Below are 115,343 nucleotides of genomic sequence, written 5' to 3'. Positions count from 1 at the left end.
GCCCCGCCCGGCGGGCCTGCAGAAAAATTCGGTGGAGCAATATACCGAGCAGCAGAAACACGGCGATCAGTCCCAAACCGCCCAGTTCTTCGCCGATGCTGGGAAGAATCATGTCGGTATGAGCCGCAGGCATGGCAGCCGCAAAGCCTTTGCCCAGCCCCTGGCCCGTCCAGCCCCCCGACGATAAGCTCCAGAACGCGTGCGCCAGGTGATCGCCCCCGTACACATCGTTGTCCCAGGGACTCAGCCACATGGCCTTTCGGTCGGCCAGCCGGCTGCCTACGTAGGGCAGCAAATCCCCGAAGGAAAACATTGCCATCACCAGCAGCAGCAAAACCGGGGCTTCGGTGAACAAGGCCGCCCAGCCCAGCCGGGTCATCGACCGGGCCTCTCCGCGCCAGAGCAGAAAACCGATCAAAAGTCCAAAGATCACTATCAACGCCAGCCAGCCGGGCAACCACCACAATGCCACGCTATAGCCAACGCCCGTGGCCAGGGTCAGCGCCAGATTGCCCCGGGCGATGCTGTAGAACAGCAGAAACGTAAAACACACCACCAGGGCCGGTCCCATATCCCCCAGCAGGAGATAGAGCAGCATGATGAGTCCGGCTCCCGCCATGGCTCCGAAGCTCACCGAAAACCGCCAGCGCAAATCGGGCAGCTCGCGGATTGCCTGTTCATGGGCGGCAAAAAAACCGGCAAAAAACAGCAGCAGCAGGTATTTCGTGATCTCGCTGGGTTGGAATGTCAGACCCGGCAGCGACAGATTGACCCGTACCCCGCTCCCTTCCGGCCCGGTCCCAAACAGCAGGGTCAGCACCGCCAGCCCAATTGCCAGCACCAGCCAGGTCCAGCCGACCCGTCGGACGGACGAGCGGGAGCGGAAGGCAAACAGCGCGTCAAACCGCCAGTCGGCGTAGAAACGGCCAATGTTCAGTTGCGAAACGATCGTCATCCCCAGCAGACCCAGCGCAACCCCCTGTAGCGTTTGCCAGGCGTAGAGCGTGTCCTGCAAGGGGTCCTGAATGGCCAGCAGCGTCAGCGTAGAAATCCCGGTGAGGAGCATCACCACCGGCAACACCAGCGGATCGGACTGAAACCGGCGAAGCGTCCAGAAGCCCTGAACGGCCCAGAAAGCCAGCAAAAACAGCCCGGCGATGGCCCAGAATTGTAGGGTAAAATCGCCGGGCGTCCGGACGACGAAGGCCTGATCGGCTTTCAACTGGCCGTACACGACGGAACCGATCAGCCGTAACTGATGCGGGCGGGCCGCAAATGCATACGATTGATCACCGGTCAATCGGCTCGTGCCACGTCGGCTGCCGAACTCAAAACCGGGTTTCAGCGGCACCACGCTGTAGGCCGAATCGGCTTTCAAACCCGCGAACGAAAACTGACCGGCGGCATCGGTGCGGGTATAAAAATACTGGTCCTGTAGCGTATCGGCCTGGGCCGTCGGCGGGTGGCGTTTCAACTGAACCAGCACGCCCGCCAGGGGCCGGTCCTCCTGGCTGACCCGACCAGCGATGGCCCGGTTTCCGTTCCCGACCGTCAGCGTGGCTGCATACGGCCTAGGTTGGGTCAGTTCCCGATTGTACAGCACGGAGTCGAAACCCATCTGCTGACGGGAAAGCTGCAGGCGGTTTTGAAACTCCGGGCCGCCAACGGGACTCCGCCAGGCCAGCGGAGCCCGCACCGAAAAGGCCCGTTTATTAATGGCCCCCAGGTTTTCCAGTGCGCCGTCCTGCGAAAGTTGGGCGGTGAGCGAATCCGCCACCAGCATCCGGTCTTTGGCATCGGCATAATAGTTACCCGCGTTGAGAAGCCGCTGGATGACGGCCGGTTTTATTCCCGCTTTCAGCGTTACGGCCCGTCCTTCTTCAAGGGCCTGCCCGACCTGATCCAGAGAAGGTAACAGATTGACGTACAGTCGCAAAAAAAGCAAAAACAACAGTACAGTTCCACCCACCAGATAGAAGCGTCCAGACGGAACAGAAGCTAATTTCATTCGTTGAGCTTACAGGGAAAATGAAACATCAATTCGTCGTTCGGGTTGAATCCGGGGTTGTTCGGGTGGAATCAGGTACCGGTGCGGGTGCCGTACGCTGGGTAGAGTCGACCGGGGGCGCGGAATCGGTGGGTATGGTGTCGGCATCGGCGGGGGTTTCCTCCACCGGATACTCCTCTCCTGCCCTGGTAGTATCGGTTTGCATCACCTCCGAACGCAATGAGTCCGACTTGCTGAACGTATTCTGATCCGTTTCAAAACCGCTCGTCGTGGGTTGACTCCGGTAAAAAAGGAAGAAGCCAACCAAAACCGCTACGACAACAACGCCCAGGGTCACCCACGTCCAGTTGACGCCCGAAACCGGGTCGTCCTCCGGTTCAGGCGTGGTGAAATCAGGCTCGGCTGGCGTTGGAACCGACACCGGAGCGGCCAGTGTTCGGTTTCGAACCGGCGCGGGCGACGCGCTGGTTCGACCCGCCTGCCAGTACTCCACATTAGCCTGCCCGAGCAGCACCTTCAATTCATGGACTTCACTCAGGCGTTGGGCCGGGACTTTGGCCAGGAGCCAGGGAATCAAGGCCTCCAGGCTCGGCGGGAGGGATTGATCCGGCGGTTGTAGAGCGGGCGGATCGGACCGCAGGACTTGATTCATGAACGAAGCGATTCCGGCACTGTCGGCCATCGAAAAGGGAACCCGCCCGGCCACACACTCGTACAGCACCACGCCCAGCGAATAATAATCCGTGGCCACATCCACCCCGCGCGGGTTGTCGAACTGTTCCGGGGAGGCATATTCGTAGGTCATCAGCGACTGGCCCGTCATGGTCTGGGTCTGTTCACGCAGCCGGGCCACGCCAAAATCCGTCAGCAGAAAATGGTATTCGCCACTGGGCAGGAGCCGGTACAGAATATTTTCGGGTTTGATGTCGCGGTGGATGATTCCGCGCGGGTGAATCGCTTGAAAGGCCCCGGCCATTTGCAGTCCCAGCCGGATGGTGCTCGGAACGTCCAGATGCCCTTTTTCCTGAAAAAGTGTCCGCAGATTGCCTCCTTCCACCCATTCCATGACGATAAAGGGCATCGCCAGATCAAGGGCGACCTCCCGGACCGCGACGACGTTGGGGTGCCGGATTTCGGTCATCAACTGGGATTCCAGTCGAAACCGGCGGAGGGTTTCCTCATCGGTATTGAGGGCAAAATGCTTGATCGCCACCAGATCACCCGTTGCCAGGTGACGGGCTTTTAAAACCCGGGCGTTGGAACGGCCGATTTCTCCGATGATCTCGTAGCCCGGAAAATGAGTATTGACGCTTACGGTTGGCATTGGGCCATTAATTTATCGAATCGGTTGGTACCCCGTGCATCAGGGAATCCAGTTTTGGCAGATCATATTTCAGAATCTTGCACGTAACCCGGGTGCCCCGATCGCTGTTCGGTGCCTTACGAACGGGCGATGAATTGGGGGCTACATTATTGAAAAACATTTTTTCGGTTTTGTAAAGCCCGCCATTGTCTTTGTAATAACTGACCTGAACGGCAATCGACGGGAACGGAAACGGGCTGGGGTTATTGACCTGAACGCGGACGTTTTTGATGCCCCCCAGCAGGCCAACGTGCAGATCGAGGATTTCGGCATTCAGTTCTTTCCCGGCCGCCACCACTTCCGCCCGCAACTGTTCCCGCCGTCGGGCTTCTTCGGCCAGGCGCTGTTGTAGCGTATCCACCACCGGTGGCGCGGGGGTTTCAGACGCGACGGGGTTCGTTACCGCTGCGGTGGTCGAATCGCCGGACACCAGCCGGTTCTCCGCCGGTTTTGCGCCAAAGTCTGTCAGAGCATAGTATAAACCGGCCCCACCGAGCAAAACAGCCAGCCCTAAAACCGCCCATTTCACACCACTTCTGGACGGCTTGCCCGAAGCTGGCCGGGCCGGTTCAGCCCCTTCAGCGACTGGCTCGGGGAACGAAGCAACCGGATTGATTGCGTTAGGCTCTTCACGGTTTACCACCGGGCTATTCGGCAACGGCGTTGGTTTTCGAGCCGTAAAACCGGCCCGGTTTGCCTGCAAATAATTGAGTTCGGCCTGTTTCAGCTGCCAGGTCAGTTCGTCCGGATCACTCAGCCGGTCGGCCGGTTTTTTCTGTAACAACCCCTGGAGCAGTTCCACGAAGGGTTCCAGAAGCGGGTCCTGACGGGTCACGGTTAAAGCGGGTGGCGCTTCGGTCAGCACTTTGTTCATGAAGGTCACAATGCCCGAATCGTCGGTCAGGGCAAAGGGAACACACCCGTGCAGGCATTCGTACAACACCACCCCCAGGGAGTAATAATCAGTGGCCTGGGTCACGCCTTTTGGGTCGTTGAATTGCTCCGGGGAGGCATATTCGTAGGTCATCAGCGACTGGCCCGTCAGCGTGTTCGACTGCTCGTGCAAGCGGGCGACGCCGAAGTCCGTCAGCAGAAAGTGGAGTTCTCCGCTGGGCAGGGGCCGAAACAGGATGTTTTCCGGTTTGATGTCGCGGTGAATGATGCCCTGCGGGTGAATCGCCTTAAAGGCCTCGGCCATTTGCAGCCCCAGCCGGATGGTAGTCGGGATACTGATGCGGTTCTGGCTCGTAATGAGTTGTTTGAGACTGCCTCCTTCGATCAGTTCCATAACAAGATACGGCAGTTCAGCCTCCAGTTGCACCTCCCGGACCTTGACAATATTCGGATGGGCAATGCTGGTCATAATGGCCGACTCCCGCTGAAACCGCCGGAGCGTTTCCTCATCGGTATTGAGGGCAAAGTGCTTGATCGCCACCAGGTCACCCGTTGCCAGATGCCGCGCCTTCAGGATGCGGGCGTTGCTGCGCCCTAACTCGCTGAGCACTTCGTAACCGGGAAAACGGGTATCAAATCGAATCGTTGCCATCAGGGACGAAGGGGTTGGGAAGTGGGGCGGTTTTGGATGGAAACTTCAAAAAGGGTATTGCGAAACGTGTCCTGCCGGATGACCACGTTGATGGGCTGTTTCACCTCCTGAAAATACACATTTGATAATTGAATGGGCGTCGTCGAGGTGGTTTCAATACCGGTTTTAAAACCGCTGATGACGATATTTTCCAGATGTACCGGCCCCGTATGCGCCGTACGCAGCGCCACCGGTGCCCGATTAGTATCGGCGGGCAGAAAAACCGTCAGCCGGTTCTGGCCCACAATCCGGAGCAGGGAATCGGTCAAGACCAGTGGTTTGTCGAGCCGCACCGTATCCATAGAGAGGGTTAGTTGATGGTCGGCACTGCGGTAGGCCCGTTCGACCAGCGAATCAAGGGGAGAAAGCCGTTCGGGCAGGAAACCGGTTCGGGTTGCTGATGCCTGCAGGCTATCGGCCGGTCTTTCGTCGTTCAGACTGGATGGTTGATACTGGTACCACACCAGTCCGCCGACGGTTCCGAGCAGCAACAGGCTGAGAAAAATCCACAAACCGGACGAACGTCGTCGGGCCGGTTGAGTTCGGGTCGCAGCGGTTTCGCCCGTTGCCGACGAAACCGGGGTTGTTGTTTGCTCCTCCGGCTTCCCGACCGCCCCAGTGGTGACGGGTGCGCTCTGGTTCGGCGGCATGGTGTCCTGGGCCAGCACTACCGTAATATTATCGTTGCCGCCCTGGGTATTCGCCAGCCGAATCAATTCCGTTGCGCGGGCTTCGAGGGACAGATTACTGGCGAGCACCTCCGTGATCCGGGCCTGCGTAATCATGTCGGTCAGGCCATCGCTGCACAACAGGAGCTGGTCCCCCGGCTCAAAACCGGTTTCGCCCGCGTCTAAAAAATCCGGATCATCGACCCGGTGCACCGCCGAACCCAGGTCGCGTAGAATTTCATTTCGGCGGGGGTGTTGCATGGCTTCGGTTTCGGTGAGTTCATTGGCGTCCTCCCGAATACCGACCATGGAGTGATCGCGAGTCAGTTTTTCGAGCCTCCCCTGCCGAAACCGGTATAAGCGGGTATCCCCCACGTGGACATAAAACACCTTCTGTAAGCGACTGTCCACTACCGCCGTGGTCAACACACAGGCCATCTGGGCGCGTTGCGGATGCTGCTGCCGTTGCGCATGAATCTGGTTATTGGCAAACACAACGGCTTCGCGCAGCATCGACAGCGGATCACCGCTGGGCGTGTTCATATACTGTTCGATGGATTCTTTCGCGATGGCCGCGGCCAGGTCCCCGCCCGCGTAACCGCCGACCCCGTCGATCACGGCCAGCAACGCACTGGTATCGGACCAAATGGGGGTACAGATGAACGTATCCTGGTTATCTTTCCGGCGTTTGCCGACGTCGGTTTGTCCGGTAATTGAAATTGAACGCATGTAAGAAGAAAGCGTAACTGACTATACCATCGTAAAATTGAACCCACAGACGGGGCAGTTGTTTCCTCAGCGGGGCAAATTCCGAAAATGGCTGATCACAAGAAAGCCCACAAACAGCAGTAACCCAACCACAAGGAGTGTATCGATCATCGGCTTACGGAATGCGTTGAAAATTGAGCGTAACCATACTGTTCAGTAAAAGCTGGGCCTTGTCCGGCAGCGGAAACCACTGCGGACTGGCGGGTTCGCTGCGCGGAATAAGCTGCTCGTTGACGCGGGTTTCGTTCCGGCTGAACGAGGCAATCTGGAACGTCTGCGTTGCGTCGTTGTACCGAATCCGGGCGTGCGGATTCGATACGTAGGCCGATTCCAGGAGGAGGAAATTGGGAAAATGCTGATTATCCGGTTCCTTCCGGGCAATCACAATCTCCCGGTCCCGCATCACGTATCCATTCTCCCTGTGCAGTTCGGCCAGGTAATAGTCAATCTGTGCCAGGCCGGAGCTTAGGTCCCGCTGCGGAACCGGGGCCTTTCGGGGGGCGTTTTCCGGTACGGCGGGACGCCCGGCGGGGCCGGTCGAGGTATCAAACGCAAACTTGACAACAAACGCCCCCGGTTCCCGGAAATCGATGTGCCGAAATGTATTCGGGTCAATATCTACCTTTTCGTAGCGGTTGGTTTGCTTCACCCGTCGGGTGACACGCAGGCTGTCGGACGACTGAACCGGAGCCGCGCCCGGCAGAATACCGGTCAGGGCGCCCACCACTTTGATATCGTCCGGATTCACCGGCTCGCCCCCAAATTCATGCCCGCCCCCAAACTTAAAAAACCAGCTGGCGGCCACCGGGGCCACCTGCGCGAATGTCACTTTTTGCGATTGAATGATCGCCGTGAAGGCATTAACGGCCTCGTTTACGATCACCGGAAACGCATTCTGGCGTTCCTCGTAGGTATCCGGATGAAGGATGATCAGAAAGTGCGCATTAAACAGCATACTGCTCCCGACCGACTCCCGGCGGATGGAGTCTTCAAACGAAGCAATGAGTTCATGTAAAATCTGCGTATTGGAAACCGTGTTGGTTGGCGTGGTCTGAGCCAGGCTGGTAGGTACTAAGAATCTGCTTAGTTTGCCAAGCCAGCCGGTAGATTGATCTGCCATCTGAGAACTGCGTTGGATTACTTCCTTGTAAACGCTAAATGGGAAGAAAATCGTTTGGCCGGAAAAAAATTGTTGTCTTTCCCCAACCGTTTTCTTCCCAGGTTCGAAAAGAATTTGGCACGATCCTTATAGGACGGCCGAAAAGTACATCATGAAACGTTGCCCTGGCTTCTGCCTTCTCCTGACAATCTCCTTTGAAGCCGCGTTGGCTCAGACGTACGCCGGGGACCGGATGGAATTGGACGAATTTGATTTGGGGTTGCGATCGTTTCAGTAAAATTTAGCCCAACCGCCCCGTTGCCAGTACCGGGGCGGTTGGGCTAAATTTTATATTTTTTCGCTTCAATAACTTTCGTACTCGTACGTCAGGGTTTCGGTTACTTTGCCATCGGCCGTCGTCGTTCGGGTGAGGGGCAGATTGGCGACGTTATACGTATACGCATAGGTAGTCGAACCGGCCGAAAGTGCATTGTTCTCGCTCAGGTTGAATAGATTATCAAAACCGCCATAGTAGGTGTAATAGTGAAAAATTCCCGAAATCGGATTCGATAAGGGCGGATAAGGAGCCGGAATGACAAAGACCCCGTAGAAAGGATTCTTTTTGGTATCATACGTATAGAGGGTCGTTCTTGTCCCCGTACTGGATGATGCCGGTGCGCGTGTTTCCGTAGCGGTTAAAAAAGCCTTGGTCACGTTTTTTCCGGTAAACGTATATTCAATACCTTCCGAATAGCTCACCGGAAACCACGAAAAGCTTCTGAAGCTGGTTAACAACTGATTTCCAGGAGTGTACGTAAAGGTCACTTGCCACTTATTCATATCGTCCCTCGTGTTATTGATGTAGTCGAGTTGGGAAACCTGGCCGGCATGATTGTAGGTGTAGGTATACGTCTCCTCCGGATCCGGATTGGCTCCGGTCTGACTGATCACCCGTCTCAGTTGGGTGAGCCGGTTTTGTGCATCGTAGGAATAGGTGCTGTTTTCGACGGGTGCCGTCGGGTCGGCGGGCAACGGTGACGTGGTAATGCCACTCAGTCTCCCCTGCGTATCGTAACTGAATACGCTCACTTTTTGAACAGCAGCCACCCGGCTGCTAATATCCGCCAGTTGCTGCGTGATGGATTTAACGCGCAGCTTGTCGGCATTCGAACCCGGGGTAACGGTCGGAATACGGTGGTCGTCACAACTGTACAAACAGGTTGCAATCAGCAGAAAAAGGGCGGTTCGGAAGAGATAAAATGTCCTCATAGATTGTGTGATTTGAGTAGTTAGGATTCATGTTGTACGCCCAGATTCCGCTGGTTGTTTACTTAATTCCAGAAAGCACCGGCGGCCCGGGGCACGACCTTCAAAACCGGTACAGTAGGACGTTAAGCCGACAAAGTTGCCTTTTTTCAACCTGATTAACTATCGAATTGGGGGCGGATGTCGTCAAATTTGGGGCATTACCGGTTGCCCATCGAAAAAAGCGGGGATCAGGTCTTTTTCGCACGGCTGGCGATAAAATCGGTTGGTGTTTGCTGATAGATTTCTTTAAAAACCATGGCAAAATGGGACGGGGTGCTAAAACCAACCTGATCTGCCGTCTCGGCTACATTATAACCCGTCTGCAGCAGCTCGGCCGCTTTCCGGATCCGATACTGCCGGATCAGGTCAGCCGGTGCCAGCTGGATCAGGCTCTGGAGTTTACGGTACAGGGTTTTGCGATTCATGGCAAGCTGGTCGGCCAGCCAGTCCACGTTGATCGTAGAATCGTCCAGGTGTTTCTCCAGCAGTGCATAAATCCGATCCAAAAAAGGATCGGACGTTGGTTCAGCGGCCGAAACCAAGGCCGGACCCGAAGAACCGGGTATGGAAAACAACTGCCGGTAATAATCCCCTAATTTCTGCTGGCGGGTCATCAGGTTCTGAAGCCGCAGGTGCAGTTCGGCCAGGCTGAAGGGCTTGGATAAATATTCATCCGCTCCGTGCTGTAGGCCCTGTATCCGACTGGGTTGAGCCGTTTTGGCCGTTAGCATCACCACGGCGATGTGATCCGTCGCGGCATTGCTTTTGATGAGCCGGCATAATTCATGGCCATCCAGCCGGGGCATCATCACATCCGTCAGCACCATATCGGGCAGTTCGGCCTGGGTTATTTCCCAGCCTTGCAGACCGTCTACAGCCTGCAAAACCTGGTACGAAGCGGTCAGCTCGCCCACGAGAAATTCCCGCAACTCGTCGTTGTCCTCCACAATCAGGATGCGGGCTCCGGACGACGGTTCAACGGACGGGTTGGACATCGAGGCCGGTTTCGGCAAAACCAGGGGCCCATCGACGGGTGCGGTCGCAGGCACCGGCGCGCGTTCCCCGCTGGCCGAAACCGGTTCGACGGGAAGGGTCCAGTGGAAGGTCGTTCCGACGCCGGGCTGGCTCTCCACGGTAATCCGGCCCTTCAGCAAGTGAATCAATTCGTGGACCAATGCCAACCCAATGCCAGTCCCTTCGTGGGCGCGGGTTGTCGAGGTGTCGGCTTGGTAAAACCGGTCGAAAATGTGCGGTAGTTGTTCGGGCCCGATCCCGATGCCGGAATCGGCCAGCCGAAACTGTACCGCTTTTAGAACATCGGCTTCCCAAACCGGCTCAACCGTCAAGGTCACGTTCCCGCCGGTTTCGGTGAACTTAAGGGCATTCGCGATCAGATTCGTGATTATTTTTTCCCATTTGTCGGCGTCGAACACGTATTCATTCGCCGGGAAAGGAGCCAGCGTAGCCGTGAATGCAATCCCTTTCTGCGTAGCCGGTGCCTGGAAAACCGCCACGATCGGGTCGATAAATTCGCGGATCTGCCCCTGCATCGGCACTACATTCATTGAATTCCCTTCCAGTTTGGCCAGGTCCAGCAATTGGTTGATCAGCCGCAGGAGCTGCCGGGCATTCCGGTGTACCAGCGTTAGGGTGTGGCGATCAAACCGCCCTTCCTGCAACAGCTTCTCAACCGGTCCGATAATCAGGGAAAGGGGCGTACGAAATTCGTGCGTAATATTGGAAAAAAACCGGGTTTTCAGTTCATCGACGGCTTTGAGCTGCTGCGCCTGACGCCGGTTCAGTTCAAGCTCCTGGCGTTGCCGGATTCGGCTGGTTGACAACCGGACATACCCCCAGATGGCCCCGCCGATGAGCAAACCATACAGACCATACGCCCACCAGCTCCCCCACCAGGGGGGCCGTACAAGGATCTGGATGGAAGCCACATTGTTCGTCCAGAACCCATTGCTGTTGGCCGCTTTGACCCGAAAGGTATAGGTGCCCGGTGGCAAACTGGTAAAGTTGACGACGTGGCGACTTCCGTTCTGAACCCAGTTATTATTCACCCCAACGAGCTGATAGGCATACTGGTTTTTCTCGGGATGTTTGTACGCCAGCGCAGCAAACCCAATCGAGAACAGATTCTCGTCGTGCCGGAGCCGGATCACCTTGTCGGGAAGGGGCCGGGGCGTATTCATGACGGTCAGCGAGGTGATATGAACCGGAAAAGGACGGTTATCGTCCCGAATCCGGCGGGGTTCGAACTGAACAATCCCGTTCTCGCTGCCAAAAATGAGTTGGCTCCCGTACCGAAAAACCGCATTATGTTTGAAATTATTGCTGGGCAATCCATCCGACACCTGGTACGTATGAATGACTTTGTGGTGCGGATCGATCCGGCAAAGGCCATCATTGGTACTGAGCCACAGGTGTCCCGACGCATCGCTGGTTATCCCGACGATGGTGTTGCCGGGAATTCCGTCCCGGTGGGTAATGGTCGTAAACCGGCCGGTTTTCTCATCGAACCGGTTCAAGCCGCCCAAATACGTTCCGACCCAGATGGTGCCGGCGCTGTCTTCGTAAATGGACCGAACGTCGTTGCTGCTCAGGTGGCCCGGAGGGCCGGCCACATAGCGCGTTATCCGGCCCGTTTTGGGGTTCAGCCGGCAAAGCCCCAGACGGTGAATCAGTATCCAGACCTCCCCGTTCCGACTGACCAGCAGCCCATACACATCCTTATCCGGAAGACGGTTTGGGATTTCGGCCTGATCGGTGTAATACGTGAATTGCCGCGTCTGCGGATTGAAAGCCGCCAAACCACTTTCCCCGCCAATCCAGACATCGGCGGATGGCTTCGGACCTGCGGTCTGAACCGCAATAAACCGGGCCGGTATTTTCGCCGGAAAGCGTGTAAAGCGTCCGGATCCGTGATCGAAATGGAACAACCCGTCATACGACCCCATCCAGATACCCTCTTTTCCGTCGGGCATGAAAGCGGTCATCTCGCTGGGATGGTGCCCAACGGGATCAATGACCTCGGCGGGGATCCGATCCAGTCGCCCGCCATCGGCAGAAAGCCGATATAAAGTGGGTGAATTGTTAACCCAGAGTTGGCCTTTCTGATCCTTAAAAACCGCATACGCCCGGTTTTCGGGAATACTAGCCATCCGTTCGTTGGGTTTTACCTGATAGATGCGAAAGGGTTTAGTGTTAACGGCCTGCTGGTCAATGCCGTTGTCGGTCCCCACCCAGAGCGTCCCTGCACGGTCGTGGTAAACCGCCTGGGCGCTGCTGCTGGCCAGTCCCCGGAACAACTCAGGATCGGATCGGTACGTAACGACCTGATCCGTAACCGGATCGACCCCCTGCAAGCCAGTGGTAGTTCCCACCCAGACGATTCCCGCCGAATCCCGGTGGATCGTCCCGCGCCACACAAATGAATTCAGTTTTCCACCGGGATTGTAGGGCTTTAACACCCACGGCTGGTTCCGCAGCGTGAGTTTGAACAGGCTATAACCGGCGGTTGCACTGCCGACCCAGAGGACATCGTCCTGATCGAGATAAAACGATTGAAATGAAGGATGTGGCCCTTTCACCCCCTGAACGGCTATCCGTGTAAAGCGCCCGGTTTTGCGGTTGAACTGATACAATCCCTGGTGAGTAGCCACCCAAAACCGATGCTGCCGGTCTTCAAATACGCTTTTGACCGCCACCTCGGCAACGGGCGACGGATACAGTGTAAAACGATGCCTGGCGGGTTCATAGCGAGCCAGGCCCGCCAGCGTACTGATCCAGAGGATGTGCTGCCGGTCTTTATAGACGGATATCTGGGAATTCCAGCGATTGGCCTGCCCGGCCTGAATGGGGTGCGGCAGGACCTGTCCGGTTTTGCGGTTTATTTCATGCAGCCCTCCCCCATTTGTCACGGCCCAGAGCCGATTTGCGTCACCTTCGCACAGCCCCATAATGAAGCCATTCTGAAAACTGCGGGTTGGCTGGCTGGGGTCGGGTTTAAAAACCGTAAAGGAAGCGCCATCATATTTATTCAGCCCATCCCCCGTCCCGAACCACATAAAACCGTCCTGATCCTGGAGAATCGCGGTCACGTAATTACTGGATAAGCCGTCTTCAGTCGACAGGTGCTCAAATTGATCGGGAGTAGGGTACTTTTCAGGATAACGGGTCCTCTGATCCTCCTGCGCACAGGCATCCAGGGGCTCACGGACCAGCAGGACGAGCCAAAATAAGCGTATGGTACAGAAAGCCAGTAACTTTGGCATTGGAAAGTTCCGGATATACAGGCACAATAATAGTATTAATAGTATAAAATTATTACTAATTAAAAGGCAATTTTACAGCGCATCCGGATCTTCCGGGTAGATACCTGCCCGTTGCCCAATCATCCTGCTACCGCCGGATGAGGCCCGGGTGAAAGCCAAAAAAACTTATATAAATTGCGATGAGATAGATTTTAGCTATTGAAGTATAGAATTAATCGATTATGATTATTTCCCTAAAGAACATACTTTTATCACACTATTTATTTTCAAGAGCAGATTACGATTGACTTAACACACGAATTATGGCAACGGAAAACGAATCAAATGACATCAGTAAATGCCCGTTTCATAACGGCAGTATGAAACAGGCTGTAGGCGGTGGCGGCACCCGAAACCGCGACTGGTGGCCCAACCAGTTGAAGACAAGTATCCTGCGGCAGCACTCGTCCTTATCCAATCCGATGGGGAGCGATTTTGACTACGCAGAAGCCTTTAAAAGCCTTGATCTGGAAGCTGTAAAAAAAGACCTTCATGCCCTCATGACCGACTCCCAGGACTGGTGGCCGGCCGATTTCGGGCATTATGGCCCCTTGTTCATCCGCATGGCGTGGCACAGCGCCGGTACCTACCGCGTGACGGATGGCCGGGGTGGTGCCGGAGCCGGACAGCAACGATTTGCCCCTTTGAATAGCTGGCCCGATAACGTAAGCCTTGATAAAGCCCGCCGGCTGCTCTGGCCCATCAAACAAAAATATGGCCGCAAAATTTCCTGGGCGGACTTGATGATCCTGACCGGTAATGTGGCCCTGGAATCGATGGGTTTCAAAACCTTTGGCTTTGCCGGTGGCCGTGCCGATGTCTGGGAGCCGGATGAAGATGTATACTGGGGTGCCGAAACCACCTGGCTGGGTAACGAACAGCGTTATTCAAAAGGGGTTCCCGGCGTTGCCGCACATGGCGTTGTCAGTTCGGATGAAGATGCCGATGGCAATACCCACTCCCGCAACCTGGAGCAACCACTGGCAGCCGCCCACATGGGGCTAATTTATGTTAATCCGGAAGGACCCGACGGCAATCCGGATCCGATTGCTGCGGCCAAAGACATCCGGGTTACGTTCGGCCGTATGGCCATGAACGACGAAGAAACCGTTGCGCTGATCGCCGGGGGCCACAGTTTCGGTAAGACCCACGGTGCGGCCCCTTCTGAGCATGTGGGCAAAGAGCCCGAGGCCGCCGACCTGGAATTGCAGGGGCTGGGCTGGGCCAACAGCTACGGGTCGGGCAAGGGTGCCGATACGATTACCAGCGGACTGGAAGTAATCTGGACAAAAACGCCTACCCAGTGGAGCAATAACTTCTTCGAAAACCTGTTCGGTTTTGAATGGGAATTAACCAAAAGCCCGGGCGGAGCACACCAATGGGTGGCCAAAAACGCAGACGGTATCATTCCGGATGCATTCGATGAATCCATAAAGCATGCGCCCCGGATGCTGACGACGGACCTTTCTTTGCGGTTTGATCCGGTTTACGAAAAAATATCCCGGCGCTTCCTGGAGGATCCCGACGCGTTTGCCGACGCGTTTGCCCGGGCCTGGTTTAAATTAACGCACCGCGATATGGGGCCGCGTGCCCGCTACCTCGGACCGGATGTGCCGGACGAAGTGTTGTTGTGGCAGGATCCTATTCCCGCCGTTGACCATGTCCTGATCAATGAAAGTGATATTGCTGGTCTGAAGGCGATCATCTTGGCATCCGGATTGACGGTCTCTGAACTCGTTTCCACCGCCTGGGCATCGGCCTCTACGTTCCGCGGCTCCGATAAACGCGGGGGTGCCAATGGTGCCCGCATCCGCCTGGCCCCGCAAAAAGACTGGCCGGTAAACAATCCGGCGAAATTGCAAACCGTATTAAGCAAGCTGGAGAGCATTCAACAGGCGTTTAACAATGCGCAGGCAGATAGCAAAAAGGTTTCGCTGGCAGACCTGATCGTTCTGGCCGGGGTCGCGGGGGTTGAGAAAGCAGCGAGCGATGCGGGCTATCCGGTCACCGTTCCGTTTACACCGGGCCGGATGGATGCTTCGCAGGAGCAAACCGACGTAGAATCGGTCGGCTATCTGGAACCTGCTGCCGACGGTTTCCGCAACTACCGCAAACCCAACCTCCCGGTGTCAACGGAAGAATTGCTGATCGACAAGGCACAGTTACTTACCTTGACAGCGCCCGAGTTGACGGTTCTGGTGGGCGGGATGCGGGTGCTCGACACCAATTTCGATGGCTCGAAACATGGGGTGTTCACGCAACGGCCCGGCAAGCTGACCAACGATTTCTTCGTCAATCTGCTCGATATGAACACGGCCTGGAAAGCAATGGGGGAAGACCGGGAACTGTACCTCGGCACCGACCGCCCGACGGGTCAACCCAAATGGACCGCCACCCGCGCCGATCTCGTCTTCGGCTCCAACTCCGAACTGAGGGCCCTTGCCGAAGTGTACGGGAGCGCCGATGCACAGGAAAAATTTGTCAAGGACTTCGTCGCTGCCTGGAGCAAAGTGATGAACCTGGACCGGTTTGAGCTGGCCTGATGGTCACGTAAATTTCTGAAATTGTTCCTTGAACCGGGGCCAGCGCGGGTGATCTGCGCTGGCCCTTTTCTTGATCCCCGCCACAGGACAGATTTGCTAAAACCCGTCTAAAGCGGGCTAAAAGTAACGCTCTGGTCTTCAAACGAATTCGCACGAACCGTTTCAAACCCGGCCACAAAATCAAAAAATAGCTGGCGACAAGTGACTTGTTTTTGGAACTTTGCGGGCCAAAAACGACGAACGATGGATTACCAACCCCTGACCATTCCTGAAAAATACCGCCTTCTTGATCATTCCGTTCGCCTGGTGTGGGAGAACCTTACGCTTCCGCAGATCAATTGGTTAATAAAACAGTCTTTTTATTTTAAGGAGTTTCTTTTTGCTGACCTTTCCTATTACGGACAGGTTTTTTCGCTCGACATCAAGATTGGCCCGGATCAGTTAACTACCCTCTATTTTCCGAAATCAGAGGTCGGCACCATGACCGACGAAATGATCCGGCAAATCATTGATGAACTAGCCAACGGACCGGTCGAATCCGAAACGAGTAGAGCCGTTCCCCATTCGTAGCGCCGGTCGCAAACCGCCTGCTCATATCATCACTAGTTCAAAGCGATCCACCGGCCGGAAAAACCGGGTAGCTCAGTTGTAATGGTCAGGTGATTGGTAAAGCTTGTCACCCCGTTGGTCAGAACCACCTGGTAAGCGCCATCTGATAATGCGCTGATATCAATCCGGATCCGGGCCTTCCGCTGGTTTTTCCCGATCCGTTGAAGGAAGTATTCTTTGCCCGCAACGTTGATGAGTCGGACAGAGACACTACCTCCCGCCTGTTTATCAACCGCCAGCCGAAGTTTACCGGCAGCATCGGTGTATAGGCTACTTTGATACATGACTGCATCGGCTTTGGGCCGACCGAAAGCCTGGACTTCAGCGCAAGGGGCAAACGCCAGTAAAAGAGCGACAAGTGAACATTTGAGAAGCGTTTTCATAGCAAAGGGAATTTAGTTTGATTATCCGTTTAGGATGAGTCAAAGGTCCGCTTCGAACGGGAAAGACGCTTTTAGATTTGGGTCAATTTCTGATACTTTTGAGAATGTACATCGTCTGGGGATAGCAGTTATCTCAAAAACCGGTTTCGGAAGAAACGTTGGCTGTGGACCTGGTTTTCCTATTTTAAATGAAAAACAAACGTATATTTGTATAAATGTCCTACATAGTTACTTCTTTTGTAATCTGTTTGCCAAAACCGAGTTCAAGCGTCAACTGCTCATGACCAGATCAGAATCCTCGTTGGGCATTACCCCAATTGTTTCAACCTCGATGGCCGATCAGGTGGAAGAAAGGTTGAGGGAATACATTGCAAACAAGGCCTTCAAGCCCGGCGACGCCATCCCCAAAGAAATAGAACTAGCTGAAGCACTGGGCGTTAGTCGAAATGTGGTGCGCGAAGCCCTGAGCCGGTTTCGGATGCTGGGCATTATCGAAACCAAAAAGCGCCGGGGCATGATTCTGGCCCAACCCGACATTCTGAGCGGTTTGGAACGCATGATGCAACCGCATATGCTGGGTGCCGATACCCGAAAGCAGATTTTTGAACTACGGCTGGTGCTGGAAGTAGGCCAGGCAGCTCTGCTGTTTGCCCGTAAAACCGAGGAAGGTCTCCAGAAACTTCAGGAAATCGTACACCGCGAAGGCCAGATGCACACCCTGCCGGAAAAAGTAGAATGCGAAATTGCGTTCCACTCCACGTTGTATGAAATGGCTGGCAATGAAACAATTAAGCGGTTTCAGACCATGCTCATGCCCGTTTTCGAATACGTAGTGGATATCGAAACCAGCCACCAGTTTCACGCCGTTGGCTCCGTTACGCACCAGGGTCTGATCAATATTCTCAGAAACGGCACCCCCGAAGAATTTGCGAGCGGGATGCTCAAGCATTTAGAGCCTCATTTTCGGTTCCTGACGTAAAATTTTCATTATCCAGCAAAAAAGTAGGAGGAAAAGTAGGATTAATTAAGCCAACTTTTTTTCTTTGTGTAATTATGTAGTACATAAGCTCATTAGAATTAAAATCTTTTGAACGGACAAGCATTGAATCCTGACTATTCCTAACTCTTACTTGCGATGAAAATTCTGTGGATTGGCTTAAGTCTCTGCGTCGGGGCCTTGTGCTGGCCGGATCAATCTCCCGGAACCGGGACGAAAACGAAGCGGCAGGCGTTGCCGCTGCTTGACCTTTCTGCCGACTCGGCCCGGCATGTCATCATTGCTCAGGGTACGAAAGAAACCTACCAGGGTCATCCAACCACAACCCTGCTACCTGACGGCAAAACCATGTACTGCGTCTGGACGTACAACCACGGCGGCCCGTGCGGCCCTATGAAACGCAGTGACGATGGCGGGTTGACCTGGAGTCCGCTGCTGAAGGTGCCCGCCAGTTGGGCAACCACTAAAAACTGCCCTACGATCTATCAATTGCCCGACCCGAAGGGCAAAAACCGCCTTTTCGTGTTTGCCGGTCAGGGTACGGATGGCGCCATGCACCAGTCGTATTCAACGGATAACGGTAAAACCTGGAGCCCGATGGTCAGCAACGGGCTGGAGTGCGTGATGCCGTTTTGCACCATTGAGCCCATCGAAAACGGGAAGAAGCTGCTGGCCCTGACGAATATCCGTCGGCCGGGCGATACGATAGAAGAACGCTCCAACATTCTGGCGCAGAGCATCTCCACCGACGGCGGCTCGACCTGGACCCGCTGGCGAATCATTGCCGACTCGGCGGGTTTAAAGTTATGCGAACCGCATCTGGTCCGTTCGCCATCCGGCAAACAACTGTTGTGTCTGATTCGCGAAAATGCCACGCGGGTGGCGCTGTACATGACCAGCGACGATGAAGGGAAAACCTGGACGAAGCCCAAACCGTTGCCACCGGGTCTGTTCGGCGACCGGCATATGGCCCACTATGCACCGGACGGGCGACTGGTGGTCGTGTTCCGGGACACGGGCAAACAGAGTTCGACGCAGCACCATTTTATCGCCTGGGTAGGCACTTACGATGACATTACCAGCGGCCGGGATGGGCAATACCGGGTGAAACTGCTGCACAGCTACAAAGGCTCGGACTGCGGTTATCCCGGACTGGAACGCCTGCCCGACAACACGTTTGTGGCCACTACTTACGTCAAATACCGGCCTGGACCGGAGCAGAATTCGGTGGTCAGCGTCCGGTTTAAACTCGCCGATACCGACCGTTTACCGAAAAAATAACCACTCTTTTTTGATTATTCCTAACCCCTTTTGCTATGAAAGTATTGATTACGCTCTGCCTCATGGGTATGTTTTATCTGCTGGCTCCCCCCGGGGCCGTTGGTCAGAACAATGCCGTTACGATCAGCGGTCTGATTACCGCCGAAGATTCCAATGATGGCCTACCCGGTGTGAATGTGGTCTATAAAGGAACAACCACCGGAACAACCACCGATCAGGATGGCCGTTACCGGCTCTCGGTTCCCAACGCGAACGGAACGCTGGTTTTTTCTTACATCGGTTATGCAACACAGGAGGTTTCGATTGGAAACCGTACGACCGTCAATGCCAGGCTGGTAGCGGATACAAAGGCGTTGAGCGAGGTGGTGGTGGTAGGGTACGGAACGCAGCGGAAGAAAGATGTAACGGGTTCAATCACCTCGGTAACGGCGGATGAAATCAAGAACCAGCCCGCTTCCAACGTCGAAACGTTGCTCCAGGGTCGGGCCGCCGGGGTCCAGATCACGCAGTCGTCGGGCGCACCGGGTGGCGGGCTGAACGTCCGGATTCGGGGCGGTAGTTCGATCAACGCCGGAAACGAACCCTTGTATGTCATCGACGGTATTCCGGTTTATAACAACGACAAAGACCCAAGCGGAACTTCGTATGGCACCTTTACGTCGACCAACGCACTCGCTTCGCTGAACCCCGACGATATTGAATCGATTCAGGTCCTGAAAGATGCGTCGGCCACGGCCATTTACGGATCACGCGGTAACAACGGTGTTATTATCATCACCACCAAGCGCGGCAAAAACGGACGGACAAATGTATCCTACAACGCCTACTATGGTACGCAGCAGGCCGTTCGAAAGCTGGATTTGATGAATGGCACGCAACATGCCGAGTTTCTGAACGACTGGGCGGAAGCGAGCAAAATCACCAAACCGTTTGCCGATCCCAAAGCCATCGGGGCCGGTACCGACTGGCAGGATCAGATTTTCCGGTCGGCTCCGATTCAGAACCATCAGTTGTCGGTTTCGGGTGGCAACGGTAATATCAACTACTTTGTGTCGGGCAACTACTTCGACCAGCAGGGGATTGTGATCAACTCGGGCATGAAGCGGTATTCGCTGCGGGCCAACCTGGACGGCAAGATTACGGACAAACTCAAATTCAGCCAGTCACTGACGTATAACCGTACAGTTACAAACTCGCTACCGCTGGCCAATGCGGGCGATGGTAACATCCGTTCAGCGGCCGAACGGGCCTGGGTCACCTCGCCGACCATCCCGGTTTTTGATGCGACCGGACAGTACGTGAATACCTGGTACGGGGCCCTGAAACCTGAAAGTCCGGTGGCTGCGCTGGAATCGACCTACAGCCAGGTAAGCGGTGATAATTTGCTGGGGAACGTGTCGCTCGACTACCAGATTATCGAAGGGTTGACGTTTAAAACCCTGCTGGGTGTCAATCTGCTGAACCGTGGTTTGGATGAATATTATCCCGGCGCCACCACCTACCTGGGTGGGCTCTTCAACGGCCTGGGGGTTCTCTCCAGCAAGCGGGTGACCAACATCCTGAATGAAAATACGTTACGGTTTGCCCGGGTAATCAACGAGAAGCACAACATCGAAGTGCTGGGCGGTTTTACGTGGCAACGGGAAAAAGACCTGGAGTCGGCTACGCAGGTTTCTAATTTCCCGAATGACCGGCTGGGCGTCAACGGGGTTGGCGGGGCAACCGGTGTGCCGGTCGTTACCGCGAACAATACCGAGTGGAGCCTGGCGTCGTACCTGGGCCGGATCAACTACCAGTTCGATGACAAGTACCTGCTGACGGCTTCGTTCCGGGCCGATGGTTCCTCCCGGTTCGGGAGTGGCAGCAAATGGGGCTACTTCCCGTCGTTTGCCGTCGGATACCGCATCTCTGAAGAACCGTTCCTGAAAAACGTCATTGTGATCAACGACCTGAAAATCCGGGCGGGCTACGGTCTGACCGGTAACCAGGAGATTGGAAGTTATCAGTCGATGGCCCGGCTGGTGACGAATGCCATCTATATTTTTGACAACAAACTGGCGTCAGGTTCGCGCCAGAGCAGTCTGGAAAACCGGGAATTGCGGTGGGAAAAAGCGGCCCAGTACGATATCGGTCTGGATCTGGCCATCCTGAATAACCGGCTGAAATTTGTTTTTGATTACTACCAGAAAACGACGCAGGACCTACTGTTCACCATCAACCTGCCTTCCAACTCGGGGTATAGCACCGCACTCTATAATACCGGAAGCGTCGAAAACAAGGGGATTGAACTGAGCCTGGACGGGACGGTGATTGATAAGGCGTTTAAATGGGATGCGTCGCTGAATTTCGCCCGCAACCGCAACAAAATTACGTCGCTGGGCCGGAACGCTTCGACCACGTTGTTCGTGGGCTATCCGGCTGGGGTCATTCAGGGATACATTTACGAAGGGGTTTTCCATAATCAGGCCGAAATAGATGCGCAAACCGTACAGAAGGGCGTGGTGCCCGGCGATGCCCGGTATCAGGATGTCAACGGCGACGGCGTGCTGAATGCCACCGACCGCGTTATCCTCGGGAATCCCTTGCCCAACTACATTTTTGGCTTCACGAATAATTTTAGCTATAAAGGCTTTAATCTAAGGGTATTTACGCAGGGCTCCATTGGCGGACAGGGAAACCGACTGGCCGCGCTGTTTAATCCGGCGGATGTCAGCAGCAACAAATCCATCGATCTGGTGAACCGCTGGACGCCTTCCAATCCGAACAGTGATATTCCGCGGGCCGGTTTTACCAACTGGCTGGCCCCTTCGACCTTCACCTTGCAGGATATGACGTACGTAAAAATCCGGAATATTCAGCTGGGCTATACCATTCCGGCCAAAGCCATACCGTTCCTCAGCAGCGCCAATGTCTATCTGTCGGGGCAAAACCTGTTCACCTTTACGAAGAATTATTCCGGTTATGACCCGGACGGCGGCATGAATTACCCGACATCCCGCACGGTCATTCTGGGCGTAAATATTGGCTTTTAAAACCCTCCGATCATGAAATTGATGAATCGACATATCGTCAGTAGTCTGGTATTGGCAGCCGGACTCAGCCTCACTTCCTGCGAAAATTTTCTGGAAGAAAAACCGTACAGTTTTCTGGCTCCCGCCAACTATTACCAGACACCGGGCGACGCTCTCGCGGCCCTGACAGGTGCCTATGACGCCCTGGGCGACAACAGTTCGACCTACATGGCCCGGTTGCTGCCGTACCTGACCTGGTTCCCGTCCGACGAAGCACTTCCGCCCTTGCTGGCTCCTCAGCGGCAACTCGACAACTTCTCGTTTGCCGCCGATCACGCCGATATTTTGAACCTGTGGCGGCAGATTTACGACGCCATCAACCGGTCGAATACGGTGATTGAACGGGTTCCCGGTATTGCCATGGACGAAACGCTGAAACAGCAGTACGTGGCCGAAGCGCGGTTTTTGCGCGGATTTCATTACTTCAACCTGGTACGATTGTGGGGCGGAGTGCCGCTCATGGACAAAACCGTTACCACCATTGATGAAGCCCTAGTGGAACGCAGTTCGGTAGCGGACGTTTATGCGCTGATTATTGCCGATCTGGAAAATGCGGGCCAAAACTTGCCCGCGACGAACCAGCAGGGCCGGGCCACCAAAGGAGCAGCCAAGGGTCTGCTGGCGAAAGCCTACCTGACCCGGGCCTCGTCGGAAGCCGGGCAGGCCAGCGACTACCAGAAATGCGCCGATCTGGCGAAGGAAGTCATCGATATGACGCAATACCGCCTGATGCCGGATTACCAACTGGCCGTCGGTGGGGCGAATGAATTCAATGCCGAATCGCTGTTTGAATGGCAAGCCGACCGTAACCTGCTGGCAGTCGGTGAGCACAGCGTTTTCGGGCAGTTTACTCTGCCGCGCGATATCATCGGACTGGTGCCGGAAGCCGGGCAGACAGGCGAAAGCAACGTGGTCAGCGAAATCGGATTTTTCAACCGCTACGACGATCGGGATTACCGGAAAGAATCGACCTTTATCACGCAGGGCACCAACCGGCAGAACAAGGTGGTAACCTGGCGCGAATTTACGTATCCGTATCCGGCTCCAGCCTGGAAATTTGTTAACACCAAAGCAACAACCCGGAACGGGTACGCGTTCAGCTCGAATTTTCCGGTTCTTCGCCTGGCTGATGTGTACCTGATGCGGGCCGAAGCCTTGAACGAGGTGGGTGGCCCGACAGCCGAAGCCTACGCCATGATCAATGCGGTCCGGACCCGCGCCCGTAATCGCAACGGAGCGAGTACGTCAACGTTTCCGGCAAATCTGGTTGGCTTGACGAAAGAGCAATTCCGGGATGCCGTGCTGGACGAACGGGCCATCGAACTCGGTTTTGAGGGTCATCGCTGGTTCGATCTGGTTCGGACCAAGCGGTTTGTCCAAACGCTGAAAGCCGCCCATCCCGAGTTTCCGGTGACCGAAAAACACAATCTGTATCCGATTCCGATCAACGAGATTTTACTCAATAATAAACTGACGCAGAATCCGGGCTGGTAAGCGCTAACTGTCAATCGTTGACTTCCTGAATCCTTGACCCATGACTGATTCCCGACGAATTTTTCTTAAAAAAACCAGCTTACTGGCCGGTTCTGCGTTATTGGCCGGTTCAGCGTTCGAAACCGTGCTTGCCCGGAAAATGGACAAAAAGCTGGCCCGGACGGGGCCGAACGGCATGCGAATGCTGGGTGCCGACCAGCGGTTTACCGTAGCCGACACCCCCGGTATTTACCATCATTCGGCCGGAGTTGTCCATACGCCCGATGGGCTGGTATGTGTGTACCGGACCTGCGATCACCACCTGGCGTCGTGGAGCAAAATCAACATGGCCCGCTCAACCGATGGGGGGCGGACCTGGAAAGAGCACCGCGAACTGTCGGCTTCGTCCTTCGAAAAAAATGCCGCCTGCTGGGTGGCTCCGCAGACCAACCGGATGCCCGACGGCCGGATTTTTACCCTGATCGATTTAGGGCAAAAGAAAACCGCTTTCGACTGGCCCATGCTCAGCGACTGGCAAAAACCGGATCGCGGCATGAGCAATCACCTGCTCGAAAGCCGGGATAACGGTAAAACCTGGCTGCCCATCCGGCAGGTTGACAAGGTCGGCGGTGAACCGTCCTATATCGTGGGATTGTCGAACGGGACGCTGGTGTATTCCCGAACCGATTCGGCCCCGACGAATCTGAAAAAAAATCCGTCCATGCCCTGGGGACCGAACTATTACAAAAGTACCGCCGTGTTTTCCGACGATGGGGGCCAAACCTGGAACCGGACGGTCCCGATTTTCGATTGCCCGTTCATGGGCGACTGTGAGGTAGGCATCGTCGAGTATGCGCCGGGGAAACTCATGGCGCTGTCCCGCATCGGCGACGGCGGGTCGGCCTTTGGGCAGCCCAGCCAGATCGCCTATAGCGACGATTTTGGCAAGACCTGGAGCAAGCCCCAACTCGCCCCGGTCTACGCCCACCGCCCCTGGTTGGGCAAACTGGCCGACGGGCGGCTGTTCGTTTCGTTTCGAAATGCCTCCGGCTCGACGACCGGCACGCTGGCGACGGCCTTTAAACCCGAGGATTTCACGGGGTATCATCCCAATAATTTCATCTGGAACGAAGTCTGCTGCGTGCTGGAATCCGACGGCTTACACCTTCGTACGGAGGAGGGAACGGCCCAGGCGGTTCAGTTTATTCTCTATCCGATGGAAGACGACGATTCGGCCTGCGAAGTCGAAACGACCCTGGCCGTCAAAACCGCCGATTCCCACGGTTGTTCAATTTGCGTGGGTGCCTGGCTTTCTTTTCAACCCAACCGGGTTTTCGTAGCCAGTCGGCCCGAACAGGGCGTTGACCTGGATGCTACCCAATTCCATACCTACCGCATTGTAAACGAAAACCACCGCCTGAAGCTGTTTGTCGATGGTTCGCTGAAACTGGACGTTTCGACCGACGGTATTTTTGAGCGCAATGTTCGTTTTGGAAACCGGAAAGGGGCCAAACCGGCGGAGATGCACCAGGCGGGTACGGCCTTTAAACCGGACGGGGGCGGTTTTGCCCGCAACCAGTCGCACAGCATCTGGAAGTCGTTTCACTTCCACGTCCGCAACCGGCGGGATCACTCCGTACAGTGGAACTGGGAAGCACGTTCGGGAAAATACCCGGATCAATACCGGCGCGACAACCTGATCATGCTGGAGCGCAATGCCAGTTTTGTCATGGCCGATAACGGGTATAGCGGCTGGACCCAACAACCGGATGGCACGATCATCGTGGCCGACTATACCCGGGGGGTACAGGCGTTGCCGCATCCGGTTTTGCGGGCGTACCGGATTCCGCAGGAAGCCATATGACGTTTCAACATACGACCAATGCGGTGAAAATAACCGGCCTGACTACCCGCTTGCTGGAACTGGACCCGACGCCCCGGTATGGCGGCCATCCGATTCCGGCGGGTCGGCCCGACAAATGGTTGTACCCGCTGCTGATTATTCATACCGATGCGGGACTGGATGGTTACTCGATGGGCTACGGTCCGCACGGCGATGGTCCGGCCCTCGTCCATAACCTGCATACGATTTACAGGAACGAACTGGTTGGCGAAAATCCGTTGCAAACCGAGTGGCTCTGGCACAAACTCATGCAGAAAGGCCGCCATCTGTACACGATGACCGATTCGCTGGTCAGCGTGATCGATGTTGCCTGTTGGGACATCAAAGGCAAGGCCGCTACCCTGCCAATAGCAGCTCTGCTTGGTCTTTACCGAACCAAAGTCCCTACCTACGCGACCGGATGGCAGTTTTTGCCAACGGAAGAGCAGGTGTTTGAAGAAGCCGTAGCCCAAAAAAACCGGGGCTATCACGGCTATAAACTGCAACTCTGGCAGGGGCCGGAACGGGATATTCCGCGGTTGCGCCTGGCCCGTGAAGCCGTCGGCGACGGGTTTAATCTGATGCAGGATGCCAACAGCGGGTATCAGTATCTGGATGCCCTGCGGGTAGGCCGGGAACTGGATGCGCTGGATTACCTCTGGTTTGAAGAACCCATTCCGGACCGGCAAATGCGGCTGGTCATTGAACTGAGCCAGAAACTAAAAACCCCGGTTTTGCCCGCCGAAACCGTTCGCTGGGGCGAACTGGGCGAGTTTGTCCGGCAGGGCGCTTTCGGCATGTTGCGGGGCGATGTTCACCTGAAAGCCGGGATTACGGGCTTGAGTAAAGCCTTTGGGGCCTGCCAGTTGGTCGGAATGGATCTCGAAATTCATACCGCAGCAACGCCCCTGCTGGATGTCGCCAACCTACACATGGCCGCAGCCTTCCGGAATTGCCGGTTTATGGAGCACCACCACCCTATTTTTCGGTTCGGGTTGAAAAACGATCCGCTGGGTATTGATGCGGAAGGCTACATGCATGTGCCTACCGGGGCCGGACTGGGCGTTGAAATTGACTGGGACTGGGTGGATAACCATACCGTTGATTTGAAAACCAGCTGAATCACAATTCCGATTAAAAATAGCCGATGAAGCAGGAAGGGCAACCGTCTAACTTTCAGAATTTAGTTGAGTAACTACCGTATAACGCTAACAAGTATAATCAATACACAGTATCGTAGAATGGAACGTTTTGAAGGATTAATTGCGGCACATTTCTCACCGTTTGATGAAAAGGGGCTGGTCAACAAGTCAATTATTAAACCGTACGTCGATCATCTGGTGGACAATGGAGTGGTTGGGGTATTTGTCAATGGCAGTAATGGCGAAGGGCCGAATCTGACCATCAATGAGCGCATGGAAGTGGCCGAACTTTTTCAGGAAGCCGCCGGCGATCGGATCAAAACCATCATTCATGTGGGCCATTCGAGTATTGCCGAAGCCCGGACGCTAGCGGTGCACGCCCAGGAAATCGGGGCGGATGCGATTGCTTCCGTCGCGGCTTTTTACTTTAAACCCACCTCGGTTTCGATGCTCACCGACTGCATGGCCGAAATAGCCTCAGCCACGCCCGAATTGCCGTTTTTCTACTACCACATCCCCTCCCTGACCGGCGTTGGGATGGACATGATCCAGTTCCTGGAACTGGGCCGCGAACGCATTCCAAATTTGCAGGGCATCAAATACACGGCCCCGACGCTCTGGGAATACCAGTCTTGTCTGGAATACGCCGGGGATGATTTCGACGTACTGTACGGAACCGACGAAATGCTGTTGAGCGCGTTGGTCGTGGGGGCGAAAGGAGCCATTGGCAGCACGTTTAACTTTGCGGCACCACTTTACCAGAAAGTCATTCAGGACTTCCGGCTGGGTAATCTGGAGGAAGCCCGTATGTTGCAGGCCCGGCTGGTCGAAATGGTACGGATTCTGCTGGCTTTTCCGGCGATTCCGGCGCAAAAAGCCGTCATGAAAATGCTCGGTTTCGATCTGGGCCCCTGCCGGTTGCCACTGGCTCATTCGCTTTCTGAATCGGACTATACCACGCTGAAAAACCGCCTGGAAGCCATTCACTTTTTTGAGGAATTGAAAGCGGTGGCGGTTTTGTAGTGTCAATATGCGATTTCGATGAGTCAACCGATGCCTAAAACCGTTACCGAACCGTCCAGAGAATTGCCCGTTATCGCGTCCGTCGATGTCGTGGTGTGTGGAGGTGGACCCTCAGGATTTATAGCCGCCATCGCGGCCGCCCGAAACGGGGCCAAAACGCTGCTACTGGAACACTACGGTTTTCTGGGCGGCATGGCAACGGCGGGTATGGTGGGGCCGATCAGCAAATTCAACCTGAACGGCGAACGGATCGTTGGCGGAATTCCGGCCGAATTTATTGCGGACATGCACCGCCGGGGTGGGGCTATTATTGATCTGCCAAGTGGCAATATTCCCTATGACCCGGAAGTGTACAAGTACGCAGCCATGCGGATGGTGTCCGAATCCGGTGTCGACCTGCTGTTGCATTCCTCCGTCTGCGGCTGCCTGTTTGACGAAGAAAATCCCCGGAAAATCAGTCACGTTATCGTCGAAAATAAGTCGGGGCGGCAGGCCATCGAAACCCGGTATGTCATCGACTGCACGGGCACCGGCGACGTAGTGGCCCGTACATCCGTTCCCTGGGAAATGCGGGGACGAAGCAACGGCGAATTGCAGCCCCTGTCGCTCTATTTCCGGCTGGGCGGTGTCGATACCGATCAACTTAATCTATTGATGGCGCACGATAACACGAAGTATTCCAACCCTGAACTGCGGCAACTGCTCCAGGCGGAAGTAGAGGCCGGGCGGTTGCCGAACTTTGGCGGTCCGTGGGCCTTGCACGGCAGCACGCTCCGGCGGGGCGAAGTGTCCGTGAATGCCACCCGGTTTTCGGGAAATGCCGTGGTAGCCCGGGAGTTGTCGGACGCCGAAATTCAGTTACGCACGGATAGTATGCACATGGTGAACGTGTTTCGGGAAAAAGCGCCCGCTTTTCGAAACAGTTACCTGATCGACACGGCGACGCAGGTGGGCATCCGCGAAACGCGCGCCATTCAGGGATTGTATACGCTGACCGCCGACGATGTGTTGACTCCCCGGCATTTCGCGGATACGGTGGCGATGGGTGGTCATCCGGTGGATATACACCGGGCGGGCAGTTCGCAGCAGGAGGTGCGATTTATTCAGAAGCCGTACCACATTCCGTATCGCTGTCTGGTGCCGCAAAATGCCGACAATCTCCTGGTGGCCGGCGGCTGTCTGTCGGCCACCCGCGAAGCCTTTGCGTCGGTTCGCGTACAGGCGCAATGCATGGCGCTGGGCCAGGCCGCCGGAACCGCAGCGGCTTTGTGTGCCGACCAGCAACGGGCCGTTCACGAACTCGACGGTTCGCAGTTGCGGGCGGTTTTGACCCGGCAGGGCGGGATTGTTTGATAAACTTAATGGATGCGTTAAAGCAGCCCATCGGTTCGACCGTGGGCTGCTTTTTTATACCGTTCAACTTTTCTCCAAACTCGGTTTCGGGGTGGATTCGTTTTTTTCTTCGCCCATCGTATACGTGGTCAGCCCCGCCAGTGAGTGGGTAGGTTTGGGGAATAGCAAACTCGCCAGATAGCCCACAATGAAGCAGGATGTAATGCCGCTCAGGCTGTAGACCATGAAGTGAATGGAGCTGTTGCTGATGAAATACTGCACCACCGAGCTGGCAATAAAACCGATCAGGGCACCCCGTGCATTGGCGCGCGTCGTGAAAATGCCGAGCAGGAACAGGCCTGCCAGACCGCCCGTCAGCAAACCGATCAGCTTCCGCATCAGGTCCCAGAGCGAACCAACTTCCCAGATAAACATCATGACGGCCAGCCCCGTACCGATCAGCCCGAACAGGGCCGACACGCCTTTCGCCAGAAACAACTGGGTCCGTGGGCGCACCTCTTTCCGATACTGGAGGTAGTCGATCACCACCGCCGACGACATGCTGTTCATGCTGGTGTTCAGGCTCGACATGGCAGCCGCAAATACCCCGGCAATCACCATACCTTTCACTCCGACCGGCAGTTCGTTGACGATGAACCACGGGAAGATGGATTCTGGCGTGGCCAGTGATGGGTTCAGGTGCGTAGGATACGTCTTGTAAAAGGCAAACAAAGCCGTACCGATGGCGAAGAACAGGAAGGACGATGTGGCGATAATGAACGCGTTCAGCCAGACGCCCCTGGCCGCGCTTTTTTCGTCCTTGGTAGTCAGGTATTTCTGAATGACGGCCTGATCGGACGTATAGGGTGCCAGCCCCCCACCAATCCAGTACGAAATCACGATAAAAACCGTCAGCTCGACAAAACCGGCATCCCATTTAATGAACTCTAGTTTGCCCAGATCCTGACTGGCCGCAAAAATCCCGGCGACGCCACCATCCACCCGAAAGGCAATGATGATGAAGCTCAGCAACGCGCCCAGCAACAGGACGAACACCTGCAAAACCTCCGTCCAGACCACCGCTTCGATGCCGCCCAGCGCGCAGTAAACCGTTGAAAACAGGCCGATGACGGTTACGCAGGTGACCACATCAATGCCGGTAATGGCCGAAATTGTCAGGGAAGGTAGCAGCAGAATAATGCCGATTTTGGCAATCCGGAACGCCAGGAAACTCAGACTGCCGATCGTGCGGAGCAGGGGAGAATATCGTTTCTCCAGGTATTCGTAAGCCGTCGTAATGTTCAGCCGGACGTAAACCGGCAAGATGAAGTAAACGATGACTGGGGCAACGGCGAGGCTGCTCAGGGTGGGTAGAAAATAGAGCCAGTTACCCGCATACGTTTTGGCCGGGGTGGTCAGAAAGGTAATCGAACTCATCAGGGTTCCGAAAATGGCGACGCCCGACACCCAGCCGGGAATGCGCCCACCGGCTTTGTAATAGTCATTGGTGTTTTTGGTACCCTTGCTGTATCGGAAACCGATGTAAACCACCCCCAGGAAATACAGCAGAATGACCCCGTAATCGAGCCAGCCCAGCACCGACGAAGTGATCGTAATCGGATCGCCCCGCCAGATTTTAGCCGAACGGGTGGCCGGGTTGATTTCACCGGATGGAATAATGACCGCATCGCCCCAGAGCGTCGCCTGCGTTACAACCGGCCCGGGTTCGGGCAGTTCACCGGCTTTTAACCACTGGCCCGTAATGGTATGATACGCCAGAATATCGCGGGAAAAACCGGGGTGGCTGGCGGCAATCCGGTTCAATTCCTGCCGCAGCGAATCTTTCCGCTGCCCGTTTTGGGCCTGATTGAAGGCTTTTAAAACCACCCGAAACCGACGGTGGGCTTCGTTATCGGCTCCGCCAAAAACCAGAATGTGGTTGAGTCCAAACGGGATGGATGGCGCACCGACGACGCAACGGGGTGCGGTTTCCTGCGACAGTTGGATGTCGGCCAGTTTTTTCCAGCTGCTGAGTTTGGGGTTATAGACATAGCCGTCGGAAAGCAGGGCGTCGTCGCCGTTCGCGCCGATGCTTCGCCCGCTGAACAGATACACGCAATTGGTTTCGCCGTCGCTTTGGGCCGTCAGCACGGGCATCATCCGCGCCGGACCGGGCCAGGCGGCCAGTTTTTTCCAACGGAAAGCGGTTTTATCGCCCTTTTGGGCTAAATCCAGCGCGAAAAAATGGTGGGTCGAAACGTGGGTCTGGGCGGACTCTTCACCACCTGCCACGTAAATTTTGGTACCCAGCAAAACCGCCGTGGTATACGCCAGCGGAACCGGTAAATCGGGTAACGCTTCGGTTTCCACGGTCCGACTTTGACGGTTCCAGCGCAGGGCGAAAACCGCCCGGTGGTAGGTCTGTTCGTCGGCTCCTCCAATACAGATGACCCCCTCCTTAGTGCTGACCGACGCGCCGTAAGCCAGCGAACGCGGCAGGGTGATGGACGAAGTAACCCACTCGTAGCGGTCCTCCTCTTTCTTTTCCAGTACATAAATCGTATTGTACCAGATTTTTTTACCACCGTCCCAGGGCTTTCGGCCATCGATAAAATTGGTTCCACCCGCTATGATCAGTGCATCATTGTGAACACCGGAATAGTGTCCGGCAAAACCCAGCGATTGATTAACGCCCGGAATGGGTGGCAACGAGGACAATGACTGCCAGCTCAGATACGTCGGCTGCTCGTCGGCAACCGCCCGCAGCGCCGGGATCACCAGGAATAAAAGCAGCGCAATGAGCCGGCAACAGTTTGCCTTACGGAAAGGATTTAACGAACGGTTTTGGGTTAGGAGAGTTGTCATGGTTACGGTGTTTAGGATACCGCTTGAGTCATTATGTCATAAGGGCCTGCCGGAACGAATCTGACGGACCGGCAGGGAACCGAATATCAACTCTTCAGGTGGAGATGAACTGATAGCTTCGCCCGGGCGTCGGGGCCATTGACCTGGCCATTGACCCGCAACCAGTTACCAAAGTGGCTGACCCGGACAAAATAATGTCCCGGCTGGGTAATCGGTGAAAAAACCGTTCCTTCAGGAATCCAGTTGATGCCGTCCGCCGATATTTCAACCTGGGCCGAAACCGAGCTGGCGGTTCCTTCGACTTCTTCCACAATCAGGAAAAACAGGGCTTCGGCGGCCCAGCCGGCTTCCATCGGGTGGCTGGTAAACTGATCGGTATAGTGTTGCCGGCGCTCGACCGCCGACGCATGAAACTGACGCATAATAGATAGGTTAAGGAGTTATTCGGCGGAAACCACAACAGAGTCGACGTAAAAAAACACCCGCCGATTGGTATCGTTCTCGATCCAGAAGCAGGGGTTGAGCAGGCCGTTGATGCGGGCATAGGACTCCGCAGTCGTTATTTTGATGCCCCTCAGATCGAAAATACGGTTGCCCGACTGCAATTCAACATACTCTTTTTTTTCGGAATCGTAGAGAAACCGCAGGTAAAGCCAGTTGATTTTGTCGTCGCTTTCGTTGTAGCACAAATCCTGATGCCCGTCCGGCACCCAGACAAAACCGTCGCCGGACCCATCGCTGTTGCGCCGACCATACCACTGGTTGTCGATGCCGCGTTTGCACCAGTCATTTTCCACCCCGTAGGCCCAGTCCAGATCGGTTACATGATCGGCGGTTTGGAAGACCTGCCATTTTCGGATCATCTCGCCGTTGACGCAGTTGACGTAGCGGGCCCCGGCAAAAAAGCGGTTTTCTTCGTCCTGATTATCAAAGAATACGCCAAACGCCCGGATGGATTTTTCACCAATACCCAGCCGGTCTTGCTCGGGCGTATAGGAGTACCAGCATTCGATCTGGCGCAGTCCACCCGGCAGGTGATTGGTCATGCGTTTGATGGCGTGCGACATGCTGCCGGGCGCGGGTGGCTGGTCATATGAACTGGACACGGGCCGGGTGGCCAGTTTCAGCGAATAGGTTCCCTCCATCGAACCGTGCGTTCCGGCAAACCGGTAGCTGGCCGAACTGAGCATGATGGGACCCCACTGTGTTTTCTCGACCTGGCTGTGGCGCAGCAGGTTAAAATCCTTGCCGACGTAATTCGGGTGCAGATCGAGCCAGCCGTTCAGGCCCCGGTCGAAATCGTCGTAGCAGATGATTTTCTTTAAGGGCTGAAACTTGCTCAGACCCCGTTCTAAGGCAATTACTTGATCCATTTAATGATGAATAAAGGGTTTGGAAAGAATTTATTGGTGTAACCAGGCGTCATTGAATCGGACAAAAACCACCTCATCGACCCGAAAACCGTAGGAAGTCTGGCCGGGTTGTTTGTGGGCTCTCCCATAGAGCAGGCCCACGCTACCGTCGGGCAGTGTTACCAAATCCGAATATTGCGTCCCCCCGTCAAAAACCGGCTTGTGAATCGGCCAGGTGCGTCCTTCGTCGAAGCTGGCGCTGATCGTCATGCCGGCCCGGGCGTTCAGTTCGCTGGGGTGCGAAAGCAGCAGGGCCGCTTTGGCGCTCTTCCGACCGGTTCGGTAACGGATAAAACCGCAATCGACGTTGGTAAACGGCGGTAGCGTCTGGTCGATGTGTTCATTCTGCCAGGTCAGCCCCTGGTCGGTGCTGATGGCAACCCACCGGTGTTTGCTGGGGTGATTTTTCAGATCCGGCTGATCGGGACCTGCCGGTGGTTTGGGCGCATCAATCCGGCCGTTCAGCATCACGCGTCCGTCGGCCAACTCCACCAGCCGGGATTCGGTTACGAATTGACCCAAACCGGTCGAGCCGCCTTTTTTCCAGGTTTTGCCCTGGTCGTCGCTGTAAATAACGGAGTCGCTGTAGTTGCGTTCGGCGCTCGGAACTGACTCGTAGGAACCGTCGGGCTTAAACCGCCCGATGGCCTTGCGGTGCCAGAACTGGAGCAATAACCGTCCGTTTTTGAGTTGAATGCCGTGGCCCGGACCAGGCATGTGAAAGGCGCGTCCAAGATAATCGCAGGGAAATCCGTCTTCGTTCAAAACCGGCTTTCCCTGGGCATCCCGGTTCGGCGAACCATCGGCTTTGGCGTTCAGCAGGTCGGTAATTTCAATCCGCTCGCTCCAGGTCTGGCCGTCATCGTCGCTGGTTTTGTAGAAGACGCGGGTCATGCGCTGGGTGTTTTTACCGCGGTATTGCCCCTCGTTCAGGACGTAAAAGAAGAGTACCCGCCCGGTTTTCTGGTCGGCCAGCGCGGCCGGATTGGCCCAGCATTCACGCTTGTCGGGCTGGCCGTTGGCCCGCCAGAACGAGCCGTCGCCTTTCTCGATGACGATGGATTCCGACCAGGTTTTTCCGCCATCGGTCGAGCGTTTGCAGAGTAAATCGTGCGGCCCTTCGTCCGTGTGGTCGTAGCGGGCTTCCGAAAACGCCAGCACCACGCCTTTCCGGGTGGCCGTCAACCCGTAGACGTGGTACATCACTTTGCCGCCTTCGTTGCCCTGCCAGACCCGGTTTTCCTCAAAAACCGCAACGCTCTTTTTGCCGGACTGAGCCCGGAGAAGACCGGACGGACAGGCGATCATGCAGCTGGCCAGTAGAAAGGCTAAGACCCTCCGGGCCGGTTTTTGTCTACGATTACACAGGTCTAGAGTTAGCAGGGATGGATTCATTCAAGGTAAAGGTTTCAATAATTTGCTATTATGTACTACATAATGGCAAATATAAAAGCCCTGTTTTAATATGGCAACTAGATCTACAATTTTTACTATTTTTTTTGAAAATCCTGCCGGAAGCATCTCGAAGGATAGGAAACACAGAGAGCCGGTTTTGTTTTTCCTGTCTCGCCCGGAACTGCCCAAAAGCCGGTTCCGGGCGCAATTCTTACAGTTTGAGGGCAATCTTTACAACTAGCGACAGAATACAGATGCTGTACGACCTGCCAATCCTGGCAAAATGAGAAATGGCCGTAAGTTGAAATACCATAAACAGCGTCCGAAGGAGGAGCCCTTTTTTCCTACTGGCAAGGCGTATAAATGCCATTTACAATCAAAATACAAGGGGTTGAAAAAGATAAACTCTACGCCCAAACAATTCTTGAAAATTGTCTGTTAAATGTATTTATATTTGCTGAAAGACAAGGCATTGCGGCACAGTAAAGGGTTAAATAAAATAGTTTCCCGTAAATCTATCCGTCTATTTATTCACCATGAAAAACCCTTTACCCTTCTTAACTTCCGGCGCCTTTTGTCCGGACTCGCTGCTCACGCCCAGCCCGAACCTGACGAGTGACCTTTGGGCATCAAGCGGGCCTAATATTCCCGGGGCAAAAGCGTACACCAGCCTCTGGTAATCGACCGCATCAACTGGAAGGATCCGCCGTCATTTCGGACCGATAGCGTGGTCAACTGCTCTTCTACCCTGACGGTATTTTCAGTATCCGAAACCGCAAGGCCGGAACGGATGGACAACGGATCAGGTCTTAGCCCACTCCCCATGCTCTTTTCTTTTCATCGAGGTAGAGATTCAGGGAGCAGAAGGCAAGTCAGTGCAATTGCACCTGATAGATATCAGTGGTCGGGTCATTACTGAGCGCGTAGTTGAAAAAGCAAGTACCATCGAACGGCAAACGATCCAATGGAGCAAGCAACCCTCTGGGCAACTATTCTTAAAAACCACGGATGGGGTACAATCCATAACAACGGCGGTGCTGAAGCCCTAGGGCATTCCTGTTTCTTACGACAGATCCGGTCTTGGCAAGACCGGATCTGTTTTTTCCACTGTATGAGGAGGAATTAAATCTTCTGGAGTACAGGATTAGCAAGTAATGCTAATCTGTTCATGTTGAGCCTTTTGGTGCCTAACTGGCGTAGTTTTATTCAAAAAATGAGCCTCTACGGGAGTTGAACCCCAATAACGTAACTAATTGATTAAAAGCAATATAATGTTAAATAAAGCGATTGGAGGACGAAATAGGGGACGGTTGCCAACCAGTCATGCACATTTTTGTCTGAAACAAGCGGCCAACATAAGCTACTTGGTTTGATCAGGGCCGGGCGGTTGGTTCCCTCGACCCATTTGTTTTTCTATGGCTAAACACAACTGTCTCAAGAACTCAGGCCTATTTTTACCTTTGAGATATTGATTTTTGAGATAATACGTTGAGACAATTTAGGTAAACCAATCAAGGTGTTAATTAGATTGATAATTGTCTCGCCAAACTGGCGTTTGAAGGGACAGCATACACATTATTGCTGAGTTTGGCGGTTTTCAACATCCTTTATTGGGAATGATATAGATCACGTTGCCCGAAACAGCTAAATTGACGCCATACTTTCCGGTAGGAGGCAGGCTTAGTTGTTGCCATGTTTTGCCCATGTCAGATGACCGGAAGATTCCATCTGTGCGACCACAGAGTAAATAGGTACCCATTTGTTTAATTGATAAAATAGCCGATGACGATTGAAGCAGGCCTATTTTTTTCATGAATGAACTACTCCAGGAAGGCTGAAGATCTTTACCGATGGCCTTCCAGGTTTTTCCCCTATCCAGTGAAATGTGGATACTGTTTGTCTGGGTTATTGGGTTGTTTACGATCGCAGCAAATCCGCCATCAATACGCTCCACAGCGATGCCAACACCCCCTTCACTGATCACACGCTCCCAGTTTTGACCATCATCGGTGGATCTTAGTATGCCCTCTCTGTAGGTAGCCAAAAGTACACCGTTTGCCTCGACCAATTGCATTGCTCCGCCCCCAACATGCACTTGTTTCCAGGTTTTTCCCTTGTTCGCGGATCTAAAAAGGCTGTTGCTGGAAACGATGAAAACGGTGCCTCCGGCCGTTTCAAAAACGGTGCGTACAAATTTCACTTTATAATTCGTGTAGTAATAATCTATCGTCCCATCTAGGCGTAAGGCTTGTTCTTGAAAATTCTTGTACACGGGTGACCAATCACGCGTTCCGTTTATTTTTTGTAAAAATTGACCCTTGAAATCGTAGGCAAATATCCCATCCTTGCCAAGGGCCATGTTACGTTGAGTACCGGGGAAGATTTCTTTTGTCCAAAAAGAAGTTGTGGAATTGGACTCACTGTGATAAACCCCATTGCCCGCCCGTAAATGGATCCCACGGTCATTTGCGAAGAAACCATTGCTCCCTACACCTTCTCTCTGCAATTTTTCAGGCAGTCCTTTGCTAATGTCCTGCCAGCTTTGTCCGCCATCGGTAGATTTGAAAATGATGTTGACAATCCCCGCTGATTTGCCCTCTTTTTTCGGTTTCTTTTTTGCTTCTTCTTTTAGCACAAAAGAATTTAGCAGAAATGATACCAGGAGGATAGCCGGAATAAACACAAATAACTTTTTCATTTTTTTAATTTTAAGTAAACCCATATCAAGGAGTAGTTCATCCTTTGTTGATACCGACGAATTTCAACAAACCTACCAGTCTTGGTGCTGGAATGTATTGGAGGGATAGTAAAACAATGTAAACGAAACGTAAAAGTTTCGTTTACAGACGGCTGTGGCTTTTCCTCCCAGCAGGCCGGGCACCGGCCCAGTTACCAACCTACCATCACTCCATTAAACAGTAACTGAATGTCCAACCTGCATCACTATGTACCAGTAACTGTTTATTTACGACGGTCCGGATCGGCAATCCTACCGTTACATCAGCCCGGTCGAGCCGATTGATGAAGACTTTCCGGAGGCTTATTATGCCGGTTACCGCTCGTTTTATGGTGACGTCCGATCCTCAATCTTTGACCGGTACGCTTTCAGGAGGACCTCAAAGCAATTACAGAGACAGGACATGAACTACGTCCAGAAGCAGGAATGGTAATTTCGGATATGAAGGAGTTTCCAGATGAAATAGCGCGAGGAGAAAAAAGCAAGGTATTTCATACTTGTTGTTTAAGAGCTAGCCTACTAAAGCTATTCAGACAGGTAGCTATACTGTATAAAACATGAAATTATGAGTCAATAAAACGTCCGATTCCTTTCCTTTTCAACGTCCAGTTTTAGGGCTAAGGTCATTCCATTGGATCGTTCATTATCCTTCAAATACGATTTCGCTCCAGCGTTCCGGCTGGTGGGTATCGAGAACCCCATGCGGTGTCAAAACCATCGCCTGGTGTGCCACGCCCCCCGAAACGGGCAGTTTCTGAAAACGACCCAAAAACATACGCCAGATGTCCCCTTTCTGAGGGGGTAATGACCGACCATTCGCTAGCCAGGACAGACTCTGCCAGGGAATGGAAATCTCCAGACTCCACCCCCGGTCGATATCGGTATGATCGTTCAAGGTACCATCCAGTTGTACCGCCGTTTGCAGGCCTGGTAAATCATAGTTTAGAAAGGCCCAGCGTACCCCCCTTGGGTGCGTACCGTACCAGAATGTTTCGTCGGTGCGATCAAAGTTACCGGCAAACGTCAGCACCTGGGGTTGATACAGGTCGAAAAGCGGAACATCGAATCGGCCACCTTTTTGATAGGCGTCCCGCCAGATAAAAAACACTTCGTAGATGGTGTTCCGGGCATTGACTTCAAGTTCGTAATAACAGTCCCCTCCATCGATCAGCAGTTCCAGATCATTCTCCTGAAAGATAATGGCGTCGCGTTGCGTGTGATGAGCTTCCAGAAAAGACTCTTCAGCGCGAAAGGCGACGTAGAAGTGCGTATCATTCCAGAGCATGGCGGCCCGGGTATCATACAGGCCGGGGGTGGCCGTTACCATGTCAACAAAGCGATGGCTCCAGGTGGCAGTCTGCCAGGCCAGTTTAGTCAGATCTCCATTGATTTCCAGCGCTTGGCTGATTCGCTGGGCAATATAGTCGGGCATAGGATTATTCATTTTTGGCAAATATACTACTGCCCAGGTGGCTCAAGCATGAAACGTTGACGTAAATGGAGTTTGTGACGTTGGCAGAATGATGCCGAATCAAAGGGAATCCTGAAAGATAAGCGGCCTAGCCCGTTCCCCTTCGCGCTGCAACGTGAAGATTGATAAAGAAAAAAGGCTAACTCAGTCATTTTGAGCACTTTCGCCCTAAACTGAATTAGCCTTGATTCAAAAAATGAGCCTCCTACGGGAGTTGAACCTAAAGAGTTAACTAATTGATTTGCAGTAGTAAAGTTATTGATAAAGCCAACGGGGGACGGAATAGGGGACGGATGAACAAATAAAACAAACTTTTCTTCAACGGGGGACGGTTGCCAACCAGTCATGTGTATTTTTGTCTGAAACAAGCGGCCAACATAGGCTACTTGGTTTGGTCAGAACCGGGCGGGTGGTTCCCCCGGCTCATTGGGTCGGGGGGTGGTTCCCTCGACCCGTTTTTTAAAGTTGCAACCCGCTTGAACAGGCTAGGTATTTAGTTACAATTAGCCAGTCCAATAAATGGAGAATTATTGTACTTGAAAAAGCAATTTGTTGACAGCTCCCTGAAACACATGAAATTCGGTTGATAGTGCCAGAACTGAAACCACCCCGGCAACTAACATCGCTACCCAGATGGAACTGAAAATGATAAGTTGTGGATAACCACCTCAACATCCAGATCCAGCCACCTCACTTAGTTATGCTAAGCTGAAGCTAATTCCGAAGTATAAAGATTTCGTTTTCTACGATGTTTAGATAAAGTACTTCGAAAATCCTGTGTATGGGGTTTCGAATTGCGTTTCTTGTAGATGGAGTGCTACTTTCGTTTAAGTAATTCGAGTTTATATGGATGTTATAGTAGGATCTACCACTAACCACACTTATAGCCTAACAAGTCGGCTTGCTATGTCCGAAATCATTGCGGAAATAAGATGGGTAAAATTTATTATGCTGAAGGGACTTTCGATTACTTCAGTTCTGAGGAATGGTTCATTGGGATAGTTGCAATCCGTTTTCTTTATACTCAAGAGACGGGGGACGCACTCTTGAAAGAAAGTGAATTTGATACGTGTAGAGTCGTGAATAAGTCATATAATCTGTTTGATGAGTTTTTTGAGGCTATAAATTTTTATTTCAGGATTAATGGTCAACTACCCTGTGTTGGAGATTCGTTTGTTGACAAAGATGGAAAGTGTTATAAAATAGTAAATCGATATATCAGAAATTGGAGTGTTGATTTTGAGCTTCAATCTGAAGGTTATCTAATGTAAGCAGACGGTTTATGAATCCATTACGCCTGAAAAGTTATACTGTTGGCTACATATGAAAAACAGGTCTACCCCCCTCTGAATTTTGACCGCGTTTCTTTTTGAGAGGACCAACGGTCGTGGATCTCGTTTCGGACAGAGAATTAACCTACCCCTCCCGATCTGTCCCCAATCATAGCTAAATAAATTACACCAAAAGGAATACTTGCAATCATTATCTTTTGGGCTAATTTCCCTTTATAGTTTGATCCATTGATTTGTATTCTATTCACCCGTGACCTATACCGAATTTGAAGCCTGTTGGAAACTAACGGGCGTTGCGGAATGTGCCAATAACCCCGCCCAGATGCCTACGTACTCTAACGGGAGGTTGAGTTTAACGACCAGGGCAAACGCAGTATTAGCCGTGTTGACCTCTATAAATTCTGCTGTTTCGTACTGGAAACCAAACAGGGCACCCAACATCCTACTAACACAAGGCTGCTGAACGCTATGAATTGTGATTACTATCTATGAAGTATTTAAAGATAATATGCAATGATGGATTTACTGTATTTCCCGAACTATTTTTATGGTAAAATACCTAACACCGAAATTACGATTAATTTAAATATTGAATTAAAGCCTAAGAAACATTCAACTTGATTGGTTAAAATTTCAGCAAATGCAAATAATGTATGTAGATGAAAGCGGTGATCCTGGCACATCGAAATTTGGCTCTGAACATTTTATATTGAGCGGACTAATAATATCTGATGAATATTGGCGGGATTCTTTATCCCGTCTAAAAGAGTTTAGGCAACACTTGAAAAAAACTACAGGACTCTTGATCACGACTGAGTTGCATGCCGCTGAGTTAGTCCGTATTAAGAAAATAGAAGCTTATCGCAAAATACGGAAACCAGTAAGAGTTGGCATTATCAATCAGTTTATTCAACAAATACCAATTATTTTCAGTAGTGCTTCAGTTATAAATATTTGCTTACACAAAAAACAATTTCCTAAGGATACTAACTTTCAGGAATTAGCCTGGTCTAGACTTATTCAGCGTTATGACACATATCTTAAGAAACAAGTCAAAGACCGTGGAATTATTGTGAGCGATGAGACTGATGGGGCTATCATTCGTAAACTGTTACGAAAGATGCGTGTATACAATCCCGTTCCTTCTCACTACACAGGATCGCATAACGTACCAACGGATAACATTATCGAAGACATTTTTACTCGCAGTTCTCAGCACTCACTATTCATTCAAGCCGTTGATTTTATAGCCCATAGCCTATACAGGAAAGAATTTCCTAAGGGATCTTATCGTAAATATGGACTTGAAAAATCGTTTGATAACCTAGAACCAATCTTGCTGAAAGCAGCCAGTAAAGGTGACCCGTTAGGGATAGTAAGAAAGTGAAAAAGCCCCGGTTAATAACCGAGGCTCATAAGCGTGTACGCTTTTGATTGTCGCGGCCCGAACAGGCCAAGTGGCCTGCCCCGGTCGTCTTATTGCGTAAAGAAAAGAAATAATCTTAATTATCGTATAGTAAATTAACATTTTCTATTTCCTGGTAGTTCCAATAATAGTCTGAATATCAAGCATATTAGGCATTTTTGATATATACTTTAGCCGACTTGTATTCCTACTGAACCTATTTTAGGGAAGATAGAGTTTCCCAATGGAATTTATTGAACATTGTTTGAATCTCCCATATTGGCCTAATGTATCATATTAGTCCAACATAATTTACCTTTTTTGTAAGATCATTTGTCTATATCTATTAAACCCGTGACCTATACCGAATTTGAAGCCCGTTGGAAACCGGCGGGCGGTGCGGAACGTGCCAACTATGGTTTGTTCCTGCAAGACTTGTGTGATTTGATTGGCGTTGCCCGACCTGACCCCACGACCGATAACCCCGCCCAGGATGCCTACGTACTCGAACGGGCGGTTGAGTTCAACGACCACGGCAAACGCAGCATTGGCCGTGTTGACCTCTACAAACGCGGCTGTTTCGTACTGGAAACCAAACAGGGCACTCAAACGCCGGACCAGCAAAAGGCCGCTGAACGCGCCGAATTGGGGCTATCTTCCGAAAAACGCCGGAAAGGGCACGCCGTGCGGGGAACGACCAAATGGGGGCAAATGATGCAGACCGCCCGCCAACAGGCGTTAGGCTACGTTCGGGCCTTACCAGCCGATGAACCCCGACCCCTGTTTGTGCTGGTGGCCGATGTAGGTTACTGCATTGACGTATACAGCAACTTTGCGGGCGTTGGTGATCAATTCGTGCCCTTTCCTGATCAGGCCCGCTACCGGCTCCCCTTGTCGAAACTGGCCGATGAGGAAACGCGGGATATGCTGCGGCTCATTTGGACTGACCCGCGCGAACTGGACCCAAGCCGCCGTTCGGCCCGCGTGACGCGCGAACTAGCCGAATACCTTGCCAAACTATCGACGCAATTAGAAAGAGCCGGACAGTCACCGGATTTGGTGGCTCAGTTTCTGATGCGGTGTCTGTTTACCATGTTTTCGGAGGACGTGGGCCTGATTCCGAAAGATTCCTTTACCGGTATGCTGCGCCAGTACGCTCAACCGGACCTACGCGAATACTTGCCTGATGCCTTGCAAACCCTTTGGCGAACAATGGACACGGGCGGTTTTTCGCCCGACCTGAGGGCTAGGGTACGCAAATTCAACGGTAAACTGTTTCACGATGCCAGGGCGTTTACGCTGACGGCAGATCAAATTGAATTACTGCTGAAGGCGGCTGAGGCCGATTGGACCGCCGTAGAACCGGCCATTTTTGGCACGTTGCTGGAACGGGCCTTAGACCCGCGCGAACGGCACAGTTTGGGGGCACACTATACCCCGCGCCGGTACGTCGAGCGGTTGGTCCTGCCTACGGTACTGGAACCTCTGCGCCGGGAATGGGCGGCTGCTCAGGCTGCGGCCGCGCGGCTATTGGAAGAAGGCAAAGACAAAAACGCCCGCGCCGAACTGGAACGGTTTTTACGGCGGCTGACGAGTATCAAAATTTTAGACCCGGCCTGTGGTTCGGGGAATTTTTTGTATGTGACGCTCGAACACCTGAAACGATTGGAGGGGGAAGTATTAGCGGCCATCAACTCCTACGGCCAAACCGCCCTGCTCAACCTTAGTGGTGGAACGACCATTTCTCCCCGGCAACTGTTGGGTCTTGAACTGAACCCCCGCGCGGCTGCAATTGCCGACGTGGTGTTAAAAATTGGCTACCTGCAATGGCATTTGCGGACTCACGGAATGAGCGAGCTACCCGAACCCCTGTTAGACGAATACGAGAATATCCAGCAACGGGACGCCGTTTTGCAGCACGGCCCGCCCGTTCCGCGTGTCGATGCCAACGGCCAACCGGTTACGCGGTGGGATGGGATAGCGACCAAGCTACACCCGGTTACCGGCCAACCTGTGCCCGACGAAACCGCCCGCGTGATGGTGTACGACTACCCAAACCCCAAACCCGCCGAATGGCCGCAAGCTGATTTCATTGTAGGCAACCCGCCGTTTGTTGGTCCTGCGCGTATGCGTGATGCGTTAGGCGATGGTTATACGGAAGCCTTGCGAAAGACCTACAAAGGTAAAGTACCGGATTCGGCGGATTTGGTCATGTACTGGTGGTTTAACGCGGCTGAACAAGTTGAACAGGGAAACACCGAACGATTCGGTTTTATTACAACCAACAGCCTGAAACAGACGTTTAACCGGCGCGTGATGCAACCGTTTTTAGAAGGTGACAAATCCGCACTAATCTTAGCGTTTGCCATTCCTGACCATCCGTGGGTTGAAAGTGCTGACGGGGCTGCCGTGCGCATTGCAATGACGGTGGCCGAGCGTAGAGGTAATGGTCCAGCTAACGGTAATTTACTAACGGTAAAATCAGAAAGTGTCCCAATCGGAGATGATGCCGCCGAAGTTACATTTTCTACGCGACAAGGGGCAATTTTGTCTGATTTGACAATTGGTGCTGAACTTGATTCCGCCAAATCATTAAGGGCAAACGAAGGAATATCAAGTCCTGGAGTAAAGTTACATGGGGCTGGTTTTATAATAAACAAAGAAAAAGCTTATCAGCTAGGGTTAGGCTGTACTGTCGGTCTTGAAAATCATATTCGACACTATCGAAATGGACAAGATTTAACGAGTAAGTCCCGTAATGCCTTAGTAATTGACTTATACGGCTTATCGGCAAATGATGTGTTAAATAGATACCCATTGGTCTATCAACATTTGCTTGAAAATGTAAAGCCAGAACGGGACGCAAAAGGTAACACAAAAGATGGTGCTGGATATGCTAAATTTTGGTGGGTACATGGCAAACCTCGTCAAGAAATGCGTCGTATGTTACACAAATTGCCTCGTTACATCGCAACAGTCGAAACGGCAAAACATCGTACTTTTCAATTTCTTGATGCTGAAATACTGCCTGATAATATGCTGATTGCTATTGCACTAGAGGATGCCTATTATCTGGGAGTATTATCGAGTAATATTCATATTGTTTGGGCATTAGCAGCTGGTGGGGACTTAGGAGGAAATACACCCCGTTATAATAAAACCCGGTGTTTTGATCCGTTCCCATTCCCTGACTCAACACAGCAACAGCAAAACCGTATTCGAGAACTGGCTGAACAGTTAGACGTGCACCGCAAACGCCAACAGGCCGCAAACCCAACTTTAACGCTAACCGACCTCTACAACGTTGTCGAGAAGTTACGAGCGGGTGAATCGCTGAACGCGAAAGAGCAAATCATCAATCAGCAGGGTTTGGCATCGGTGGTCCTCAGTCTACATCAGCAGATAGACGCAGCCGTGGCCGATGCCTACGGCTGGCCGCACGACTTACAGGAGAGTGAAATCCTAACCCGCCTTGTTCGGCTCAACCACGAACGAGCCGCTGAAGAAGCCGCCGGACATATCCGCTACCTACGCCCCGAATATCAAGCCCCTGGCCAACAGCAGCAGTTAGGAATCAACTTACCAACGGAGACAACGACAAAGGAAACCGCCAAAGAAGTCAGTCAGCAGGAATGGCCGAAAGAACTAGCCCAACAAATGCAAGCCGTTCGGGATGCGGTCCAACAGGCGGGCGTTCCGCTCAATGCCAAACAGGTAGCCGCTCTGTTCCAGCGAACCAACGCCGGGAAAGTGCAGCCGCTGTTAGATACGCTGGCTGCGCTGGCGTTGGTGCGGCAAACGCCGGAGGGTGCCTATGCTCTTTAATTGTTAGCAAAAGGAATTAACGGTTTCATCAATTCTTACCCTATCAAGAGTAAACAATGCCAAAACTCATTAAACCGGAACGTATTAACCTTTCTTCTCATACAACGATACGTGAGAAATGGATACAAGATCAAATAGCCGACGATCCCCGTATTTTGGGATTGGGTGACATAATACTAAAAGACAAGGAACGTAGCCAACCCCGCGCCGGGCGTCTGGACTTACTCTTTCAGGATGCCGATAGTAACCGACGGTATGAGGTAGAACTTCAATTAGGTAAAACAGACGAAACGCACATCATAAGAACAATTGAGTATTGGGATATTGAACGTAAAAGATACCCGCAATACGACCATTGTGCCGTTATTATAGCGGAAGATATAACCAGTCGTTTCCTCAACATTATCAGCTTATTTAACGGCCACATCCCAATCATCGCCCTTCAAATGAACGCCTTTAAATTTGGAGAAGATATTGCATTGGTATTTACAAAAGTTGTTGACGAATTACAACTTGGTTTAGTAGAGGAGGATGAAGAAATAAAAGAACCCACAAACCGGGATTATTGGGTAAAACGTGGTTCGCAAGAAACGGTAAAAATGGCCGATGAAATATTAGCCATTGTTAAAGAATTTGTTCCGGACCAAATAGAGTTCAAGTACAACAAATTCTATATAGGACTTGCGAAGGACGGACAACCATTCAATTTCGTCATATGCCGTCCTAGAAATAAAGTATTGAACATCGATTTTAAGTCACCTTATTCGGAAGAAATACAGAACTTAATCGAAAGTGAAGGACTTGACGATATAGGCTATGAAAAACGATATAGCAATTATCGCATTAGACTTACAAAGCAGGATATTAAAAATAAACACGATGTTCTAAAATACTTACTTCAAAAAGCCTACGAATACTACAAATAGAAGGATGTCGAACGGTTCTTACTGTTAAAAAATGATCTCGTACCCCGTTCCTTTACGATAGTCGATTCCAGCCTGTATCCGTTCTGTCGGTTTGATTACCTGGCTAGTGGATAATAGTGGTAGCTGACCTTCTATGCTTCGTTGATACTTCTTAAGCCTTCGTAGAGGATTGTTAAATTGGTTTGCGTAGGTGTTGCGGATATTGTGCGCTATATAATAACACCGTTTCTCAAATACGGCTCCGGCCTGTTTGCCGGTTAAAAAGCGGTCAGCCAGGGCATTAAACATTTGACGGTTGGTCCTAGCTAAGTTCTTGATTTGTGTAATCGAAATAAACCGTTGGCGCGGACGCGGGGACTCAATAGTAATTCCTGTAACCGGACAGACAGCAACTCCCTGTTTTTGCTGTAAATCACTTAGGTCGGAACAACTTTGATCAGGTTGATTACTGTCACAAGGTACCCCGGAATATAAAGGGTTAATTTGTGACAGTGAGGGCGTTGGGGGGGCGGTTAATTCGTGACAGACAGGCGGGGTAAAATCGGTTAATTTGTGACAGGTCGCCCCCTCGTTTATCACTGTTTCCTCACTGTATTCGCTCACCGCAAAACCGTTCAAAGTGTATGGTTTTGAAAGGTTCTGCCAGGTGCTTTTGTGCTGATCAATGCGTGTCAGTAGTTGGTCGTCAACGGTGGTTAATTGGTCCCACGTTTGACGAACGAACGCGGCAACCTCAAGTTGCCAGTTACTACCGTACTGATCGAGTAAGGCCCGAAAACGGTTTTTGTTTCGGCTCAGACGTTGACGGTGCGTTGCGGCCTGTTTTACGGTCAGGTTTTCGGGTGTGTGCCAGTAACGCGGGTTCCGGCCTTGCTGGTAGATATGCCGCTGATCGGTGTTCAGGTTCTTTGTATCAATAGCCGGGTCGTCAAACAGAATATTGTTGAAGGTGTTGACCAGTAGAACGCCTAGCGGTCCGTAGTTAGCTACGTTTAGTAAATCGACCAGGGTGTGCAGTCGAACGCCCTTACCGTCAAAGTACCTCATCTTTCTAACCCGAATCTCAAACCGTAGCACGTTAGCGGCTAGTCCTTTCTGTTTGCCTTTGTCATACATCTTTACGACGTAGCGTTGTCGATCACAGACATAATACGGGATCGAGCTATGACTATCAACCGCAAACGGCTGGTTTTTGTAGCAGATGAGGTTTGCTAAGACTTTGGCAACTGGAAACGGCAATTCAACGTTTACGCCAAACTCTATGTTATTGATGACTGAATCAAACAGGTTAAAACCGTACTCAGTTGCTAATTGATCCAGCGTCAGTAACAGGTCGTTTGCGGTGTATTGGTCGGCATTGTGTAGACCGCCATTAAAGAATTTGTGCAAACTTCCTTTTACCTCAACCCGGTAACCTTTGCCGGTTTTGCGGGGAACGAGCCGAAAGGTTAGCCCCCGGTCATATGCCTTTCGGACCGGATTAAGAATGACCCCGGTTTGCCCATCAACCAACGTTCCAAACGTCAAACGTTCGTTTGTCAGCAGCGCATCAACATTTACCGAAACGTCCTGTATGGTGATTCCGTCGAACATGGCAAAGTGAACCCGCCCCCACGGTCAACGTGTGGTAAGTACCCGCGCGGGGCGGTTCGTTACATGAGAAATGAGTTAAAGAAGCCCCCGGCCAACAATGGAGGCTACAAACGCGGCCCGGTCTTTGGGGAATGGATAATAAGCCGGGAAGTAACGGAGAGTCATACGCCCGGCATCGGTCGAGAATTGAACGATAACTCCGTTGCGGACTTTACTACCTCCCTGTCCGAATGTTACGACATTACCGATGTAAACGCCCGCGTAGTTGGTCCGTTGCAGCCCGGTAAAGAAGGTAATCTTTCGTGCTGACCTTTTGCCCGTGCCTGGTTCTTTCTTCTTGGTATCGGGACCGCGTAGGATAAATTCGGCGTCTATGTTGTCATTGAACCGCCGTTCCTCAACAATCAATTCACGCGGAACCTTGCAAAACCCCGGTTCACATTCTTTGACAATGTACCGGCCCCGGTCAATATCAAGCCGGTACGTCAGGCGGTGGGAGGTGGGTAGATAGGTCATTGGTTACGGCCCTCCGCTGCCTTGTGTTTAAACCGGCGCGGCTGTTTGAGCGCGGCCAATACGTCCGTTTTTTGATAGCGTACACGCCCGTTGATTTTGCGCGGAACCAGAACGGCCGGGCGGTCGTCGGTGTCGGTTGCCCAATCATGCAAGGTGGTTAGACTCACTTGCAGAACATCGGCCGTTTGTCGGCGTGTCAGTAGTTCGGGAAGGTCGAAGCCTTCGGGGGCGGGGGGCGTGAAGTTCGCCAATTCCGAGCGGACCGCCCCACGTACCAGTTCGGTCAACTGGTCGGGTGTAATCTGAATTTGAGTGATAGTACTGAACATTTTTGAATCATAAATTATTTTCTACAATTCAAAAATGTTTTATATACACAGTGTAGGGTTAATTATGTAGGAGTAAATCTTCCTACATTTTATAAGGAATAATTAAGTTAGATTAACATGTAGAAAATCATCAACTTTTTTAATATCATTCTCCTTAGTAGTATTATATCTATCTTCCGTTTTCTTTACACCCCAGTATGTAAGCATTGCGCGTATATCTTGCTCATTCCTACCTAGTAGTTGACTCAATATTTTTGCCTTCTTTTGATTACCTACATTGTTCCAAACAGTAGAATTCATAAAGCCTAGTCTATCCATAGCTATCATTTGCTGTTTAAGGGAAAATCTATCCGATTTTAGTGTTGGTAAGATGCTATCATCTTTCTCTTTATTTCTCCTAGCAGCCGAAGTTATTACCCACCTTTCATATTCTTTAGGTGTAAAATCTTTTGATAGACCTTTGATTTCAGACGTAACCATTTCAAGTGTCAGATTCATCAACATTACAACAAGTTCATCTATCCTGTATTTTTCATTATCCTCTTCTCTTCCACTTGGCATCTTCAAATCTAAAAGATCTCTTTCAAAGTATTGATGAAAGCCGTCAAGCTCTATTAATTCAAAAAGAGTTCGAGCTAAATCTACCCGCCAAGTTACATTATGCACTAACTCTAATAGGTATCTAGTGTAACCTTGTTGAGACTCAAAATCCCGAAAATGACAATACCTTGCTGCAATTAATGTTCGAATTCTGCGAGTATCATAATATTTTGCTGCATTGTCTTCTTCAGAGTTTAGTTCTGCTATAGTATTAAAATCCACTAACGTTCTGTAATCCTCCGATTCAATTAACCAACGGAAACTATTATTAAGAACTTCCTTCCCGTCATCTGGCCTTTTTTCAAATAGATCCCTAAGAGGGTAAACCCATTCTAAAGCAAAAACAAAGAATGAATTTAGTTTCTTAAAAATATCATTCAAAATAACAACTTCATTGTTTTCCGTCTCATTGAAATCCATAAGTATATGTATTCGAGATTAGTTTTTTTACAAGTGAATATGTTCTGACAATAGTGAGGCATTCTGTCCCGAGGAAATTTTGTTATACTGTAAAAATACTACCTCTAAGCGGTGCCCGGTAATCTTAATTATGGCAACCGTAGGAACCTCATGCGGCACTTTCCAAATCACTATAATGAAGCATCACACGGCCCAGGTCAACGGCTCGTACTTCATCCGCGCTCAGTGTTTCTACGGCTACGGTGTCGCCTTTGGCGTTAATAAACTCCACTTCAAAAAGGTCATTTCTTCCGTAGATGTGAACAACGGTTCCTACGTCCCCCCGGCGCAAGCCAGTGGCCGGGCGATCTGTCAATAAGGCCACTAAATCAAGTTCCTGAATCATCGTTTTAGTTGTTTGGGTATGCTGTGATTAATCACGGTTCGTGATCAGGCGGAATGGGTATGTTTTGCCGTTGGGTGCCTCCATCGAACCAACAACAATGTATTTATGACCCGCCCGGTTAGCAGATTCATCCACAACCGAACCCGTACAGGCAAGCCGTAGTAAATCAGTCCGTAATTGTTCGCCTTTGTCGAGCGTGTAGCCAATGTGTTCGAAAAAACGGGCCTTACTCTTACCGTCAGGATGCGTCGGATTGAGCAGGTATTGATAAAGTTTGCTATCATCAATGCGAGCCTTTTCACAATTAGGTAATTTGTTATCCATCAGACAAATCAGGCTACTTTTTGCAAAGGCAAAACCGGAACGGCTGCGGCAACGGACTCGCTGGATAATCCCGAAAAATGCGGGTGATCCAGCATCATCAATGCATTCTGCTCCGAGGAAATTTTAATATAACGCAAAAACACGGCCTCCGATCGGTGACCGGTAATTTTCATAATGGCAACGGTCGGAACCTTTGCCAAATACGCATTGGTGGCAAAAGACCGGCGGGCGGTGTGCGTCGTAACCATTTCACACTTTTCAATGTAGCGCGTTTCCTTCCTGCCGCCTTTCGTCCGGCTCACCTCTACGGAGTCTGTCAGCCCGGCACGTCGGCACAACTCTTTCAGATAATCGTTCATTTTCTGGTTTGTGATCGTGCGCGGGGGAATACCTTCGTATTTGTTGATGATAGAAAGGACTTTAGGGTTGAGGGGTATAGAAACCCGTTCGGACGTTTTGAGCGTCTTACGGGTCAAAATACGGCCGTTGTGGGTAATGTTTTCGGGCCGCAACTCAGAGAAGTCGGAAAACCGTAGGCCCGTATAACAGCCAATCAGAAACAGGTCACGAACCCGGTCGAGTCGGGCGTTAGCGGAAAGGTCGAGGTTATAGAGTCTCGTTAATTCATCATCAGTGAGGTACACATTATCTACGTCCTCCACCAACTTTTTGAAATCCCGATGTTGATAAACGTTATTGCTATGCAGTCCGTCGGCATGAGCCTGTTTCAGCATCACTTTAAGGTCTTTGAGCAACGTACCAACGTAATTGAGTGTTAGGCCCCGGCCGGTTAGCCAGAGTTTGAAGGCGTGGTAATAATCGAGTGAGAAATCATTGTAATCAATGCCGTTACGGGTTTCGGCCTGGTAGCGCTCCAGGATTCGTTTTAACTTCATGTACCCGGCCAATGTGTAGCGGGCATACCGCATACTTTTTGAGTTTAGCCGTTTTCCGGCCTCAGCCTCTTTGACAAACCGCTCAATGTATTCGGTGAACGGTTCCGTTTTTTCCTCAACTACTTTGACTTTCTTAGTCCGGCCTAACTCCGTGTCGAGGTGCTGTTTGATCGTCTCATTTTCAAACGGGATTTGAGCCAGTTGCAGGGCGTTCAATACCTTTTTCGTAGCAGACCGCCAACGGTCGAGGTGGGCATTGATCGTTTCAAACGGTTCACGAGCGGCCCGGCTCTTTTGGTTGGTATACGCCCGTTGGTTGGTTATGTCCCATTGGTACGGTTCAATGGTGAGGCCGGTTGAGGTCTTGAACCGGGCGTTATCGTAGCGGAAAACAAGGTTAATGAGCGTTGACCGGTCAGCGCGGGCGTCTTTGAGTAAGAACTTGATGTCCTTATCTGATATGGTTTTCATTGGTAAACTTGGTTTGGTCAGTTCCAAGTTACGAATATTCTAAATACGGGGGACGGAATAGGGGACGGATTTACTTGATAATCCCTTACTTTTTTCCATTAAGCCCCATAAAGCAAAAAGGGCTAATCAGTTGATTTTGAGGTTTTACGCTCGAAAACTGATTAACCCTTATCTGAAAAATGAGCCTCCTACGGGATTCGAACCTGCGACCTACGCATTACGAATGCGTCGCTCTACCAGCTGAGCTAAGGAGGCAAAGTGACCGGCTGTTTTTGGGGCCGGTGCCCGATTGCGATGCAAATATAACGGGTCCTTTACAAACCATGCAAGCAAACGCGGCAAAATTGCGTAAATTTGCGGCATGATTTCTATTACCAACCTGTCTTATTATCTCGGGAGCCGGGCGCTCTACGAAAACGCATCAATGCACATCAAGCCCGGTCAGAAGATTGGGCTCATCGGCCTCAACGGCACCGGAAAATCGACGCTGCTGCGGCTGATCATTGGTGAATACCAGTCCGACGGCGGCATTATCTCCAAAGCGGGCGACGTTACCATCGGTTTTTTGAACCAGGATCTCCTCTCCTACCAAACCGATGACTCGATTCTGTCGGTGGCCATGCAGGCCTTCGAACGCCAGAACCACCTGCAAAAGCGCATCGACGCCCTGCTGCACGAAATGGAAGTTCATTATACCGACGCCCTGATCGACAAGCTGGCCCGGGCACAGGACGAGTTTGCCGCCCTGGACGGGTACACCATCCAGTCGAAAGCGGAGGAAATTCTGGAAGGACTGGGCTTTACCACCGAGGATCTGTATAAACCGCTCCGGCAATTTTCCGGGGGCTGGCGGATGCGGGTCATGCTGGCAAAACTGCTGCTGCAAAAACCGTCGCTGCTCATGCTCGATGAGCCCACCAACCACCTGGACCTTCCCTCTATTCAGTGGGTGGAGAAATACATTCAGAACTACGAAGGGGCCGTGATCGTGGTCTCGCACGATCGCGAATTCCTGGATAATGTGGTCGATAGCATCGTGGAGGTTTCCGGGGCCCGGCTGCATTATTATCCCGGAAATTATTCTTTTTACGTCGAAGAGAAGGCACTCCGCAACGAAATTCAGCAGGGTGCTTACGAAAACCAGCAGGCCAAAATCCGCCAGACCGAGCGGTTTATTGAACGCTTCAAGGCCAAAGCCACCAAGGCGAAACAGGCCCAGAGCCGGGTTAAAATGCTCGAAAAAATGGAACTGGTCGATGCGGTGATCGACGAAAATGCCCGCGTCAACTTCCGGTTTAACTTCTCAACGCAACCCGGTCGGCATATTCTGCACCTGGATGATGTCACCAAAAATTACGGCGAAAAGAAAATTCTGACTCATACGACCGCCCGACTGGAGCGCGGGGATCATGTCGCGCTGATCGGTGCCAACGGGAAGGGGAAATCAACTCTGCTCCGGATCATTGCCGGAACCGAACCAACCACCACGGGCGAACGGCGACTGGGGCATAATGTCTCGTTCAGCTTTTACGCCCAGCACCAGCTGGAGTCGCTGAACGTGGAAGACAACATGCTCGAAGAACTGAAATCGGCCAACCCAACCAAGTCGGAGTCGGAGCTGCGGACGGTTCTGGGCTGCTTCCTGTTCTCGGGCGATGATGTATTCAAGAAAATCAAGGTGTTGTCCGGAGGGGAAAAGTCACGGGTGGCGCTGGCGAAAGTGCTGTTGTCGCAGGCCAACTTCCTGCTGCTCGATGAGCCGACCAACCACCTGGACATGCAGTCGGTGAACATTCTGATTCAGGCGCTGGAACAGTACGAAGGGACCTATGTCATCGTCTCGCACGACCGGTATTTTGTCTCACAAATCGCCAATAAAATCTGGTATATTGAAGACGAGCAGGTGAAAGAATACCCCGGCACGTACGACGAATACGAATGGTGGATGGAAGAGCGGAAATCGAAGGGACTGGAAAATAAAGGGAGTTCGGCACCCGTTACCGCCCCGGCTCCTAAGCCGAAACCGGCCGCCAGCGACGACGAGCGGAAGGAACTGCAACGGGCTCTGAAAAAAGCGACGCAGCAGGCCGACGAACTGGAGCAGAAAATTGCCGGACTGGAAAAACAGAAAAAACAGCTGGAAGCCGAATTAGCGACGCCGGCCGTAGTGTCGGATGGTAAAAAGCTGCAAACCAAAACGGCCGATTATCAGCGCCTTAAGACGCAGCTCGATATGGTTCAGGAACAGTGGGAGGACGCCATGCTCGAAGCCGAGGAACTGGAGAAAAAGCTGGCGTAAACTTACCCGTAGATGATGTAAAGCGAACTGACCCCGACCGAAAAAACCGCCCAGGTGATCAGCCCGACAAGGGTAACCAGGGCGGTTTTGAGAACCGATCGGGGGCGATGGGCGGGTAAAAACTGGTAGTAAGCAATCGTTAAATACACCAATTGAACAAGCAATTGACTGTAATTGAAGGCGTTTCCCTCCGGCAAAAGCTGCCGGAAAGGCGTCAGAACGAGGGCGGTCAGCAGCGCATAGAAACTCGAAAAGAAGACCTGCGCCACCAAATGCTCGGCATAGTTGATTCCCGTTCGAAGGAAAAACAACCAGTAAACCATCGAAATTATCGGAATCGCCAGAAAAAGAATCAGGTTGTTCCGTTTCTCAATAAAGGCCTGAAGGTTCTGCCGACGTTCGGCAATGCCGATCATCTGCTGCCGTTCCCGCTCGCTCCCGTACGGTCTGGCTTCGGCCTTCTGCACCAGATTCTGCGAACGGGTATACGGATGAAAAACCGAGTTCAGAAATACCGTCAACCCTAACACCAGCACCAGAAAGGTAAAGGGGTTGAAGTATTTCTTGCGTTTGCCTTCCAGAATGTATTCCCGAGCCACCAGGCCGGGCCGGACCGCCAGTTCTTTCACCAGATGAAGCACGCCCTTGTCGGCATGGGTCAGGGCGTGGAAAATCTCGTGAAAAATGTGCGGCAGGTTAAACCGGTGAATGGGCGTGGTTTGCCCGCAATTCGGACAATACCGAAACGGTTCTTCCAGACTGGCCGTACAGTTCGGGCATTCGTTTACCGCAGTCAGGCTCATGGCGTTAGGTCAAAATGAAGCGGCCCGCAAAGTACTGGTTTTGACCCGAAACCACAACTCAGGCACGTCCGGCCACCCGCCAATTAACCGGATCCGGAACCGGCATGAGCTGATGCACCGATGCCCGGATGTTTTTGCAAATCGTCTCGGCGGGCAAATCGTTGGAGTCGGTGCCGAACGGATCTTCGATTTCTTCCGCAATCACTTCCAGACTGGCCAGCACATAAAAGATAAATACCACGAACGGAATCACCAGGTAGTGCAGGTTGAACACGTAGCCCAGCGGCAGCGTGATGCAGTAAATCATGATGAATTTCTTCAGAAACGCGCTGTAGGAATAGGGAATCGGCGTTTTATGAATCCGTTCGCAGGCCCCGCAAATGTCCATCAAACTGAGCAGTTCGGGATTCAGCACCAGCAGGTGTTCGGGCAGCAAAACACCCCGGCGCTGTAGTTCGTACACTTTGCGGATGATGGCCGCCGAAATCTGCGCCGGAATGTGACTTTCCCGGTTCAGATCGGACAACCGAAACAGGGCGGTTTCGACAAACTCCTGCTCGATAAAGCCCGACCGCAGGTGATTTTTTAGGGCGTAGGCAAAGTTGGGAATCATCGTCCGGAAAAACGCCCGTTCTTCGGCTGCCGCCGGGTCCAGCAATGGTTCCAGCTTCATGGACAGATTCCGGCTGTTGTTGACCAAAGCGCCCCACTGCCGACGGCCCTCCCACCAGCGGTCGTAGGCCGTATTGGTCCGGAAAACCAGCAACATCGAGATCACAAACCCCAGCAGGGAGTGCATGAGCGAAATATGTTTCAGATCCGACTTGTCCGGCAAATGAAAAACATCAATGATGACAAAGGCTACCACCAGGGAATAAACCGCCATCAGACCCATATAGGGCAGCAGTTTCCGGGCCGTATCGGCCTTCGGAAAATCAATCAGAAACCGGAGCCACTCTTTGGGGTTATAAACAACCTGTAATTCGGGATTTGTCTCGTGCTTTCTCAACGTTGATTGGTTGGATAGGATACATGAATTCGTGAGCAGTCGCGATTCCCAGGCCAGCCATCAGGGCTGCCCGTGCGCCCTCCTCCTTCCATTTTCATGGTAAAGATAGAAAACCTTCAGAAGTTCATCCAAACCGCCCCCCAAAACCGCAGCCCGGCCCGGCAACTTCCCGGCCGAATTTTCGTTCTTATACCGAAACCTTTTAGCTAAATGCCCGTAACCTTCCGACTTTTCCTGCTGCTCCATCTCCTGATCGTCGTTCGGGCTGCGGCCCAGAACCTGCCGACGGAAGACCGCATTTTTGATACAAGCCTTAAAACCGTTCTGTTGTATCCCGTGCTGGGCAACGATGCCACCGACCCGGCCCAGACGCTGAATCCGCCGGTTATCGACCAGACTGTCGGGACGCAACTCATGCTGGAGTTCGACGATCTGACGGCGAACTACCGCCCGTTCCGGGCCAAACTGGTGCATTGCAATGCCGACTGGAAGCAATCGGTGCTGAACGACATCGAGTTTACGTACGAATACAATGATTACCCGATTCAGGACTACCAGATTTCGCTGAATACCAAGATACCGTACTACCATTACCGGTTTCCGGTGCCGAAGGTGAAACTACCCGGCAATTACGTGCTGGTGGTCTACAATGAGCGCAATCCGCGCCAGATTTACTTCAGCCGCCGGTTTATCACCTACACCAACCGCGTGGCGGTTTCGCCAACAGTGCAGTTTGCCAACGATCCGCAACTGCGGTTTACCGACCAGCAAATCAATTTCGATATTAGCTACCGGGGCTATCCGCTCATTTCTCCGCAGGACGACCTGAAGATCGTGATCCGGCAGGATTACCGCGACGACCGCGCCATTTCGGGCCTGCGACCGACGAACGTCCGGGTGTTCGACAACCTGCTGGAATACCGGCTGTTCGATCTGAAAAACACCTTTCCCGGCGGCAACGAATACCGGTATTTCGATACCCGAACGGTTTTGTCACGGGGAAATTACATCGAGCGCGTCGAACGGAAGGAAGATAAGAATACGGTTTTTGTGAACACCGACGGCCCGCGTAGCGTGGGCGTTTACGTCCAGACCGACGACTTCAACGGCCAGTACGTGATCGACCAGCTCGAAACCAGAATCGGGGCCACGCAGGCCGACTACATCACGACGGTTTTTACGCTCCGCATCGACGAAATCGCCAACGCCGACGTGTTTGTGAACAGCGCGTTCAATTTCTGGCGGCTGGACGACCTCAACCGGATGAGCTACGTGCCGGAACTGCGGGCGTACCAGGCTGAAATTCAGTTGAAACAGGGCGTTTACAACTATAACTATTCGGTCAAAGGCATTCCGCTGCCGGTCACCCGCTCGGGCATGACTTTATCGGGCAACGAAACCCTGCTTGAAGGCAATTATTCGGATACCGAAAACGATTACGAACTTTTCGTCTACCACCGCCCCCCGGCCGCGCGGGCCGACCAGTTGATCGGCTACCGGCGACTGGGTTACAACAAGCGGAAGTAAGTTATTTCAGCAGCAAATCCAGCAACTCGTCGCGCAGGTTGCCGATCTTACGGACATAGGGGCCATCGGTGAGCGTACCCAGGTTGGTTCCCAGAAAAACGTAGAGCTTTTTCTCCGGGAAGTAGTACAGGCCGCAACCGGCTCCCAGGCCCGCTCCACCGTGACCATAGGCCACCTGCCCGGAAAAATGCTCGAAATACAGGCCCATTCCGTAGCGGAACTCACCCTTCTGGTCCTTGACCCAGATGGTCATGGTCGTCATACTTTTGTCCGATAGTAGCTTCCCTTCAAACAGGCCCCGCAACAGCTTGACGTAATCCAGGGGCGAAGCCGTAATACCGTCGTCGCCCCGCAGCGAGTTTACATTGGCCTGCTGCATTTGGGAGACATTCTCGAGCTTCCCATTCCCAAACCGGTCGAAATAGCTGTTCACGACGTTCGGCTGCTGCTGGATCGCGTCATAAAACGTTTGATGGAGGGTTAGCGGAGTCAAAATGCTTTCCTGAATCAAGCGGTCGTAACTACCGGAAACCCGATCCGCAATGAGCGCCAGCAACAGGTAATTGGTATCCGAATACTCAAAATAACTGCCCGGTTTGAAAGCCAACGGCGCTTTCCGAATGTACGACAGATACTGCTCGGGTGTAAATGTCCGCAGCGGATGTTGCAGCAAAACCGTCACATAATCCGTGTCGAGCGAATACCCCGGAATGCCGGAGGTGTGGTTGAGCAGCATCCGGACAGTGATGGTGTGGGCCTCCGTGATGTAATCGCTGAATCGGGCGGGCAGGTACGTCGTCACCGGTTCGTCCAGCGCGATTTTTCCGGCTTCGACCAGCTTCAGAATACCGATGGCCGTATACAGTTTAGCCACGCTTTGGCCGTAGTGCAAATGGCATATTTGCAGGGCGGTTTTATCCTCCAGCCGGGCATAACCGGATGCACCAGCCCAGTATCCCTCCTCCGGCGTGAAAACCGCAATGGACATGCCGGGAATGCCATCGGCGGTGCCCCGGTCGAGCAGCGCCTGCAGGGCCTGCGCCCGGGAATAGGTGGAATTGAGGGGCGTCGATTCCGTGCAGGAAACCGCCGGAATGGTGTAATCGTTGGGCGCGCAGGATAGCAAACCGAGCAGCAGCGCTCCGGTAACAATAGACTTCATGGGGTGTGGTTAATAACTAAAAAGATGAATCCGGGAGCCAACCTGAATCAACTGGTTCGGCAAGAGGGGCACATCGGGGTTGTAGCCCGACAACACCAAAAACTGGTAGCTGACAAACGGTTCGAACATCGGTCGGATTTTGCTGCCCTGATAGCCTAGCGATACACCGAGCGGTACCAGCAGCATCCCTTTGCCCGACTGGCCGGACGACCTCCATTCGCCGTTTTTAAACACCAGCGTCGTGTTGGGATGGAAGGCAAAATGGTAGCCCAGACCCGCTTTCAGTTCCGTATAAACTGGACCAAAATGGGAGCGATACGCGGTTTGGGTCGCGATGAACAAGCCGTTTCCCGCGTTCCGGTTGTGGAAAAACCCGAGCTGAAGCTGCTGCAAAAGCGTACGCCGGCGGTTGTAGGAAACTTCGGTACCCAGGCTGATGCCAACATTGGAGAACGTACTTTTCAGATCCCGGAACGGCATCGAAACCGATTGGAACTGCAGGCTGACGAGCAGCGGCCAGTCCCGGCGGGCCGGTTCCGGGCTCGAATTGGGCTGCGCAATAACCGGCAATACCCCCAGTAAGCTACCCAGAAGAGTGGTTATTAACCTTGATTTTAACATGACGTATTTGATGTTTACTCCCGCAAACCTCCGTCACAAAACCCGCAAATTAGCGCCCGAAGTAGCATTTTATCGGTGAGATGTAGCAAAAACCGCCGTGAACGGTATTGAATTTAATCGACAGAAAACCATTTTTTAAAAACCGGTGCCCTCGTCCGGCTCACCTGAATGGTCTCCGGCAAACCGGCTATCGTTTTCAGTCGGACGTTGAGCTTGCCATTCTCCATCCGGTCGAAGGCCATCAGGCTTCGGCGGTGAAGAATATACTGGCGGTTGAGCCGGAAAAACCATTCGGCGGGCAGCTCGCTCTCCAGCCGATCCAGCGACTGCTCAACGACGTACCGCTTCTGCTGCACCGTCAGCACCATCGTGTAATCGCCCTCGACGTAAAAACCGGCAATGTCGTCAAACGGCAGGGCAATATTCTGTTTGCCCGACCGAACCATCAACCCCTCCTGCCGGATACGGAGGGCTTCCTGTTTGGTCTGGTCAGCCTCCCGAAACCGCTCGTAAAAATGGGCGCCGACGTAAATCCCGTTGATCGCCAAAATCCAGATGAAAAAGATAAAAATGTCGTGCGTGTAAAACGTGCGCGGGACGGGTTTATCCGTCGCCAGGGCGTTAATGATTTCAGTGGAAACCGCGATCACCAGAATCCCGGCGACCGAGGTAAGCACACACTGCGTCACCAGCCGCCGGGTCACTCCCCGCTCGTAGGGAATCCGGTGGTCCAGCCAGCGAATGATCGTCCGGATCGTCCACCAGGCCGCATACCCCTGAAGGGTGTCAATGAGAAATGTGGCCGGCAGCCGCCAGCCCGAAGGAATGTTCGTGTAGGTCAGGTAATAATTGAGGGCATTGATAAACGGCAACAGGATCAGAAACAGCGGAATATCCCGGCTATAGATCGAAGCAACTGGTTTTTTCATTGGCAACACGGCAGGTCGTACAAAAATAGGAAGCCTACCCAAAAGTCGATAAAACGATCGGCTTGCCCTTCATCCGTTGTTCACGATTTGATTGATTTAAATGACATAACCGCTGTTCAAGAGTTGAAATCTTGAACCCACCTGCTTAGGATTTGCAATCCAACAACAAACGGATCGCAAACCACCCTGTCTGACAATGGCCTGAAAATGACCATACCGGTTTTACTCTGATCGAAAAAATAGCCAATTGATTGATCGAATTTTACACTTCAGCCGGCTTTCTCTATAGCCAGAGTTGTTTTGGGGTCTACTTTACCAGCTTAAACTTTTTATTCACCAAACAACAAAAGTATGAAGCAACAAAATCCACATTTCCGCAACGGATTCTGGCATTCGCTCCGGTGGCTGTTCGTCGGGTGGCTGACGGTTTCGGTCGCGGCTGCGCAGTCTGTCAGCAAACAGATCATCGTCGATCAGTTCGGCTGGCGCCCCTCGGCCCGGAAGATCGTCGTGTTTGCCAACCCGATCAACGGGCAGAACAACCAGTCGTCCTACACGCCCGGCAGCCAGTTCCAGATTCGCCGATCGTCCGATAATACAACGGTTTTTACCGGCACTGTCACCACCTGGAACAACGGCAACCTGCACGACGATTCGGGCGACCGGGCCTGGCACGGTGACTTTTCGGGCCTGACGACGCCCGGCGCGTATTACGTCTACGACCCGACGAACAACCTGCGGTCGTACGAATTCGACATCCGCGACGACATTTACGCGGCCGCCCTGAAAGCATCGACCCGGACGTTTTATTACCAGCGATCCGGCACCTCGATTCCGGCGCAGTACGGCGGCAACTGGACCCACGGCCCGGCCCACATGCAGGACGCCAACGCGCTGCTCTACACCAGTTCGGCCCAGCCCGGCACGCAACGAAACGTCACCGGCGGCTGGTACGATGCGGGCGATTACAACAAGTACATCCCGTTTCTGAATCACACGCTCTGGAACCTCATGGTCGGCTACGAACTCCGCCCGACCGCTTTTACCGACAACACCAACATCCCGGAATCGGGCAATGGGGTGCCGGATTTGCTCGACGAACTGAAGTGGGAGCTCGACTGGATGCTGCGGATGCAGGCCGACAACGGTGGGGTGCACAGCCGCGTGACCGTCACGAGTTATGAAAATGGCTCGGACGACCCGGCCACGGATACGCAACCGCGGTATTACACCAACATCACGACCTGGTCGACCGCGACCTTTGCCGCCGTGATGGCCCATGCCGCCCGTTTGTACGGAAGCTACGCCGGGCAATACCCGGGTTATGTAACCACCCTCCGCACGGCGGCCGAGAAAGCCTGGACTTACCTGGAAGCCCACCCCTCGATGCTGCCCGCTTCCGGCACAGACGGAGCCTCAACGGCAGCTGCCGATGCGGGCTCCAACCCCGGCGACGACAAACGACGGCGGATTGCAGCCGCGGCCGAGCTGTTTTCAACCACCGGAGCCGAAAAGTACAAAGCGTTTTTCGATGTGCACTACAACGACGTGAGCGGCACCAGCGAGAACGGTTTTCACCCCTTCACCAATGGCCACCTCGACGCTTCGTTGTGCTGGGAACTGAATCGCGCTTATTACATCTACGCCAAAGCCAACGGTGCGACACCGGGCGTGGTGGCCGCACTCAAGGAAAAGTTCAAAAACACGATGGACTGGCCCGTCGAAGCGTACCACACCCAAAAATCCGATCCGTATCTCGGCTTTATGTGGACGGGTCATTACAGTTGGGGCTCCAACCTGCAAAAAGCGCTCTGGGCGCTCCTGCCCATTCTGGCGGTTGATCTGGACGTCAATCCGGCCAAAAATGACCTGTACCGGGAGATTGCGGAAGAGTATCTGCATTATTTCCACGGACGAAATCCATTATCGTGGACGTACCTGAGCAATATGGGGCCGCGCGGGGCAAATGCCGGGGCCGAAAACAGCGTCGATGAGTTTTACCACAGCTGGTTCCGCGATGGGTCGGCGCGGTATGATGGCGCTGCGTCGCAGTTTGGTCCCGCCCCCGGTTTTCTGGTTGGTGGTCCGAATGTGTATTACGGCGGAACGTCTTCTCCGCCCAAAAACCAGCCGGCCATGAAAGCGTACCGCAACTGGAACACGAGTTACCCCGAACCGTCGTGGGAAATTTCGGAACCGGCCATTTACAACCAGGCGGGTTATACGTTCCTGGTGGCGTATTTCACGAGTCCGGGCGGCACCACGCCCCCACCGGCGGTTTCGGCCTCCAGCAACAGCCCGGTTTGTGCCGGACAAACCCTGAACCTGGCCGTGGCCAATGCCCCCGCCGATGCAAGCTTCCGGTGGAGTGGCCCCAACGGTTTTTCATCCACAGCGGCCAATCCAGTCATTCCGAACGCAATAGCAACGGCTTCGGGAACGTACTCGCTGACGGTAACGCCGGCCGGCGGAACTCCGCAGGTCGTGACTACCGCCGTGACCGTGAACCCCGTACCAACCGCAACTGCTTCGAGCAACACACCGGTAACCGCCGGTCAAACGCTGACGCTGACAGCCGCCAACGCCGGAACCGGAGCGAATTATAGCTGGAAAGGCCCGAATGCCTTTGTAAGCAACGCGCAAAATCCGTCGATTGCCAACGTAACCACGGCGGCTTCGGGCACGTATACGCTAACCGTTGGTTTGAACGGCTGTTCGGCCACGACCCCCACGGTTGTTTCCGTAACGGGCACCAATCCGCAACCGGAGCCGTCGTCGCTGCTTATTTACGACGAAGCCCTCCAAACCGGTTGGGTCGACTGGTCGTGGAGCACCACCCGGAACTACAACGCAGCCTCCCCCGTATACAGCGGCAGCAAATCATTGGCCGTGCAGAACACGGCGGGCTGGGGCGCGTTGTACCTGCACGCCGACAACCCGATTTCGCTGGCCACGTATCCAAATCTGACCTTCCGGGTGCACGGCGGCCCCACCGGCGGGCAACGGATGCAGGTGGTCATCAACAGCAGCGGATCGTTCGTGTTTACGCCCCAGGCCAACCAATGGACGCTGGTGACGGTGCCGTTCTCGGCTTTTGGGAATCCGGCCACGCTGCGGGACATTTTTATTCAGGATGTAACGAACACTGCGCAGGCCCCGGTTTACTTCGACCTGATTCAACTGGGCTCGTCGGGTGACACCACGCCCCCACCGACGCCAACGGTTTCGGTATCGAGCAACAGCCCGGTTTGCGCGGGTCAACCGTTGAACCTATCGGCCACGGTGGCAAATATGGCAGCGGGCGCGACCTATAGCTGGGCCGGTCCGAACGGCTTTTCGGCTTCGGTACAAAACCCGGTTCTTACAAACGTGACGACGGCGGCTTCGGGCACCTACACGCTGACGGTGATCAGTAACGGCAATTCCTACACGGCCAGCACTGCCGTAGCCGTCAAACCCCTCCCAACTGCGACGGCATCCAGCAACAGCCCGGTTTCGACGGGGCAAACCATTACGCTGGCAGCCGCCAGCGCCGGAACGGGTGCCACGTACGGCTGGAGCGGACCGAATGGCTTTACGGCTTCGGTACAAAATCCGGCTCTTACGAATGCAACTCCGGCGGCTTCGGGCACCTATACACTGACGGTCAGCCTGAACGGTTGTTCCAGCACGGCCACGACCAGCGTCACCGTCATCGGCGGAACCACAGACCCAACGCCGGGCGGTTTGCTGATTTACGACGATGCACTAAAAACCGGCTGGCTCGACTGGTCGTGGAGCATCACGCGCAATTACGGCAACGCATCGCCCGTTAAAGCGGGTAGTAAATCGCTGGCGTTGCAGTATACGGCGGGTTGGGGCGGTTTGTACCTACACCCCAATCCGGCGGTGAACCTGTCGGGGTATTCGCAATTGCAGTTCTGGGTGCACGGCGGCCCCACGGCTGGGCAACAGTTCAAGGTCACGCTGAATTCGGGTTCGCAGGGCTATACGGTTCGCCCAACGGCCAACACCTGGACGCTGGTGAGCATTCCGTTGTCGAGCCTGGGCAGTCCGACCACCCTGAACGATCTCTTCTTTCAGGATACCGGCGGAGCAATCCATTCGGTTTTCTATATCGATAACCTCCAGCTTTCGGGAGCCAGCCCGGCCCGGCTGGCGTCGGCAGAACCCGATGGAAAACCGGCGGTTCAGATTTACCCCAATCCGCTCGGTCGGCAGACCGGCGTCGTCAACCTTTCATTGCGCGGTTTTCGACCCAATGAAACTGTTGTCGTGCAGCTAACCGATGCGCAGGGACGGATTTTGCGGCAACGCCCCCTGACGGTTTCGGGACCCGACCACGCGTTTCCGGTGGGCAGCTTAGCGTCGGGCCACTACCTGATTACCGTTCAGGGTGAAACGGCGCTGGTGACAAAGAAGCTCATCATTGAATAAAACCGGGCCTGGAGAAACGGGGTAGACAATTGCCTGCCCCGTTTTTTTGCTATTTTAGCAGCGTTTCACCCCGGTCAGTCTGCTTGAATCCGATGACGGAAATTTTCGAGAATATCCGGAAGCTGTACCAGTTCCACGTTCCTGATAACGAACTGGCCGACTTTATTGAGTTTTTTTCGGAGTCATCGGCTACGGAAACCTTCCGCCATGTCGCCAATAACCGCTTCAACATCCGAATGTTTCCCAGCTGGACGCCAACCTTTTACATCAATCTGGGGGAGCCGTATCAACTATCCGTCGGTCCGAGGAACTACCAGATCGGTTCACGCACGGATGTACTCATTTTGCGGAACACCCTGGTGGAGCGGTACAACCTGCCCACGGATCACATCCTGACGGTCAAATTTTTTCCGGGCGGACTGGAAGCCGTACTCGGTATCAATCAGGCGCAGTTGGCTGATCAGGTCGTGAATCTGGAAACCGTCCTGCCACCCGCCCTGCTGCAACACATCAAACAACGAGCGGTTTTTGAAGAACGGCTTGAACTGCTGCAACAATTCTTTCTGGAGCAGTTTCGGCTCCGAAAAAAAACCGATCATTACCGAACGATTGTGACGGACACCATCGGCACCTTCGGTGCCAGCGGCATGGAATTAAAAACAGGCCAACTGGCCGACCAGCTGTTTGTCACGTCCAAAACCATCAACCGCTATTTTAGCCGGGTGATCGGAACCCCACCTAAAACCTACCTCGCGACGGTCCGGACCCGGGCGGCCCTCACCGCTTATGTTGCCGACAAAAAGGCTTTTACGCCGTACGACTATGGTTATTTCGACATGAGCCATTTTTACAAGGACGTCATCAAATTTACCGGTCGAACCTTGCGGGAGAACATCGGGTAAAATGTCCGTTTTTTACTAAAATCGGTAGCGGTTTTCCCGTTGTTTTGTCGAAACATTCGGCACAATACAATGAACAAACGTTGGATCCGGAAGAGCCTGGTAGTAGGCCAGTTAGCCATTGGTATTGCCCAGGCACAGCCGGGCACCGTCCGTCCGCTTGAGCCCTGCGCCTGTCCGGTTGCGATTGACAGCAGTTTCCGCACCCGTTGCGCCTACCTGATCGTTCCCGAAAACCGGTCGAAGCAGAACGGAAAAACTATCAAACTTCCTTTCGTGCTGGTTGAAAGCAAGAACCCGAACAAAAAGAAAGACCCACTCCTGTTCACCGGTGGAGGACCGGGCGCCAGTTCGCTGGGCTGGGCCAAAGGGGCCGCCCAATCCCTGGTGATCAACGACCGGGATTGCATTGCCCTGGAGCAACGGGGAACCCGCTATGCCGTACCGCATCTATCCAGTCCCGAGCTGAGCGAGGCCATTAAAGAGTCGTACCGAAAAAACCTGAACAAAGACAGCATGATGGTGGTCGGCGTCAAACGCTACAAAAACGCGCTGGCAGCCCGGGGAATCGACCTGTCCGGTTATAATACGGACGAAACCGTGTCGGATATCCACGACCTGATCGCCACGTTACGGCTCGATTCCGTCAATCTGGCGGGCATCTCCTACAGCGGAGGGCTCATGCTGGCGGTTCTGCGGAAAGATCCGTCCCGTATCCGGTCGCTCATTCTGGACTCTCCGCTGCCGACGTTTGTCCCGATCGATGAAGATGAACCCGCCAATTTCAATGAGTCGCTCCAGATTCTGTTCGAACGCGTCGCCCGGGACTCGACCAACAAAACCGTATACGGGAATCTGAAAGAACGATTCCAGCAGTACTTCACGGCTATCGGTGGCAAAACCTTTTACATCCCGTATTTGGAGAAAGGCACGACCGATACCGTGCGCATTGCCTATACCCGCAGTGAGTTACTGGGCATTATCGTGAACACCAGCCTGAAACGACTCCCCCAGGTCATTACCGACCTCATCAAGGGCACTCATTATCCATACATCAAACGCTTCCTCGATGACACGTTCGAGTCCGGGAATGGGCCATCAGGCATGCGCCTGTCGGTGTATTGTGCGGACCAAACCGCTTATCACCGCGAAAAAATTAGCCAGCAGCTCTACGATGCGTTTCCGTATTTAAAGGGGTATCACATCAATGACGTATACAGGGAACTGTGTGACTGCTGGCAGGTGCCGCCCGTCAAACCGGAAACCAAGCAACCTTTTTATTCCAACAAACCGGCTTTGCTGGCCGATGGCGAACTGGATAACGCCTGCCGACCGCTTTATATCGACATGATTCATCATTACATGCCCAACAGTCAGCGGCTGTTGTTCCGGAATAAGGGACATGGCGTGGGCGGGCCGGAGATGACCCGGTTTATGCAGTCCTTTCTGACAAATCCGTACCAGAAACTCGAATCGGCCAGTCCCGACATTGTGGTTTATTGACGCCCTGTGCAGGACTTTTGCGATGTAAATCGTAACCGTTGTGGCCGCTTCAATACCCTAAAAACGGTCTGATCGTCGTCGCCCAGGCTTCGGGAAACAAAACCGCCCGGGCGGTTTTCAGAAACGCATCCAGCGGTTCTTCAAACAGCGATTCGGCCTGCCAGATCCCCAGCAGTTTGTCCAGATGCTGTTCGCCCGTCGGATTGATCAGGGTGGGGTACGGACGCCAGCCGAAGGTTTCCGGATGATGGTCCCTGACCAGTTTGATAAAAGCCATCGCCGAAAAAACCGGCCTTACCCGGGCCGCATCGCAGACGTGAAACTGTACCCCCCGGCACAACTGGTTCGCGTATTTGCCCTCCTGTGGGGTAAAGATCAGCGCCCGGGCCACCACACCCGGCACTTGCAGAGCGTTGAACCGGGCAACCAACGTGGTGGCCTCCAGCCAGGGTGCACCCGCCACCCGAAACGGCAGGGCGGTGCCGCGTCCTTCGCTGAGATTGGTCGCTTCGAGCAGCCCCAGACCGGGATACAGCAGAGCCGCTTCCCGACTGACCATAGCGGGTGACGTGGGCACGAAAGAGGGCTGCCAATCCGCCTGAAACCGGGAACGCTTCCAACCTTCCACCCGGATAACCGTCAAATCGAGGGTCGGCAGCCGCTGGTGTTGCCAGAACCGGGCCAGTTCGCCAAACGTGCAGGAATGCCGGACAGGAATCGACCACCGGCCGATGAACGATGCGCAGCGGCTTTCGTCCAGCATGGGGCCTTCTGCCCGCGCCAGCGTACCGGAAAGCGGATTCGGCCGGTCGAGCAGCAGGAGCGGTTTCTGGTGTTCCGCGCAGGCTTCCATCACGTACGTCAGCGTCCAGAGGTAGGTATAAAACCGGCAGCCCACGTCCGGCAAATCCACGACAACGGCGTCGAGATCCGCCAGATCGCCGGCGGCAGGCCGGAGTTGGTCGCCGTACAAACTAATGACCGGCAAGCCCGTCAGCGGGTCGGTTCCGTTGGGCATGAAACGACCGTCGGCGCCGACGGTTTCCAGGCCGTGTTCGGGCGAAAACAGCCGGACCAGTCGAAAACCGGCGGTTTGCAGGGCCTGTCGGGACGGGGTGTAAGCCGAGGTGGTAGCCGCGTGGTTGGTTACCAGCGCCAGCTTCTTCGACCGAAAATCACGCCATTGATCCAGAAAAACATCAATTCCCAGCCGGACGGCCATACGGTTTTACTTCTTCTTTTTCTTCTTCCGGCTCATGACAAACTCCTCGGCTTCTTTCATCAGCGCCTTGAGGTCAAACGAGGCTTCCGCGCTGGTATCGACGGTTTCCTCGTAGGTGTCTTTGTCGAGGGCCACCACCGTGATGGGCTTGGTCAGAAACTGCTCGATTTCGTCCAGAATCGGTTTTTCTTCGGGACTGCAAAACGAAAACGCCTGCCCTTTCTGCGTGCCCCGCCCCGTTCGTCCCACGCGGTGAACGTAATTCTCGGGTTGTTCGGGCAAGTCATAATTGACGACATAATCCACATTCGGAATATCGATCCCACGCGCGCTGATATCGGTGGCAATCAACACCTTCACCGCGCCCGTCCGGAATTGGTTGAGCACCTGCAAACGGTCTTTCTGCTCCTTGTCACCGTGGATGGTTTCACTCGGAATACCCACCCGCGCCAAGGCTTTCAGGACGCGTTCGGCCCGTATTTTTGTCCGGACGAAGACCAGAATCTTGCTGTCGGCGTGTTCCTTAATGAGCCGTTCCAGAAAAAACCGCTTGTCGTCCATCCCGACCATGACCACGGAATGGTCGATATTTTTCGCCACCGGATCTTTGGGCGAAATCTGAATCCGGATCGCATTATGCACCAGCGAGTACGCCAGTTTCTTGATTTTCTCGTTGATTGTGGCCGAAAAAAACAGCGTCTGCCGTTTCCGGGGCAGAAACTTCATCAGGTCCTGAATGTCTTTGATAAACCCCAGATCAAGCATATGGTCGGCTTCGTCCAGGATCAACACCTCCACCCGCTGCAACCGGATGTATCCCTGACTGACCAGATCAAACATCCGGCCCGGCGTCGCAATCAGGATGTCAATGCCCGCTTCCAGTTGCTGAATCTGTGGCCCCTGCTCCACCCCACCGTAAACGCAAAATACTTTCAGATTCAGATGGCGGGCAATCTGCTCAAACACACCCGCAATCTGTAGCGCCAGTTCGCGGGTGGGCACCATCACGAGGCACTTGATGCCCTCGGATCGGCGCGACGTTTTCCGTTCGTAAAGCATGCTGACGACCGGGATGGCAAAAGCCGCCGTTTTCCCCGTGCCGGTCTGGGCAATCGCCAGCACATCTTCGCCCTTCAGAATCGGCGGAATCGACTTAAATTGAATGTCAGTGGGCTTTTTGAAGCCCAGACTTTCCAGGTTCCGTTTGATTTCGGGAGCAATTGAATAATCGTCAAATTTCATGGTAGGTATCCGTTGGAATCCGGGCCGCGGGCGTGTTCCGCCCGTTGGGAATGCGAATTAGGGAAATAGTTTCGAAAAACCGTTCCAACCTTTTTGGTTTTGCCCGAATCCTATTCCCAAACAACAGATACTTGATGAATAAGTTTCCGCTTCCCGGCCTCATCGCCGGATTGGCGGTCTGGCTGCTGGTCCTCTCGTTGCCCGGCTGCCAGACCGCCGAACGGATTTCACCCGATCCGGTTTCCCAATCCGACTCCGTCGTTTTGTATACCACCGGCCAGTCCCTGGATACCCCGGCCCGGCGTTACGTGGCGGTTTACTGGGAAAACCAGCGACTCCACCGACTGGAGATGGGCACGGCCCGCGAAACCGGCTGTTACGGCCTCCAAAAACAGGGAAACGACCTCTACATCGCCGGGTATTTTGTCGACCCGGACGACGACCGCACAAAACCGTGTTACTGGCAGAATGGCCGTAAAATAGACCTGCCACTGCCGGGTGACCTGGCATTCGATAAAGCCGGAGCCCGTGACCTTGTTTTTTTTCAGGGCGCCCTGTATTTGCTGGGCGATATTGATTTCCAGCCGGTTCTGTGGAAGATCCAGCCGGGTTCGGCCCCGAAACGGATCGTTCTGAAAGGATCTCCGCAGGCGGTGGCGGGTGGTGAACTGAGCACCGGCAACCTGGCCGTGTACAATAATCAATTGTTCGTTGGCGGAGTACAGGTGTTGGAAACCGACGGCCAGCCGGTGGTGCATCCCGGGTATTGGACGGTCGACCCGAACGATATCGTCCGGTTCGAAGAGACAGACAACCAGCCGGTTAAATCGCTATCCTTTTTTATTTTACCCAGTGAACAGGGCGTTTTTATCGCCGGGGAGCGCAATGACCTTCGTGACCGCTCGGCACCGACGCCGACCATCTGGAAAAACAAAACCCGGTTTTCCCTGCATCAGCCGGTCGATCCGGCTTCGCAACGCCTGCACGAAATGGCCCTTGATAGCCGGGGCAATCTCCACCTGAATATCCTGGATTACCGGCGGCAACTGCCGGTCGTCTGGCAAGTCAGCCCCACAGGCGCTGTCACTGAAACACTATTACCGGTTCCAACGGGTTCCACACGGGCGTTCTGCCAGAACCTCGCCCTGCACGACGACACGCCTTTTTATAGCGGATCCTACGAATTAAACGGCGATTTCCACGCCTGTTTCTGGATCGGCAACCAGCGCACCGAAATGGAAACGCTCAACGGCGGTTTTCTGACGCTCGCCCGAACCATTGCCGTTCCGGTCAAAAACTGACGTCTACCAGTCAGCCAACAAAAAACCACCTCCGTTGCGCACAGAGGTGGTTTCCCCGGTTGATCTCCAATCGCCTTATTCAGCCGCCGGCGTGTTCATCACCACCGACCGCGTTGGAGCCGCTACCGGTTGGGTGGCCACGTTTACGGTTTTGCGGATGGCTCCCTGGGCGGATTTAAACTCCAGTTCATAGGCCCCATCGGCCAGGTTTTTCACATCCAGCTTGGCGGCATATTTCAATTCTTTTTTCGAAATCGTTTCCTGAAACAGGATTTCTTTCTTGTCGTTGCGCAGCAACACCATTACCGATTCGGGAGCTGATTTGACGACGGACAGCCGGATTTTGTTTTCGGCCGTTACATACGTGCTGACTTCAAACGGTAGGGCTTTGGGAGCTGCATTGGTTTCTCCCCCATTGACAGATGCGCTTACCAGCGCGGCACAAATCAGGTTACTCAGTACATTTAACATGGCGTTCGTTGTTTAGTATTTGTTGTTGTTTATGAAATTGAAATTTGTTGTTTACATGTTCGATTACTCAAAATTCAAATGCTGTGCCAATTTAACAAAACGTTAATAATCAGTCATTTACACAATTACTCAAGAGCTCTCACTGTACGATCCCGGACATTTGTTGTTCACTGCCGGACAAACGGACCGGCGAATAGTGCCGTTTAAGCGGTGGGGTTGTCTGCCTTGGTCGATACAAATATGGGCTACAACGTACCTGTAAATCAATCGACTACCCGCTAAAATCGCTAAAATCCGGGTTGAAGTGCTGCGAAGAGTGGTTAAAACCGTCGGCCCGATTGGGCGACCGATGGTGAACATCCTGCTCGCACTCGGTCGTTTGTCTTTCGCGGCCCGATTCTGTAGTTTTGGTTACATCAACAAACCGCTACTCCTATGAGACTTTCATACACACTTCTGATAGCCAGCATGTTACTAACGATACGTGAGTCAGCAAACGGACAACCTGCTGCGGACAACCCTTTTTTCAGTGCGTACCAGACGCCGTTTGGTGTTCCGGCTTTCGATAAAATTAAGGCTGAACACTTCGAGCCGGCTTTTGACGAAGGCATCAGACAACAAACCGCCGACATTGCCCGGATCACCGGCCAGACGCAGGCCCCAACGTATGCCAACACCATCGAAGCTCTCGAAGCGAGCGGAGATTTGCTCAGTCGGGTGAGTACGGTATTTTTCAATCTCAACAACGCTAATACGAGCGATGCCCTACAGAGAATAGCCCAGTCGATTGCCCCGAAACTCGCCAAAAACGGTGATGATATCGCCCTGAACCCGGTTTTATTCAAGCGCGTCAAAGCCGTATACGACCGGCGCAACCAACTCAAACTGACCGGCGAGCAGCAACGTCTGCTCGAAAAAACGTATAAAAATTTCGTACGGGGCGGAGCCGCCCTCCCGGCCGGCAAGCAGGAACAGCTGCGAAAAATCAACGAGGAACTGTCGGTGTTGACCCTGAAATTTGGTCAAAACCTGCTGGCCGAAAACAACGCCTACACGCTGGTGATCGACAAGCCGGAAGACCTCAGCGGTTTGCCCGCTTCGCTGGTTAGCAACGCGGCTGAGGAAGCCAAAAAGCGGGGGCAAACGGGAAAGTGGGTTTTTACGCTGCAGAATCCGAGCATCATGCCGTTTTTGCAATATGCCGATAATCGTGCACTCCGCGAGCAGATTCTGAAGGCTTACCTCGAACGCGGCAACCACAACGACGCCCGCGACAACAAGGCGATCATGACCCGGATGGTCCGGCTCCGGGCCGAAAAAGCGCAGTTGCTCGGATACGCCAACCACGCGGCTTTTGTGCTCGAAGAAAGCATGGCCTCCACCCCGGCCAAAGTGAGCGACCTGCTGAACCAGCTCTGGGAGGCCGCCCTGCCCGTCACCCGACAGGAAGCCGCCGACTTGCAGGCGCTGATGGATAAAGAAGGGCGCAACCAGAAACTGGCCAGTTGGGACTGGCGGTATTATGCCGAAAAACTCCGCCAGGAAAAATACGCCCTGAATACCGAGGAACTGAAACCGTATTTCTCGCTCGACAACGTGCGCGAAGGCATTTTCCTGCTGACCAACCGGCTCTACAGCCTGCGTTTCGAACTTCGGAAAGATCTGCCGGTTTACCACGACGAAGTGCTGGCCTACGAGGTCAAAGAAGCCGACGGGCGACACGTCGGGGTTCTGTACATGGATTTTCACCCGCGCGCCAGCAAACGGGGCGGAGCCTGGATGACCAGCTACCGGCGGCAGGAAGTGGAAAAAGGCCGGAAAATCGCGCCGGTAATTTCCATCGTCTGCAACTTTTCGCGCCCGTCGGGCGACACTCCGGCCCTGCTCACGCTGGAAGAAACCCGGACGTTCTTCCACGAATTTGGCCACGCCCTGCACGGTTTGCTGTCGAATGTAACCTACGCCAGCCTGTCGGGCACGTCGGTACCCCGCGATTTTGTCGAACTACCGTCGCAAATCATGGAAAACTGGTCGGAGGAAGCGCAGATGCTGAAACTCTACGCCCGGCATTACAAAACCGGGGAGGTACTGCCGGACGCGCTGATCGAGAAAATCAACAAAAGCAGCCTGTTTAACCAGGGCTTTGAAACCACCGAATACCTGGCGGCTTCGCTCCTCGACATGGCCTACCACACGCTGACGCCCGACCAGACACCGACCGACGTGCTAGCCTTTGAGAAACAGTCGATGGATAAAATCGGGCTGATCGAACAGATTCCTCCGCGGTACCGCAGCACGTACTTTCAGCACATCTTCGCGGGCGGGTATTCGGCAGGTTATTACAGCTACATCTGGTCTGCGGTGCTCGATGCCGATGCGTTTGAAGTCTTCAAACAAAAGGGATTATTTGATCAGAAATCCGCCCAGTCGTTCCGCAAAAACGTGCTCGAGCGGGGCGGCACCGACGAACCGATGACGTTGTACAAAAATTTCCGGGGTGCCGAACCCGATATCAAACCGCTGCTCCGTCGCCGGGGCTTGCTGAAGGTGTTGTAACGGATCAACCTAAAGTCGGCTGCTGATCGGGATTTGAAATCCCGATCCTGACTGGTAAGGATTTGTAATCCGAACCGAGAAGCAACAAGGCCGATTCCAAATCGGCTACAGGCGCGATCGGGATTTCAAATCCCGATCGGCAGCTCATACACGCAATACTCCAGACCTGTAAAACATAAACCCCGACAATGACTAAATACATCCTTTCCCTGCTCGTCACTTGTTCGCTGGTTGCCTGGACCATCGACGAGGTTCCGCAAGCCGTCATTACGAACGGTCCCGTGAAAGCAACGCTGTATCTGCCCGACACGGCAACCGGTTATTACCGGGGCACCCGCTTCGACTGGGCGGGGGTCATTGCGAATCTGGAGTACAAAGGCCATACGTATTTCGGGCAATGGTTTCCGCACTACGATCCGTACCTGCACGACGCCATCATCGGGCCGGTCGAAGCCTTCGATCCGCTGGGCTACGACCAGGCCAAACCCGGCGAGTTGTTCGTCAAGATTGGCGTGGGCAGCCTGCGGAAAATCGACAACGAACCGTATAAGTTTGTGGCCCCGTATCAACACGTGAACAAGGGAAAATGGTCGGTTCAGCCCAAAGGTGATCAGGTCCGGTTTACGCACGTACTCAAGGAGGCTGCCGGGTATTCTTACGAATACGAGAAAATCGTCAAACTCACCAAAGGCAGGCCCGAACTGGTGCTGGAACACCGGCTGAAAAACACCGGAAAACAGCGCATCGAAACCGCCGTCTACAACCACAATTTTCTGGTGATCGACCAGCAGCCGTCGGGACCGGATTTTCGGATGCAGTTTCCGTTTGCCATCCAGCCAACCGGCGACCTGAAGGATATCCTCGCCAGCACGGCCCGGGGACTGACGTTCCGGCGTCCATTGCAAAACCGGGAGAGCATTTACACGCTGATTGAAGGCTACGGACCCACTGCCACCGATTACGACATTCGGGTTGAAAATACAAAAACCGGCGCGGGCGTCCGGATTCGGGCCGACCGTCCGATTGCCAAACTGGCGTTCTGGTCGAACCCCCAAAACCTGTCGCCCGAACCGTATATTGCCATCAATGTCGAACCGGGCAAGGAATTTACCTGGCAAATCCGGTACGAATTTTACACCATGGAGCGGTAACCGTTTCCGTCCCTATTTTTCAGCAAAAGGTCAGATTTTATCTGGCCTTTTTTGGTTTGGCAAAGTCCAGCGGGCCGGTTTTTGTCGTTTCGAAATCGCCCCATTCACACACCGTTTGATAAGTCGTTTGGCAACGCGACAACTTTTACAAGTACCTTGGCAGTCAAGCACAACGCCCGATTTTATCGCTATTCCTCCCGAAAGACACGCCATCCAACCCGATGCAAACGAATCGTTTTTCACCCTTTAACCGGAAGAAAAAATGGAACCTGCAAAACCGAAACTCTATGCCCTGCTGGTGGGCATCAACGAATACCGTGGGGATTTAATTCTGCCCGGCCAGGTGACGTTTCCCGCGCTGGGCGGTTGCGTGGCCGACGCCCGGAAAATCAACCGGTATCTACAAACCGATCCGGCTTTTGTGCCGGATATTCTCTTTTTACAAGACAGCCAGGCCGATAAAGCCAGCGTGGTCAAGGCGTTTCGCGAACACCTCGGCCAGGCCCGGGAAGGCGACGTGGCCCTCTTCTATTTCTCCGGCCACGGCACCCAGGAGTGGGCCGACACCACCGTCTGGAAAAACGAAAGCGATGGCCGGCTGGAATGCATCGCCTGTTACTACGACGAACAAACCGCTGGCGAATTCCTCCTGTCGGACAAGGAATTACGGTATTTAATCCATGAACTGGCGGCCCGAAAACCGCACATTGTCACCATTTTCGACTGCTGTCATTCGGGCGACAATACCCGCAACGGCACGCTGGTGCAAACCGTTTTCCGGAACGAAGCGCCGAGAGAAAAACGAATTCCGTTTGTGTTTCCCAAACGGCCCTGGAACCAGTTTATTTTCGGACAAACCCTTCCGGCCGACACGGTTCGCCAGCAGGGCGATGCCATTGCCCTGCCCGAAGGAACTCACATTCAATTGGCAGCCTGCGAATCCGACGAATCGGCGGTGGAAGTAGCGGGTGAAGGCGTTTTTACCAAAACCCTGCTGGACGTGCTGCGTAGCTCGGCGGGTGATCTGAGTTACTATACCTTACGAAGCCGCGTACAGCAGTATCTGCGAAACGTGTTCGAGCAAAAACCGCGCATTTACGTGGCCAACGGCGACGATGCCCTACTCTTTACCCCCTTCCTCAACCGTCCCGGTCAGGGAAGTCCGTCGGCGCTGGGCGAAGTAACCTATAACCAGAGCCTCGGCTGGCAGTTGAGCCTGGGAGCCATTCACGGCATTACGGCCGAAACCGGCACCATCACGGTTTTCAACCCCGACGATCCGGCCCGAAAATACCCGGCGAAAGTCGACGCGATCCGGGTCGATTCGACACAGCTGCGTTTTGATCCGGCGGTGAACCTGAATCCGAATGCAGTTTATCAGGCCACCATCGACGGTCTGATGACGCAGCCGCTGCCCGTCACGATCAAAAGCCGGGGTAGTTTACCAGAAGAACAGGCCAAACTCCTGAACCAACTCGCCAGCGGAAGCGGTGGACAGATTGTTGCCGAAGAAGACGAAAACCGGGCGAAGTACGTAGTTCACGATCAGGATGGCCGCTACTACATCACGTATCCTCACGATCCCTACCGTCCGCTCACGAAGGTCATCGAAACCGCGTCGAACACCGCCGTACCGGAACTGCTCGACCAGTTGAAACACCTGTCGCGCTGGGAGTTCATGCACAACCTGAGCAATACGGGCCCCAACCGCCTGACCGGCCAACCGCTGACGGTGGAATTTTTCCAGGTCGGAGCCGATGGGCACCCGGCCCCGATCCACCTATCGGATGGCGTGATCCCCATTGAATACGAGCGCATTAACGGCAAATGGAAAAGTACGATCCAGGTTAAAATTACGAACCCGACGAAAACCGACCTCTACTGCGCGGCCTTGTACCTCTCGTCCACGTTCGAGTCCTTCACCGGTTTTCTGCCCAATAAACCGTACCTACTGGAATCCGGTAACTCGGTCTGGCTGGGGCTCAAAGGCGGCCAGGTGTTGCCCGCCAGCCTGCCCGACGCCATACGGGCCTACAACTGGCCGTCGCGGCTGGAGCATCTCAAACTGATCGTCAGCACCGAAATTTTCGACCCGCAGGCCTTGACCCTGGCCACGCTTCCCGACCCGCCCATGCCCGGCGATTTGGATCGGGGCGAAACCAAACGGGGCGGATTTGCCACGGAGGACGTATCCCGGGAGCCCATTCAACTGACGGGCTGGACCACGCAGTCGTATACGCTGAAGCTAATCAATCCGGAACCGAACATCGTTGACGAATCCGAACTGAATGCGCTCTTGCACGACCCGGTAACCACACCGTTTGCGCTGGGCCTCTATTTCGATGTAGAATCGGGCCCGAACTGGCAACCCGATTACAAGCTCAAACCGGGCATTCAGGTTCGCGGTTCGGCCCAGCTCGACGAACGGGGACTGATCCAGGATTGGGGCCTTGATCTGGCCAATTCCGTTGCCCGCCGACTGCGCAACCAGCATTACGCGCAGGTTATCCGGCAGTACCCCAACCGCGTCCGGCTGGTGTCGGAGGGCGATTCGTGGTTCCAGCATCCGCTTGTAACCGACACCATCGACCATCTGTCGCGGGCGTTTGCCATCTATTGCGTGGCCGCTGCGGGCGATACGCTGCGCAACTACCAGAAAACCGGCGAATACCTGAATGCCATCGACGAGCAAAATCCGGCCCTGTTCCTCATCAGCGGGGGCGGCAACGATATTCTGGGCGAACAATTCCGGTTTTTCCTGAACGACAACCCGGATCTGAGTGAAGCCCCCGGCCAGAATCCGGGCCGGTTTTTGAATGCTAAGCTATCGGCCGAGCTCGATACCCTGCGCGACATTTATAAAGCGATGTTCGGTCATTTGCAAGTTCACAAACCGAAACTGCACATTCTGGTCCACGGCTACGATTACGTCATTCCGTTGAGCGTCACGAACAAAGGCTGGCTCGGGCGGTACATGATCGAGAAAGGAATCCACCGGCACGAAGACCGGTTTGCGATCATCCGGTTTATTCTCGATGAATTCAACAAACGGCTGAAAGCGGTAGCGTCCGGCTTCAGCAACGTGTCGTACATCAACGTCCGGAACACCGTCCGGGCCGATCAGTGGTACGACGAAATTCACCCGAACGCCGACGGTTTTCAGCAGGTAGCCATGAAGTTCATGGAACGCATCAACGCCATTCTGGCCACGCAGCCGGACCTGATGCAACCACTACCCCAGAACCGCAGCGGGTACAAGCTGGCCAAACCGCCGGAAAAACCGCGTGGCCGGGGCATCACGATCGACCTGACCCATGTCGAATACGAACGCGATCCGAACCGGCCCAGTGGAGCCAGCTTGCCCAACGTTCCGATTATGGAGTCTCCAAAACCCGCACCGGGCAGCAGCTCAGGTCTGCGCGAAGGACAACTGGAGTATGACATTCCCGGTTCGATGAAAGTCAATGAGACAACCGCCTGCACGGTTCGGATTGCGGGAAAAGAGGTAGCCGCTGAGCTGCTGAAAATCAGCGAAACCAGTGTGCACCAGGGCATTACCATCGGCGACGAAATGAGCGTCCGGCTGGTCGACAGTTCCGGGGGCGATTATTTCAAGATTACGACCACCAGCACCGAGCGGCAGGCCATCTGGGAAGGCGACGACACGCAGTGGAAGTTTTTTGTCCGTCCGCTGAAAACCGGCCGCCACCCGCTGCTCCTCCAGATTACGGTTCATCAGGGCAATCGGTCCCGGGATCTGGACGTGCTGGAGAAAGAAATTCTGATCAACAGCGACGCTCCCGACCCCGCTCCGTCTGCCGACGCCAAAACCTGGAAACGCATTTTATTCCTGTCGGCCAACCCCGTAACCGAAGAACCGCTGCGGCTCGGTGCCGAAGCCCGCGAGATTCAGGACGAACTGCGGGGCAGTGAGGGCATTCTTTTTTCGACCAGCCTGGCCGTGACGCCCCGCACGCTGACCCGTTCCATTTTGCAGGAAAAACCGACCATTGTGCATTTCAGCGGCCACGGCACCACGGACGGTTTGTGTCTGGAAACGGAAAGCGGGCAACTCAAAACCGTAAGCGCCGATGCCCTGGGGCGGCTTTTTGCGGTTTTCGACGATTCGGTGCAGTGTGTGCTGCTCAACGCCTGCTACTCCGAACCACAGGCCCGGGCCATCGGCGAACACATTCCGTACGTGATCGGCATGCAACGCTCCATCGGCGACGAAGCCGCCATTGCGTTTTCTGCCACCTTTTACCAGGCCCTCGGTGCCGGTCTGTCGATTGTCGATGCCTACGAACTCGCCGTGGCCGGTATGGGGCTACAGGACGACCGCCAGGCCGATATTCCGGTGTTATTGCAAAAACGTTAAGGAGCGGTTTTTAAACCGACACCACGGGCTCCGGTCAGCGGTTTTATTCGCCGACCGGAGCCAGTAAGGCAATTTTGCCGTCCATCGTCGTCACCAGCACCCGGTTCTGGTTCAGGGGCCAGACGCGGTTGAGCATGGCGTTCGAAAGTTTGTGCGACCAGAGCAGCCGGCGGTTTGGGCGGTCGATCGTGTACAGCGCGCCTTCGTCGGTCGGAACGTAAATCAATCCGTCGCGTTCGCTGATGGGCCCCGGACTAATTTCGTACCCAAACTGGCAATTGACAAACCACGCGCCCTGTCCGTCGGCCGAGTTCGTCGGAATGGCCCAGACCGAATCCTGCATGCACTTGACGTAAATCAGGGATTGATCGGCGGATACACCCATCGACTCGAAGCCTTTGTGCTGACTGGTTTTCCAGATTTCCTGCCCGGTTTCGGTATCGATGGCGGTCACGGTGCGGTCGGGCGTCTGGATGAAAATCCGGTTATTGACCACCACCGGCACACAGGCTGCGGGCGAGAAATTGCGAACTTTGCCGTTGGTCCACCGCCAGACCGAATCGCCGGTTTGTTTGTTCAGGGCGTATAGCGACGATCCCCACGACCCGAAATAGACGCGGTTTTTATCCACCACCGGCACCGATTCGACAAACCCTTTCACCCCGCTGAACGTCCATTTGACCGAACCGTCGGCTAGCGAGAGCGCCCGGAATTTCCCTTCGGAACTGCCGATAAAAACCGTACGGCGGTCGATCAACGGAGAAGCCACAATCGGTTTGCCGGTTTCGTGTTTCCAGCGCACTTGCCCGGTTCGCTTGTCGAGGCAATAAATGGTGCCGTCGGTGGAGGCTACCACCACCCGGTTTTTCTGAATGGCGGGCGTCGAATACACTTTCCCACCCGTCGCAAACCGCCAGCGGACGGCCCCGTCGGTCGTGGCCAGTGCGACAATCTGCCCCCGGGTGTTGGGGTAAATGCAAAAACCGTCGCTTTCGACAAGGCCCGCGCCGATGTCACTGCTGTCCTGTTTGGCCCAAACCGCCCGGATGTTGGCAAACTGGTCGTTCATCCGGTACGAAGGACGCGGGAAGGACACCGTCGGCTGCTGGCTGAAATGGTGGTTTTCGAGCCGAATGGTCCGCCAGACCGGCCTGGTCCCGACCCCGGGTGTCCGTTCGGCGAAGGTCATCGTGTCGTTTTGAATCGTTACGAGGTTGTACCCGCCCACGGCCTCTTTCGCGCGCAGGTTGGAGCGCCCCATCGTGCCCGGAATGCCTTCGAAATCCAGTTCGCGGTTGGCGTGGCCGTGGCCGCAAAAAGCCGCCTGGACATTCACTTTCTTGAGTTCATCGATCAGCAGGTACCAGTTTTCCAGCGATTCATCGAGCGGGTAATGGTTCATAAAAATCACCGGCTGATCGGAACCCTGCAGCTTTTCGACCTCGGCCCGCAGCCAGAGAACGTCCTCGCGGGCCACCAGCCCCGGCGACATCCGCATGTTGGGGCCGCTCCCGCAGCCGATAAACCTGTATTTTCCGGCATTGAACGCAAACCGCTCGGCTCCGAACACGTTCCGGAAACTGTTGCAGCCATTCTCCGACCACTTGGTGTCGTGGTTGCCGGGAAAAATATACCACGTCTTGTTCAGTCCGTCCAGAATCCGTTTGGCCGTCTGCAATTCCTCGTCGGAACCAAAATCGGTCACGTCTCCCGTAAAAACCGCAAAGTCGAGATCGGCCTGGGCGTTGATGTCGTTCACCGTGCGTTGCAGGTCTTCGACGGCGGTGGCGGGGGCACCGATGTGGGTATCGGTCACAAACGCAAACCGGATGGGTTGGGCCAGCACCGACCGGAAACCGACCAGCCCTAGTAAGAGAAAGAAAACATTCTTCATACCGCAAAGTACGAAGACAAAAACAGAAACCACCGCTTCGTCGAAAACCGGCGGCTGGATAGATAAATGCTGGGAAGTCGCGGGCAATTTCCTATCTTTTGGTTTCAAATTGACTTTTCATGGATTGCCTGACTGCCCTGAAAACCAATCCGACGTTCCAGTCGGTGCCGGAGGAACAGCTGCGCTGGCTGGTCGATCATTCCGACTGCCAGACGTACCCCGCCGACACCATTCTGTACAAACCCGGCGACCGGACCGACCACTTCCTGCTTGTGCTGGAAGGCCATATCCGGTTTTACGTCAACGACCAGGAAATCCGGTTTTCGGAACCAGGTTCGCTGGAAGGTGTCCTGCCGTTTTCGCGGATGGTGGAATCGCTGGCGTTCTGGAAAACCCTCGACCCAACGACACTGCTGGCCCTGCACCGCGACCATTTCCGCGAAATGATCCAGACGCAGTACGAACTGACCGAAACGCTGGTTCACGCCATGACGACGCGGGTTCGGGAAACGACGCGCGTTTTGCAGCAGAACGAAAAAATGCTGTCGCTGGGCCGGATGTCGGCCGGTCTGGCCCACGAGCTGAATAACCCGGTTTCGGCGGTGGTCCGAAGCGCCAATACGCTGAAAGCCCACCTGCACAACACGCCCCAGCGGTTTAAAGAGGTGATGACGTTGTGCGTCACCGACGAGATGATTGATCGGGCGGGCGAGCTGTTGTTCCGCAAAATGAACGAACAGGGCAAAGGCAAACGCCTGACACTGCTCGAACGCAGCAGCCGGGAAGACGAACTGCTCGACTGGTTCGACGACAATCAGGTGTCGGACGGCGACGATCTGACCGAATCTCTGATCGATTTCGGTTTTACGACCGACGATCTGGATGCGCTGCTGTCGGATCTGGAACCGGCGGCCCGGACGACCATTCTGAACTGGATTGTCAATAATCTGGCAACCGAGCGGCTGGTCAACGACATTGAAACGGCTTCGCAGCGCATTGCCACGCTGGTCGATGCCATCAAGGCGTACTCGCACATGGACCGTGGCACGGGCCGGGAGCCAATCCGGGTTTGTGAAGGCATCGACAGCACCCTGGTGTTGCTGAAACACAAGCTGAAAGCCAAAAACATTGTCGTAGACGTGGATATCCCGGACGATTTGCCACTGGTTGATGCCTTCGCGAGCGAACTGAATCAGGTCTGGACCAACCTGATCGACAACGCCATCGACGCCATGAACGACGGGGGCCACTTGCAGATTTCGGGCGAAGTCGATCACGAGTTTGTACTGATTCGCGTCATCGACGACGGCGCGGGCATTCCGACCGCCAGTCTGGATCATATTTTCGACCCGTTTTATACCACCAAACCCCCGGGGCAGGGAACCGGCCTTGGTCTCGACATCGTGCAGGGCATCATCCGTCGCCATAACGGCCGGATTTACGTTCAATCAAAACCGGGCCGAACCGAATTTAAAGTATGTTTACCGATGAAGGGTGAAAAGGAAAAAAGGAAGCACGAAGCCCGGAGTCTGATGGATTTAAACGAATGAACCTGGCCTGTTTTACTCCTACTTTTCTGTTCTTTCCGTTTTCCGACTGACGCATGAAACTTCCTATTATACTCGCCATCGACGACGACCAACCGGTTTTGCAGGCCATCCAGCGGGATTTACGGCAGCACTACCGGAAAAACTATAAAATTCTGGCGACGACCTCGGCCCGGGAAGCGCTGGAAACGCTGACGGAACTGAAGAAAAAAAACGAGGACGTAGCACTGTTTCTGTCCGACCAGCGGATGCCCGAAATGCTGGGCGTCGATTTTCTGATCCGGGCACGGAAGATTTATCCTAACGCCAAAACCGTATTGCTGACGGCCTATTCCGACATCGAAGCCGCCATTCGGGCCATCAACGACGTGCAGGTGGATTATTACCTGAACAAGCCCTGGGACCCACCTACCGAGAAGCTGTATCCGGTTCTGGACGAATTGCTGAACGACTGGCAGTCAAATTACCAGCCGCCCTTTGAGGGCCTGACACTCCTCGGCTACCAGTTTTCGCCCCAGACGCACGAGTTGAAGGATTTTCTGGCCGGCAACCTGTTTCCGTACCAATGGCTTGATTTTGAAGCCAATCCGGAAGCCCAAAAACTGGCCGAGCTGCACGCGATCAATCCCCGCGATCTGCCGGTTGTGCTGACGGAAGATGGTACGGTTTTGAAACAACCGTCGATGCAGGACGTCGGTAAACAGCTGGGCCTCAAACCAACCGCCACCCAATCCCTCTACGACCTGGCGATCATCGGCGCGGGACCCGCCGGGCTGGCAGCTGCGGTTTACGCGGGTTCCGAAGGGTTGCGGACGGTACTGATCGACAAGCGGGCCCCCGGTGGACAGGCCGGAACCAGTTCACGAATTGAAAATTACCTCGGTTTTCCGAACGGATTGAGCGGGGCCGAACTGACCCGCCGGGCCATCACGCAGGCCACCCGCTTCGGTGTAGAGTTTCTGGCCCCGCAGGAGGTTATCTCCATCAAACCGAAAGGGCAGTACAAACACGTGGAATTCAGCGACGGCAGCGAAGTCGTGGCCCGGAGCATTCTGCTCAGCACCGGGGTGTCCTACCACCAGCTGGACTGTCCAGGCCTGGACCGGCTGGCGGGGGCCGGGGTCTATTACGGAGCCGCCACCACCGAAGCCTACGCGTTCAAGGGCAAACCGGTTTACGTGGTGGGGGGCGGTAATTCGGCCGGACAGGGAGCCATGTACCTGTCGCGAACCGCATCGGAGGTGTACATCATTATCCGGCGTCCCGACCTGACGGCCACGATGTCGCAATATCTGATCGATCAAATTGAAAATACCCCGAACATTCACGTGCTGCCCTGCACGGCGGTGGCCGAGGGGCTGGGTGAGTCGCACCTGGAGTGTCTGATGATCGAGGACATGAATTCGGGCGAGCGCCGGAAAGTGCCCGCCAGCGCCCTGTTCATTTTTATCGGAACCAAACCGTATACCGACTGGATCGAAGTGAACATCATCCGGGATACCAAAGGATTCATCGAAACCGGGCGCGATCTGGCAAAATACGGCGATTACAAAAATTTCTGGAAATTAAACCGTGACCCGTACCTGCTCGAAACGTGTAGTGCCGGTATTTTTGCCGCCGGCGATGTGCGGGCCGGAGCCATGAACCGCGTGGCGTCGGCAGTGGGCGAAGGAGCCATGGCGGTCAGTTTTGTTCATAAATACCTGGCAGAAACCTGATGTTATGCTAACGCGAAAAAGTTGTGTACACCTGAACGACGTCGAAACCGTCAGCCTGCCTGAGCAACCGGCGGTTTGCGAAGAGTGCCTCAAAACCGGGGATTCGTGGGTCCATCTGCGGACCTGCCAGACCTGCGGCAAAACCCACTGCTGCGACTCCTCGGCGAACCAGCACGCGACGAAACACTTTCACCAGACCGGCCATCCGGTGATGGCGTCGGCCGAACCCGGCGAACGCTGGCTCTGGTGTTACGTCGATGAATTAATTACGCCGTATTCGCTCTGAAAAGCAAAGCCCCGGAGTGGTTATTTCGGAATCGGTATGGCAACATTCGTCGATAAAGGCTGCCCGAACTGCGGCATGCCGTCGGTGGTCCAGGTAAATTTCTGCGCCCGTGGTGATCGGTTCGTGCCGCAACCTTGCCCCGGTTCGGAATTGGCATGGTACAGAATCCAGTCTTCGGTGCCGTCGGGTGACTTGAAAAAGGAGTTGTGGCCAGCCGCGTGGGTTCCCGTAACGTTCACGGCTTTGAAAACCGGCTGACTTTGCTTGGTCCAGTTGCGGGCCTCCATCAGGTCTTTATCGCCATCAATGGAAAGCATTCCCAGCGCATAGCTATCCGTCCAGCAACCACTGGCGGAGAAAATCACAAACAGCCGGTTTCCTTTCTGAAGCGGTTGCGGTCCTTCGTTCACGAGCACCACCGGTTTGTCGTCCGGGCCGGGTTTGGGAATCTTGCCGTCAATTTCCCAGGCATAGGTAGGCGACGAAATTTTAACCCGTTTCCCCGTCGCCGTCCACGGGTTTTCCATCCGGCAGAGGTAAATATCCTGCTCCCCATTCTCGTCGCCTTCCCAGCCCGACCAGACCAGGTAAAGCTGGCCTTTGTATTCAAAAACCGACCCATCGATGGCCCACTTATCGTCCGGTGTTTTGATCTGGCCCTTCATGGTCCAGCTGCCCTGCAAGGGGTCGGCGGCTTCGTTTTCCAGTACCCAGAGCCGGTGGTTGCGGTTGTGCCCGTCGTCGGCGGCAAAAATCAGGTACCATTTGCCGCCAATGAAATGCAGCTCCGGTGCCCAGATTTCTTTGGAGTAGGGCCCGGTGGCGGGCGGAGTCCAGACCACTTTCTTCTCGGCGGTTTTCAACTCGGCCAGCGAGCGGGTTTTCCAGAGTGTCAGATTCCGGCCGGTCGTATGGGTGTAGTAATAAAAACCGTCTTTGTGAATGCTCCACGGATCGGCCCCCGCGGGTAATAACGGATTGGTCAACGTCTGACCGACGCCAATAGTTGCCCAAAGGAAGAAGGAGAACAGAAGTAGTTTTCTCATGCGGGGAAAGCCGGGATGGAAATTTCTGGTTTTGTCGATGGGCGGTTTTTTAGTACCCTTTTGCCAGCTCGATCGGGTTTTCAAGCGGTTTTCCGTTCCGAAAGCGTTCCAGGTTTTGCAGAAACAGGTCGATTTTCCCTTTGTCTTCCGTCATGGACCCTCCGCCCGTATGCTGCGTCAGGATCACGTTCGGCATGGCCCACAGCGGATTGTCGACGGGCAAAGGTTCGGTTGCGGTAACATCCAGCACCGCGCCGGCCAGATGACCGCGTTGCAGGGCCTCAATCAACGCTTGTTCGTCCGTCGTACTGCCCCGGCCGATGTTGGCGTACAGGCTGCCCGGCTTCATGGCGTCGATCAGTTCGGCGGAGAAAAAGCCTTTGGCCGTCCCCGGTAAACAGTTAACTACCAGATCGGTTTCGGGCAATTCGGCCTTCAGTTCTTCGGGCGTGTGCAGTTCAGCCTCCGGGTTGGTCCGGGCCAGAAACTTCACCTGACACCGAAAACCGGTGAGCATTTCGCGCACCGCCTGCCCGATGGTTCCCGCGCCCAGAATCACCACTTTTTTATTTTTCAGCAAATCCAGTTTAAACCGCAACGGCACGCCCACCCACTTTTTCTTCGTTTGCAGCACCGCCAGTCCGTGAATATCCCGGTAAAACGCCAGAATACCGGCGACAATCGTTTCGGCGCAGGGCCAGGCGAAATAGTCCCCCATGTTCGTGACCGGAATATCCAGCTGAACGTTTTTATACCCATCAAAACCCGCCGACTCCAACTGCCACCATTTCAAGTTGTTACCCTCCGAAAACCAGGCCACGGGCGGATTGCCCAGCAGCAGATCGGCGCGTTGAAAAGCCGCCGGTTGTTCGCTTTCGGGCAGGTCTTTTTTGAAGATCAATTCATATTCCGCTGGCAACTGGTTTCGAAAATAGGCTTTATCAGACTCGGTTAACGGGGTATTTACAAAAACAATCATGTCAGAAAAGTTAGGGTTTTACGCGTAAAAGTAGTGAATGGGCCATTTCTATCGGGACAGGATGATTTTCTGGTGCCGAACCGGCTGTCCGTCGCGCAGCAGCCGAACCAGATACACCCCCACCGGCAGCGATCCGAGATCAAGCGTGGTTTCGGTATGCGCCGGCACCGCCGTCCGGGCCGTGACGGGCTGGCCGTGCAGATTAAGTACCTGCACGACGCCTTTGCTGGGCGATTTCACCCGCAAAAACCGGTCGGTCGGACTCGGAAAGACCCAGGGGCGTTTCATTTCTTCCTCTTCATGGCCCGTAATTACCACCTTCTCGGAGGTATTTCGCAGGTACCGAACCCCGCCGGCGCTGGTTCCGATGAGGACATCCGCCAGCCCATCGTCGTTCAGATCGGCGGCCGTCAGGGCCAGGTTGCCGCCGGGAATGGCGTTGTCCGACGTTTGCGTCAATTCATTGATCACCAGCGTCGAATCGAGCAAGGTCATTTTGTCACCGGGTTGGTCGGGCAATTGGTAAAGCTTCATGATGCCATCGCGGGTACCGGTCAGCAACTCAGGGCGCTGGTCGCCGTTGAAATCCGCAACGACGATCGACGGGCCGGTCGAACCGGGAATAACAGTAATTTGTCCGTAATTCTGTTGTTGCAACTGATACCTGGGAGCCGCCGGGGTGCCGGTGTTCCGGTGGTACTCAATGGAGCCGCTTTGTTTACCAATCAGCAGATCGGTTTTCCCGTCGCGGTCCACATCGTACCAGGTGAGCATGTCGATAATTCCCAGCCGGTCGGGCGTCGGGATTTGCTGGACTTTGGTGGCATCCAGTTGAAAAGCCGCCCCCCGCTGTCCCTGATTCAGGATGTAACGGATTTCCGGCGCCCGGTTGATGGAATTGCCAGTAAAAACCAGGTCGTAACTGTTGTTCCCGTCGATGTCGGCAAGGGCCAGTTTCAGGTCGGTCAGCTGAAATTGTTCGGACAGCTTCAGGTAGTCGGTCGTCCGCAATTCAAAAGCCGGTTTACTTTTCGTGCCGGTATTTTCGAAATGCGCAATGCTGGCCCGCAGCCCCTTGTCGCCCCGGATGCCCGTGTTACCCACCAGCAAATCCATGTCACCGTCGCCGTCGAGGTCCACTAGCACCGGCGTTGCGCCTTCACCCAGATCGATCATGTCTTCCTGCAAAAAGCTCCTGGTCATGTACTGAAAATTGGGCAGTTTATCGGTACCAGCGTTGCGGTAAAACCAGTTGGAGGCCCGAAAATCGATCAGGTTGCCTTCATTGACGTACACGTTGGGCGAGGCAACCAGATCTTTGATCCCATCAAAATCCAGGTCTTCGGAGTAAACCGCCGGGAAGATATCGAACGAAACCGGGGTGGTGGCCGGAAACCGGTTCGTGAAGGTCGAAAACCGGGCCGACGCGCCGTTTCCGCCCGAATTGGTCAGCATCGACAGGTGCTGACACGTCACGTGAGCGGTCAGCAAATCTTTGTTTCCATCGCCATTGAGGTCGATCACCAGCATGGAATTGCCGTTATGCTTCACCCGCGCCCCCGCGTTGTTGCCCCCGGTTTCCGCCCCATTGCCGACGTATACGCAATCCAGCCCAAATATAAATTCATCACACTCGTCACCGCTTCTGAAGCTGCCCCAACAAAAGCCGATGCGCTTGAAATCCAGCCCGTTGGGATCATTTTTCCGTTCGACGCTCATGTTCTGAAACAGATTCGCCGTGCCGCCGTTGATGTCGTACGTCAGAATATCGATGTCCCCGTCGTTGTCCACGTCCAGAATGGCCGGAATGTCCACCGAATTAATATACAGGTTCAGCGTGCCGGAAAGGCCTTCGTGGTACACCGGATCAGCAATGGTTTTCCACGACAGTTTGCCGTTGGAGCCAGTATTCTGCAGAATCCGCAAGCCGCCGTTGGTATGCGTAAACAAGTCTTTTCTACCGTCGTGGTCGTAATCGACCAGCAACATCCAGGTGCCGTACGTAATGGCCGGAAACTGTTCTTCGTACTGCGGAGCGTGCCGCCAGACATACTGATTATCGGCCTGTTTTTCAGCCACAAACGTCACTACCCGGTTGGTCTGCCGGTCGTATACCGCCAGGTCGGGCTTGTCGTCGGTATTCAGGTGAATGGTGGAATATTGCGCCCCGTTCATACCGCCCGCCCAGGGGTTAGTGAGGGTCCGCCCGGCGATTTTGACGGAAGCGCCGGCCTCGTAACGAAACGAAAACGATCCGGTACCGGTTTGAGCCTGCGCCTGGTGAAGAATCAGAAAACAAAGTATGGTAAACAGCTTTTTCATGTAACTTTGGCTCATAAACCGTCCATTGACTGCCATTCAGATGGCATGCGGTTCATAGATAACGAACAGACTGATAACGTTGGTTTACTTCCTTCCGGAAAATGGTACTATCCATTCCTGAATTATACGATCGCTACCGCGAATGCGCGGGCGTATCGACCGATACCCGTAAAATTACAGAAGGTTGTCTGTACGTCGCACTCAAAGGCGACAAGTTCGACGGAAATTTATTCGCCCACGAAGCCCTGGCGAAAGGGGCGCGCTACGCCCTGGTGGACAACGCGGAGGTGGCTACCGACAGCCGGTTTTTGCGGGTTGCCGACGGACTGACGGCCTTGCAGGAACTGGCCCGTTACCACCGGAACCGCTTGAGCATCCCGGTGATCGGGCTGACGGGATCGAACGGAAAGACGACCACGAAGGAACTTATTTCCAGCGTGCTATCCCGCAAATACCGGACGTACGCGACCCAAGGCAACCTCAACAACCATATCGGGGTTCCCCTGACCGTCCTGGCCATCGACGAGCAGTATGAACTGGCGGTGGTGGAAATGGGCGCCAACCACCAGGGCGAAATCCGGTTGCTGTGCTCCATTGCGCAGCCCACCCACGGTCTGATTACGAACGTGGGAAAAGCCCACCTGGAAGGCTTCGGTGGGGTCGAGGGCGTGCGAAAAGGCAAGGGCGAACTGTTCGATTTTCTGGCCGAAACCGGCGGGACGGTTTTCGTCAATGCTCAAAGTGAGGTGTTGGTGGCCATGCAAAAGGAGCGGCTGTTCCGCGAAGCGGTTTTCTACCAGCTAACCGATCAGTACGAAATCCTGACCGACAATCCGGCGGTGGTGTTCAAAGATGAAACCGGGCGGGTGGTCACGACGCATCTGACGGGCCGCTACAATTTCGACAACATCGCGGCTGCGCTCTGCCTCGGGAAATTTTTCGGGGTTTCGCCGGAGGAAGCCAACGAAGCCGTAGCGGCTTACAACCCGACCAATAACCGGTCGCAGACGGTCCGGAAGGGTAGCAATATGCTTTTGCTGGATGCCTATAACGCCAATCCAAGTTCGATGGCGGCCGCCCTTCAGAATTTTATGAAGCTGGACGCCCCCCGGAAAGTGGTGATCCTGGGTGATATGTACGAACTCGGCGACGAAAGTCCCGCCGAACACGCGGCCCTGGGCGAACTGGTGGCGCAAGGGCGTTTCGATACCGTCATTCTGGCCGGTCAGGACATGCGGTATGCGCTCCCGGCCCTGCCCAAAGCGTATTATTTCCCCGACAAATTTTCGTTACACAACTGGATCATAGACCACCCGTTTGACAATACCGCCATCCTGATCAAAGGGTCGCGGGGGATGGGTTTGGAATCCGTTGTGCAGTTTTTGTAAACACTAGCCCCCGCTTAAAACCGACTTTGTGACTTCCTTACCGCCTACTATGAAAAACCGCCTAAGCCTTTTCCTGCTGACGTTCAGCCTTTCGACCGGCGTTTTTGCCCAGCAACCCGTTCCGTTCGAAAACGAAATCAAAGCGTTCGAGCAGCAGGACCAAACCAGCCCTCCGCCCAAAAAACCGATTCTTTTTACGGGCAGTTCGTCCATCAAACTCTGGCAAAGCCTCAAGACGGATTTTCCGGATAAAGTGGTCCTCAACCGGGGTTTTGGGGGTTCATCCCTCCCCGACGTCATCCGGTTTGCCGACCGGGCGATTATTCCGTACAAACCCAAACAAATCGTCATTTACGTGGGCGAGAACGACGTGGCCAGTGGAAAAGTAACGGCGCAGGCGGTTCTGGACCGGTTTGTGACGCTTTTTACCACCATCCGGAAATCCCTGCCCCGCACGCCGATCGTCTTTATTTCGATGAAACCCAGTCCGTCGCGCCGGAAATATTTACCGATTACCCAGGAGGCCAACCGCCTGATCAAGGACTATCTGGCGAAGCAAAAGCGCGCCCAGTACCTGGATATTTATTCAGCGATGCTCGACACCAACGGCCAGATTCGGGGCGAGCTGTTCCGGGCCGATAGCCTGCACATGGCCCCCAAAGGCTACGAACTCTGGACCGCCAAGCTCAAGCCGTTATTGAAGTAAACTTCTTGTTTACAGTATTCAGTTTACGGTTTACAGTACCTGACGCCAACCAGCCGAAGCGTCCCGGCAAAAACTGTATACCGTAAACTGAATACTGTAAACCGTAAACCGTAAACCGATACACGATGACCCAACCGGTCAGGACCACATCCATTGAAGAAATTTTTGAAGCGTTCAATTCGCTCCGGGTGCTCATTATTGGCGACGTAATGCTCGATTCCTACGTCTGGGGCCGGGTAGACCGGATTTCGCCGGAAGCCCCCGTGCCAGTCGTGACCGTCCAGCGACGGGAGTTGCGATTGGGTGGCGCGGGCAATGTCATCCTGAACGTCCAGGCGCTCGGAGCCGAACCCATCATCTGCTCCGTCATCGGCACCGACGAACCGGGCGACCGCTTACTGGGTCAACTGAAGGACCACGGCCTCAACTGCGACGGGCTGATCCGGAGCGACGACCGCATCACCACCATCAAGGAGCGGATCATGGCTGGTTCGCAGCAGGTGGTTCGGGTGGATACCGAAACCGACAAATTCATCACCGAATCGGAACGCAACCAGCTGGTTGCCAAAGCAAAATCATTGATTCCAAGTTGTCAGGCGGTTATTTTCCAGGATTATGACAAGGGTGTTTTAAGCCCGGAAGCCATTGCCGAGCTCACGGATTTCGCCAACGAGCACCACGTTCCGACGGTGGTCGATCCGAAAAAACGAAACTTTCTGGCGTACCACAACACCACGCTTTTCAAACCCAATCTGAAAGAGCTGAAGGAAGGATTAAAGATTGATTTCGATAGTAAACAGGCCGGGGAACTTCAAAAGGCCATCGACCAGTTGAAAAACCGGATGAAGATCAAGGGGGCTTTAATTACGCTCTCCGAGCGGGGCGTTTTCATTGATTATCAGAACGAAACCCACCATTGCCCGGCCCATTTCCGGCAGATTTCGGACGTGTCGGGCGCGGGCGATACCGTCATCAGTGTCGCGGCCTGTTGCGTCGCGCTGGGCTTGCCCCCCCGTCTGATTGCCGGTTTATCGAACCTGGCGGGCGGTTTGGTCTGCGAATCCCTGGGCGTGGTGCCGATCGACAAACAACGCCTGCAAACCGAGGCTATTCGGGAAAAACTCGCTTAATATGGACGTTCATCGGAACCCCTACACCATCTCGACCGATGCCGCGCGGCTGCAATTCGACGTCATCCACGATTTCCTGGCCAACCATTCCTACTGGGCCACGGGCATCAGCCGCGAAACCCTCCGGAAACAAATGGAGCATTCGACCCTGCACTTCGGGCTGTACGATGGCGACCGGCAGATTGGTTACGCGCAGGTGCTGACGAATTACACCTCGTTTGCCTACCTCGGCAACGTGTTTGTGCTGGAAACCTACCGGGGCCAGGGGTTATCGAAGTGGCTCATGGCAACCATCATGGAACACCCTGATTTACAGACCATCCGGCGCTGGCTGCTGGCCACCCGCGACGCCCACGGTTTGTACCAGCAATTCGGTTTTACCGAACTCGCCAAACCGGAAACGATCATGGAAAAATTCAACGACGATGCCATCCGGCAATAAGTTTCACCGGTTTTGGGTCAGGATTTCCGCGCTTCAACTTTCAGTTTCTCCTTGGTTTCCTTGATGGCTTCCTCCACGGAATGGGACTTGCGCAGATCGCTGGCGCGTTTGGTAATTTCGGCCATTGTGCAGTAGTGCTGATACAGGATCGAGAGTTCCTCCTCGCTCAGGTCTTCGCTGTCGATCAGTCGGTTACTGGCTCCCTGCGTAGCCGCAATGAGTTCGTTTAGCTTCAACTGAACCGAGAGCGATTCTTTATTCTGTGCCTTCTGAATCACAAACACCATCAGAAACGTCACGATGGTGGTGCCGGTATTGATGACCAGCTGCCAGCCTTCCGAATACCCAAACAGGGGGCCCGCCAGGGCCCAGATCAGCACCGTCCCCAAGGCCAGCGCAAACGCCAGCGATGAGCCGGTAGCTTTGGCAACTCCCGTCGAGAAGCGTTCAAAAAATCCTTTTCTGCCGCGGCCTTTAACATCTCCTTTTTTCATAGCATGATTGGATCAAACAGATCAAAAACCGCCCGGATCGATGGAAGTCGAGCAAGACGGACCCTCAGGATGAGATTTCTGTTGATATACCCCAATCAGGCGGTTTTTGTTTAAAAGGCAACCCGGCAATGCCCGCCAGCCTCCGCGAACAAGGTCAATAAAACCCTGACAATCTACCTGTTACCACGCATCATTGCGCCCGGCTCCGGGTTTCCTTGATGAAATCGTCCGTATACGCTTTGCCCCGGTTGTTGTGGTGCCGCCAGACCACCTTGTAATTGGCAATCACGGCAACGGGCTGAATCTCTTTGCTTTCCAGCCCCTGTTCCATAAATTGAATGGCGGTTTCCGCCGTCTCAAAGTAATCGATGAACGGTTCGGCGTGGCGGTGGTAAATCGCTTCTACTTTCTTCTTCGACGGGTCGCTCATGCCGTGAGGTTTTTGACGGTTTCAATAAAATACCGCACCTTTTCCGGGTCCGTATCGGGATACACGCCGTGGCCCAGGTTGGCAATATACCGCTGCGTTCCAAAGGCGTCCACCATCTTCTTCGCTTCGGCCTTAATCTGGTCGTAATCAGCGTACAAGACGCAGGGATCGAGATTTCCCTGCAGGGTTTTGTTCGGAATAAGCTGCCGCGATTCGGCCGCATCCATGTTCCAGTCGAGCCCCACCACCGAGCAACTCAACTGCCCGATCTCCTGCCGGGCGAAGAAAGCACCTTTGGCAAAAACCGTCACGGGAACCTGAGTGGCTGCCGTCACCGCGTCGCAAATCTGTTTGATGTACGGCAACGAAAACGTGCGGTATTGTTCGGGCGACAGAATGCCGGCCCAGGAATCGAAAAGCTGCACGAGATCGGCCCCGGCCCGTACCTGCGCTTTCAGGTAATCGATCGTGCTGTCGGTAATTTTCTGAAGCAGCGCGTGCGAGAAAACCGGGTCGGTATACAGTAATTTTTTGGCCACGGAGAACGTTTTGGAGCCGCGTCCTTCGGTCATGTAGCAGAAAATCGTGAACGGCGCCCCCGCAAAACCGATCAGCGGCACCCGGCCATTCAGTTCTTTTTTGACGATTTTGATCGCATCGAGCACATACGCCAGATCGTTTTCCGGATCGGCAATCCGGATTTGCTCCAGTTGCTGCGGATTCCGTACGGTTTGCGGAAAAACCGGGCCGCGCTGCTCCACCATTTCGTACGGCAGGCCCATCGCTTCCGGGACGACAAGGATATCCGAGAAAATAATGGCCGCATCAACTCCCAGAATGTCAACGGGTTGAATCGTTACTTCGGCCGCCAGCTCGGGCGTTGTTGCCAGGTTAATGAAACTACCGGCTTTTTCCCGAACGGCGCGGTATTCGGCCAGGATCCGGCCCGCTTGCCGCATTAGCCAGATCGGAACACGTTCTACGTTTTCGCCACGGGCCGCCCGCAGCAACAGGTCATTTTGTAAAGTCATGGTGCAAAGATAATGGGTGAAGGTTAAAAGGTTGTTTCGCGGAGTTGAGCGGAGTTAAAAAGAGAGAAGCAGAGGCTCCGCGAAACGGTATGTTAACTCTGCGAAACAGCTTTTTAAATTTTACCAAACAAACGTTTGGTAAAATTATTTTAATCGCTTACCTTTGCGCCATGCCAGTTCAGAAAGTAACCCGGGAGGAGATTTTGCAGAAGGCGATGCAGGTTTTCAAGCGGCAGGGCTTCCACCGGACGACGATGGAGGATCTGGCGCAGGCCTGCGGTTTGCTGAAAGGTAGCTTTTACCATTATTTTCGCAGCAAGGAAGCGTTGATGAAGGCGGTGCTCGCGTACGTGAATACCTACAACGAAACGCAGCTGTTTTCGATCGCTTTTGACGACACCCAACTGCCCCGACAACGGCTGGAAGCCCTGCTCGATGCCTTGTTTGCGGGCGTCCAACGGTCGGAAGGCGGTTGCCTGATGGGCAACACCGTGCTCGAAACGGCTCTGGTAACCGACGAATTCCGGGAACCCTTGCAAACCCATTTCCATAACGCCCTGAAGGCGTTGACGTACCTGTACCAAACCAATCATTCGGCTGCCGAAGCCCGGGAACTGGCGCAGCAGGCCACGGCCGAAATTCAGGGCTCGCTGCTGTTGGTCAAGTTGTTCGGCGATGACCAGTTGCTCGCCGACTGCCGAAACCGGGTCATTGCCCGCTTGTAAAAAGTGTTTTATCTATACCAAAAAGACGGTTTTCACAACCGTCCTCTCACATGAAAAGAGTTGTTGTCACGGGATTGGGCGCGCTGACGCCTATCGGAAATACGGTCGAAGAGTACTGGAACGGGCTGGTGCAGGGCCGCAGCGGTTCGGCCTTGATTACCAAATTCGATACCACCCATTTTAAAACCAAATTCGCCTGCGAGATCAAGGGCTTTGATCCGCTCCAGTTTCTGGAGAAAAAAGAAGCCCGGAAAATGGACGAATACAGCCAGTATGCGCTGGTGGTGGCCGACGAGGCCGTAAAAGATGCCGGTTTGGTAGACGACCGCGTGGACCCAAACCAGGTCGGCGTCATCTGGGCGTCGGGGATTGGCGGGATGTATAGTTTTCAGGAAGAGGTGATTGCCTACGGTGCCAACGACCGCCATCCACGCTTTAACCCGTTCTTCATCACCAAGATGATTGCTAACATGGCGTCGGGGCTGATTTCGATTCGGTACGGTTTTCGGGGCGTCAACTTTGCCCCGGTTTCGGCCTGTGCGTCCGCAACGCACGCGCTGATCGACGCTTTTAACTACATCCGGCTGGGCAAGGCCGACGCCATCATTGCCGGGGGCTCCGAAGCCGTCGTGACCGAAGTCGCCGTGGGCGGTTTTAACGCCATGAAAGCCCTGTCGGAACGCAACGACGATCCGGCCACGGCCTCCCGCCCGTTCGATGCCGACCGCGACGGTTTTGTGCTGGGCGAAGGAGCGGCTGCCCTTGTGCTCGAAGAATACGAACACGCCAAGGCCCGGGGTGCCAAAATCTACGCCGAACTGGTCGGAACCGGCGCGACGGCCGACGCCTACCACATGACTGCTACCCACCCCGAAGGACTCGGCGCGCGGCTGGCGATGACGGAAGCCCTACGGGAAGCCAATCTGAAACCGGAAGACGTCGATTACCTGAACGTTCATGCGACCTCCACGCCCATCGGTGACCTCAGCGAGTCGCAGGCCATTCAGAACGTGTTCGGCGAAAATCCGGAGCGCCTGCACCTGAGCGCCACCAAGTCGATGACGGGCCATTTACTCGGGGCCGCCGGGGCTATCGAAGCCGTAGCCGCGATTCTGGCGATGCAGTACAACACCATTCCGCCGACGATCAACCTCCAGAACCGCGACGAACGCATCAGCCCGAATCTGAATCTGACGCCCAATGTCGCCGTTCAGAAACCGGTCAATGTGGTGATGAGCAACACCTTCGGCTTCGGCGGCCACAATGCGATTGTGGCGTTTCAACGGGTGTAAAAGTCCATTTCAGAAAGTTTAAAACAGCTTACATACCCGACTGGTACGGTTTTGAAAACACTACCGGTTGGGTAGCTCGTTTCCTACATATATCTCCTAACATTTCCTAATATCTCCTAACATTTCCTAATTTTGTGAAAATTAGGAAATGTTGTGAAAAAAATTCAGCTCCCTCCTGCCCCAAAACGGTTATTGGATCTAATGACACGATTCGATGAAGAGGGGAATCTTGTTCTTTTTAAAATAGATGAAAGCAGAATCCTCGATAAAATTAATGATGAATACCTTTATTGGGATAAGGTAAAGTATAAAGTTCCTTCGTCTTTGAGTGCAGAGCTTTCAGAAGAAGAGTTATGGCACCTGGTTAAGCGTGCTCGAAATGTAAATCAAAAACGGCTTTCTTTTGCCAAGAACTGGTTCTGTTATACTCCTACGGATACGCTATATAGCCAGTTACACGAATTCGATCTTAATTTAGGCGGGTCCCTTGGTGGCCAATCAGAGTTATCAGAGTCCGACAAGCACCAATACCTCATCGGCTCCATCATGGAAGAGTCCATTGCTTCCAGCCAAATTGAAGGAGCGGTGACGTCGCGGGTGGTTGCCAAGGATATGCTGCGGAAAAATCGTTCTCCCCGCAACAAATCGGAGCAAATGATTCTGAATAACTACCTGACGATCCAGCATATTCTTCAAATTAAAAGCCAAGCTCTCACTTCCCAAACGTTACTGGAAATTCATCAGTTGATAACAGCCGATACGATGGATAAACCGGAAGAAGCCGGGACGTTTCGGCAGCATGATGATATTCATGTCATTGATGCCATTGAAGGCGACATTATTCATACGCCACCCAGTCATACCGCACTTCCTTCTTTTATTGAAGATTTGTGCCGGTTTTTCAATGACGAAACGCCGGAATTTTTCATTCATCCGATTGTTAAGGCCAGCATTATTCATTTTCTGATCGGTTATTTTCATCCTTTCACGGACGGTAATGGCCGGACGGCCCGGGCATTATTTTACTGGTATTTGTTGCGGAAAGGGTATTGGCTCACCGAGTATCTATCCATTTCCAGGGTGATTTTGAAATCCCGGATGCAATATTACCGGGCGTTTCAATACACCGAAGCGGATGAAAATGACCTGACTTATTTTGTCATGTATCAGGTCAAAACCTTGCGACAGGCGTATGAGGAACTAAAAAAATACATCGATCGTAAGAATGCGGAAAAGAAACAGCTGGTTTCATTCCAGCGGATTGAAGGTATTTCGTTACGACAAGCTCAGATTATTAAATTGATGCAGGACGACGCCGATACCATTTTAACTGTGAAAGAAATTGAAAACCGCTTTGGCGTAGCCAATCAAACGGCCCGAACAGATTTACAGCAATTAGTTGATATGAATTTCCTGGAAAAAGTGTTTGTAAACCGCAAAGAACAACGGTTTGTGAGAAGTGAGCAATTTGATCAGGTTTTAAAAAAGCATCTTTCCCGCTAAACGAGTATGCCCACAGCCATCGCGAAAGATCTCAAGAAGGAGATTCTGAAATTACCGGCGAATGAAAAAGACAAACTTCTGCTGCGGCTGATTGCCAAAGATAAGGATTTGGTCGAACGGCTGCATTTTGTGCTGATCGAGGGCGAAACCACGACGGAAGAACGGCGGCAGGAGGTGAAAGTAAAGATTGCCGAAACCGCCAACGGGCATTACAACCACCCCGACGGCTGGATGCTGAAGGCCATGCGTACGCTGAGTTCAGCCATTACGCACCACGTCAAGATCACGAAAGACAAATACGGCGAAGTCGAGCTGAATCTGTATCTCCTGACCGCCTTTTTTGCGATGCAACCGAGTCAGTTTGCCCATTTAAATCACCACAACCAGAACTCCTGCGCGTTTGTAGCCAAAAAGGCGGATTCGATTCTGAAGAAACTCCAGAAGATCGACCCGGATTATTACATTGAATTCGAAAGTGAGGTGAATCAGGCGCTGGCGTTCATCCACATCCACGGACCCGGGCTGTACGCGCGGCAACTGGGTTTACCGAAACAATGGACCCCGTAAGACCCGCCTTACCCGCTCTTCGGCACTCCACCTAGTCGAAACCGGCTCTTAACCAGCAGGATAAAACCGACCAGAACAGCCGGAATACTCAGGAGCTGCCCCATGTTCAAGACGAGGTTGTGCTCAAAGTCTTCCTGATTCGTTTTCAGAAATTCGACAAAAAACCGGAAGCTAAACAGCAGGACCAGAAACAGTCCGGCGATAAAACCATCGGCGAGGTGATGCCGCTTCTGCTTCCACAGGGAAAACGTCAAGGCAAACAACAGGAAACAGAACAGCGATTCATACACCTGGGTGGGATGGCGCGGCACCAGCGGCAGCAAATCCGGGTCGGTTTCCCGGACAAAGACAAACGCCCAGGGTAAGCGGGTCGGTGTTCCGTAAATTTCGGAGTTGAACAGGTTCCCCAACCGAATGAGTGCGCCCGCTAGACTACCGATAATAACCACCCGGTCGAGCACCCACAAAAACGACTGATCGGGCCGCTTTCGGCTGTACAGAGACAACGCCACCAGCAGGGCAATGGTAGCGCCGTGGCTGGCCAGTCCTTCAAACGGTACCCGCAGCATCGATTGGACCCAGTGAGCGGGATCGGCCAGCAGTAACTCCCATTCGTAAAACAGATAATGCCCCAGCCGCGCCCCCACCACCGTCGCCACGACGCCATAAAGCGTTAACACTTCCACGTCCGAAACCGGTTTTTCCTCCTGCTTATACAGGTATCGCAACAGCCGTTGCCCAACCAGAAAACTAAGGGCAAACAGCAGACCGTACCAGGTAATAGGCCAGTCGGAACCAAAAACTGCCAGGCTGGTGAGTTGGGGATCAACATCCCAGACGATGTACGCTAAGCCGTGATGACGCATAAAAGTGTATCGTAACGACTGATTAACAACCGGTTGTCAAGCCCATCAGCAAAAAAACGACGCCGAAGTTGAGGGCCACGTGCTGATACGCCTGATACCACGAGCGGCTCCCCGATGGGGTTGTCACCAGCCGCAACAACTCCTCTTCGCGCCAGACAGACTCCTCCCCGATTCGGTCCTTATAGGCGTTCCAGGCATTTTTTACGTCGTTCGTATTCATTGCAGTTCCTGTTTCAATAATTTCCCGAGCCGGGTTTTAATCCGGCTGATTTTGGTACTGACATTCGTCCGGCTTAACCCCAGAATATGCGCCATTTCCTCGTAGCTGTGTTCCTCCAGATACAGCATGATCAGGGCTTTGTCCAGGTCCGGCAATTGGGCAATGGCCCGGTACAAGTCGCGGGCAGCTTCCTCTCGCTCATCCGATACGTCCGCAATTTGAAGCGTGGCTTCCGAAAAGGCGGCATTCGGTGGGCGGTTCTTTTCGGTCCGCAGCCGCCGGAAAACCGTGTTGATCGCCACGCGGTACATCCAGGTGCTCACCTTGGCCTGGTGGTTGAAAGCAGGATAGGATTTCCAGAATTGCAGCACGATTTCCTGAAAAAGATCCTGCCGGTCTTCCAACAACGGGAAATACAGGCTACACAGGCTGTGGAGCAGCTTCTGGTGTTGCGCAATGAGTTGAACAAACTCCCGTTGGATGGATTTCGGAGCCACAGACGAAAAACATGAATGAATGCAAAGAGATTAGTTACCCAAAACCGCCCAAAGTCACAGTCGGGCAAAAAAAAGCCGGTTTTTCTTCAGGAATGACCTTCCAGATTCGCGAGAACCCGGGCCACGTCAGCCTCTTCCGCCTTGATTTCCAGCTTCTTATGCGGATTGGTAAAACCGGAAACGATTTCAATGCAGGATTTGGGCACCCCGAACTGCCGGGCGAGGTAATCGACTAAATAGGCATTGGCTTTCCCGTCCTGCGCCGGGGCTTTGATTTTGGCATTCAACTGCCCGGCCGCGTCGTACAGCAGCTTATCCACCTTGCTGCCCGGTTTGACTTTGATGTGCAATACCATATTGGTTTACGGTTTTCTGTTCACAGTTTCCCGTTGCCGGAAAAGCCTCCTTCTGTTCCAACCAGCCGCCACCCGCGGGTGAGCTATAGCGCCTACAACAAACCCGTATACAGCGCCCAATACTGCCGGGCGGCCTGTTCCCAACTGAATCGGGCGGCTTGCTGCCGGAGCCGATCGGCACGGAAAGGATTGGCCCGAAAATCATTCAGCCCGGCAAAGACGGTTTCGGCCATCTGCTCGGGTTCGAACGACTCAAAATAGTAGGCATCCCGACCGCCAATCTCGGGCAAACTGGTGAGATTGGAGATAAAAACCGGTTTCCCCCAACTCATCGCTTCGACCACCGGCAAACCAAATCCTTCGGAAATCGACGGAAACAGAAAAGCGTCACACTGCTGATACAAGCCATTTTTAGTAGCTTCATCGACAATGCCGGTCATGATCAGCCGTTCACTGATGCCCAGTTGCCCAGCCTGCTGCCGCAGGTGAGCCGCATACGGATGGCTGTCGGGGCCGGCCAGCACCAGATTCCATTCGGGAAACGCTTCCAGCAGGGGTAAAAGCGTGTGCAGATTTTTTTTCGGATGAATCACCCCGACAAACAGAAAATACGGTTTGGGGATTTCCGGTGACAAGGCAATGGCGGGATGAACCGAGTTGCCGTTGTGGATGACCGAGAGCGGAATGTCAGGCCGTTTCAGGTGTTGGCGGACAACGGAAGCGGTATAATCCGAGATGGTCGCTACTGCCGACGCCCGGTTAACCCGGCGTTGCAGAGTCGCCAGCTTCTGCGCTTTTTTGGCCGCACTATAGTCGGGCCGTTCCAGGAAATTGAGATCATGGATGGTCAAAACCGTGCGGGTCCGGCCCGATGCGGGCCAGAAAGCGGAATCCTGGTGGGTGCAGTGCCAGACGTCGTAACGCCCCGGATTGAACCATTTCCGCCACCAGACCGCCGACTGGTAGTTGACCTCAGGCCCAAAAACGCCTTGCTGGCCGTCCGGAACCAGAAATGTAAGCTGCGCCGAAGGCGGTTTTTGCCGCACCAGTTCCTGCCCGAGCTGCCGGCAAAACTGGCCCAAACCGCTGTTCAAATCCCGAAGCCGTTCCGTATCGATAAAAATCTTCATGCGATCAAAGTAGTTTTCCCCAGCGCACTTTTCGGGCAAACCGGGTTATCGAATCCGTCCCCCGGATGTCGAGCCGTTGCAACTCAAACCGGTTGCGGATTGGGAACAGATTCAGGCGGTTTCCGATCCGAAAAGCCAGTCTGATACCGAGCTGTTGCATCGTTTGCAGCATGGCTTGCCGAATGGCCGGGTCTTTGGGCCGACCGCCGTACGGGTACGCAAACACCCGGACGTACGGCAGATTCAGGGCATCAAAAACCGCCAGGTTCCGGGTGAGATCGGCCCGAACAGCGTCGGCCGTCTGGTGTTTATAATTCAGGTGTTGATGCGAATGGAGCGCCAGTTCGAAGGTAGGCACGAGTTGTCGGAGTTGTTCGGCCGACAGCAATGCATCCGAACAGCCGTCCCATTCGTTACATTTCCCGACAAACGCCGTCGGGACAAACAGCACGGCGGTCATGCCGAAGCGTTGCAGCAGCGGCAGTGCGTGCGTGAGGTTGTTGACGTACGCATCGTCGAAGGTAATCAGAACCGAGCGGGCCGGCAGGTGTTGTTGCTGGTCAACGGCTTCGATAAGGTGCTGGAGACGAACGGTTTGGTAGTTATTTGCCCGGAGCCAGCGGAGCTGCTGTTCCAGTTGGGGCACCGAAACCGTCAGCGAATCCTGGCGTTCGGCCTCCACTTTGTGGAACATTAACACAGGCAAAGCCTTTGAAGTGCGGAAAAAATACCACAACAACACGCCTGCAACCACGATGGCACCGAGCCACATCATAAATAAATACCGGTTATTCCGGATCAAAATTCAGTATAATTTGCGTTATATAACAAATTGCTGACCAATTGGCAGCTTATTTTTAACCCGATGCCTAAGATCAGTCATATTGGCGTTAAAATCCGTCGGATTCAGTTAGGTACGCAATTTGATTTAACACAGTAGACAACCAACAAGTACGACTATGAAAGCGATAGAAAATACGCTGAAAGGCATGGGGGGGCAGTTCGATTTGCTCAATACCCTGTATGGTGGTTCGAGTATGACCCGAATGGAAACCGAACAGGAAGACGATCGGCTGATTATTAAATTGTCGGCACCGGGCGTTGGGCCCGATGCGTTCAATGTGTTAATTGACGGCAAAAAGCTGGTTTTATATACATTACTCCAACAAAAAAACGTGACCGAAGGCGCCCAAAGCCTGGCGGTTCCGATGTTTTTACGGGTGATCGATATCCCGGATTTTGTGGATGCTGATCATATCGAAGCCCTCCAGGAACACGGACAGGTGCTGATCCATTTGCCGTTCAAGGATGGCCAGCATTTCCAGCGCCGGGTGGAGATTCAGAATTTATTTTGATAGGAATACACGCTGAATACCAGAGCGGTCAATTCTCCATTGACCGCTTTTTCTTTTGGGGCCAGCGCTACCTGGAAACCCGGTTTTCAGGCCGAATTACGGATAAAATCTTCCAGCGCCGTCAGATGGTCGGTGAAGGCCTGCCGGCCGACGGAGGTGGCCGCATAGGTGGTATTGGGCTTACGACCCACAAATTGCTTTTTCACAGAGACATAGCCCTGCTCTTCCAGCGCCCGCAGGTGCGTCGCCAGATTCCCGTCCGTCATCTCCAGCAGTTCTTTCAGCGAATTGAAACTCAGGGATTCATTCACAATCAGAACCGACATGATGCCCAGCCGGGCCTTACTCTCAAATGCTTTATTAAATCCTATCAGGAACTCTCGCATCAGCGCTTGGGTTCATCTCGTTCATACTTTAAATACATGACGGTGCCGTACACAATGTGCAATGCCCCGAATCCCACGGCCCACGTCAACAAGGAAAAACCGGTCCAGAACAGCGCAATCAAGCCCAGCAGAATTTCCGATAAACCGAGGTACTCCACGTCACGGACGGTGTATTTACTGCCGCTGCAAAGCGCCAGTCCGTAAAAAATTAAGGTGGATGGGAACACCAGCCAGATCAGGTTGAACCGGATCAGGGCCAGGCAGAAGATACCGCCCGCCACCAACGGTACGGCCAATGCCCACAACAATCGTTTCGAGATGGTATTCCAGACACTTAAACCCTGCCGGTGGGCTTTGCGAATTGTAAAGAAAATACCCAGAAGCAAAGCGCCAGCCAGTACAAGAGCGCCATCGGCCAGCAGAAAATCGACCATTTCCCTGCGTTCCGGGCCTGTCAATTGGCTGATGCGTTCGTAGCTGAGCCAGGTCTGGTTATTTTTCTGCAACCGGATATAGGCCGCCCCGGCGCCCACCAGTGCCACGATACCCGCCGAGACCCCAGATAGCCCACTTAACGACAGAAACTTCGATGAACGTTCCATCAAGCTCCGGATTTCTGTCAGGGTTTGTAAATGTTCACGCGATTCGGACATCGAACAGGTGTAGTTGAATGGGTTAATAGTTCGAATGGTGTAGGTTTCGGTCGCAACGCATCAAAACCCACTGCCCCCTTCAAGTTTATCAATCAATTTAGTACCAAAAATCAGAATACCGACGATAACGGCCAGAATTACCACCAGCAACACGGCACCGGCCGACAAATCCTTGACCGCTTTGATCTGCGGATGGCGTTCGGGCGAAACCACATCGGCCAGTTTTTCGATGGCGGTATTGAAGGCTTCGGCGGCCAGCACCAGGCCAACCTGCGTCAGCACCAGCGCCCACTCCGTCCGATCCAGCCGCAGCCAGAGGCCTCCTGCAATGACGGCAACAGCCGCCAAAAAGTGGATTTTAGCGTTGTTTTCAAAACGAAACAGGGCCAAAATGCCTTCGATGGCGTACCGAAAACTCCGTAAATTCTTCCGAACATCAATCCAGTGGCTCATGCGTCCGGCGTTGAACATACTGCGTGAAGCCCACGTAAAGCGTTACCAGCGCAAAAGTATACGAAAGCGTGAGTTTTAAGGCAATCGGATTGAACAGGCTTCGGCCAATAATTTCGGCCAACGCCAGCGGATTCGTGAATAAGTCCCAGCTATTCAACCGAATATACCGGCCCAGGTAAACGCCGAAACTGGTCAGTGCCAGGCACCCGATCATCACCACCCAGGTCTGCCGGTGAGTCAATCGCTGCTTCAGCAGGCGGTGAACCAGCAGTTGCGAGTAAAGCCCCGCCAGCAAACCGGTGAGCGCACACATGAAAATCATCATGGTGTCGAACCAGACGGTTTCTTCGGAAACGCTTCGTAAGTGAAACAGGTCCGTAATGATATAGGGCGAATTAGGCAGAAACAGGAGCCAGAACGCCAGCCCCGGCCAGAGCGACCAGCGCGGCAACTGCCGGTTTTCCAGCCCTTCGCGCAAAAACAGAGCAACCATGAGGGGAATCCAGGCCAGAAATAAATTCCAGCTCAGCATCTTGAAGAAAAAGGGCGTCAAACGCATCACCACCATAGCGATACTCATCACCGACAACAAAATCAGCATGCGTAAGCCTTCGCCGGAACGATAGACTGCGAGTAACCTGTTTAGCATAGAATAAAAGAACTTTGAGTTGCAAAGTAGCATACTGAAACGATGCGGGTCAAGCGAATGGCCGAAAATATTTAGGAAGTGGAGCCTATTGACTGGCTTTTCGTTGGTGAGACTGAAAAGAAAGGCTCTTTGTCAACCTTGAAGGTGTAACTTTGTCAAAAATTAGTCTGGATGGAGACCAACCTGAATCAACAACTGGAAACGATGTCGCCCCGGCGGCAGGAGCAATTGCTGGCCTTTGACCGCTTGCTGACCATTATGGATGAACTGCGCGAACAATGCCCCTGGGACCGCAAGCAGACGATGGACAGTCTTCGTCACCTGACGATTGAAGAAACCTACGAACTTTCCGACGCGATTCTGGAGAAAGACCTGCCCGAAATCCGCAAGGAACTGGGCGATGTGATGCTGCACCTGGTTTTCTACGCCCGCATTGCTTCCGAACCGCAGTCGGGGGCCACCTTCGACATTGCCGATGTCCTGAACGGGGTCTGCGACAAGCTGATTTCCCGCCATCCGCACATTTACGGCGATGTAGTGGCGGATACGGAGGAAAAAGTGAAGCAGAACTGGGAGCAACTGAAGCTGAAAGAAGGCAATAAGTCCGTGCTGGCGGGCGTGCCGGGCTCATTACCGGCGCTGGTGAAGGCCATGCGGATTCAGGAGAAAGCCCGCGGAGCCGGTTTTGACTGGGAGGAGAAACAGCAGGTCTGGGCGAAAGTGGAGGAAGAAATGCAGGAATTCAAGGCCGAGTTCAACGCCGAAACCGACGAGGTGATTGACGCAAACCGGGCCGAAAAAGAGTTTGGCGATGTGCTGTTTTCGCTGGTCAATTACGCGCGTTTCATCGATATCAACCCCGAGACGGCCCTGGAGCGTACCAACAAGAAGTTTATCAAACGCTTTCAGTACCTCGAAGAACAGGCCCGCAACAACGGCCAGCAACTCAAGGATATGACCCTGGACGAGATGGAAGTCTACTGGCAGGCAGCCAAGCAGTTTACGTAACTCGTTCGTCGGTTCCCCAATAAGGGCTCTTTATCAACCCTATAATTTTATTTCTGAACCAGACCATTACTTTTTGATAAGCCCTACGTCTCAGAGAGATAGCTAACCTTTCTGGGTGATGAAACACGCTTATCTGCTTTCTGTCGGTCTATTGGCATTCGTCACGTCTTCACCGGCCTTTGCGCAGGATCTGGATTTTGCCACGACGGCCCCGCTTTATCCGGCGGGCGCAGCCTTCCATTCCTATACCAGCATTGGTTCACCAGCCGTCAATGTGGATCTTGCGATCAGTGGACCGGGTACGGCCTCCATTCCCTCCCCTGAACGGGCCGGTACGGGCTTGTCCACGCCAAACTGGAAGTTCAATAACTCCGGCGAAACCCGAAGCTACAGTTTCACGTTCGGGGATCCCGTTACGGGTCTGGAGTTTTCGTTAAATGCGCTTCAATACCGGACTTTTGCCATCACGGATCATAATTATCAGGATAAAATAACCATTCTGGCGACGGATGAAGGGGGGAATGCCGTCATGCCGGTTATTCCGGCCGGAACCGGCTATAGCGTGAATGGCAACGAAATTCTTGCCACGTCGACAACGGCATCGAATGTCAATAAAGTACGCTTTCCCACGCAGGTAAAGAATGTAACCATTGTGTATGGGAATGGACCACTGGCGGGGCCCTTTCCGAACGGCCAGGGCTTCACCATCGGTGATCTGGACTGGGCCGGTGTCGTTCTGCCGGTTGAACTGGCCTATTTCCGGGCCAAGCCTATTGGGACCGTTGTTCAGCTGGTTTGGGAAACCACCTCCGAACGCAATGCCGACTTTTTCGTCGTGGAGCACAGTTTTGATGTGGTGCATTTTACGCCCATCGGCCGGGTGAAAGCCCGGGGCGAATCCACTCGCCGACAAGCGTATTCATTTGCTGACGATCAGGCGCATCGCTCGAACAATTACTACCGGTTGCAGCAGATTGACAAAGATGGGGCGAAACACTATTCCAAAATCATTGCCGCCCGGCACGCTGATCCTTTACCCACCTTAACGGTTTATCCGAATCCGTCCGATGGGCAGTCGATCGGCCTGCAAGGCAACGAAATCGACCTTGGCTCCCTGCAATTGACGGATCTGAACGGGCGGAGAATCGACTTTCAGCTCGTAGAAGAAACCGCCGGGCACCTTACGCTTCGGCCCCGGATTGCGGTTAAACCCGGCCTCTATTTCCTCTCGGCGTCGGGTATTCGCGCCACCCGATTGTTAGTTAAATAGCTAAGTATACAGAAGCACATCAAAAATCCACGCACCCTTTATGAATCCTTTTTTACGAATACTCAGCTTGGCCGTCCTCTTCCTTGGGTTGCTTAAACCGGCTGGCGCGCAAACCGTCTACTACCAGAGTTTTGCTTCCGGATTGGGTACCTGGACCTCCAGCAACACGACCGCTATTACCTCAAACACCACCTCGGCTAGTTCCGGTTATACCACCCCCATCATGGCATCGGGCGGTTTTAATCTATCATTCGGGGAATGCGGTGGCAATGCCGAACATAGCGTCACGTCCTCAGCCATCAGCACCATCGGACGCACCAATCTCATGGTCGGATTTGGCCGCCGGCGAACCGCTTCGTTCGGTCCGCAGGTCGTGCAGTTCGAATTCAGCACCAATGGCGGGACGAGCTGGACCACCATTTCTTCCGATGTTTCGAGTACGGCAACCACGGTATGGGGCCTTTCAATCTTCAATCTACCGGCAGCCGCTGAGAACCAGGCCAGCCTGCTCTTTCGCTTCCGGTATACACCACCGCCTGGAGCCGCCTGCGGAACGTCGTTCCGAATCGATGATTTTACGGTGAATGAAAATAACACCCTCCCGGTCGAACTGGTATCCTTCCGGGGTACGGCAGACCGTAGCGGCAATCGGCTGGTCTGGGAAACCGCCTGGGAACGGGGTGCGAGCCATTTTGTCGTTGAGCGCAGCGCCGATGCCCGCGTTTTCGGCGATATTGGCCAGCTGTCGGCCACTGGAAACGCAACGAGCGGGCAATCCTATGCCTTTATGGATAGCGAACCGCTCCCGGAAACCAGTTATTACCGGCTTCGACAGGTGGATTTGGATGGTTCCGTGCGGCACTCCAAGCTTATTCCCGTAAGCCGGGCCGCCGATGAATGGATGATTTATAATCCTGCTTCCAATCGGGAGATCCGGTTAAAAGCCTCCAGCACCGCTGCCGACCCGGCAAGTCTATGGCTGTACACCGTTTCCGGGCAATTCGTCCCTTTTCAACTCCTGCAACACTCCCCGACCGACTGGCTGATCCGTCCGGCGGTACCGCTGCAAGCGGGCTTGTATATACTCCAGGTTGGCCAAACCCCGCAGCACCGAACGTTGCGGGTCTTGGTTCGGTAAGCTTCCTGCAAAAACCGGCATAGAAAGCCAATCAGGCTCGGTTCTGATCCGGGGCCTGAAACCGGCAATATTCCGAAAACCTTGCGTATCTTTCAGCAAAGGAAATATACTATGCTAGCGCGATTCTTTTCCCCCGAGCCCCTCTGGTACCAACAGGGGCTGGCCGGCCTCCGGATCATTGTCGGTTTGCTCATGGCGTACCACGGCTGGGAGGTTTTTGACCGGCCCACGATGGAAGTCTACCTGACCTGGGACGTGATCAAAGCCCTGCCGGCACCGGAATGGATGGTATACCTGGGAAAAGGGATAGAGCTCGTCACGGGTATTTGTTTTATAATGGGCTTGTTCACCCGCCTGGCAGCGTTGCTCATGATCCTGGATATGCTTTTTATCTGTTTTGTGGTGGGCGAAGGGCGGTTTTATTACCAGGACCAGCACCCGTTTCTTTTTGCGTTGATTGCGCTGTTTTTCTTTTTCACCGGCCCGGTCAAATGGAGCCTGGACCGGCTGTATTTTGGTAAAAGTGACAACGCTCCCACCCCCATGCCATGAAGCAACGCAACCACCCGGTAAACGGGCCTTGTAGGTTTTCTTTTTTCGTACTACCTTTTCTTTTTTAATTTGCAGTATGAGTGAAAAACGATGGATATACCGACCGGTTCCGGAGTCGCCCGAGGAGTTGCTGGCTGTTGAAAATCTGACCCGTGATCTGAAAGTAAATCCGTTTATGGCTGCGCTGCTCGTGCAGCGGGGTGTTCATACCTTCGAAGAGGCCCGTACCTATTTCCGCCCGGAACTGACGCACCTGCACGATCCTTTTCTGATGAAAGACATGGAAAAGGCGGTGCTCCGGTTGCAAATGGCCCTGCTGCGGAGCGAAAAAATCCTGGTCTATGGTGATTATGACGTGGACGGAACCACTTCCGTGGCGCTGTTCTATGGATTCATGAAAACCATCTACCCCAATCTGGATTATTACATTCCCGATCGGTACAAAGAGGGATACGGTATTTCATCCCAGGGAATCGAGTGGGCCGCCGAAAACGGATTTACGTTGATTGTCAGCCTCGACTGCGGGATCAAGTCCGTTGAGCGGGTGGAAGAAGCCCGGGAAAAAGGCATCGACTTCATCATCTGCGATCACCACCGCCCCGGGGCCGACATTCCGAATGCTGCGGCCGTACTCGATCCGAAACGCTCGGACTGTGAGTACCCCTGCAAAGACCTGACGGGCTGCGGGGTGGGGTTTAAGTTACTGCACGCCTTCTGTCTGTTCAAGTCGATTCCACTGGAACGACTGTACGATTACTTGGATTTACTGGTCATCAGCATTGCGTCGGACATTGTTCCGATTACCGGCGAAAACCGTGTTCTGGCCTATTATGGCCTGAAAAAACTGAATGCGACGCCCCGGTTTGGGGTTCAGGCGCTCATCAAAATTGCCGGGTTTCAATCGGCGCTGGACGTCACCAATGTGGTGTTTGGCCTGGGGCCGCGCATCAATGCCGCCGGCCGGATCAAACACGCCAAAGCCGCCGTTCAGTTGCTATTGGCCGAAACCGAAGAGGAAGCGACCGAGTTTGCGTTTGAAATCAACGAACACAACAACAGCCGACGGCAGTACGACACCAGCATTACCGAACAGGCGCTGGCGATGATTCAGGGCGATGAATGGCTGCTGAATGCCAAAAGCACGGTTTTATTCAACAATACCTGGCATAAAGGCGTCATCGGCATCGTGGCATCGCGCTGCATCGAAAAATACCACCGGCCCACCATCATCCTGACCGAGTCGCACAACCGGGCGGCCGGGTCGGCGCGGTCGGTACCCGGTTTTGACGTCTACGAAGCCATCGAGGAATGCGCCGATCTGCTGGAGCAATTCGGCGGACATACCTTTGCCGCCGGTTTGACGCTGAAGCTGGAGAATATCAAGGCGTTCCGGCAAAAATTTGAAGAAGTCGTGACCCGGCGGATTCAGGAGGAACAGCTCATCCCGATGATTGAAATCGACCTGCCGCTCGATCTGGACGCCATCGACCAGAAATTCTACAACGTCCTGAAACAGATGTCGCCCTTCGGTCCGCAGAACATGACGCCCGTTTTTTCGACCAGCGAGGTATACCTGGTCGGCGAACCGTACATCATGAAGGAAAAGCATTTGAAAATGACCGTACAGCAGGCCAACTCCTACCAGCGGTTCACAGCCATCGGATTCAACATGGCCCACCACGCGCTTTTCCTCCGGCGCGACCGGCCATTTTCCATTTGTTACCAGATTGAAGAGAATAATTATAACGGAAATAAATCGTTGCAGTTATATTTGAAAGACATCAAAGCCGCCGTGGGCGCTCCGCAGTAAACAACCTCCATGATTCTTCGCACTGAAAATTTAGTTAAAAAATACGGTTCCCGCCTGGTCAACGACCATGTTTCCTATCAGGTTGAACAGGGTGAAATCGTCGGTTTACTGGGCCCCAATGGCGCCGGAAAAACCACGTCCTTCTACATGGCGGTCGGCCTGATTAAACCTAATAGCGGCAAAGTCTACATTGACAGTCAAGACATTACCAGTTTACCCATGTACAAACGGGCGCGGCTGGGTGTCGGGTATCTGGCGCAGGAAGCCTCGGTTTTCCGGGATTTGACGGTGGAAGAAAATGTGCTGGCGGTGTTGGAAATGACCAGCCTATCGCGGCAGGAGCAGAAAGCCAAAGTCGAACAATTGCTCGAAGAATTCAGCCTGACACACGTTCGGAAAAACAAGGGAAAAGTCTTGTCGGGCGGAGAACGCCGGCGCACCGAAATTGCCCGGAGCCTGGCCGTAGATCCCAAATTCATTCTGCTGGACGAACCGTTTGCGGGGGTGGACCCGATTGCCGTGGAGGACATCCAAAGCATTGTGGCTCAGCTCAAACACCGCAACATTGGCATTCTGATTACCGACCATAACGTCAACGAGACCCTCTCGATCACTGACCGCGCTTATCTGCTGTTCGAAGGCAAAATCCTGAAACAGGGAACCGCCGAAGACCTCGCCAACGACGAGCAGGTCCGGCGCGTGTACCTGGGGCAGCATTTCGAACTCAAGCGGAAAATATAAACGTTACTCTGGTTAACCCTGATTAACTCTGTGTAACCTCTTTTTCCCTAACTCAACACCTCCCGCAAAACCGCCAGGGATTTGATTTCGCCCAGGCTATCGATGTGAATCTGGTAAAACGCCACCAGCGCATCCAGCAATTCGGCGCGGGTCTGGCGGGAAATTTTGACCGACGCGCCCAGCCGTTGGCGCAGGAAGCTATTCAGCGCTTTTTCGGCCGATTCGTCGGGCAGAAACGGATAGCGTTGCTCCTGTAACTGCGTTTCAAACTCCCGGGCATTGGCCGGACCAAACCCCAGAAAAAACGCCAGCTTCAGCAAAAAGGCCAGGTGAAAATTCTCATAATCGGCCTCTGCTTCTTCCAGATACCGCACACTTTCCTCAAGAAAATGAAACAACGTGGGGTTGCCAGCTTCCTCCTTCAGGGTTTTGGTCAGCATTTCGCTCACAAACAGGGCCATGCTCGATTTAGCAATATCGAACGGAATGTGCTGGAACGGGTAATTGATTTTGACTTCCGAAAGCCGGTGCAGGTCTTTGTCCGGTTTATAATACACCACCATGTCGAGCAGCGTCAGCGGCTGGAAAAAGGCAATCCGGTTGGTTTTGCTTTTGGCCGAACGAACGCCATTGACGAGGTAACTTTGCAGACCAAACTCCTCGGTGTAGATGCGGACAATGACGGATGTTTCGCGGTAACGAAAATAACTCAGAACGACTCCCCGGGTTTTATGAAGCATTTTTTCAGGAAAAAATCGAAATCGGCTAGTATGAAAACCGGCCAAAGACGTACTATAGAAAGGCAGTATGGTTTTCGTCCAGCGATTACCTGCTTTCTAAATTTAATGCATTTTGCTCGATTTTCAAGGCATGGCCTGGTAAAATCCTGCGTAAAAATGTTGATTTTTACGGTTTTTACAGCAATCCTCAACTCAATCCCTATGAAACTATACCGTACCCGTCAGGGCATCGTCGTTGAACACCAAAACCGCTTCCACCGTGCTCCGAGCGACGATTGGGATTATCTGGTCAACCAGGACGATTTATTCCAGTTTTTGCAACAGGAAATACCTTCTACCACGGCTTCCGATGAATACCGGAGCTGGACTGAAACCCAATTGTTACCGCCGATCAGTCAACAGGAAATCTGGGCGTCGGGCGTCACCTACCTGCGCAGCCGGAACGCCCGGATGGAAGAGTCGAAAGACGCCGGAGGGGGCGATTTCTACGAACGGGTGTACGATGCCGAACGTCCCGAATTGTTTTTTAAATCGACAGCCGCCCGCGCCGTGGGACCGGGTGATGCCGTCCGGATTCGGAAAGACTCGACCTGGAACGTACCGGAACCGGAATTGACGCTATTTGCGACCTCGAACGGAAAAATTGTCGGTTACACGATCGGCAACGACATGAGTTCGCGGAGCATAGAGGGTGAAAACCCCCTGTATCTGCCCCAGGCCAAAACGTACGATGGTGCCGCTGCCATCGGTCCGTGTTTGTACGTGCCGGGTGAACCCATTTCGTCGGATACCGAAATCCAGCTCGAAATCCGGCGCGATGGCCAGACGGCTTTTGACGAAAAAATTGCCATCAATCGCATGAAACGCCAGCACCCGGAACTGGTTTCTTTCCTGTATCGGGAAACTACTTTTCCGCACGGTTGTTATCTGATGACAGGCACCGGCATTGTTCCGCCCGACACGTTTACCCTGGCTGCGGGCGATGAGGTGCGAATTTCGATTGCAGGAATTGGTACATTAATCAATAGCGTCCAAGCGTAAAAGAATGAGTTTTCAAGGCATTAACCCAGCTACCGGCGAAGCATTGCCCGGTGTATTCGAAGAATCGACCCCCGAAGAAGTAGCCCATGCCTGCTGGCAGGCGGCCGCTGCGTTTCATACTTACCGCAAACTTTCCGGCGAGGCCAAAGCCCAGTTGCTGGAGCGCATCGCCGACGAAATCATGGCCCTTGGGTCCGAGCTGCTCGAACGCGCCAACCAGGAAACCGCCCTGCCCCTGGCGCGCCTGACCGGCGAACGCGGCCGAACCACCGGCCAGTTGCGGCTGTTTGCTCAATACCTCCGCGAAGGTTCATGGGTAGATGCCCGCATCGACACCGCGCTGCCGGATCGTCAACCACTCCCCCGTCCGGATCTGCGGCACATGCTGATTCCGTTGGGTCCTGTCGGTATTTTCGGCGCGAGCAATTTCCCGCTGGCATTTTCCGTCGCGGGCGGGGATACCGCATCGGCGCTGGCAGCGGGTTGTCCGGTGGTGGTGAAGGCGCACCCGGCGCACCCCGGCACTTCCGACCTGGTAGGTAAAGCCATCCGCAAAGCGGTGGAAGCCTGCGGTTTACCCGAAGGCGTTTTTCAGCTGGTCCACGGCACGACGGTGGAAGTCGGAATGGCCATTGTGGAAAGCCCCCTGATCAAAGCCATCGGTTTTACGGGTTCGTTCCGGGGCGGGAAAGCGATTTATGATGCCGCCGTTCGGCGGCCAGAGCCAATTCCGGTTTATGCCGAAATGGGCAGCACCAACCCGGTTTTCTTCTTACCCAATATCCTGAAAGAGAAAGGATTGGATCTGGCAAAAGCCTATATTGATTCGGTAACACTGGGCGTCGGACAGTTTTGTACGAACCCCGGTCTGGCCATTGTCAAACAGTCGGACGGGGGCGATGCGTTCATCAGTCAGGCCCGGCTGGCGATGTCGCAGACGCAGCCGACACCGATGCTGACCAAGAGCATTCACCAGGCTTACACCAGCGGTATTGAAAAATTGAATTCGCACGCGCGGGTGCAGGTAGCCAGCAAGTCCGAAACCGTGGTCGAAGGCTTTGCGACCGCGCACCCGACGCTGTTGTCCACCACCGCCGACGTGCTGGTGGAAAACCCGGAGCTGACGGAGGAAGTGTTTGGACCAAGCAGCTTGCTGGTGACCGCCGATACCAAAGAAGAAATGCTGGCGGTGGCAAATGGTCTGGAAGGCCACCTGACCGCCACGGTATTCGGTACTCCGGACGAATTGCTGGACTATGCCGATCTGCTGGACGTGCTGGAGCAGAAAGTCGGTCGGTTGCTGATCAACGGTTTCCCGACGGGTGTAGAAGTGAGCCACGCCATGACCCACGGCGGACCGTTTCCGGCGACGACCGATGTGCGGTCTACCTCGGTGGGCACAAACGCCATCCGGCGATTTGCCCGGCCGGTTTCTTACCAGAACTTCCCGGACGCCTTGCTCCCCGACGCCCTGAAAACCGATAACCCACTGGGAATCTACCGGTTGATAGACGGTACGTGGCAAAAATAAAGGTCGCTCCCCCAATCGAACGGATCGGCAACGGTTCGCTAAACGACGAAACGTTGTTCCGCAGAAGGTTATTTCCTTTTTGCAACATTCATCTACATGAGTCATCCCGCAGTTTGTAGGATGACTTGATAGAAGTTGAATACCGCAGCTAACGCAGCGCGAAGTCGATAAAGCGGTGTCAGGGCAGACTGGCACCGCTTTCCGGTTCGATGACACCACCT

Annotated in this window: 90 protein-coding genes and 1 tRNA gene (1 of these 91 running past the window's edge); 43 read left to right on the top strand and 48 right to left on the bottom strand. The window is 53.7% G+C overall.

Annotated elements, in window-relative coordinates; all coding sequences use genetic code 11:
* From ACFPMF_RS23990 to ACFPMF_RS23960, 7 genes are all read right to left on the bottom strand, one after another.
* A protein-coding gene (locus ACFPMF_RS23990) for an FtsW/RodA/SpoVE family cell cycle protein (protein ID WP_379849893.1) crosses the window boundary here: on the bottom strand, positions 1-2,008 show its 5' portion. Its footprint begins 1,970 nt before the window's first position; 2,008 of the gene's 3,978 nt are visible here — the first part of the coding sequence; it begins with the start codon at positions 2,006-2,008; its stop codon lies off the left edge, out of view.
* 28 nt (positions 2,009-2,036) lie between these two features.
* The gene (locus ACFPMF_RS23985; protein ID WP_379849891.1) at positions 2,037-3,332 is read right to left on the bottom strand and encodes a serine/threonine-protein kinase; all 1,296 of its coding nucleotides are present in this window, start codon (positions 3,330-3,332) and stop codon (positions 2,037-2,039) included.
* A 7-nt stretch (positions 3,333-3,339) separates the two neighbouring features.
* Positions 3,340-4,917, bottom strand: coding sequence for a serine/threonine protein kinase (locus tag ACFPMF_RS23980; RefSeq protein ID WP_379849889.1), 1,578 nt, complete (start codon positions 4,915-4,917; stop codon positions 3,340-3,342).
* A complete protein-coding gene (locus tag ACFPMF_RS23975; RefSeq protein ID WP_379849887.1) occupies positions 4,917-6,353 on the bottom strand; it encodes a PP2C family protein-serine/threonine phosphatase in 1,437 nt (478 codons plus the stop codon). Before ACFPMF_RS23975 ends, ACFPMF_RS23980 begins: the two co-directional genes overlap by 1 nt.
* Before the next feature lie 154 nt (positions 6,354-6,507).
* Complete coding sequence (locus ACFPMF_RS23970; RefSeq protein WP_379849885.1) at positions 6,508-7,512, bottom strand: FHA domain-containing protein; 1,005 nt, start codon at positions 7,510-7,512, stop codon at positions 6,508-6,510.
* Between the two features lie 342 nt (positions 7,513-7,854).
* The gene (locus ACFPMF_RS23965; RefSeq protein ID WP_379849883.1) at positions 7,855-8,760 is read right to left on the bottom strand and encodes a hypothetical protein; all 906 of its coding nucleotides are present in this window, start codon (positions 8,758-8,760) and stop codon (positions 7,855-7,857) included.
* Between the two features lie 227 nt (positions 8,761-8,987).
* The gene (locus ACFPMF_RS23960; protein ID WP_379849881.1) at positions 8,988-13,079 is read right to left on the bottom strand and encodes a hybrid sensor histidine kinase/response regulator transcription factor; all 4,092 of its coding nucleotides are present in this window, start codon (positions 13,077-13,079) and stop codon (positions 8,988-8,990) included.
* A gap of 302 nt (positions 13,080-13,381) precedes the next feature.
* Here ACFPMF_RS23960 and katG point away from each other — a divergent pair, with 302 nt between their 5' ends.
* Together katG and ACFPMF_RS23950 are read left to right on the top strand one after the other, a co-directional pair.
* Positions 13,382-15,661, top strand: a complete 2,280-nt coding sequence (gene katG, locus ACFPMF_RS23955; RefSeq protein WP_379849879.1) for a catalase/peroxidase HPI — start codon at positions 13,382-13,384, stop codon at positions 15,659-15,661.
* Positions 15,662-15,904: 243 nt separating this feature from the next.
* Positions 15,905-16,231, top strand: coding sequence for a hypothetical protein (locus ACFPMF_RS23950; RefSeq protein WP_379849877.1), 327 nt, complete (start codon positions 15,905-15,907; stop codon positions 16,229-16,231).
* Between the two features lie 32 nt (positions 16,232-16,263).
* Here the strand turns inward: ACFPMF_RS23950 and ACFPMF_RS23945 are convergent, their stop codons facing one another.
* Positions 16,264-16,653, bottom strand: coding sequence for a hypothetical protein (locus ACFPMF_RS23945; RefSeq protein ID WP_379849875.1), 390 nt, complete (start codon positions 16,651-16,653; stop codon positions 16,264-16,266).
* 280 nt (positions 16,654-16,933) lie between these two features.
* On the opposite strand from ACFPMF_RS23945, the gene ACFPMF_RS23940 reads away from it, so the two are divergent.
* The 8 genes from ACFPMF_RS23940 (at position 16,934) to ACFPMF_RS23905 (ending at position 28,875) form a co-directional block, all read left to right on the top strand.
* A complete protein-coding gene (locus ACFPMF_RS23940) occupies positions 16,934-17,632 on the top strand; it encodes a FadR/GntR family transcriptional regulator (protein ID WP_379849873.1) in 699 nt (232 codons plus the stop codon).
* A 156-nt stretch (positions 17,633-17,788) separates the two neighbouring features.
* Positions 17,789-18,931, top strand: a complete 1,143-nt coding sequence (locus ACFPMF_RS23935; protein ID WP_379849871.1) for a sialidase family protein — start codon at positions 17,789-17,791, stop codon at positions 18,929-18,931.
* A 35-nt stretch (positions 18,932-18,966) separates the two neighbouring features.
* The gene (locus tag ACFPMF_RS23930) at positions 18,967-21,963 is read left to right on the top strand and encodes a SusC/RagA family TonB-linked outer membrane protein (protein WP_379849869.1); all 2,997 of its coding nucleotides are present in this window, start codon (positions 18,967-18,969) and stop codon (positions 21,961-21,963) included.
* Between the two features lie 12 nt (positions 21,964-21,975).
* On the top strand, positions 21,976-23,496 hold the full coding sequence (locus ACFPMF_RS23925) for a RagB/SusD family nutrient uptake outer membrane protein (protein WP_379849867.1): 1,521 nt from the start codon (positions 21,976-21,978) through the stop codon (positions 23,494-23,496).
* Between the two features lie 40 nt (positions 23,497-23,536).
* Positions 23,537-25,339: a sialidase family protein gene (locus tag ACFPMF_RS23920; RefSeq protein WP_379849865.1), complete on the top strand. Its 1,803-nt coding sequence runs from the start codon at positions 23,537-23,539 to the stop codon at positions 25,337-25,339.
* Entirely contained in the window at positions 25,336-26,478 is a 1,143-nt protein-coding gene (locus ACFPMF_RS23915; protein ID WP_379849863.1) for an enolase C-terminal domain-like protein, read from the top strand. The genes ACFPMF_RS23920 and ACFPMF_RS23915 overlap by 4 nt, the downstream gene beginning before the upstream one ends.
* 120 nt (positions 26,479-26,598) lie before the next feature.
* Positions 26,599-27,522, top strand: coding sequence for a dihydrodipicolinate synthase family protein (locus ACFPMF_RS23910; protein ID WP_379849861.1), 924 nt, complete (start codon positions 26,599-26,601; stop codon positions 27,520-27,522).
* A 30-nt stretch (positions 27,523-27,552) separates the two neighbouring features.
* Positions 27,553-28,875 (top strand): FAD-dependent oxidoreductase, encoded by a 1,323-nt coding sequence (locus ACFPMF_RS23905; protein ID WP_379849859.1) that lies wholly within the window; start codon positions 27,553-27,555, stop codon positions 28,873-28,875.
* A 63-nt stretch (positions 28,876-28,938) separates the two neighbouring features.
* Here ACFPMF_RS23905 and ACFPMF_RS23900 read toward each other — a convergent pair whose 3' ends face one another.
* The 4 genes from ACFPMF_RS23900 to ACFPMF_RS23885 form a co-directional block, all read right to left on the bottom strand.
* A complete protein-coding gene (locus ACFPMF_RS23900; RefSeq protein ID WP_379849857.1) occupies positions 28,939-31,719 on the bottom strand; it encodes a sodium:solute symporter family transporter in 2,781 nt (926 codons plus the stop codon).
* An 86-nt stretch (positions 31,720-31,805) separates the two neighbouring features.
* Positions 31,806-32,141, bottom strand: a complete 336-nt coding sequence (locus ACFPMF_RS23895) for a hypothetical protein (RefSeq protein ID WP_379849855.1) — start codon at positions 32,139-32,141, stop codon at positions 31,806-31,808.
* Between the two features lie 18 nt (positions 32,142-32,159).
* Entirely contained in the window at positions 32,160-33,092 is a 933-nt protein-coding gene (locus ACFPMF_RS23890; protein WP_379849853.1) for a DUF6772 family protein, read from the bottom strand.
* A gap of 30 nt (positions 33,093-33,122) precedes the next feature.
* The gene (locus tag ACFPMF_RS23885) at positions 33,123-34,439 is read right to left on the bottom strand and encodes a sialidase family protein (RefSeq protein WP_379849851.1); all 1,317 of its coding nucleotides are present in this window, start codon (positions 34,437-34,439) and stop codon (positions 33,123-33,125) included.
* Positions 34,440-35,062: 623 nt separating this feature from the next.
* Between ACFPMF_RS23885 and ACFPMF_RS23880 the strand changes: the two genes are divergently transcribed.
* Complete coding sequence (locus ACFPMF_RS23880; protein ID WP_379849849.1) at positions 35,063-35,206, top strand: hypothetical protein; 144 nt, start codon at positions 35,063-35,065, stop codon at positions 35,204-35,206.
* Positions 35,207-36,123: 917 nt separating this feature from the next.
* Here ACFPMF_RS23880 and ACFPMF_RS23875 read toward each other — a convergent pair.
* Together ACFPMF_RS23875 and ACFPMF_RS23870 are read right to left on the bottom strand one after the other, a co-directional pair.
* Positions 36,124-37,224 (bottom strand): beta propeller repeat protein, encoded by a 1,101-nt coding sequence (locus ACFPMF_RS23875; protein WP_379849847.1) that lies wholly within the window; start codon positions 37,222-37,224, stop codon positions 36,124-36,126.
* Positions 37,225-37,906: 682 nt separating this feature from the next.
* Positions 37,907-38,695, bottom strand: a complete 789-nt coding sequence (locus ACFPMF_RS23870) for a carbohydrate-binding family 9-like protein (RefSeq protein ID WP_379849845.1) — start codon at positions 38,693-38,695, stop codon at positions 37,907-37,909.
* A 1,971-nt stretch (positions 38,696-40,666) separates the two neighbouring features.
* On the opposite strand from ACFPMF_RS23870, the gene ACFPMF_RS23865 reads away from it, so the two are divergent.
* From ACFPMF_RS23865 to ACFPMF_RS23855, 3 genes are all read left to right on the top strand, one after another.
* A complete protein-coding gene (locus ACFPMF_RS23865) occupies positions 40,667-41,413 on the top strand; it encodes a DUF3800 domain-containing protein (RefSeq protein ID WP_379849843.1) in 747 nt (248 codons plus the stop codon).
* Positions 41,414-41,785: 372 nt separating this feature from the next.
* A complete protein-coding gene (locus ACFPMF_RS23860; RefSeq protein WP_379849841.1) occupies positions 41,786-45,256 on the top strand; it encodes a class I SAM-dependent DNA methyltransferase in 3,471 nt (1,156 codons plus the stop codon).
* Between the two features lie 56 nt (positions 45,257-45,312).
* On the top strand, positions 45,313-46,182 hold the full coding sequence (locus ACFPMF_RS23855; protein ID WP_379849839.1) for a hypothetical protein: 870 nt from the start codon (positions 45,313-45,315) through the stop codon (positions 46,180-46,182).
* Between the two features lie 24 nt (positions 46,183-46,206).
* Here ACFPMF_RS23855 and ACFPMF_RS23850 read toward each other — a convergent pair whose 3' ends face one another.
* The 8 genes from ACFPMF_RS23850 to ACFPMF_RS23815 all read right to left on the bottom strand — a co-directional run bounded on the left by ACFPMF_RS23850 (position 46,207) and on the right by ACFPMF_RS23815 (position 51,971).
* Positions 46,207-47,775 (bottom strand): hypothetical protein, encoded by a 1,569-nt coding sequence (locus tag ACFPMF_RS23850; RefSeq protein ID WP_379849837.1) that lies wholly within the window; start codon positions 47,773-47,775, stop codon positions 46,207-46,209.
* A gap of 75 nt (positions 47,776-47,850) precedes the next feature.
* Entirely contained in the window at positions 47,851-48,291 is a 441-nt protein-coding gene (locus ACFPMF_RS23845) for a hypothetical protein (RefSeq protein WP_379849835.1), read from the bottom strand.
* On the bottom strand, positions 48,288-48,620 hold the full coding sequence (locus ACFPMF_RS23840) for a DNA-binding protein (protein ID WP_379849833.1): 333 nt from the start codon (positions 48,618-48,620) through the stop codon (positions 48,288-48,290). Before ACFPMF_RS23840 ends, ACFPMF_RS23845 begins: the two co-directional genes overlap by 4 nt.
* A gap of 102 nt (positions 48,621-48,722) precedes the next feature.
* The gene (locus tag ACFPMF_RS23835; protein WP_379849831.1) at positions 48,723-49,640 is read right to left on the bottom strand and encodes a hypothetical protein; all 918 of its coding nucleotides are present in this window, start codon (positions 49,638-49,640) and stop codon (positions 48,723-48,725) included.
* A gap of 148 nt (positions 49,641-49,788) precedes the next feature.
* Complete coding sequence (locus ACFPMF_RS23830; RefSeq protein ID WP_379849829.1) at positions 49,789-50,025, bottom strand: DUF4926 domain-containing protein; 237 nt, start codon at positions 50,023-50,025, stop codon at positions 49,789-49,791.
* 27 nt (positions 50,026-50,052) lie between these two features.
* On the bottom strand, positions 50,053-50,349 hold the full coding sequence (locus ACFPMF_RS23825) for a DUF6883 domain-containing protein (protein WP_379849827.1): 297 nt from the start codon (positions 50,347-50,349) through the stop codon (positions 50,053-50,055).
* Positions 50,350-50,357: 8 nt separating this feature from the next.
* A complete protein-coding gene (locus ACFPMF_RS23820; RefSeq protein WP_379849825.1) occupies positions 50,358-51,716 on the bottom strand; it encodes a site-specific integrase in 1,359 nt (452 codons plus the stop codon).
* A 182-nt stretch (positions 51,717-51,898) separates the two neighbouring features.
* Positions 51,899-51,971: transfer RNA gene (locus ACFPMF_RS23815), tRNA-Thr, on the bottom strand.
* A 106-nt stretch (positions 51,972-52,077) separates the two neighbouring features.
* Between ACFPMF_RS23815 and ACFPMF_RS23810 the strand changes: the two genes are divergently transcribed.
* A complete protein-coding gene (locus ACFPMF_RS23810) occupies positions 52,078-54,015 on the top strand; it encodes an ABC-F family ATP-binding cassette domain-containing protein (protein WP_379849823.1) in 1,938 nt (645 codons plus the stop codon).
* Between the two features lie 2 nt (positions 54,016-54,017).
* Here the strand turns inward: ACFPMF_RS23810 and ACFPMF_RS23805 are convergent, their stop codons facing one another.
* Positions 54,018-54,818 carry a DUF3667 domain-containing protein gene (locus tag ACFPMF_RS23805; protein ID WP_379849821.1) on the bottom strand — a complete coding sequence of 267 codons (801 nt, stop codon included), beginning with the start codon at positions 54,816-54,818 and terminating at the stop codon, positions 54,018-54,020.
* A 58-nt stretch (positions 54,819-54,876) separates the two neighbouring features.
* Positions 54,877-55,827 carry a bestrophin family protein gene (locus ACFPMF_RS23800; RefSeq protein ID WP_379849819.1) on the bottom strand — a complete coding sequence of 317 codons (951 nt, stop codon included), beginning with the start codon at positions 55,825-55,827 and terminating at the stop codon, positions 54,877-54,879.
* Between the two features lie 210 nt (positions 55,828-56,037).
* On the opposite strand from ACFPMF_RS23800, the gene ACFPMF_RS23795 reads away from it, so the two are divergent.
* The gene (locus ACFPMF_RS23795) at positions 56,038-57,354 is read left to right on the top strand and encodes a type IX secretion system plug protein (protein WP_379849817.1); all 1,317 of its coding nucleotides are present in this window, start codon (positions 56,038-56,040) and stop codon (positions 57,352-57,354) included.
* Between the two features lies 1 nt (position 57,355).
* On the opposite strand, the gene ACFPMF_RS23790 is transcribed toward ACFPMF_RS23795, so the two are convergent.
* The 3 genes from ACFPMF_RS23790 to ACFPMF_RS23780 form a co-directional block, all read right to left on the bottom strand.
* Entirely contained in the window at positions 57,356-58,516 is a 1,161-nt protein-coding gene (locus ACFPMF_RS23790; RefSeq protein ID WP_379849815.1) for a serine hydrolase domain-containing protein, read from the bottom strand.
* A gap of 9 nt (positions 58,517-58,525) precedes the next feature.
* Positions 58,526-59,137, bottom strand: coding sequence for a hypothetical protein (locus tag ACFPMF_RS23785; RefSeq protein ID WP_379849813.1), 612 nt, complete (start codon positions 59,135-59,137; stop codon positions 58,526-58,528).
* 113 nt (positions 59,138-59,250) lie between these two features.
* On the bottom strand, positions 59,251-60,066 hold the full coding sequence (locus ACFPMF_RS23780; RefSeq protein ID WP_379849811.1) for a LytR/AlgR family response regulator transcription factor: 816 nt from the start codon (positions 60,064-60,066) through the stop codon (positions 59,251-59,253).
* Positions 60,067-60,417: 351 nt separating this feature from the next.
* Here ACFPMF_RS23780 and ACFPMF_RS23775 point away from each other — a divergent pair, with 351 nt between their 5' ends.
* The 3 genes from ACFPMF_RS23775 to ACFPMF_RS23765 all read left to right on the top strand — a co-directional run bounded on the left by ACFPMF_RS23775 (position 60,418) and on the right by ACFPMF_RS23765 (position 66,905).
* Positions 60,418-64,503 carry a glycoside hydrolase family 9 protein gene (locus ACFPMF_RS23775; protein ID WP_379849809.1) on the top strand — a complete coding sequence of 1,362 codons (4,086 nt, stop codon included), beginning with the start codon at positions 60,418-60,420 and terminating at the stop codon, positions 64,501-64,503.
* Positions 64,504-64,595: 92 nt separating this feature from the next.
* Positions 64,596-65,405, top strand: coding sequence for an AraC family transcriptional regulator (locus ACFPMF_RS23770; protein ID WP_379849807.1), 810 nt, complete (start codon positions 64,596-64,598; stop codon positions 65,403-65,405).
* A 69-nt stretch (positions 65,406-65,474) separates the two neighbouring features.
* Complete coding sequence (locus tag ACFPMF_RS23765) at positions 65,475-66,905, top strand: alpha/beta fold hydrolase (protein WP_379849805.1); 1,431 nt, start codon at positions 65,475-65,477, stop codon at positions 66,903-66,905.
* Between the two features lie 49 nt (positions 66,906-66,954).
* Here ACFPMF_RS23765 and ACFPMF_RS23760 read toward each other — a convergent pair whose 3' ends face one another.
* Both ACFPMF_RS23760 and ACFPMF_RS23755 read right to left on the bottom strand, forming a co-directional pair.
* Positions 66,955-68,127, bottom strand: a complete 1,173-nt coding sequence (locus ACFPMF_RS23760) for an exo-beta-N-acetylmuramidase NamZ family protein (RefSeq protein WP_379849803.1) — start codon at positions 68,125-68,127, stop codon at positions 66,955-66,957.
* Between the two features lie 6 nt (positions 68,128-68,133).
* Positions 68,134-69,369, bottom strand: coding sequence for a DEAD/DEAH box helicase (locus tag ACFPMF_RS23755; RefSeq protein WP_379849801.1), 1,236 nt, complete (start codon positions 69,367-69,369; stop codon positions 68,134-68,136).
* Positions 69,370-69,503: 134 nt separating this feature from the next.
* On the opposite strand from ACFPMF_RS23755, the gene ACFPMF_RS23750 reads away from it, so the two are divergent.
* Positions 69,504-70,670, top strand: a complete 1,167-nt coding sequence (locus tag ACFPMF_RS23750) for a hypothetical protein (protein WP_379849799.1) — start codon at positions 69,504-69,506, stop codon at positions 70,668-70,670.
* A 75-nt stretch (positions 70,671-70,745) separates the two neighbouring features.
* Here the strand turns inward: ACFPMF_RS23750 and ACFPMF_RS23745 are convergent, their stop codons facing one another.
* Positions 70,746-71,141 carry a DUF3244 domain-containing protein gene (locus ACFPMF_RS23745; RefSeq protein ID WP_379849797.1) on the bottom strand — a complete coding sequence of 132 codons (396 nt, stop codon included), beginning with the start codon at positions 71,139-71,141 and terminating at the stop codon, positions 70,746-70,748.
* A gap of 468 nt (positions 71,142-71,609) precedes the next feature.
* On the opposite strand from ACFPMF_RS23745, the gene ACFPMF_RS23740 reads away from it, so the two are divergent.
* The 3 genes from ACFPMF_RS23740 (at position 71,610) to ACFPMF_RS23730 (ending at position 79,226) form a co-directional block, all read left to right on the top strand.
* The gene (locus ACFPMF_RS23740) at positions 71,610-73,697 is read left to right on the top strand and encodes a M3 family metallopeptidase (RefSeq protein WP_379849795.1); all 2,088 of its coding nucleotides are present in this window, start codon (positions 71,610-71,612) and stop codon (positions 73,695-73,697) included.
* Between the two features lie 188 nt (positions 73,698-73,885).
* A complete protein-coding gene (locus ACFPMF_RS23735; RefSeq protein WP_379849793.1) occupies positions 73,886-74,848 on the top strand; it encodes a hypothetical protein in 963 nt (320 codons plus the stop codon).
* A 262-nt stretch (positions 74,849-75,110) separates the two neighbouring features.
* Positions 75,111-79,226, top strand: coding sequence for a caspase family protein (locus tag ACFPMF_RS23730; protein WP_379849791.1), 4,116 nt, complete (start codon positions 75,111-75,113; stop codon positions 79,224-79,226).
* A 43-nt stretch (positions 79,227-79,269) separates the two neighbouring features.
* Here the strand turns inward: ACFPMF_RS23730 and ACFPMF_RS23725 are convergent, their stop codons facing one another.
* Positions 79,270-81,120, bottom strand: a complete 1,851-nt coding sequence (locus tag ACFPMF_RS23725; RefSeq protein WP_379849790.1) for an outer membrane protein assembly factor BamB family protein — start codon at positions 81,118-81,120, stop codon at positions 79,270-79,272.
* Between the two features lie 119 nt (positions 81,121-81,239).
* On the opposite strand from ACFPMF_RS23725, the gene ACFPMF_RS23720 reads away from it, so the two are divergent.
* Genes ACFPMF_RS23720 through ACFPMF_RS23710 form a run of 3 tightly spaced genes read left to right on the top strand, consistent with a single transcriptional unit; the run spans position 81,240 to position 84,671 of the window.
* Positions 81,240-82,670: a sensor histidine kinase gene (locus tag ACFPMF_RS23720; protein WP_379849789.1), complete on the top strand. Its 1,431-nt coding sequence runs from the start codon at positions 81,240-81,242 to the stop codon at positions 82,668-82,670.
* A 53-nt stretch (positions 82,671-82,723) separates the two neighbouring features.
* Positions 82,724-84,385 (top strand): NAD(P)/FAD-dependent oxidoreductase, encoded by a 1,662-nt coding sequence (locus ACFPMF_RS23715; RefSeq protein ID WP_379849788.1) that lies wholly within the window; start codon positions 82,724-82,726, stop codon positions 84,383-84,385.
* 4 nt (positions 84,386-84,389) lie between these two features.
* Positions 84,390-84,671, top strand: a complete 282-nt coding sequence (locus ACFPMF_RS23710; protein ID WP_379849786.1) for a UBP-type zinc finger domain-containing protein — start codon at positions 84,390-84,392, stop codon at positions 84,669-84,671.
* A gap of 20 nt (positions 84,672-84,691) precedes the next feature.
* Here ACFPMF_RS23710 and ACFPMF_RS23705 read toward each other — a convergent pair whose 3' ends face one another.
* The 3 genes from ACFPMF_RS23705 to ACFPMF_RS23695 are packed head-to-tail and all read right to left on the bottom strand — an operon-like array spanning position 84,692 to position 89,018.
* Positions 84,692-85,717, bottom strand: coding sequence for a glycoside hydrolase family 43 protein (locus ACFPMF_RS23705; RefSeq protein WP_379849784.1), 1,026 nt, complete (start codon positions 85,715-85,717; stop codon positions 84,692-84,694).
* Positions 85,718-85,766: 49 nt separating this feature from the next.
* Positions 85,767-86,696: a D-2-hydroxyacid dehydrogenase gene (locus ACFPMF_RS23700; protein ID WP_379849782.1), complete on the bottom strand. Its 930-nt coding sequence runs from the start codon at positions 86,694-86,696 to the stop codon at positions 85,767-85,769.
* A gap of 48 nt (positions 86,697-86,744) precedes the next feature.
* Positions 86,745-89,018: an FG-GAP-like repeat-containing protein gene (locus ACFPMF_RS23695; protein WP_379849780.1), complete on the bottom strand. Its 2,274-nt coding sequence runs from the start codon at positions 89,016-89,018 to the stop codon at positions 86,745-86,747.
* A 101-nt stretch (positions 89,019-89,119) separates the two neighbouring features.
* Between ACFPMF_RS23695 and ACFPMF_RS23690 the strand changes: the two genes are divergently transcribed.
* The 4 genes from ACFPMF_RS23690 to ACFPMF_RS23675 all read left to right on the top strand — a co-directional run bounded on the left by ACFPMF_RS23690 (position 89,120) and on the right by ACFPMF_RS23675 (position 92,684).
* On the top strand, positions 89,120-90,406 hold the full coding sequence (locus ACFPMF_RS23690; protein WP_379849778.1) for a UDP-N-acetylmuramoyl-tripeptide--D-alanyl-D-alanine ligase: 1,287 nt from the start codon (positions 89,120-89,122) through the stop codon (positions 90,404-90,406).
* A gap of 49 nt (positions 90,407-90,455) precedes the next feature.
* Entirely contained in the window at positions 90,456-91,112 is a 657-nt protein-coding gene (locus ACFPMF_RS23685) for a GDSL-type esterase/lipase family protein (RefSeq protein ID WP_379849776.1), read from the top strand.
* 125 nt (positions 91,113-91,237) lie between these two features.
* A complete protein-coding gene (locus ACFPMF_RS23680) occupies positions 91,238-92,242 on the top strand; it encodes a bifunctional heptose 7-phosphate kinase/heptose 1-phosphate adenyltransferase (RefSeq protein WP_379849774.1) in 1,005 nt (334 codons plus the stop codon).
* 1 nt (position 92,243) lies between these two features.
* Positions 92,244-92,684 carry a GNAT family N-acetyltransferase gene (locus ACFPMF_RS23675; protein ID WP_379849772.1) on the top strand — a complete coding sequence of 147 codons (441 nt, stop codon included), beginning with the start codon at positions 92,244-92,246 and terminating at the stop codon, positions 92,682-92,684.
* 17 nt (positions 92,685-92,701) lie between these two features.
* Here ACFPMF_RS23675 and ACFPMF_RS23670 read toward each other — a convergent pair whose 3' ends face one another.
* From ACFPMF_RS23670 to hemE, 3 genes are all read right to left on the bottom strand, one after another.
* Positions 92,702-93,178 carry a low affinity iron permease family protein gene (locus ACFPMF_RS23670; RefSeq protein ID WP_379849770.1) on the bottom strand — a complete coding sequence of 159 codons (477 nt, stop codon included), beginning with the start codon at positions 93,176-93,178 and terminating at the stop codon, positions 92,702-92,704.
* Positions 93,179-93,368: 190 nt separating this feature from the next.
* On the bottom strand, positions 93,369-93,608 hold the full coding sequence (locus tag ACFPMF_RS23665; RefSeq protein ID WP_379849768.1) for a hypothetical protein: 240 nt from the start codon (positions 93,606-93,608) through the stop codon (positions 93,369-93,371).
* Positions 93,605-94,639 carry a uroporphyrinogen decarboxylase gene (hemE, locus tag ACFPMF_RS23660; RefSeq protein WP_379849766.1) on the bottom strand — a complete coding sequence of 345 codons (1,035 nt, stop codon included), beginning with the start codon at positions 94,637-94,639 and terminating at the stop codon, positions 93,605-93,607. Before hemE ends, ACFPMF_RS23665 begins: the two co-directional genes overlap by 4 nt.
* 170 nt (positions 94,640-94,809) lie before the next feature.
* On the opposite strand from hemE, the gene ACFPMF_RS23655 reads away from it, so the two are divergent.
* The 4 genes from ACFPMF_RS23655 to ACFPMF_RS23640 all read left to right on the top strand — a co-directional run bounded on the left by ACFPMF_RS23655 (position 94,810) and on the right by ACFPMF_RS23640 (position 98,726).
* Positions 94,810-95,364, top strand: coding sequence for a TetR/AcrR family transcriptional regulator (locus ACFPMF_RS23655; RefSeq protein ID WP_379849764.1), 555 nt, complete (start codon positions 94,810-94,812; stop codon positions 95,362-95,364).
* Between the two features lie 50 nt (positions 95,365-95,414).
* On the top strand, positions 95,415-96,656 hold the full coding sequence (fabF, locus tag ACFPMF_RS23650) for a beta-ketoacyl-ACP synthase II (RefSeq protein ID WP_379849762.1): 1,242 nt from the start codon (positions 95,415-95,417) through the stop codon (positions 96,654-96,656).
* A gap of 201 nt (positions 96,657-96,857) precedes the next feature.
* Entirely contained in the window at positions 96,858-98,159 is a 1,302-nt protein-coding gene (locus ACFPMF_RS23645; RefSeq protein ID WP_379849760.1) for a Fic family protein, read from the top strand.
* A gap of 6 nt (positions 98,160-98,165) precedes the next feature.
* A complete protein-coding gene (locus tag ACFPMF_RS23640) occupies positions 98,166-98,726 on the top strand; it encodes a hypothetical protein (protein WP_379849758.1) in 561 nt (186 codons plus the stop codon).
* Positions 98,727-98,734: 8 nt separating this feature from the next.
* Here the strand turns inward: ACFPMF_RS23640 and lgt are convergent, their stop codons facing one another.
* The 6 genes from lgt to ACFPMF_RS23610 form a co-directional block, all read right to left on the bottom strand.
* Positions 98,735-99,592: a prolipoprotein diacylglyceryl transferase gene (lgt, locus tag ACFPMF_RS23635; RefSeq protein WP_379849756.1), complete on the bottom strand. Its 858-nt coding sequence runs from the start codon at positions 99,590-99,592 to the stop codon at positions 98,735-98,737.
* A 22-nt stretch (positions 99,593-99,614) separates the two neighbouring features.
* Complete coding sequence (locus ACFPMF_RS23630) at positions 99,615-99,812, bottom strand: hypothetical protein (RefSeq protein ID WP_379849754.1); 198 nt, start codon at positions 99,810-99,812, stop codon at positions 99,615-99,617.
* Entirely contained in the window at positions 99,809-100,309 is a 501-nt protein-coding gene (locus tag ACFPMF_RS23625) for an RNA polymerase sigma factor (RefSeq protein WP_379849752.1), read from the bottom strand. Before ACFPMF_RS23625 ends, ACFPMF_RS23630 begins: the two co-directional genes overlap by 4 nt.
* Before the next feature lie 86 nt (positions 100,310-100,395).
* Positions 100,396-100,665: a DUF167 domain-containing protein gene (locus ACFPMF_RS23620; protein WP_379849750.1), complete on the bottom strand. Its 270-nt coding sequence runs from the start codon at positions 100,663-100,665 to the stop codon at positions 100,396-100,398.
* Positions 100,666-100,757: 92 nt separating this feature from the next.
* Complete coding sequence (locus ACFPMF_RS23615; protein ID WP_379849748.1) at positions 100,758-101,795, bottom strand: glycosyltransferase family 4 protein; 1,038 nt, start codon at positions 101,793-101,795, stop codon at positions 100,758-100,760.
* A gap of 4 nt (positions 101,796-101,799) precedes the next feature.
* The gene (locus ACFPMF_RS23610; RefSeq protein WP_379849746.1) at positions 101,800-102,489 is read right to left on the bottom strand and encodes a polysaccharide deacetylase family protein; all 690 of its coding nucleotides are present in this window, start codon (positions 102,487-102,489) and stop codon (positions 101,800-101,802) included.
* A 265-nt stretch (positions 102,490-102,754) separates the two neighbouring features.
* Between ACFPMF_RS23610 and ACFPMF_RS23605 the strand changes: the two genes are divergently transcribed.
* Positions 102,755-103,150 carry an Hsp20/alpha crystallin family protein gene (locus tag ACFPMF_RS23605; RefSeq protein ID WP_379849744.1) on the top strand — a complete coding sequence of 132 codons (396 nt, stop codon included), beginning with the start codon at positions 102,755-102,757 and terminating at the stop codon, positions 103,148-103,150.
* Positions 103,151-103,236: 86 nt separating this feature from the next.
* Here ACFPMF_RS23605 and ACFPMF_RS23600 read toward each other — a convergent pair whose 3' ends face one another.
* The 4 genes from ACFPMF_RS23600 to ACFPMF_RS23585 are packed head-to-tail and all read right to left on the bottom strand — an operon-like array spanning position 103,237 to position 105,291.
* On the bottom strand, positions 103,237-103,536 hold the full coding sequence (locus ACFPMF_RS23600; protein WP_379849742.1) for a winged helix-turn-helix domain-containing protein: 300 nt from the start codon (positions 103,534-103,536) through the stop codon (positions 103,237-103,239).
* The gene (locus ACFPMF_RS23595) at positions 103,536-104,189 is read right to left on the bottom strand and encodes a hypothetical protein (RefSeq protein ID WP_379849740.1); all 654 of its coding nucleotides are present in this window, start codon (positions 104,187-104,189) and stop codon (positions 103,536-103,538) included. Before ACFPMF_RS23595 ends, ACFPMF_RS23600 begins: the two co-directional genes overlap by 1 nt.
* A 60-nt stretch (positions 104,190-104,249) precedes the next feature.
* A complete protein-coding gene (locus ACFPMF_RS23590; protein WP_379849738.1) occupies positions 104,250-104,642 on the bottom strand; it encodes a diacylglycerol kinase family protein in 393 nt (130 codons plus the stop codon).
* A complete protein-coding gene (locus ACFPMF_RS23585) occupies positions 104,626-105,291 on the bottom strand; it encodes a DUF1361 domain-containing protein (protein ID WP_379849736.1) in 666 nt (221 codons plus the stop codon). The genes ACFPMF_RS23590 and ACFPMF_RS23585 overlap by 17 nt, the downstream gene beginning before the upstream one ends.
* A gap of 171 nt (positions 105,292-105,462) precedes the next feature.
* On the opposite strand from ACFPMF_RS23585, the gene mazG reads away from it, so the two are divergent.
* The 6 genes from mazG (at position 105,463) to lptB (ending at position 111,810) form a co-directional block, all read left to right on the top strand.
* The gene (gene mazG / locus ACFPMF_RS23580; protein WP_379849734.1) at positions 105,463-106,299 is read left to right on the top strand and encodes a nucleoside triphosphate pyrophosphohydrolase; all 837 of its coding nucleotides are present in this window, start codon (positions 105,463-105,465) and stop codon (positions 106,297-106,299) included.
* A gap of 118 nt (positions 106,300-106,417) precedes the next feature.
* Positions 106,418-107,569: a T9SS type A sorting domain-containing protein gene (locus ACFPMF_RS23575; RefSeq protein WP_379849732.1), complete on the top strand. Its 1,152-nt coding sequence runs from the start codon at positions 106,418-106,420 to the stop codon at positions 107,567-107,569.
* Between the two features lie 40 nt (positions 107,570-107,609).
* On the top strand, positions 107,610-108,707 hold the full coding sequence (locus tag ACFPMF_RS23570; protein WP_379849730.1) for a T9SS type A sorting domain-containing protein: 1,098 nt from the start codon (positions 107,610-107,612) through the stop codon (positions 108,705-108,707).
* A 111-nt stretch (positions 108,708-108,818) separates the two neighbouring features.
* Positions 108,819-109,259 (top strand): DoxX family protein, encoded by a 441-nt coding sequence (locus tag ACFPMF_RS23565; RefSeq protein WP_379849728.1) that lies wholly within the window; start codon positions 108,819-108,821, stop codon positions 109,257-109,259.
* Positions 109,260-109,335: 76 nt separating this feature from the next.
* A complete protein-coding gene (gene recJ, locus ACFPMF_RS23560; protein WP_379849726.1) occupies positions 109,336-111,069 on the top strand; it encodes a single-stranded-DNA-specific exonuclease RecJ in 1,734 nt (577 codons plus the stop codon).
* A 9-nt stretch (positions 111,070-111,078) separates the two neighbouring features.
* Positions 111,079-111,810 (top strand): LPS export ABC transporter ATP-binding protein, encoded by a 732-nt coding sequence (gene lptB / locus ACFPMF_RS23555; protein ID WP_379849724.1) that lies wholly within the window; start codon positions 111,079-111,081, stop codon positions 111,808-111,810.
* A 47-nt stretch (positions 111,811-111,857) separates the two neighbouring features.
* On the opposite strand, the gene recO is transcribed toward lptB, so the two are convergent.
* Entirely contained in the window at positions 111,858-112,550 is a 693-nt protein-coding gene (gene recO / locus ACFPMF_RS23550; protein ID WP_379849722.1) for a DNA repair protein RecO, read from the bottom strand.
* 201 nt (positions 112,551-112,751) lie between these two features.
* Between recO and ACFPMF_RS23545 the strand changes: the two genes are divergently transcribed.
* Positions 112,752-113,591, top strand: a complete 840-nt coding sequence (locus tag ACFPMF_RS23545) for a fumarylacetoacetate hydrolase family protein (RefSeq protein ID WP_379849720.1) — start codon at positions 112,752-112,754, stop codon at positions 113,589-113,591.
* A gap of 4 nt (positions 113,592-113,595) precedes the next feature.
* On the top strand, positions 113,596-115,122 hold the full coding sequence (locus tag ACFPMF_RS23540; RefSeq protein ID WP_379849718.1) for an aldehyde dehydrogenase (NADP(+)): 1,527 nt from the start codon (positions 113,596-113,598) through the stop codon (positions 115,120-115,122).
* The last annotated feature ends 221 nt before the right edge of the window (positions 115,123-115,343 follow it).

The organism is Larkinella bovis, assembly GCF_042655385.1.
Lineage (GTDB): Bacteria > Bacteroidota > Bacteroidia > Cytophagales > Spirosomataceae > Larkinella > Larkinella bovis.
This window is presented reverse-complemented; position numbering and strand designations above follow the sequence as displayed.

What these genes read in the sequence shown, in the direction of transcription:
- ACFPMF_RS23985 (WP_379849891.1), bottom strand. Translation starts at nt 3,332, where the DNA reads ATGCCAACCGTAAGCGTCAATACTCATTTTCCGGGCTACGAGATCATC.
- ACFPMF_RS23980 (WP_379849889.1), bottom strand. Translation starts at nt 4,917, where the DNA reads ATGGCAACGATTCGATTTGATACCCGTTTTCCCGGTTACGAAGTGCTC.
- ACFPMF_RS23975 (WP_379849887.1), bottom strand. Translation starts at nt 6,353, where the DNA reads ATGCGTTCAATTTCAATTACCGGACAAACCGACGTCGGCAAACGCCGG.
- ACFPMF_RS23970 (WP_379849885.1), bottom strand. Translation starts at nt 7,512, where the DNA reads ATGGCAGATCAATCTACCGGCTGGCTTGGCAAACTAAGCAGATTCTTA.
- ACFPMF_RS23965 (WP_379849883.1), bottom strand. Translation starts at nt 8,760, where the DNA reads ATGAGGACATTTTATCTCTTCCGAACCGCCCTTTTTCTGCTGATTGCA.
- ACFPMF_RS23960 (WP_379849881.1), bottom strand. Translation starts at nt 13,079, where the DNA reads ATGCCAAAGTTACTGGCTTTCTGTACCATACGCTTATTTTGGCTCGTC.
- katG (WP_379849879.1), top strand. Translation starts at nt 13,382, where the DNA reads ATGGCAACGGAAAACGAATCAAATGACATCAGTAAATGCCCGTTTCAT.
- ACFPMF_RS23950 (WP_379849877.1), top strand. Translation starts at nt 15,905, where the DNA reads ATGGATTACCAACCCCTGACCATTCCTGAAAAATACCGCCTTCTTGAT.
- ACFPMF_RS23945 (WP_379849875.1), bottom strand. Translation starts at nt 16,653, where the DNA reads ATGAAAACGCTTCTCAAATGTTCACTTGTCGCTCTTTTACTGGCGTTT.
- ACFPMF_RS23940 (WP_379849873.1), top strand. Translation starts at nt 16,934, where the DNA reads ATGACCAGATCAGAATCCTCGTTGGGCATTACCCCAATTGTTTCAACC.
- ACFPMF_RS23935 (WP_379849871.1), top strand. Translation starts at nt 17,789, where the DNA reads ATGAAAATTCTGTGGATTGGCTTAAGTCTCTGCGTCGGGGCCTTGTGC.
- ACFPMF_RS23930 (WP_379849869.1), top strand. Translation starts at nt 18,967, where the DNA reads ATGAAAGTATTGATTACGCTCTGCCTCATGGGTATGTTTTATCTGCTG.
- ACFPMF_RS23925 (WP_379849867.1), top strand. Translation starts at nt 21,976, where the DNA reads ATGAAATTGATGAATCGACATATCGTCAGTAGTCTGGTATTGGCAGCC.
- ACFPMF_RS23920 (WP_379849865.1), top strand. Translation starts at nt 23,537, where the DNA reads ATGACTGATTCCCGACGAATTTTTCTTAAAAAAACCAGCTTACTGGCC.
- ACFPMF_RS23915 (WP_379849863.1), top strand. Translation starts at nt 25,336, where the DNA reads ATGACGTTTCAACATACGACCAATGCGGTGAAAATAACCGGCCTGACT.
- ACFPMF_RS23910 (WP_379849861.1), top strand. Translation starts at nt 26,599, where the DNA reads ATGGAACGTTTTGAAGGATTAATTGCGGCACATTTCTCACCGTTTGAT.
- ACFPMF_RS23905 (WP_379849859.1), top strand. Translation starts at nt 27,553, where the DNA reads ATGCCTAAAACCGTTACCGAACCGTCCAGAGAATTGCCCGTTATCGCG.
- ACFPMF_RS23900 (WP_379849857.1), bottom strand. Translation starts at nt 31,719, where the DNA reads ATGACAACTCTCCTAACCCAAAACCGTTCGTTAAATCCTTTCCGTAAG.
- ACFPMF_RS23895 (WP_379849855.1), bottom strand. Translation starts at nt 32,141, where the DNA reads ATGCGTCAGTTTCATGCGTCGGCGGTCGAGCGCCGGCAACACTATACC.
- ACFPMF_RS23890 (WP_379849853.1), bottom strand. Translation starts at nt 33,092, where the DNA reads ATGGATCAAGTAATTGCCTTAGAACGGGGTCTGAGCAAGTTTCAGCCC.
- ACFPMF_RS23885 (WP_379849851.1), bottom strand. Translation starts at nt 34,439, where the DNA reads ATGATCGCCTGTCCGTCCGGTCTTCTCCGGGCTCAGTCCGGCAAAAAG.
- ACFPMF_RS23880 (WP_379849849.1), top strand. Translation starts at nt 35,063, where the DNA reads ATGAAAAACCCTTTACCCTTCTTAACTTCCGGCGCCTTTTGTCCGGAC.
- ACFPMF_RS23875 (WP_379849847.1), bottom strand. Translation starts at nt 37,224, where the DNA reads ATGAAAAAGTTATTTGTGTTTATTCCGGCTATCCTCCTGGTATCATTT.
- ACFPMF_RS23870 (WP_379849845.1), bottom strand. Translation starts at nt 38,695, where the DNA reads ATGCCCGACTATATTGCCCAGCGAATCAGCCAAGCGCTGGAAATCAAT.
- ACFPMF_RS23865 (WP_379849843.1), top strand. Translation starts at nt 40,667, where the DNA reads ATGCAAATAATGTATGTAGATGAAAGCGGTGATCCTGGCACATCGAAA.
- ACFPMF_RS23855 (WP_379849839.1), top strand. Translation starts at nt 45,313, where the DNA reads ATGCCAAAACTCATTAAACCGGAACGTATTAACCTTTCTTCTCATACA.
- ACFPMF_RS23850 (WP_379849837.1), bottom strand. Translation starts at nt 47,775, where the DNA reads ATGTTCGACGGAATCACCATACAGGACGTTTCGGTAAATGTTGATGCG.
- ACFPMF_RS23845 (WP_379849835.1), bottom strand. Translation starts at nt 48,291, where the DNA reads ATGACCTATCTACCCACCTCCCACCGCCTGACGTACCGGCTTGATATT.
- ACFPMF_RS23840 (WP_379849833.1), bottom strand. Translation starts at nt 48,620, where the DNA reads ATGTTCAGTACTATCACTCAAATTCAGATTACACCCGACCAGTTGACC.
- ACFPMF_RS23835 (WP_379849831.1), bottom strand. Translation starts at nt 49,640, where the DNA reads ATGGATTTCAATGAGACGGAAAACAATGAAGTTGTTATTTTGAATGAT.
- ACFPMF_RS23830 (WP_379849829.1), bottom strand. Translation starts at nt 50,025, where the DNA reads ATGATTCAGGAACTTGATTTAGTGGCCTTATTGACAGATCGCCCGGCC.
- ACFPMF_RS23825 (WP_379849827.1), bottom strand. Translation starts at nt 50,349, where the DNA reads ATGGATAACAAATTACCTAATTGTGAAAAGGCTCGCATTGATGATAGC.
- ACFPMF_RS23820 (WP_379849825.1), bottom strand. Translation starts at nt 51,716, where the DNA reads ATGAAAACCATATCAGATAAGGACATCAAGTTCTTACTCAAAGACGCC.
- ACFPMF_RS23810 (WP_379849823.1), top strand. Translation starts at nt 52,078, where the DNA reads ATGATTTCTATTACCAACCTGTCTTATTATCTCGGGAGCCGGGCGCTC.
- ACFPMF_RS23805 (WP_379849821.1), bottom strand. Translation starts at nt 54,818, where the DNA reads ATGAGCCTGACTGCGGTAAACGAATGCCCGAACTGTACGGCCAGTCTG.
- ACFPMF_RS23795 (WP_379849817.1), top strand. Translation starts at nt 56,038, where the DNA reads ATGCCCGTAACCTTCCGACTTTTCCTGCTGCTCCATCTCCTGATCGTC.
- ACFPMF_RS23790 (WP_379849815.1), bottom strand. Translation starts at nt 58,516, where the DNA reads ATGAAGTCTATTGTTACCGGAGCGCTGCTGCTCGGTTTGCTATCCTGC.
- ACFPMF_RS23785 (WP_379849813.1), bottom strand. Translation starts at nt 59,137, where the DNA reads ATGTTAAAATCAAGGTTAATAACCACTCTTCTGGGTAGCTTACTGGGG.
- ACFPMF_RS23780 (WP_379849811.1), bottom strand. Translation starts at nt 60,066, where the DNA reads ATGAAAAAACCAGTTGCTTCGATCTATAGCCGGGATATTCCGCTGTTT.
- ACFPMF_RS23775 (WP_379849809.1), top strand. Translation starts at nt 60,418, where the DNA reads ATGAAGCAACAAAATCCACATTTCCGCAACGGATTCTGGCATTCGCTC.
- ACFPMF_RS23770 (WP_379849807.1), top strand. Translation starts at nt 64,596, where the DNA reads ATGACGGAAATTTTCGAGAATATCCGGAAGCTGTACCAGTTCCACGTT.
- ACFPMF_RS23765 (WP_379849805.1), top strand. Translation starts at nt 65,475, where the DNA reads ATGAACAAACGTTGGATCCGGAAGAGCCTGGTAGTAGGCCAGTTAGCC.
- ACFPMF_RS23760 (WP_379849803.1), bottom strand. Translation starts at nt 68,127, where the DNA reads ATGGCCGTCCGGCTGGGAATTGATGTTTTTCTGGATCAATGGCGTGAT.
- ACFPMF_RS23755 (WP_379849801.1), bottom strand. Translation starts at nt 69,369, where the DNA reads ATGAAATTTGACGATTATTCAATTGCTCCCGAAATCAAACGGAACCTG.
- ACFPMF_RS23750 (WP_379849799.1), top strand. Translation starts at nt 69,504, where the DNA reads ATGAATAAGTTTCCGCTTCCCGGCCTCATCGCCGGATTGGCGGTCTGG.
- ACFPMF_RS23745 (WP_379849797.1), bottom strand. Translation starts at nt 71,141, where the DNA reads ATGTTAAATGTACTGAGTAACCTGATTTGTGCCGCGCTGGTAAGCGCA.
- ACFPMF_RS23740 (WP_379849795.1), top strand. Translation starts at nt 71,610, where the DNA reads ATGTTACTAACGATACGTGAGTCAGCAAACGGACAACCTGCTGCGGAC.
- ACFPMF_RS23735 (WP_379849793.1), top strand. Translation starts at nt 73,886, where the DNA reads ATGACTAAATACATCCTTTCCCTGCTCGTCACTTGTTCGCTGGTTGCC.
- ACFPMF_RS23730 (WP_379849791.1), top strand. Translation starts at nt 75,111, where the DNA reads ATGGAACCTGCAAAACCGAAACTCTATGCCCTGCTGGTGGGCATCAAC.
- ACFPMF_RS23725 (WP_379849790.1), bottom strand. Translation starts at nt 81,120, where the DNA reads ATGAAGAATGTTTTCTTTCTCTTACTAGGGCTGGTCGGTTTCCGGTCG.
- ACFPMF_RS23720 (WP_379849789.1), top strand. Translation starts at nt 81,240, where the DNA reads ATGGATTGCCTGACTGCCCTGAAAACCAATCCGACGTTCCAGTCGGTG.
- ACFPMF_RS23715 (WP_379849788.1), top strand. Translation starts at nt 82,724, where the DNA reads ATGAAACTTCCTATTATACTCGCCATCGACGACGACCAACCGGTTTTG.
- ACFPMF_RS23710 (WP_379849786.1), top strand. Translation starts at nt 84,390, where the DNA reads ATGCTAACGCGAAAAAGTTGTGTACACCTGAACGACGTCGAAACCGTC.
- ACFPMF_RS23705 (WP_379849784.1), bottom strand. Translation starts at nt 85,717, where the DNA reads ATGAGAAAACTACTTCTGTTCTCCTTCTTCCTTTGGGCAACTATTGGC.
- ACFPMF_RS23700 (WP_379849782.1), bottom strand. Translation starts at nt 86,696, where the DNA reads ATGATTGTTTTTGTAAATACCCCGTTAACCGAGTCTGATAAAGCCTAT.
- ACFPMF_RS23695 (WP_379849780.1), bottom strand. Translation starts at nt 89,018, where the DNA reads ATGAAAAAGCTGTTTACCATACTTTGTTTTCTGATTCTTCACCAGGCG.
- ACFPMF_RS23690 (WP_379849778.1), top strand. Translation starts at nt 89,120, where the DNA reads ATGGTACTATCCATTCCTGAATTATACGATCGCTACCGCGAATGCGCG.
- ACFPMF_RS23685 (WP_379849776.1), top strand. Translation starts at nt 90,456, where the DNA reads ATGAAAAACCGCCTAAGCCTTTTCCTGCTGACGTTCAGCCTTTCGACC.
- ACFPMF_RS23680 (WP_379849774.1), top strand. Translation starts at nt 91,238, where the DNA reads ATGACCCAACCGGTCAGGACCACATCCATTGAAGAAATTTTTGAAGCG.
- ACFPMF_RS23675 (WP_379849772.1), top strand. Translation starts at nt 92,244, where the DNA reads ATGGACGTTCATCGGAACCCCTACACCATCTCGACCGATGCCGCGCGG.
- ACFPMF_RS23670 (WP_379849770.1), bottom strand. Translation starts at nt 93,178, where the DNA reads ATGAAAAAAGGAGATGTTAAAGGCCGCGGCAGAAAAGGATTTTTTGAA.
- ACFPMF_RS23665 (WP_379849768.1), bottom strand. Translation starts at nt 93,608, where the DNA reads ATGAGCGACCCGTCGAAGAAGAAAGTAGAAGCGATTTACCACCGCCAC.
- hemE (WP_379849766.1), bottom strand. Translation starts at nt 94,639, where the DNA reads ATGACTTTACAAAATGACCTGTTGCTGCGGGCGGCCCGTGGCGAAAAC.
- ACFPMF_RS23655 (WP_379849764.1), top strand. Translation starts at nt 94,810, where the DNA reads ATGCCAGTTCAGAAAGTAACCCGGGAGGAGATTTTGCAGAAGGCGATG.
- fabF (WP_379849762.1), top strand. Translation starts at nt 95,415, where the DNA reads ATGAAAAGAGTTGTTGTCACGGGATTGGGCGCGCTGACGCCTATCGGA.
- ACFPMF_RS23645 (WP_379849760.1), top strand. Translation starts at nt 96,858, where the DNA reads ATGACACGATTCGATGAAGAGGGGAATCTTGTTCTTTTTAAAATAGAT.
- ACFPMF_RS23640 (WP_379849758.1), top strand. Translation starts at nt 98,166, where the DNA reads ATGCCCACAGCCATCGCGAAAGATCTCAAGAAGGAGATTCTGAAATTA.
- lgt (WP_379849756.1), bottom strand. Translation starts at nt 99,592, where the DNA reads ATGCGTCATCACGGCTTAGCGTACATCGTCTGGGATGTTGATCCCCAA.
- ACFPMF_RS23630 (WP_379849754.1), bottom strand. Translation starts at nt 99,812, where the DNA reads ATGAATACGAACGACGTAAAAAATGCCTGGAACGCCTATAAGGACCGA.
- ACFPMF_RS23620 (WP_379849750.1), bottom strand. Translation starts at nt 100,665, where the DNA reads ATGGTATTGCACATCAAAGTCAAACCGGGCAGCAAGGTGGATAAGCTG.
- ACFPMF_RS23615 (WP_379849748.1), bottom strand. Translation starts at nt 101,795, where the DNA reads ATGAAGATTTTTATCGATACGGAACGGCTTCGGGATTTGAACAGCGGT.
- ACFPMF_RS23610 (WP_379849746.1), bottom strand. Translation starts at nt 102,489, where the DNA reads ATGTTCCACAAAGTGGAGGCCGAACGCCAGGATTCGCTGACGGTTTCG.
- ACFPMF_RS23605 (WP_379849744.1), top strand. Translation starts at nt 102,755, where the DNA reads ATGAAAGCGATAGAAAATACGCTGAAAGGCATGGGGGGGCAGTTCGAT.
- ACFPMF_RS23600 (WP_379849742.1), bottom strand. Translation starts at nt 103,536, where the DNA reads ATGCGAGAGTTCCTGATAGGATTTAATAAAGCATTTGAGAGTAAGGCC.
- ACFPMF_RS23595 (WP_379849740.1), bottom strand. Translation starts at nt 104,189, where the DNA reads ATGTCCGAATCGCGTGAACATTTACAAACCCTGACAGAAATCCGGAGC.
- ACFPMF_RS23590 (WP_379849738.1), bottom strand. Translation starts at nt 104,642, where the DNA reads ATGAGCCACTGGATTGATGTTCGGAAGAATTTACGGAGTTTTCGGTAC.
- ACFPMF_RS23585 (WP_379849736.1), bottom strand. Translation starts at nt 105,291, where the DNA reads ATGCTAAACAGGTTACTCGCAGTCTATCGTTCCGGCGAAGGCTTACGC.
- mazG (WP_379849734.1), top strand. Translation starts at nt 105,463, where the DNA reads ATGGAGACCAACCTGAATCAACAACTGGAAACGATGTCGCCCCGGCGG.
- ACFPMF_RS23575 (WP_379849732.1), top strand. Translation starts at nt 106,418, where the DNA reads ATGAAACACGCTTATCTGCTTTCTGTCGGTCTATTGGCATTCGTCACG.
- ACFPMF_RS23570 (WP_379849730.1), top strand. Translation starts at nt 107,610, where the DNA reads ATGAATCCTTTTTTACGAATACTCAGCTTGGCCGTCCTCTTCCTTGGG.
- ACFPMF_RS23565 (WP_379849728.1), top strand. Translation starts at nt 108,819, where the DNA reads ATGCTAGCGCGATTCTTTTCCCCCGAGCCCCTCTGGTACCAACAGGGG.
- recJ (WP_379849726.1), top strand. Translation starts at nt 109,336, where the DNA reads ATGAGTGAAAAACGATGGATATACCGACCGGTTCCGGAGTCGCCCGAG.
- lptB (WP_379849724.1), top strand. Translation starts at nt 111,079, where the DNA reads ATGATTCTTCGCACTGAAAATTTAGTTAAAAAATACGGTTCCCGCCTG.
- recO (WP_379849722.1), bottom strand. Translation starts at nt 112,550, where the DNA reads ATGCTTCATAAAACCCGGGGAGTCGTTCTGAGTTATTTTCGTTACCGC.
- ACFPMF_RS23545 (WP_379849720.1), top strand. Translation starts at nt 112,752, where the DNA reads ATGAAACTATACCGTACCCGTCAGGGCATCGTCGTTGAACACCAAAAC.
- ACFPMF_RS23540 (WP_379849718.1), top strand. Translation starts at nt 113,596, where the DNA reads ATGAGTTTTCAAGGCATTAACCCAGCTACCGGCGAAGCATTGCCCGGT.